111 protein-coding genes and 5 pseudogenes (1 of these 116 only partly in view) are annotated in these 113,349 nt (G+C 62.5%); 58 read left to right on the top strand and 58 right to left on the bottom strand.

What is annotated here, in order from left to right:
- From traC to OLX23_RS23680, 13 genes are all read left to right on the top strand, one after another.
- On the top strand, positions 1-1,649 hold the 3' portion of the coding sequence (gene traC, locus OLX23_RS23740) for a type IV secretion system protein TraC (RefSeq protein ID WP_264447771.1). Its footprint begins 916 nt before the window's first position; only the last 1,649 of its 2,565 coding nucleotides appear in the window; its start codon lies beyond the left edge, outside the window; its stop codon occupies positions 1,647-1,649.
- On the top strand, positions 1,646-1,984 hold the full coding sequence (locus OLX23_RS23735; protein ID WP_264447770.1) for a hypothetical protein: 339 nt from the start codon (positions 1,646-1,648) through the stop codon (positions 1,982-1,984). The genes traC and OLX23_RS23735 overlap by 4 nt, the downstream gene beginning before the upstream one ends.
- A gap of 112 nt (positions 1,985-2,096) precedes the next feature.
- The gene (locus OLX23_RS23730; RefSeq protein WP_264447769.1) at positions 2,097-2,570 is read left to right on the top strand and encodes a type-F conjugative transfer system protein TrbI; all 474 of its coding nucleotides are present in this window, start codon (positions 2,097-2,099) and stop codon (positions 2,568-2,570) included.
- Positions 2,554-3,090, top strand: a complete 537-nt coding sequence (locus tag OLX23_RS23725) for a S26 family signal peptidase (RefSeq protein WP_264447768.1) — start codon at positions 2,554-2,556, stop codon at positions 3,088-3,090. The genes OLX23_RS23730 and OLX23_RS23725 overlap by 17 nt, the downstream gene beginning before the upstream one ends.
- Positions 3,087-3,743: a type-F conjugative transfer system protein TraW gene (traW, locus tag OLX23_RS23720; protein ID WP_264447766.1), complete on the top strand. Its 657-nt coding sequence runs from the start codon at positions 3,087-3,089 to the stop codon at positions 3,741-3,743. Before OLX23_RS23725 ends, traW begins: the two co-directional genes overlap by 4 nt.
- Positions 3,740-4,006: a hypothetical protein gene (locus tag OLX23_RS23715; protein WP_264447765.1), complete on the top strand. Its 267-nt coding sequence runs from the start codon at positions 3,740-3,742 to the stop codon at positions 4,004-4,006. Before traW ends, OLX23_RS23715 begins: the two co-directional genes overlap by 4 nt.
- Entirely contained in the window at positions 3,999-5,003 is a 1,005-nt protein-coding gene (gene traU, locus OLX23_RS23710) for a conjugal transfer pilus assembly protein TraU (RefSeq protein ID WP_264447764.1), read from the top strand. The genes OLX23_RS23715 and traU overlap by 8 nt, the downstream gene beginning before the upstream one ends.
- Positions 5,004-5,013: 10 nt before the next feature.
- Positions 5,014-5,754: a type-F conjugative transfer system pilin assembly protein TrbC gene (gene trbC / locus OLX23_RS23705; RefSeq protein ID WP_264447763.1), complete on the top strand. Its 741-nt coding sequence runs from the start codon at positions 5,014-5,016 to the stop codon at positions 5,752-5,754.
- 173 nt (positions 5,755-5,927) lie between these two features.
- Positions 5,928-7,577 (top strand): conjugal transfer protein TraN, encoded by a 1,650-nt coding sequence (locus OLX23_RS23700; RefSeq protein WP_264447762.1) that lies wholly within the window; start codon positions 5,928-5,930, stop codon positions 7,575-7,577.
- Entirely contained in the window at positions 7,574-7,948 is a 375-nt protein-coding gene (locus OLX23_RS23695) for a hypothetical protein (RefSeq protein WP_264447761.1), read from the top strand. The genes OLX23_RS23700 and OLX23_RS23695 overlap by 4 nt, the downstream gene beginning before the upstream one ends.
- Positions 7,941-8,792 carry a conjugal transfer protein TraF gene (gene traF / locus OLX23_RS23690; RefSeq protein ID WP_264447760.1) on the top strand — a complete coding sequence of 284 codons (852 nt, stop codon included), beginning with the start codon at positions 7,941-7,943 and terminating at the stop codon, positions 8,790-8,792. The genes OLX23_RS23695 and traF overlap by 8 nt, the downstream gene beginning before the upstream one ends.
- Positions 8,792-10,219 carry a conjugal transfer protein TraH gene (locus tag OLX23_RS23685; protein WP_264447758.1) on the top strand — a complete coding sequence of 476 codons (1,428 nt, stop codon included), beginning with the start codon at positions 8,792-8,794 and terminating at the stop codon, positions 10,217-10,219. Before traF ends, OLX23_RS23685 begins: the two co-directional genes overlap by 1 nt.
- A gap of 11 nt (positions 10,220-10,230) precedes the next feature.
- Complete coding sequence (locus OLX23_RS23680; protein WP_264447756.1) at positions 10,231-13,044, top strand: conjugal transfer protein TraG N-terminal domain-containing protein; 2,814 nt, start codon at positions 10,231-10,233, stop codon at positions 13,042-13,044.
- Here OLX23_RS23680 and OLX23_RS23675 read toward each other — a convergent pair.
- Entirely contained in the window at positions 13,041-13,241 is a 201-nt protein-coding gene (locus OLX23_RS23675) for a hypothetical protein (protein WP_264447754.1), read from the bottom strand. The two genes, OLX23_RS23680 and OLX23_RS23675, sit on opposite strands and share 4 nt — an antisense overlap.
- A gap of 144 nt (positions 13,242-13,385) precedes the next feature.
- On the opposite strand from OLX23_RS23675, the gene OLX23_RS23670 reads away from it, so the two are divergent.
- On the top strand, positions 13,386-14,174 hold the full coding sequence (locus OLX23_RS23670) for a hypothetical protein (RefSeq protein WP_264447753.1): 789 nt from the start codon (positions 13,386-13,388) through the stop codon (positions 14,172-14,174).
- Here the strand turns inward: OLX23_RS23670 and OLX23_RS23665 are convergent.
- Both OLX23_RS23665 and OLX23_RS23660 read right to left on the bottom strand, forming a co-directional pair.
- Complete coding sequence (locus OLX23_RS23665; protein WP_264447751.1) at positions 14,171-14,854, bottom strand: hypothetical protein; 684 nt, start codon at positions 14,852-14,854, stop codon at positions 14,171-14,173. The two genes, OLX23_RS23670 and OLX23_RS23665, sit on opposite strands and share 4 nt — an antisense overlap.
- Positions 14,855-14,895: 41 nt before the next feature.
- On the bottom strand, positions 14,896-15,102 hold the full coding sequence (locus OLX23_RS23660) for a hypothetical protein (RefSeq protein ID WP_264447750.1): 207 nt from the start codon (positions 15,100-15,102) through the stop codon (positions 14,896-14,898).
- Positions 15,103-15,622: 520 nt separating this feature from the next.
- Between OLX23_RS23660 and xth the strand changes: the two genes are divergently transcribed.
- Complete coding sequence (xth, locus tag OLX23_RS23655; protein WP_264447806.1) at positions 15,623-16,420, top strand: exodeoxyribonuclease III; 798 nt, start codon at positions 15,623-15,625, stop codon at positions 16,418-16,420.
- Here the strand turns inward: xth and OLX23_RS23650 are convergent.
- The 6 genes from OLX23_RS23650 to OLX23_RS23625 all read right to left on the bottom strand — a co-directional run bounded on the left by OLX23_RS23650 (position 16,417) and on the right by OLX23_RS23625 (position 18,973).
- Complete coding sequence (locus OLX23_RS23650) at positions 16,417-16,752, bottom strand: hypothetical protein (RefSeq protein WP_264447749.1); 336 nt, start codon at positions 16,750-16,752, stop codon at positions 16,417-16,419. The two genes, xth and OLX23_RS23650, sit on opposite strands and share 4 nt — an antisense overlap.
- The gene (locus tag OLX23_RS23645) at positions 16,749-17,318 is read right to left on the bottom strand and encodes an alpha-ketoglutarate-dependent dioxygenase AlkB (RefSeq protein WP_264447804.1); all 570 of its coding nucleotides are present in this window, start codon (positions 17,316-17,318) and stop codon (positions 16,749-16,751) included. The genes OLX23_RS23650 and OLX23_RS23645 overlap by 4 nt, the downstream gene beginning before the upstream one ends.
- Entirely contained in the window at positions 17,311-17,727 is a 417-nt protein-coding gene (locus tag OLX23_RS23640) for a thermonuclease family protein (RefSeq protein WP_264447748.1), read from the bottom strand. The genes OLX23_RS23645 and OLX23_RS23640 overlap by 8 nt, the downstream gene beginning before the upstream one ends.
- Before the next feature lie 313 nt (positions 17,728-18,040).
- Positions 18,041-18,295 carry a hypothetical protein gene (locus tag OLX23_RS23635; RefSeq protein WP_264447747.1) on the bottom strand — a complete coding sequence of 85 codons (255 nt, stop codon included), beginning with the start codon at positions 18,293-18,295 and terminating at the stop codon, positions 18,041-18,043.
- A 73-nt stretch (positions 18,296-18,368) separates the two neighbouring features.
- On the bottom strand, positions 18,369-18,560 hold the full coding sequence (locus tag OLX23_RS23630; RefSeq protein ID WP_264447746.1) for a hypothetical protein: 192 nt from the start codon (positions 18,558-18,560) through the stop codon (positions 18,369-18,371).
- Between the two features lie 26 nt (positions 18,561-18,586).
- Positions 18,587-18,973, bottom strand: coding sequence for a hypothetical protein (locus OLX23_RS23625; RefSeq protein ID WP_264447744.1), 387 nt, complete (start codon positions 18,971-18,973; stop codon positions 18,587-18,589).
- A 708-nt stretch (positions 18,974-19,681) separates the two neighbouring features.
- Here OLX23_RS23625 and OLX23_RS23620 point away from each other — a divergent pair.
- On the top strand, positions 19,682-22,270 hold the full coding sequence (locus OLX23_RS23620) for an excinuclease ABC subunit UvrA (protein WP_319641347.1): 2,589 nt from the start codon (positions 19,682-19,684) through the stop codon (positions 22,268-22,270).
- Positions 22,271-22,553: 283 nt separating this feature from the next.
- On the opposite strand, the gene OLX23_RS23615 is transcribed toward OLX23_RS23620, so the two are convergent.
- The 4 genes from OLX23_RS23615 to OLX23_RS23600 form a co-directional block, all read right to left on the bottom strand.
- The gene (locus OLX23_RS23615) at positions 22,554-22,928 is read right to left on the bottom strand and encodes a helix-turn-helix domain-containing protein (protein WP_264447742.1); all 375 of its coding nucleotides are present in this window, start codon (positions 22,926-22,928) and stop codon (positions 22,554-22,556) included.
- 11 nt (positions 22,929-22,939) lie between these two features.
- Entirely contained in the window at positions 22,940-23,341 is a 402-nt protein-coding gene (locus OLX23_RS23610) for a type II toxin-antitoxin system HigB family toxin (protein ID WP_264447741.1), read from the bottom strand.
- 213 nt (positions 23,342-23,554) lie between these two features.
- The gene (locus OLX23_RS23605) at positions 23,555-24,076 is read right to left on the bottom strand and encodes a hypothetical protein (protein ID WP_264447740.1); all 522 of its coding nucleotides are present in this window, start codon (positions 24,074-24,076) and stop codon (positions 23,555-23,557) included.
- Positions 24,077-24,744: 668 nt separating this feature from the next.
- Positions 24,745-25,137, bottom strand: a complete 393-nt coding sequence (locus tag OLX23_RS23600; RefSeq protein WP_264447739.1) for a class I SAM-dependent methyltransferase — start codon at positions 25,135-25,137, stop codon at positions 24,745-24,747.
- A 399-nt stretch (positions 25,138-25,536) separates the two neighbouring features.
- Between OLX23_RS23600 and OLX23_RS23595 the strand changes: the two genes are divergently transcribed.
- Positions 25,537-25,977, top strand: a complete 441-nt coding sequence (locus tag OLX23_RS23595) for a thermonuclease family protein (RefSeq protein ID WP_264447738.1) — start codon at positions 25,537-25,539, stop codon at positions 25,975-25,977.
- 23 nt (positions 25,978-26,000) lie between these two features.
- Here OLX23_RS23595 and OLX23_RS25880 read toward each other — a convergent pair whose 3' ends face one another.
- Entirely contained in the window at positions 26,001-26,201 is a 201-nt protein-coding gene (locus OLX23_RS25880) for a DUF6961 family protein (protein ID WP_413629931.1), read from the bottom strand.
- A gap of 470 nt (positions 26,202-26,671) precedes the next feature.
- Between OLX23_RS25880 and OLX23_RS23585 the strand changes: the two are divergent.
- Together OLX23_RS23585 and OLX23_RS23580 are read left to right on the top strand one after the other, a co-directional pair.
- Positions 26,672-27,160, top strand: a pseudogene (locus OLX23_RS23585) (MucR family transcriptional regulator); the annotation flags it as partial.
- A 318-nt stretch (positions 27,161-27,478) separates the two neighbouring features.
- A complete protein-coding gene (locus OLX23_RS23580; protein ID WP_264447737.1) occupies positions 27,479-27,646 on the top strand; it encodes a hypothetical protein in 168 nt (55 codons plus the stop codon).
- Here the strand turns inward: OLX23_RS23580 and OLX23_RS23575 are convergent.
- The gene (locus tag OLX23_RS23575; protein WP_264447800.1) at positions 27,625-28,179 is read right to left on the bottom strand and encodes an SOS response-associated peptidase family protein; all 555 of its coding nucleotides are present in this window, start codon (positions 28,177-28,179) and stop codon (positions 27,625-27,627) included. The genes OLX23_RS23580 and OLX23_RS23575 overlap by 22 nt on opposite strands.
- 293 nt (positions 28,180-28,472) lie before the next feature.
- Between OLX23_RS23575 and OLX23_RS23570 the strand changes: the two genes are divergently transcribed.
- Entirely contained in the window at positions 28,473-28,655 is a 183-nt protein-coding gene (locus tag OLX23_RS23570; protein ID WP_264447736.1) for a DUF3606 domain-containing protein, read from the top strand.
- Between the two features lie 153 nt (positions 28,656-28,808).
- Entirely contained in the window at positions 28,809-29,060 is a 252-nt protein-coding gene (locus tag OLX23_RS23565; RefSeq protein WP_264447735.1) for a hypothetical protein, read from the top strand.
- A gap of 137 nt (positions 29,061-29,197) precedes the next feature.
- On the opposite strand, the gene OLX23_RS23560 is transcribed toward OLX23_RS23565, so the two are convergent.
- The 10 genes from OLX23_RS23560 to OLX23_RS23515 form a co-directional block, all read right to left on the bottom strand.
- Positions 29,198-29,524, bottom strand: a complete 327-nt coding sequence (locus OLX23_RS23560) for a hypothetical protein (protein WP_264447734.1) — start codon at positions 29,522-29,524, stop codon at positions 29,198-29,200.
- 6 nt (positions 29,525-29,530) lie between these two features.
- Positions 29,531-29,902, bottom strand: coding sequence for a hypothetical protein (locus tag OLX23_RS23555; protein ID WP_264447732.1), 372 nt, complete (start codon positions 29,900-29,902; stop codon positions 29,531-29,533).
- A 438-nt stretch (positions 29,903-30,340) separates the two neighbouring features.
- On the bottom strand, positions 30,341-30,613 hold the full coding sequence (locus tag OLX23_RS23550) for a hypothetical protein (RefSeq protein ID WP_264447731.1): 273 nt from the start codon (positions 30,611-30,613) through the stop codon (positions 30,341-30,343).
- A complete protein-coding gene (locus OLX23_RS23545; RefSeq protein ID WP_264447730.1) occupies positions 30,600-33,872 on the bottom strand; it encodes an error-prone DNA polymerase in 3,273 nt (1,090 codons plus the stop codon). Before OLX23_RS23545 ends, OLX23_RS23550 begins: the two co-directional genes overlap by 14 nt.
- Complete coding sequence (locus OLX23_RS23540; RefSeq protein ID WP_264447729.1) at positions 33,872-35,425, bottom strand: DNA polymerase Y family protein; 1,554 nt, start codon at positions 35,423-35,425, stop codon at positions 33,872-33,874. The genes OLX23_RS23545 and OLX23_RS23540 overlap by 1 nt, the downstream gene beginning before the upstream one ends.
- Before the next feature lie 175 nt (positions 35,426-35,600).
- Positions 35,601-36,386 carry an ImuA family protein gene (locus OLX23_RS23535; protein ID WP_264447728.1) on the bottom strand — a complete coding sequence of 262 codons (786 nt, stop codon included), beginning with the start codon at positions 36,384-36,386 and terminating at the stop codon, positions 35,601-35,603.
- Between the two features lie 137 nt (positions 36,387-36,523).
- The gene (locus OLX23_RS23530) at positions 36,524-37,837 is read right to left on the bottom strand and encodes a cation:proton antiporter (protein WP_264447727.1); all 1,314 of its coding nucleotides are present in this window, start codon (positions 37,835-37,837) and stop codon (positions 36,524-36,526) included.
- A gap of 9 nt (positions 37,838-37,846) precedes the next feature.
- Positions 37,847-38,194, bottom strand: a complete 348-nt coding sequence (locus OLX23_RS23525) for a PRC-barrel domain-containing protein (RefSeq protein WP_264447726.1) — start codon at positions 38,192-38,194, stop codon at positions 37,847-37,849.
- Between the two features lie 69 nt (positions 38,195-38,263).
- A complete protein-coding gene (locus tag OLX23_RS23520) occupies positions 38,264-38,716 on the bottom strand; it encodes a PA2169 family four-helix-bundle protein (RefSeq protein ID WP_264447725.1) in 453 nt (150 codons plus the stop codon).
- Between the two features lie 838 nt (positions 38,717-39,554).
- Complete coding sequence (locus OLX23_RS23515) at positions 39,555-40,298, bottom strand: outer membrane protein (protein WP_264447724.1); 744 nt, start codon at positions 40,296-40,298, stop codon at positions 39,555-39,557.
- A gap of 91 nt (positions 40,299-40,389) precedes the next feature.
- Between OLX23_RS23515 and OLX23_RS23510 the strand changes: the two genes are divergently transcribed.
- Positions 40,390-41,532, top strand: coding sequence for a helix-turn-helix transcriptional regulator (locus OLX23_RS23510; RefSeq protein WP_264447723.1), 1,143 nt, complete (start codon positions 40,390-40,392; stop codon positions 41,530-41,532).
- A 546-nt stretch (positions 41,533-42,078) separates the two neighbouring features.
- Complete coding sequence (locus tag OLX23_RS23505) at positions 42,079-44,880, top strand: EAL domain-containing protein (protein ID WP_264447722.1); 2,802 nt, start codon at positions 42,079-42,081, stop codon at positions 44,878-44,880.
- On the opposite strand, the gene OLX23_RS23500 is transcribed toward OLX23_RS23505, so the two are convergent.
- The 3 genes from OLX23_RS23500 to OLX23_RS23490 are packed head-to-tail and all read right to left on the bottom strand — an operon-like array spanning position 44,872 to position 49,359.
- Positions 44,872-47,079: a hypothetical protein gene (locus OLX23_RS23500; RefSeq protein ID WP_264447720.1), complete on the bottom strand. Its 2,208-nt coding sequence runs from the start codon at positions 47,077-47,079 to the stop codon at positions 44,872-44,874. The genes OLX23_RS23505 and OLX23_RS23500 overlap by 9 nt on opposite strands.
- 24 nt (positions 47,080-47,103) lie before the next feature.
- Positions 47,104-48,303 carry a hypothetical protein gene (locus OLX23_RS23495; protein WP_264447719.1) on the bottom strand — a complete coding sequence of 400 codons (1,200 nt, stop codon included), beginning with the start codon at positions 48,301-48,303 and terminating at the stop codon, positions 47,104-47,106.
- Between the two features lie 6 nt (positions 48,304-48,309).
- The gene (locus tag OLX23_RS23490) at positions 48,310-49,359 is read right to left on the bottom strand and encodes a Glu/Leu/Phe/Val family dehydrogenase (RefSeq protein ID WP_264447718.1); all 1,050 of its coding nucleotides are present in this window, start codon (positions 49,357-49,359) and stop codon (positions 48,310-48,312) included.
- A 113-nt stretch (positions 49,360-49,472) separates the two neighbouring features.
- Between OLX23_RS23490 and OLX23_RS23485 the strand changes: the two genes are divergently transcribed.
- The 5 genes from OLX23_RS23485 to OLX23_RS23465 all read left to right on the top strand — a co-directional run bounded on the left by OLX23_RS23485 (position 49,473) and on the right by OLX23_RS23465 (position 56,588).
- Positions 49,473-50,456 carry a dipeptide epimerase gene (locus OLX23_RS23485; protein WP_264447717.1) on the top strand — a complete coding sequence of 328 codons (984 nt, stop codon included), beginning with the start codon at positions 49,473-49,475 and terminating at the stop codon, positions 50,454-50,456.
- A 118-nt stretch (positions 50,457-50,574) separates the two neighbouring features.
- Positions 50,575-51,240, top strand: coding sequence for an XRE family transcriptional regulator (locus tag OLX23_RS23480; RefSeq protein WP_264447716.1), 666 nt, complete (start codon positions 50,575-50,577; stop codon positions 51,238-51,240).
- A 170-nt stretch (positions 51,241-51,410) separates the two neighbouring features.
- Positions 51,411-53,615 carry a TonB-dependent receptor gene (locus OLX23_RS23475; RefSeq protein WP_264447715.1) on the top strand — a complete coding sequence of 735 codons (2,205 nt, stop codon included), beginning with the start codon at positions 51,411-51,413 and terminating at the stop codon, positions 53,613-53,615.
- 35 nt (positions 53,616-53,650) lie between these two features.
- Positions 53,651-54,976, top strand: coding sequence for an MFS transporter (locus tag OLX23_RS23470; RefSeq protein WP_264447714.1), 1,326 nt, complete (start codon positions 53,651-53,653; stop codon positions 54,974-54,976).
- Between the two features lie 31 nt (positions 54,977-55,007).
- The gene (locus OLX23_RS23465; protein ID WP_264447713.1) at positions 55,008-56,588 is read left to right on the top strand and encodes a serine hydrolase domain-containing protein; all 1,581 of its coding nucleotides are present in this window, start codon (positions 55,008-55,010) and stop codon (positions 56,586-56,588) included.
- A gap of 221 nt (positions 56,589-56,809) precedes the next feature.
- On the opposite strand, the pseudogene OLX23_RS23460 reads toward OLX23_RS23465, so the two are convergent.
- The 10 genes and pseudogenes from OLX23_RS23460 to OLX23_RS23415 form a co-directional block, all read right to left on the bottom strand.
- Positions 56,810-57,950: pseudogene (locus OLX23_RS23460) on the bottom strand (IS3 family transposase).
- Positions 57,907-59,355 carry a protein-L-isoaspartate(D-aspartate) O-methyltransferase gene (locus OLX23_RS23455; protein WP_264447711.1) on the bottom strand — a complete coding sequence of 483 codons (1,449 nt, stop codon included), beginning with the start codon at positions 59,353-59,355 and terminating at the stop codon, positions 57,907-57,909. Before OLX23_RS23455 ends, OLX23_RS23460 begins: the two are co-directional and overlap by 44 nt.
- Positions 59,356-59,518: 163 nt before the next feature.
- A complete protein-coding gene (locus tag OLX23_RS23450; protein WP_264447709.1) occupies positions 59,519-59,815 on the bottom strand; it encodes a plasmid stabilization protein in 297 nt (98 codons plus the stop codon).
- 262 nt (positions 59,816-60,077) lie between these two features.
- Entirely contained in the window at positions 60,078-60,461 is a 384-nt protein-coding gene (locus OLX23_RS23445; RefSeq protein ID WP_264447708.1) for a response regulator, read from the bottom strand.
- Positions 60,462-60,591: 130 nt separating this feature from the next.
- Positions 60,592-61,068 (bottom strand): hypothetical protein, encoded by a 477-nt coding sequence (locus tag OLX23_RS23440; RefSeq protein ID WP_264447707.1) that lies wholly within the window; start codon positions 61,066-61,068, stop codon positions 60,592-60,594.
- Positions 61,065-61,475, bottom strand: a complete 411-nt coding sequence (locus OLX23_RS23435) for a hypothetical protein (protein WP_264447704.1) — start codon at positions 61,473-61,475, stop codon at positions 61,065-61,067. Before OLX23_RS23435 ends, OLX23_RS23440 begins: the two co-directional genes overlap by 4 nt.
- Positions 61,476-61,584: 109 nt before the next feature.
- The gene (locus tag OLX23_RS23430; RefSeq protein ID WP_264447703.1) at positions 61,585-62,406 is read right to left on the bottom strand and encodes a PPK2 family polyphosphate kinase; all 822 of its coding nucleotides are present in this window, start codon (positions 62,404-62,406) and stop codon (positions 61,585-61,587) included.
- A gap of 30 nt (positions 62,407-62,436) precedes the next feature.
- On the bottom strand, positions 62,437-63,531 hold the full coding sequence (locus OLX23_RS23425; protein WP_264447702.1) for an SDR family oxidoreductase: 1,095 nt from the start codon (positions 63,529-63,531) through the stop codon (positions 62,437-62,439).
- Positions 63,528-64,592 carry a hypothetical protein gene (locus OLX23_RS23420; RefSeq protein ID WP_264447701.1) on the bottom strand — a complete coding sequence of 355 codons (1,065 nt, stop codon included), beginning with the start codon at positions 64,590-64,592 and terminating at the stop codon, positions 63,528-63,530. The genes OLX23_RS23425 and OLX23_RS23420 overlap by 4 nt, the downstream gene beginning before the upstream one ends.
- 713 nt (positions 64,593-65,305) lie before the next feature.
- A complete protein-coding gene (locus tag OLX23_RS23415; RefSeq protein ID WP_264447699.1) occupies positions 65,306-65,656 on the bottom strand; it encodes a hypothetical protein in 351 nt (116 codons plus the stop codon).
- Positions 65,657-66,602: 946 nt separating this feature from the next.
- Between OLX23_RS23415 and OLX23_RS23410 the strand changes: the two genes are divergently transcribed.
- Complete coding sequence (locus OLX23_RS23410) at positions 66,603-67,094, top strand: class I SAM-dependent methyltransferase (protein ID WP_264447697.1); 492 nt, start codon at positions 66,603-66,605, stop codon at positions 67,092-67,094.
- Complete coding sequence (locus OLX23_RS25875; RefSeq protein WP_413629934.1) at positions 67,087-67,389, top strand: oxygenase MpaB family protein; 303 nt, start codon at positions 67,087-67,089, stop codon at positions 67,387-67,389. The genes OLX23_RS23410 and OLX23_RS25875 overlap by 8 nt, the downstream gene beginning before the upstream one ends.
- Before the next feature lie 101 nt (positions 67,390-67,490).
- Here OLX23_RS25875 and OLX23_RS23405 read toward each other — a convergent pair whose 3' ends face one another.
- The 5 genes from OLX23_RS23405 to OLX23_RS23380 form a co-directional block, all read right to left on the bottom strand.
- A complete protein-coding gene (locus tag OLX23_RS23405; protein WP_264447696.1) occupies positions 67,491-68,303 on the bottom strand; it encodes a class I mannose-6-phosphate isomerase in 813 nt (270 codons plus the stop codon).
- A complete protein-coding gene (locus OLX23_RS23400; protein WP_264447695.1) occupies positions 68,300-69,337 on the bottom strand; it encodes a mannose-1-phosphate guanylyltransferase in 1,038 nt (345 codons plus the stop codon). Before OLX23_RS23400 ends, OLX23_RS23405 begins: the two co-directional genes overlap by 4 nt.
- Positions 69,338-69,614: 277 nt before the next feature.
- Positions 69,615-69,878, bottom strand: a complete 264-nt coding sequence (locus tag OLX23_RS23395; RefSeq protein WP_264447694.1) for a DksA/TraR family C4-type zinc finger protein — start codon at positions 69,876-69,878, stop codon at positions 69,615-69,617.
- A 463-nt stretch (positions 69,879-70,341) separates the two neighbouring features.
- Positions 70,342-70,800: a hypothetical protein gene (locus OLX23_RS23390; protein ID WP_264447693.1), complete on the bottom strand. Its 459-nt coding sequence runs from the start codon at positions 70,798-70,800 to the stop codon at positions 70,342-70,344.
- 319 nt (positions 70,801-71,119) lie between these two features.
- Complete coding sequence (locus OLX23_RS23380; protein WP_264447691.1) at positions 71,120-71,860, bottom strand: Crp/Fnr family transcriptional regulator; 741 nt, start codon at positions 71,858-71,860, stop codon at positions 71,120-71,122.
- A gap of 280 nt (positions 71,861-72,140) precedes the next feature.
- Between OLX23_RS23380 and OLX23_RS23375 the strand changes: the two genes are divergently transcribed.
- The 6 genes from OLX23_RS23375 (at position 72,141) to OLX23_RS23350 (ending at position 77,911) form a co-directional block, all read left to right on the top strand.
- Entirely contained in the window at positions 72,141-74,300 is a 2,160-nt protein-coding gene (locus OLX23_RS23375) for a catalase (RefSeq protein ID WP_413629933.1), read from the top strand.
- Positions 74,301-74,370: 70 nt separating this feature from the next.
- A complete protein-coding gene (locus OLX23_RS23370) occupies positions 74,371-74,847 on the top strand; it encodes an ankyrin repeat domain-containing protein (protein ID WP_319641345.1) in 477 nt (158 codons plus the stop codon).
- 31 nt (positions 74,848-74,878) lie between these two features.
- On the top strand, positions 74,879-75,190 hold the full coding sequence (locus tag OLX23_RS23365; protein ID WP_264447689.1) for a hypothetical protein: 312 nt from the start codon (positions 74,879-74,881) through the stop codon (positions 75,188-75,190).
- A 177-nt stretch (positions 75,191-75,367) separates the two neighbouring features.
- Positions 75,368-75,928, top strand: a complete 561-nt coding sequence (locus tag OLX23_RS23360; RefSeq protein WP_264447688.1) for an SRPBCC family protein — start codon at positions 75,368-75,370, stop codon at positions 75,926-75,928.
- Entirely contained in the window at positions 75,928-77,118 is a 1,191-nt protein-coding gene (locus tag OLX23_RS23355; protein ID WP_264447687.1) for a zinc-dependent alcohol dehydrogenase, read from the top strand. The genes OLX23_RS23360 and OLX23_RS23355 overlap by 1 nt, the downstream gene beginning before the upstream one ends.
- A gap of 10 nt (positions 77,119-77,128) precedes the next feature.
- Positions 77,129-77,911 (top strand): SDR family NAD(P)-dependent oxidoreductase, encoded by a 783-nt coding sequence (locus OLX23_RS23350; protein WP_264447685.1) that lies wholly within the window; start codon positions 77,129-77,131, stop codon positions 77,909-77,911.
- Positions 77,912-77,973: 62 nt separating this feature from the next.
- Here the strand turns inward: OLX23_RS23350 and OLX23_RS23345 are convergent, their stop codons facing one another.
- On the bottom strand, positions 77,974-78,237 hold the full coding sequence (locus tag OLX23_RS23345; protein WP_264447684.1) for a hypothetical protein: 264 nt from the start codon (positions 78,235-78,237) through the stop codon (positions 77,974-77,976).
- Between the two features lie 756 nt (positions 78,238-78,993).
- Here OLX23_RS23345 and OLX23_RS23340 point away from each other — a divergent pair.
- The 3 genes from OLX23_RS23340 to OLX23_RS23335 all read left to right on the top strand — a co-directional run bounded on the left by OLX23_RS23340 (position 78,994) and on the right by OLX23_RS23335 (position 80,149).
- Positions 78,994-79,221, top strand: coding sequence for a hypothetical protein (locus tag OLX23_RS23340; protein ID WP_264447682.1), 228 nt, complete (start codon positions 78,994-78,996; stop codon positions 79,219-79,221).
- Positions 79,222-79,293: 72 nt separating this feature from the next.
- A complete protein-coding gene (locus tag OLX23_RS25870) occupies positions 79,294-79,914 on the top strand; it encodes a universal stress protein (RefSeq protein ID WP_413629932.1) in 621 nt (206 codons plus the stop codon).
- The gene (locus OLX23_RS23335) at positions 79,895-80,149 is read left to right on the top strand and encodes a universal stress protein (protein ID WP_264447681.1); all 255 of its coding nucleotides are present in this window, start codon (positions 79,895-79,897) and stop codon (positions 80,147-80,149) included. The genes OLX23_RS25870 and OLX23_RS23335 overlap by 20 nt, the downstream gene beginning before the upstream one ends.
- 53 nt (positions 80,150-80,202) lie before the next feature.
- Here the strand turns inward: OLX23_RS23335 and OLX23_RS23330 are convergent, their stop codons facing one another.
- Positions 80,203-80,784 carry a hypothetical protein gene (locus OLX23_RS23330; RefSeq protein WP_264447680.1) on the bottom strand — a complete coding sequence of 194 codons (582 nt, stop codon included), beginning with the start codon at positions 80,782-80,784 and terminating at the stop codon, positions 80,203-80,205.
- 620 nt (positions 80,785-81,404) lie between these two features.
- On the opposite strand from OLX23_RS23330, the gene OLX23_RS23325 reads away from it, so the two are divergent.
- From OLX23_RS23325 to ygiD, 3 genes and pseudogenes are all read left to right on the top strand, one after another.
- The gene (locus OLX23_RS23325; RefSeq protein WP_264447679.1) at positions 81,405-81,587 is read left to right on the top strand and encodes a helix-turn-helix domain-containing protein; all 183 of its coding nucleotides are present in this window, start codon (positions 81,405-81,407) and stop codon (positions 81,585-81,587) included.
- A 599-nt stretch (positions 81,588-82,186) separates the two neighbouring features.
- Positions 82,187-82,582, top strand: coding sequence for a cupin domain-containing protein (locus tag OLX23_RS23320; RefSeq protein ID WP_264447678.1), 396 nt, complete (start codon positions 82,187-82,189; stop codon positions 82,580-82,582).
- Between the two features lie 295 nt (positions 82,583-82,877).
- A pseudogene (gene ygiD, locus OLX23_RS23315) lies at positions 82,878-83,618 on the top strand (4,5-DOPA dioxygenase extradiol); the annotation flags it as partial.
- A gap of 99 nt (positions 83,619-83,717) precedes the next feature.
- Here ygiD and OLX23_RS23310 read toward each other — a convergent pair.
- The 4 genes and pseudogenes from OLX23_RS23310 to OLX23_RS23295 all read right to left on the bottom strand — a co-directional run bounded on the left by OLX23_RS23310 (position 83,718) and on the right by OLX23_RS23295 (position 86,742).
- Positions 83,718-84,398, bottom strand: a complete 681-nt coding sequence (locus tag OLX23_RS23310; RefSeq protein ID WP_264447676.1) for a hypothetical protein — start codon at positions 84,396-84,398, stop codon at positions 83,718-83,720.
- Positions 84,399-84,681: 283 nt separating this feature from the next.
- A complete protein-coding gene (locus OLX23_RS23305; protein ID WP_264447675.1) occupies positions 84,682-85,005 on the bottom strand; it encodes an XRE family transcriptional regulator in 324 nt (107 codons plus the stop codon).
- A 327-nt stretch (positions 85,006-85,332) separates the two neighbouring features.
- Positions 85,333-86,256, bottom strand: a pseudogene (locus tag OLX23_RS23300) (LysR family transcriptional regulator).
- 135 nt (positions 86,257-86,391) lie between these two features.
- The gene (locus OLX23_RS23295) at positions 86,392-86,742 is read right to left on the bottom strand and encodes a hypothetical protein (protein WP_264447674.1); all 351 of its coding nucleotides are present in this window, start codon (positions 86,740-86,742) and stop codon (positions 86,392-86,394) included.
- An 818-nt stretch (positions 86,743-87,560) separates the two neighbouring features.
- Here OLX23_RS23295 and OLX23_RS23290 point away from each other — a divergent pair.
- Positions 87,561-87,734, top strand: coding sequence for a DUF465 domain-containing protein (locus OLX23_RS23290; protein ID WP_264447673.1), 174 nt, complete (start codon positions 87,561-87,563; stop codon positions 87,732-87,734).
- A gap of 244 nt (positions 87,735-87,978) precedes the next feature.
- On the opposite strand, the gene OLX23_RS23285 is transcribed toward OLX23_RS23290, so the two are convergent.
- A complete protein-coding gene (locus tag OLX23_RS23285; protein ID WP_264447672.1) occupies positions 87,979-89,250 on the bottom strand; it encodes an O-acetylhomoserine aminocarboxypropyltransferase/cysteine synthase family protein in 1,272 nt (423 codons plus the stop codon).
- 528 nt (positions 89,251-89,778) lie between these two features.
- Here OLX23_RS23285 and OLX23_RS23280 point away from each other — a divergent pair.
- From OLX23_RS23280 to OLX23_RS23235, 11 genes and pseudogenes are all read left to right on the top strand, one after another.
- Entirely contained in the window at positions 89,779-91,377 is a 1,599-nt protein-coding gene (locus tag OLX23_RS23280) for an FMN-binding glutamate synthase family protein (protein WP_264447670.1), read from the top strand.
- Between the two features lie 473 nt (positions 91,378-91,850).
- Positions 91,851-92,006 (top strand): hypothetical protein, encoded by a 156-nt coding sequence (locus tag OLX23_RS23275; RefSeq protein WP_264447668.1) that lies wholly within the window; start codon positions 91,851-91,853, stop codon positions 92,004-92,006.
- Between the two features lie 355 nt (positions 92,007-92,361).
- Positions 92,362-92,460 (top strand): annotated as a pseudogene (locus OLX23_RS25790) (oxidoreductase); the annotation flags it as partial.
- A gap of 110 nt (positions 92,461-92,570) precedes the next feature.
- On the top strand, positions 92,571-92,864 hold the full coding sequence (locus tag OLX23_RS23270; protein WP_264447666.1) for a putative quinol monooxygenase: 294 nt from the start codon (positions 92,571-92,573) through the stop codon (positions 92,862-92,864).
- 103 nt (positions 92,865-92,967) lie between these two features.
- Positions 92,968-93,387, top strand: coding sequence for a GlcG/HbpS family heme-binding protein (locus tag OLX23_RS23265; protein WP_264447664.1), 420 nt, complete (start codon positions 92,968-92,970; stop codon positions 93,385-93,387).
- A gap of 264 nt (positions 93,388-93,651) precedes the next feature.
- Positions 93,652-93,819, top strand: coding sequence for a hypothetical protein (locus OLX23_RS23260; RefSeq protein ID WP_264447663.1), 168 nt, complete (start codon positions 93,652-93,654; stop codon positions 93,817-93,819).
- Positions 93,820-93,868: 49 nt separating this feature from the next.
- Positions 93,869-94,801 (top strand): NAD(P)/FAD-dependent oxidoreductase, encoded by a 933-nt coding sequence (locus tag OLX23_RS23255; protein ID WP_086493970.1) that lies wholly within the window; start codon positions 93,869-93,871, stop codon positions 94,799-94,801.
- 61 nt (positions 94,802-94,862) lie between these two features.
- A protein-coding gene (locus OLX23_RS23250) for an IS5 family transposase (protein ID WP_264447662.1) occupies positions 94,863-95,632 on the top strand; the annotation gives its coding sequence in 2 pieces (ribosomal slippage) (positions 94,863-95,178 and positions 95,178-95,632; 771 coding nt in all).
- A gap of 289 nt (positions 95,633-95,921) precedes the next feature.
- On the top strand, positions 95,922-96,350 hold the full coding sequence (locus OLX23_RS23245; RefSeq protein WP_264447661.1) for an alcohol dehydrogenase catalytic domain-containing protein: 429 nt from the start codon (positions 95,922-95,924) through the stop codon (positions 96,348-96,350).
- Positions 96,307-97,056: a zinc-binding dehydrogenase gene (locus tag OLX23_RS23240; RefSeq protein ID WP_264447660.1), complete on the top strand. Its 750-nt coding sequence runs from the start codon at positions 96,307-96,309 to the stop codon at positions 97,054-97,056. The genes OLX23_RS23245 and OLX23_RS23240 overlap by 44 nt, the downstream gene beginning before the upstream one ends.
- Positions 97,057-97,087: 31 nt before the next feature.
- The gene (locus OLX23_RS23235) at positions 97,088-97,657 is read left to right on the top strand and encodes a type 1 glutamine amidotransferase domain-containing protein (protein WP_264447658.1); all 570 of its coding nucleotides are present in this window, start codon (positions 97,088-97,090) and stop codon (positions 97,655-97,657) included.
- 257 nt (positions 97,658-97,914) lie between these two features.
- Here OLX23_RS23235 and OLX23_RS25785 read toward each other — a convergent pair whose 3' ends face one another.
- The 3 genes from OLX23_RS25785 to OLX23_RS23215 form a co-directional block, all read right to left on the bottom strand.
- Positions 97,915-100,569, bottom strand: coding sequence for an excinuclease ABC subunit A (locus OLX23_RS25785; RefSeq protein WP_413629930.1), 2,655 nt, complete (start codon positions 100,567-100,569; stop codon positions 97,915-97,917).
- A gap of 394 nt (positions 100,570-100,963) precedes the next feature.
- Positions 100,964-102,073: an S-(hydroxymethyl)glutathione dehydrogenase/class III alcohol dehydrogenase gene (locus OLX23_RS23220; protein ID WP_043061438.1), complete on the bottom strand. Its 1,110-nt coding sequence runs from the start codon at positions 102,071-102,073 to the stop codon at positions 100,964-100,966.
- A 101-nt stretch (positions 102,074-102,174) separates the two neighbouring features.
- The gene (locus tag OLX23_RS23215; protein ID WP_264447655.1) at positions 102,175-103,164 is read right to left on the bottom strand and encodes a zinc-dependent alcohol dehydrogenase family protein; all 990 of its coding nucleotides are present in this window, start codon (positions 103,162-103,164) and stop codon (positions 102,175-102,177) included.
- A 138-nt stretch (positions 103,165-103,302) separates the two neighbouring features.
- Between OLX23_RS23215 and OLX23_RS23210 the strand changes: the two genes are divergently transcribed.
- From OLX23_RS23210 to OLX23_RS23200, 3 genes are all read left to right on the top strand, one after another.
- The gene (locus tag OLX23_RS23210) at positions 103,303-103,881 is read left to right on the top strand and encodes a TetR/AcrR family transcriptional regulator (RefSeq protein ID WP_264447654.1); all 579 of its coding nucleotides are present in this window, start codon (positions 103,303-103,305) and stop codon (positions 103,879-103,881) included.
- A gap of 75 nt (positions 103,882-103,956) precedes the next feature.
- On the top strand, positions 103,957-104,787 hold the full coding sequence (locus OLX23_RS23205) for an aldo/keto reductase (RefSeq protein WP_264447653.1): 831 nt from the start codon (positions 103,957-103,959) through the stop codon (positions 104,785-104,787).
- A 6-nt stretch (positions 104,788-104,793) separates the two neighbouring features.
- Complete coding sequence (locus OLX23_RS23200) at positions 104,794-105,441, top strand: TMEM175 family protein (protein WP_264447651.1); 648 nt, start codon at positions 104,794-104,796, stop codon at positions 105,439-105,441.
- 43 nt (positions 105,442-105,484) lie between these two features.
- Here OLX23_RS23200 and OLX23_RS23195 read toward each other — a convergent pair whose 3' ends face one another.
- The 5 genes from OLX23_RS23195 to OLX23_RS23175 are packed head-to-tail and all read right to left on the bottom strand — an operon-like array spanning position 105,485 to position 111,487.
- A complete protein-coding gene (locus OLX23_RS23195; RefSeq protein WP_264447649.1) occupies positions 105,485-107,731 on the bottom strand; it encodes a xanthine dehydrogenase family protein molybdopterin-binding subunit in 2,247 nt (748 codons plus the stop codon).
- Between the two features lie 12 nt (positions 107,732-107,743).
- Complete coding sequence (locus OLX23_RS23190) at positions 107,744-108,757, bottom strand: FAD binding domain-containing protein (protein ID WP_264447647.1); 1,014 nt, start codon at positions 108,755-108,757, stop codon at positions 107,744-107,746.
- Positions 108,754-109,266 carry a (2Fe-2S)-binding protein gene (locus OLX23_RS23185; protein WP_232474424.1) on the bottom strand — a complete coding sequence of 171 codons (513 nt, stop codon included), beginning with the start codon at positions 109,264-109,266 and terminating at the stop codon, positions 108,754-108,756. The genes OLX23_RS23190 and OLX23_RS23185 overlap by 4 nt, the downstream gene beginning before the upstream one ends.
- A gap of 23 nt (positions 109,267-109,289) precedes the next feature.
- Positions 109,290-110,447: a catalase family protein gene (locus OLX23_RS23180; RefSeq protein WP_264447644.1), complete on the bottom strand. Its 1,158-nt coding sequence runs from the start codon at positions 110,445-110,447 to the stop codon at positions 109,290-109,292.
- Entirely contained in the window at positions 110,381-111,487 is a 1,107-nt protein-coding gene (locus OLX23_RS23175) for a major royal jelly family protein (protein ID WP_264447642.1), read from the bottom strand. Before OLX23_RS23175 ends, OLX23_RS23180 begins: the two co-directional genes overlap by 67 nt.
- Before the next feature lie 268 nt (positions 111,488-111,755).
- Here OLX23_RS23175 and OLX23_RS23170 point away from each other — a divergent pair, with 268 nt between their 5' ends.
- Complete coding sequence (locus OLX23_RS23170) at positions 111,756-113,180, top strand: transposase (RefSeq protein ID WP_216313314.1); 1,425 nt, start codon at positions 111,756-111,758, stop codon at positions 113,178-113,180.
- Positions 113,181-113,349: the final 169 nt, after the last annotated feature.

Raw genomic sequence — 113,349 nt, 5'->3', positions numbered from 1 at the left:
TGACGCCCGGTGTCGAGAGCTCGGAATCGAAAGCCGGTCGCAAGTTCGTGCGTACGCAGTCGCTGTCCGAAGGGCAGGGGGTGAAGCTCGTCCCCAAGCTGCGCGACCAGGCGGCCGAATGGCGCGCGGTGCAGGAGCGGGTGAAAAGCGGCGAGAAGCTGATCCGCTGCTACTATTCGGTTTCGATCATCGCTCCGCGCGGCACGGCGGAAACGGCCGAACGTTCGATCAAGGGCCTCTACAAGGCGGCGGGTTGGGATCTCATCGACGAGACCCACATCCAGCTTCCTGCCTTCATGTCTCACTTCCCGCTGATGATCGCGGACGGCCTGCAGGCGGACCTCGAGCGCATGAAGCGGTTCCGCACGATGCTGTCGACGAATGTGGCGGCGATCGCGCCGCTGCAGGGCGAGTACGTCGGCGGGCACATCCCGCACGTGATGTTCATCGGCCGGCGCGGTCAGCCGCAGTTCTGGTCGCCCTTCCAGAACAAGGCGGGCAACCACAACGTCGCGATCGCGGGCAAGTCGGGCTCGGGTAAGTCGGTCTTCCTGCAGGACCTCACCGCGAGCCTTGCCGGCGTGCGGGCCAAGACGATCGTCATCGATGATGGCCGCTCGTTCGAGCACATGGCCAAAGCGCTGGGCGGCACGTTCACCGAGTTCAAGCTGTCCTCGGGCATTTCGATCAACCCCTTCCGTATGATCGACATCGATCTAGCCGAAGAGGATGAGGATTACCTCGTCGACTGCCTCGCAATGCTGAAAGCAATCGTGTCGCAGATGGCGCGCTATGAAAACCGGCTCAACGATACTGAGCGCGGCCTGATCGACCAGGCGGTCAACGCCGTTTGGAACGAGCACCAGCGCGACGGTACCGTCGACCACGTCATCGCCTCGCTGCGGACCAACGAGCATGTCGCCGCGGTCGATCTTGCCATGTCGCTGCTGCCTTTCTCGAGCGAGGGCACCTACGGCCGCTTTTTCCTCGGTGAGAGCAATCTCGACCTCTCGGCCGATCTGACGGTCTTCGAGCTTTCGGACCTTTCGTCGCGCGAGGAACTGCGCAGCGTCGTCCTGACCTCAATTATGTTCGTCGCCTCGCAGACGATGCGGCGCATGAGCCGCTCGATACCCAAGGCGCTGCTGATCGATGAGGCCTGGCAGATGCTCAAGGGCGGCGCGATGGCCGACTTCGTCGAGACCTACTCGCGCACCTGCCGCAAATACGGAGCTTCGCTCATCACCGCGACGCAGTCGATCAACGACTATTACAAGTCCGATGGCAGCCGCGCGGCATTGGAGAATTCCGACTGGTTCGTGATCCTCCAGCAGAAGGCGGAGACGATCTCGGACTTTCGCAAGTCCGACCGCTTCGACATGACCTCCTACACCGAGACGCTGCTGCGGTCGCTCAAGCGCAACGGTATCGAGTATTCCGATCTCTTGATCCGCGGACCGGAGACCGAGACGGTGTGCCGTCTCGTACTCGATGCCTATTCGGGCACACTCTACTCCTCGAGCCCCGACGTGTTCGCGCGGATCGAGGCGCTGGTTCACCAGGGCCTGTCGGTCGCCGAAGCGATAGAGATCGTGGCATTCCCCGATCGCATTCGGCCCTCTGAGGAGATGCTGGAGGCGGCGGAATGATTACCGTGCCGCTTCAGCGATCCGCGCCGCCCCGGCTGATCTGGCAGGGCGTCCTGGCAACGGGACTGCGTGTCTCAGGGTGGGTTCTCGTCAACGCGATGGTCGCGCTGGGCGTCCTCACCCTTGCCACGCTCTTCATCGGCGGCCTGTCGATCGAGGGCGCGATGCATCAACTCGCCAATCTCGCACCCCGCTATCTCGCTGCCGGCCCCGAGCGCCAGCACCAGTTCGACCTGATCCTGCTGTGGACGGTCTCCTTGGCCTTCTGCGGGACCGGCTTCTTTCGCTGTCACTCCCTGATGCAGGCCCTTCTGAAGGAAAGCGCCGATGACTGACCCAACTGACGGAACGAGCCAACAGGGCTCCACCATTGCAGGCTCCGGGTCTAAACAAGTTCCCCGGCAGGGTTCGAACGGCGGTGTGACTCGCAAGACGGGGAAGGGCAGGGTGGACCTTCGCCAGGTCCTGACGGTCGGCGCGCTGATCGGCGTGGTCTGCTGGGGAGCTTGGGTCACCAAGACCATCGTCACGCCGGAGAAGCCCGAGCGCCAACTGGTGAAGCTGCAACTGCAGGGTCTCGTCACCGAGTACCTTCAGCTGCAGGCTCGCTCGGGAAATGAGGATCAGGTGGCCGCTGCGGCGACCACGCGATTCATGTCCGAACTCGACAAGGCCGTTGCTGCCGTTGGCAAGTCGGGGCGCTTGATTCTGGTCAACGAAGCCGTGATCGGCGGCGACATTCCCGACATCACCGCGCAGGTGAAGCGCGCCGTCTACGCGAAGGTGCCGATGCCCAAGGTCGCGGTGGCAACGCCGGTCCAGCAGGACATGCAGGCCTACCTCTCCGCCAACGGTGATCATGCAGCGCCTGCGATTTCGTCCCTCGACCCGATGGGAGCCGCCGGTGGCAACCCGCAGTGAGACAGCGCTTCCGCGCGGCGGGCACGGCTTTGGCAAAAGACTTGCGGCTATCGGCCTACTGGCAGTGGCCGCTCTGGCTCTGCAGAGCCTGTCGAGCTGGAGCAGCGCGCACGCCCTGATGATCAACGAGAGCGAGTCTCTCCCGAACTGGGCGTTTCTCGTCGAAGCGGGCCGGTTTCCCTCCCGCGGGGAATACGTCATCTTCAATCCGGGCCGTGATCCGCTGGTGCGCAAATACTTCGGCGAGCATCCCTCGCCCTTCGCGAAGATCGCCTACGGGATTCCGGGCGATGTCGTCAGCCGCGAGGGCAACGACGTCCTGGTCAACGGCCAGAGGGTAGCGCGGCTAAAGCCTCTCACGCGGCGCGGCGACGCGCTCGCTCCGGGGCCAGTCGGCATCATTCCCCGCGGCTGCGTCTTCGCCGGCACGGATCACAAGGACGGCTTCGACAGTCGCTACGCTGCGATCAGCTTTGTTTGCGGCAACCGCATTGCGGGGGTGGGGAGGCCGATCCTGTGAAGATCCTTCCATTCGTCCTCGCCGGTGTCGTTGGCGCGATCAGCGGTACACTTCTACCTTGGCAAAGCCCGGCGCGCGCGGTCGACCATGGGCAGATCGGGGAGGCCTGGCCGGTGGCCGAGCCTGACCTTCTCGAGGTTATCCGCGCCAAGCTTGCCCGTGCCCAGGCAAACGGCAGGCTCGACGAGCTCAATGCCCGGTTTGCGGAAAAGGTGAAGGCGCATGTCATGCGGCCCGTGCCCGTTGCCGGCATCACCGCTGCCGTTGAAGATCGGACCTGGGAGTTTGATCCGGCCATCACGATTGAGAACGACATTCGCGATCACAAGGGCAATCTGATCGCAGCTGCTGGCCAGCGGATCAACCCGCTCGACAAAATCTCCCTGTCGCAGAAGCTCCTCTTCATCGACGGCGACGATCCGGCGCAGGTGAACTGGGCCGTGCGGCAGGGCGACGATCTCAAGACCAAGATCATCATGGTGAAGGGCTCGCCCTTCGATCTCATGAAGGCGAAGCAGCGCCGCTTCTACTTCGACCAGGCAGGCTCGCTGACGGCCAAGTTCGGTATCGAGCACACCCCCGCCTCGGTCGAGCAGAAGGATAAGATCCTGATCGTTCGCGAAGCCGCGCTGAACCAGGGGAAGGGCGCATGAAGGCCTGGCTGACAAGGCACATGCCGGTGCCGATGGCCGCTCCGGAAACAGGTGCGCTGCGCACCGCTCGCTTCCGATTGATCGCCGCGATGGTCACCCTTGGCGTCATGACGCTGTTCTGGAGCGCGATCGCTGGGCCGGTCGCGCTCAGCATGCTCGTGGGCCTCGCCGTGTTCATAGTGGTCCAGGGCGGCATTTGGATACGGGCGAAGAACGCCGCGGATGACGACCACCTGATGTCGGGAAGGTCGGACGATGAATAAGTGGCTCCTGCAATTCGCCCTCGCGCTCTTTCTCTTCCTGCCGGGTGCTGCGAAGGCGCAAATCCCGTCCGCGAGTTGCTCGGGATCGTTCGTAAACCCGATCACCGACGTCTGCTGGGGCTGCATGTTCCCGCTATCGGTCGGCGGGCTCAAGATCTGGCCTTCGTCGCGCTCTGACCCCAGCAATCCCGCCTCCCCGGTCTGCGTCTGCAGTTCACCTCCGCGGATCGGGATCGCCATGGGTTTCTGGGAGCCCGCGCGACTGATCGACGTCACGACCAAGCCGTTTTGCTTTCCCAACCTTGGTGGGATCAAGCTCAACCCGGGGCTCTCGATGGGCGGCGGTTATGCCGCGAATACGGGCTCCAATGGCGGTACGGACACGGCCAAGTATCACGTCCACTACTACGTCTACCCGCTCCTTTACTGGATGGAGATCCTCACCGATTTCCTGTGCTTTGAGCAGGCGAGCTTCGATGTCGCCTATATGACCGAGATCGACCCGCTCTGGCAGGACGATACGCTTACCACGCTCATCAATCCCGAAGCCCTGATCTTTGCCAATCCGTTGGCTCAGGCAGCCTGTGCCGCCGACTGCGTTGCCTCGACCGCGGCGCTCCCGCTGAACGAGCTCTTCTGGTGCTCGGGCTGCCAGGGCTCAATGTACCCGCTGAATGGCAACATCGGCGCGAGTGTAGGCCTCACCCAGTCGGGGCGCCTGGCGGCCGAGCGCATGGTCTACAAGATGCATCGGCAAGCCCTGGGCTGGGGGACGATGGGCTCCAAGGCCCTGTGCGGCAAGTACGTCATGCCGATCCTCAAGAAGAGCCAGTACCGCCTCCAGCAGGTCAATCCGACGCCAATGGTGTCGGGCCGCGAGGCTTGCTCGCCGATCGGTGGCTCGGTCCTGTTTCCCCGCGCCGCGCGCACCTATCCCGTGAAGGGCGAGGACATGGGCTTCCTGCTCTGGCGCAAGCGCAATTGCTGCGTGCTGTGAGGACACCGACATGCGTAAATCCATTCTGACCTTCGGCGGCATCCTGGCTGTGGGCTTGGTCAGCGCCGCGCTTGCCCAGACCATCGAAGGCCTCGACCTGCAGGCGCTCGAAAAGCGCGGGGAGGCGGCCCAGGCAGAAGCACAGGCGCTCGTCGATTTCGTGAAGGGGCAGGGCGAGCCGCAGGCGCAGGCCGCCCAATCCGTGGTTGACGATGCCTACAATCGGGTCGCCGATCTCGACGTCTCCGGTATCGCCGGCGGCAACAAGGACGGACCGATCGACCTTGACGCCATGGTGGCCGGCGCCAAGGGCAACCTCGCAGGTCCCAAGTCGACGCCACTGGTGATCGCCTTCGTCAGCCTGTCGATGCCTGAGGATTCTCTGCGCCGCACGATCCTCGATACCACCAAGGCAGGCGGTATCGTCGTGTTCCGCGGGTTTTCGCAAGGCGGCGCCCAGCCCTTCGTGGCGCTGCTGGCCAAGGCGGTCGAGCAGAAAGACGCGGCCAACATCACGATCGATCCGCGTTTGTTCCGGTCATTCAAGGTTGATCGCGTACCGACGATCGTCGCCGCCTCGAGCAGCTTTGAGCCGTGCGACCAGCTTGACTGTGTGACACCGCCGCCGCCCCATGATCGCATCGCCGGCAACGTCACGCTAAACTACGCCTTACAGACATTCGCGGCAGGGGAAGGGCCTGGTGCTCCAGCGGCGCGCGTGGCGCTCGCGAACCTGGCGAAGCATCCGTGAGGCTCTGGCTCTCATTCCTATGCGCCAGCGCGCTGTTGTCCTCGAACGCCTCTGCGCAAAACGCAATCGCGAGGGAGGGGGAAGATCTCGCCAAGTCGGTCCGCGACGGGTCTGCCGGCACGGTTCTGCAAAGCGGCGCGGAAACTGGTGTGCCTGGTTACGGCGGAACCAATTTGGACGTTTCCAAATACCTCGAGGACGAGGAAGGCCTCGCGGATGCGGGCGTCAGCGCGCGTTACAGCGATCCCAACTACAATGTCGTGATCGACCCGGCGCGGCCCGAGTTCGATCCCTCCACGATCGACCTGTCAGCCGCCAAGACGGTCGAGGATAATCCTGAGACCTATCTCGGCACCGACGTCGCCGTGGGCGGCGCCCAGGCCGGTTGCGAGCCGCTTCCGGGAACGGGCGCCAAGGACTCCGTCTACTATGAGAGCTGCAATCAGGGCGACGAGATCTACTGGGTTCCGCAGACCTGTCGCGCATCCCTGAGCGTCACCGTCGAGAAGACGTCGACCTACATCTATTACGCCGCGACCGCAGGGCCATACGTGAACAGCGGCGGATTTGCTGGGCCGCGCGCCGACGGCACCTGCCGCGCGATCGGCACCTTTGGCTATTGTTCGGAGCTTCGGCGTTATGGCTGGAGCCCGACGGGCAACTGCAAGGACACCGACTACTCGCCAGAGATCATCGAGTGCACGCGCGAGATCAGCGGCCTCAGTGGCAACCCGGTTTGGACAGGCATCGATCCTGCGACCGGCCAGTTCTGGTCCTCCCGCTCGGAAACCGCGTCGCCGCCAGTGATCACGCGCAGCGAGGAATACTGCGCGGCCCGCACCAATCCTGACTGCAAAATCGAAGGCGGCGAGGTTTGCACCGACAGTGATCCGGTGACCCGCGTGATCAATGGTGTCGCGGTCACTCAGCCTTGCTGGGCTTGGGCGCAAACCTATCAATGTCCGCATCGCCGGGCGGCCAACGATTGTTCCAGCCTCGAGGCCAAGTCCAATTGCCAGTTCGATCACAACGAGTGCCTGAGCCAGAACGAGGACGGCAGCTGCAACGTCTACGACAGAGTGTTTCGCTGCACGACGCCTGACGCCTCGACAGCTTCGCCTCCCGCCTACATCTGCGGCAGCGACCTCTACTGCATCAACGGCGAATGCACCCAGGTCGAGCGCGAGGCCTCGACCGAGTTCAAGGACGCGATGGTCGCGCTCCACGCCATGGGCGATGTGCGCGACCAGTTCGATCCGGCCACCTTGACCCTATTCAACGGCGAAAAGGCCGGCTGTCACAAGCCTGTCTTCGGCCTCGTCAACTGCTGCGCGGGCAAGACCTCGGGACTTCTCACCACGGCCGCCGGCGGGGCTGCGCTTGCCGGAGGTCCGGCGGCGATCGCCGCACTCGCGACGCCATTCCTCACCATGTTCATGTGTAGCGGCGAGGAGATGATGCTCGACGTCAAGGACCGCATGGGCCTGTGCCACTATGTCGGCACTTACTGCTCGGACAAGGTCCTCGGCGTCTGCATATCGAAAACGCGCAACTATTGCTGCTTCGAGAGCAAGCTCAGCCGCATCATCCAGGAACAGGGTCGCAGTCAGCTCGGCAAGTCATGGGGCACGCCCAAGACGCCCGACTGCAAGGGGTTTTCGCCCGAAGAATTCCAGAGGCTCGATCTGTCGAGGATGGATTTCACCGAGGTCTACAACGAGTTCATCGACGCCGCGAAAGTGCCCGACGAGATCCAGACCTCGATCGAGATCCAGGAGAAGATCGAAGAATACTACCGGCTGCACGGGGGGACGCCGAAGTGAGCAATGTCGTCAGAATGCTCGACAATCGACCGTTTCCTGACCTCACGGTTTTCGAGTTCGCCGTGGCGAGCGCGATCTCGCGTCAGGTCATCGCCACGGACGAAGAGCTGCAGGAAGTGCTCTCCGACTGGTTCCTTCGCCAGGTTCGGCCTGCCGAAGTCGCCGCCGCGCTCGACAGCATGGCCATGCGCGGGCTCGTGCGGCGCGGCGGCGAGACGCTTTGCGGCTACGGCCTCACCAGCGAGGGCATCAATGCAGTGGCGACGCTCTACGGCGGCTGCATTCGCATGATCGATCGCGGTCTCGGTCTTCTCAACACGCCGATGATCCTCAGCCTTCTCAACCTCATCAAGGAGACGCGCCATGCGTAAGCCTCGCCTTGTAGTCCCCGTGGTTCTTGCTCTCTTCTCGCAGATAGCCTCGCCGTTCGCGGCAGTCGCGCAGAGCGCTCCGGCCGAGCCGGGAATATCCGATGCCGAGGCTGCCGCTCCGCCCGCGCGCGGACCGCGCGATGCGTTCTATTGCGAGCAGCGAAAGCTCGGCAGCTGGTTCTACTGCGATCCCGACAAGGCGCGTGAGGCCGCGGCGTCGGTCGCTGCGCCTCGTGTTCCGGCGGCCAAGCAATTGGCCGCGATCAGTGAGCAGCTGGAGGAATTGAAGGCGCGTGCGATCCTTCAGCCGACCTCGGAGAACCTCGCCTCCTATATGCGCTTCCAGCGCGAGCAGCTTGATCGCGCGTCAACCTTCGCGGACGTTTGGGGCCGGACCGTCTGGCAAAATCCGGATCTCGACTACACGCTCGAGCGACCGATCAACTCCCTTGGCAAGCAAACGTGGATGGCCGATCGCAAAGCGGCGAAGGCAACGACGATGCAGGAGCTGTCGCAGCGCTACGGCGTATTTTACTTCTACTCGTCGGGATGTTCGGCCTGTCGCGTCTTCGCGCCGATCGTGCGATCGATCTCCGATCAATATGGTCTCGAGGTCCTGGCCGTGTCGATGGATGGCGGGGCCAACGATGTCTTCCCTCGCTACGCGGTCAACACCGGGCAGTACGAGCGCATGGGTCTGACAGGTAACCAAGTGCCCGCGCTGGTCCTCTTCGACACTCTGACCAAGAAGCCCATCCCGATCGGCTACGGCCTGATGGCCGCCGACGAGGTCATGGACCGCATCTTCACCCTTACGCAAACGCAGCCCGGGAGTGACTACTGATGGCGCGGCAACTCAAGTGGCGTGAGCGCATCGGCCTTACCCTGAGCGCAATCGCCGTCTCGCAGCTTGCCGTTGTGCAGGCGCATGCGAACGTGGGCACCGAGCTCAACGACTTCTTCAACGACATGGGTGGCGCCGGCAATGCCTATGGCCCGACCGCCTTCGAAGGTCAGTCGGCCGGCTATTACACAGGCGGCGGGGTGTGGGCTCGCTTCAAGAACAAGCAGGTGAACCCGATCAATATCCAACTGCCAAGCGTGAAAGCCGGCTGCGGCGGCATCGATATTTTCGGCGGCTCGTTCTCGTTCATCAACACAGACCAGATCGTTGCGATGCTGAAGGGCGTCGCCAGCAACGCGCTGGGCTTCGCCTTCCAGCTCGCGATCAAGTCGATCAGTCCGCAGATCTCGCAGACCATCGAGGAGATGGCGCAGAAGGTCGAGAAGCTCAATCAGATGAACATCTCGTCGTGCGAGGCCGCGCAGGGCTTGGTCGCAGGCCTCTGGGGCGAGAGCCAGGGGCGCGATTCCGAAGTCTGCAAGGCGATCGCCAATAGCCAGGGCTTTGCAACCGACTGGGCCAAAGCCCGCCAGGATTGCAACGCTGGCGGCGAACGCGCGGAGATCCTGGAGAAGAACGGCGACGAGACGATCCCCTCGAAGTCATACAACTACACGTGGCACATGCTGAACAAGAGCTACCCTTCGTTCTCGCGCGAGTTCAAGGAGTACCTGATGTCGCTGGTGGGCACGATCATCTACCAGCGCGCCGAAAGCGATGAGGGCTCGGGCACGGTCCGATATGTGGGGCAGGGCAACCGCGAGCTGATCCAGGCGCTTCTGCTCGGCACCTCGGATACGCCGGTCCTGCGCTGCAACGAGACCAATGAGTGTCTGGAGCCGAGCCCCAGCGGCACGGTGACGATCACGCCGACGCAGGCTCTTCAACCGCGCATTGCCGCATTGATCACCTCGATGGCGGCCAAGGTCCGTTCGAACGAGGCGCTGACCGCAGAAGAGGTGGGGATCCTTGGGGGCACTAGCGTGCCGCTCTACAAGATCATCACCGTCAACGCGGCCGCGCAGATGGGCGGTATGACCCAAGCCGATATCCAGGGTCTCGCCGAGATCGTCGCCGTCGATATGCTCGAGCAGATCGTCCAGGAGTTTTACGGCTACGTCCAGAAAGCGCAGGGCTCGTTCAACGAAGCGGACGAGGCGACGCTCGCGCAATGGCGTGAGCAGCTGCAGAATGTGAGCAAGGTGCTCGACGGCTACAGCTACAAGCTGAACGAACGCCTGGTTCGCACGCAGACCTACGTCGACCGGGCGGTCTTTCTCGAGCGCACGCTGCGCAACTCGATATCGCCGCAGATGTCGGCCGCGCTCTCGTTCCGTTCGAGCGCCGCGGCGCAAGGGCTCAACTAGGAGACTTTGCTATGCTGGAGATCTTCACCATCGGTGGCGGCGAGTACATCGTCAACGTCCTCAACGCCGTCGCGTCCTGGACCGGAGGAGGGGGCTTCCGCTCCCTGATCCAGGTCACGATGGTGATGGGTCTCGCCTACGTGCTGCTGGTCGTCGCTTTCAGCCTCAACTGGAAGGCCTGGTTCCACTGGTTCCTATCAGCGACGCTGATGTACGGTATCCTCATCGTCCCGACCACGAGCGTGAAAGTGACCGATCGGATCAACCCCGGCCTGGCACCGGCAGTGGTTGCCAACGTGCCGATAGGCCTTGCATCGATCGCGTCGTTCACGAGCCAGATCGGAGACTGGCTGACGGAGCAGGCCGAAACGGTTTTCGTCATGCCCGATGCGCTGGAGTACCGCACCAACGGCATCATCTACGGCGCCCGGCTCTACGACAAGACGAAGGACTTCAAGTTCCGCGACCCGCGGGTGCGAACGAACCTCACCGAGTATTTCAAGCAGTGCCTGTTCTACGATTTCCTGCTCGGTCAGAAGGACCCGTCGGACGTCATGAACTCGAACGACATCCTCATCGACATGGGCCCGGGGTCGCCGGCGCGCGCCATGTCCTACTGGAATGACGACGGCACCACCGAAATCCGAACCTGCGCCACTGCCTACACCGCTCTGTCCTCGGCCGCAGGTGTACCCGCCAAGACAGATGAGGAGCTTGGCCGCACGGCTCCGAGCATCTTCCCGAACCTGACGCAGGCCGCCGCGAAAGCGAAGCTGGAGGCAGACCTGCCGGCAGTGGCAGCTCAGTTCCACGGCAGCACCCAGACGGCAGGCCAGATATTTCAGCAGCGGGCCCTGACCGATGCCTTTCTGGAGGCGCGGGCGAACCTGTCATCAGCGGACGGCGATACCTTTGCCATGATGCGCGCCGAGACACAGGCGAAGAACACTTACACGTCGATCGCCCAGCAGGCGATGACCTGGGTGCCGCTCCTGAACATCGTGCTTGTGGTCGTTTTCTACGCGATGTTCCCGGTGATCTTTCCGCTGTTCCTGATGCCGCAGACCGTCGTCGGCGCGTTGAAGGGCTATCTGACCGGGTTCTTCTATCTCGCGGCGTGGGGTCCACTCTATGCGGTCCTTCATATGTTCATCATGGGGCGCGAGGAGGCTTCCATGGCCGCGGCCGCGCCGGGCGGCATCACCATGGCGACGATCGAGAGCATCGATGCCGTGAACGCTGATACGGCGACGATCGCCGGCTTCCTCATGATGTCCATCCCGTTCCTCGCTGGCGGGCTCGCAAAGGGGGCGCTGACAATCTCGAGCCAGGCGACTTCGATGCTGGCGCCGGCGCAATCGGCCGCAGAAGCGGCCGCGATCGAGCGGACCACGGGCAATTACTCCTACGGCAATCTCAGCTACCAGAATCTCACCGGTAACGTCGTCCAGCGTGATCACTGGAATACGGCTTCTGCCTTCACGAGCGGCTTTGGCCGTTCGACCTTCGTCAACGACAACGGCACGCAGTTTGGTCAAACGGCCGATGGCACCACCGTTTACGACAACCGTGGCGGCATGAGCAGCCTAGGGTTCACTCCAACTGTGTCGCGCTCGACAATGGCCGAGGTCAGCGAGGCGGCGGCAGAGTTGGAGACCCGGCGCACGGCGCTCACTAACTCGCGGTCCGAGCGCGTTGCAGCGCTGGAGCGTGCCGGGTTCAGCCAGGCGAGTGGTTTCCGATCGTCGAGCGGTTCTGAGGCGTCCACCGGGCATGGTAGCACCGCGAGCCAGGGGGAAAGCTATAGCAAGTCTCAGGGAGCTTCCGATCAGGTCGGGACATCGCGAGACATCGGGCAAACGGTCGAGAGCAGCCGCGGGACGCAAGACCAGTATAAATCAGGGACAGGGACGCAATGGTCCGTCGGCGGTTCCTTGGGTACTCAAAAGGGCGGAGCGCCGGGTAGGGGTTCGCAAGGAGGATCGGGCACGGGCAGCGCTAGTGCGGGCGGCAGTTTGAGCAAAGATGCGTGGGATGGCGTCTTTTTCACCAACGGCACTTCACAGGCCCGAAGTGACCGGTCGAACACAAGTTCGGGAGAGAGCCACCGCAGAGGCGAGGACCATACGGAGGACAACCGACTAAACGAGGAAGCCTACTCGCGCAGCGGCAGCTTCTCGCGCAACGAAGGATATTCGGAAAGTCGAACTTTTCGCGATAAGACGGTCGAGGAAATTCGGTCTATCGATCGGCAGCTTGCCGAGATCGAGGAGGCTTCCCGTTCGCTTGGAACCACCTGGACAATGCGTGAAGGTGGAGGGATGCAGGTGAGCCAGGATCTGTCTCAGATCGTGGCGAGCCGATATCAGGAATACGCCAACAGCGCCGAATTCAGAGCTCTGGGTGCGCCTTCGCTCCAGGCGGTAGATTTGAGCCCGACGCAAATGCGCGCCCGCGACATGATCGTGGACCGCATAGCCAAGGACTACGTCGATCATATTATGGAGCCGGTACGCGATGAACTGGTCCCGCCGACGGAGTTGCGGGGGCCGGTGCAGGCGCCCAGTGACTTTACTGAAGCGGACCTGCGCGGCAGCCTCGGCGGCACAACCGGGCCCCGAGGTGGAGGAAATGATTCCGCCTTCAAGCAATTCCAGGATGAGGTGGCAGGGGAGATCAGATCGGGGAAAGGTTCGATTGAAGGAAGACGTGCTGCATCAGAAGCCAATCGCACTGGAGCGGTTCAAGGAGCTTCCGATCTGAGCCGAAATACAGATGACAGATCGAATCTAAACTGGTTCCGTGAAAAGGACCGTAAGCCCTAAAACAGTGTTCCGTAAAGCATCACGAAGGCAACGACGCCCACACCTAATAGGAAAGCGAAAAGCTGGAGTGGGCTTTTGGGAGCTTTGTTTTCCTCGCTAGGCCCTATAAGATTTTCATTAATGCGCTGACGGCTTTCGTCATCGAACAACAACCCAAGGCCGTTACCTTCCTGAGATCCGTCGTACGGGAAGGACATGCTTCAACTCCTTTGGCCAAAGGATACCATGTGGCATGCAGAAACGCTAGGGAAAGCGCGGAAATCTAAGCAAACGATCGATAGAACGTCTTGCGCTTGAGACGCTGCGCGGTCTACGCAACAGTACCTAACTCAGAGGCGCTGATGCCCCCGCAGGAACTACAGCTCGCGCTATATCTCGATCTTCGCCGGGGGATTCTTTCGAACAAATACGCTCCGGGCGAGCGCCTCGTCACTAAAGCTCTCTCCGACGCGACAAGCCTCACGAATTCCGCGACAATGGGCGTTCTCAATGCGCTCGCTACCGATGGCTATCTGAAGAAACATCAGAGGAGCTACTCCGTCGCGGCCTGGTCGCTGGAAAACGTCCTCGAGTGCACGGACCGACTTGAGGTTTTTGTCGAGACCTGTGCCGCTCGCGTGCTGATCGAAAAGGGGCCGCGGCTCGACAGCATGCAGCGCATTTCGGCCGAGCTCATGGCTACAGACCCGCTGGACGAAACGTTCTTCCTACTCGCGATGGACTGGTTCCGTGAGCTCTTCGGCGCCGGTGATCGGCCGACGGTCGCTTCTGTTGCGCACAGGCTAATCCCGCAGGTCTATCATCGCATCGTTTGGCTGATCCTGACGACAGCACCTAACCCTCGCAAGTCGGTGCGCAAGCTCGTCGCAGCCAATCTCGAGTGGCTAGAGGGAGGTCTTAGAGGCTTCAGAAAGCGCCAGGTCGGCATCTTCGATGAGCTGCGCGAAGCCTATAGTTCAAGCGCGTCGGCAGGTCTGCCATTTCGCTTTGACGAGGACGAACTCGCCGGTCGCTTGGAAATCCGCGAGCCCGATATTCGTGGGCGCTTGTTGGCGCTGTCCCACCCCTTTTATCCGCCGTTTCTGCCCGCGGACAGAAACGTCGGGAGCATCACTCCGATAGCCGTTTAGGTGGATAGCGGGACCGCCAGCACGGCCTTGTCTGATAAGGATCGCAGATAGGTTGCTCCCTGTGCTGCGGAGACTCCGTCGCGCCGCTTTAGAGCCGAGACCAAGTCGACCATCTTTTGACTGAATTCCGTGGCGACACCGTCCTGCAACGAGGCTGACCATGCGTAGGTGAGGCCGGCCTTTGCTAGTGATGCATACTCGCGAAAGAGGTCGGGTGCGTTCATCCCGGCGACCAGAGCGAGAAATAGGCGCTGGGTCGTAAGGCATGCCTCCAGCAGATCATTTTTTGCAGAATGAGCCACGATTTCGGCAACAAGCTTATCCAGGGCTGGGACCATCGGTTGCATGTCGAGGTAGCGACAGCGCAGCGCCACGTTCGCCTCGATCATGCCTAGAGCCGCCAGACTCCGCGTGCGGTTGACCGGATCAAATCTCGTCCAGGCAAAATGGGTAAAATGGCTTTCGATAAATCCCGCAGCGCGAAGATCGTCAAAGTGGGTGTCGGCCTCTTCCTGGGAGACATTCAACAGCGCAGCGAGCGCCGAGTGAGTGATCGGATTGTCATATATCTTCGCGCGAGCGACGCGCAGCTTCAGCGCCTCGAGCTTCGGCTTGTCGCTCACCCGAAGGTGCTGCGCAGCCGCCGTGTAGAGGGATTGGACGTCGTCGGCGAAGTGCATGCGCCTCGATAACACAAGTCAGGTGCGGCGGAAGGGGGGCTTCAATCGCGATCGATGAATTGGATCTCGCGAGCATGCTCGATGATCCGCCGCAAGCGAAAGGCCAAAGGTTCGACCGGATCGCTAGCCAGGACGCGTGCGCAGACAGTTTCGAGTTCGTCGATCTGCAGACCTTCTACGCTTTCAGTGAGTTCAAAGTGGGCATGCGCAGCCATGAGGATTCGTAGGTCGCCGAGTTGAACGGTCATGTTCCTGCCTCGGTCTCAAATCAATTTAAGTATGTAATAAAGGTCGAGCCAATCAGTGCCGATAGTTCGGGAAGGGCGGGCGAATGGGGCAATGTCATATCGAGATATAACCATTCTCTAAGGCATATACCGGCGTTACAGATCACTTGAGCGCCATAATCCCAACTCGAAGTGTTTGATCCAAGCGTCGACGCCGCCAATCTGGAGCTAGTATCCTAGCAAGTCCCAGATTTTATTGGTTTTGCGTGCGGCCGTCCGCCCATCTGTGCCTTATTTGAGCCAAAATGCGAACGAGTCGCAATAAGTGACCGTGTCGGCTTACCATGAGCGACGATTGTCGGGGGGGGCAGCGCCAGAAGCGCGTTGACCATAGTCCGCGTGCCGTTTGGTGGGTTGCCGGGGTCGGCCCCAGCGATAGTGATACGGGAACAATTCGGCTGACCGTCAGGGGAAGGCTTTCCCCTCCCATGCGTTGAAATCATGAAGGCAATTGTCGACGACTGACCTGGACTACCTCAGATTGAAGATCGCGACCTACAATGTGAACGGCATCAACGGACGCCTGACCCTGCTGCTGCGTTGGCTGGAACTGGCTGAGCCGGATGTCGTCTGCTTGCAGGAATTGAAGGCGCCCGACGCGAGCTTCCCCGAGGCGGCAATCCGTGATCTCGGCTATGATGCGATCTGGCATGGGCAGAAGAGCTGGAACGGCGTCGCGATTCTCAGCCGGGTCGGCGAAATCCACGAGACCCGCCGCGGACTTCCCGGCGCACCTGATGACGAACAGAGCCGCTACATCGAAGCGGCGGTGAAGGGGGTGCTGATAGCCGGTCTCTATCTGCCCAACGGCAATCCCCGACCGGGGTCAAAATTCGACTACAAGCTGCGGTGGTTCGAGCGCCTGCACGACCATCTTGCCGGCCTCGTATCACTAGACGCTCCCGTCGTGATCGCGGGCGACTTCAATGTCATACCGACCGACCTCGACGTATATGTCCCTGAGCGCTGGCGCAACGACGCTCTGTTCGCGCCCGAAGTCCGCGAAGCCTATGCGCGCCTGATCGGGCAAGGCTGGACCGATGCACTTCGCGAGCTACATCCCGGCGAGCACATCTACACCTTCTGGAAATACTGGCGGAACTCGTTCGAGCGGGATGCCGGCCTGCGCATCGATCACATCCTGCTGAATCCAAAGGCTGCCGCGCGGCTTGTTGCCGCCGAAGTGGATCGCCGACCGCGTAGCTGGGACAAGACCAGCGACCATGCGCCGGTATGGATCGACCTCGCTGACAAGGCGCGGCGACGGCGGAAGGCCTAGCGCTCGTCCTCCGGCAGGTCCGCATACCAGTCTGCATAGGGTCCGGTTCGCGCGAGATGGCGATTGAGATCCGGGGTCCCATCATCCCACCAGACCGGGCCGCGTTCGCCGAGCGCGATCTTGGCGCGATCGACCGCTTCGTGAGCCTCGGTTTCCGCCGCACGATCGCCGCTTCGCTTGGCAAGACCGACCGCGCGGCGGGCGGTCATCAATTCATGCACAAGACGTTCGCGCACATCGGATTCGAGGTCCGGATTGCTCGCCCGCCACAGTCGCCCACGAACCACAAAATATCGCCCGTCAGGTGTTGTCGGATAGGCGCGCTTGCTCATGCCCTACCGCTCTGGCCGGCAAGGCTCCGGAATGTGATCGACCATCTCGGATGATCCATGGGCGCGATGCTGTGCTCCCATTGGTGCCGTACTTCGCCGGACAGATGATAGATCGAGCGCGGTGCGAGATCGACCCTGGCCCGCTCGAATCCGCGGTCGCTCCGTCGGCGCAGCCGCAGGGTAGCCGCATGCCCGAGCGAGATGCCGACGACATGCTCAAATACCGGACGATCCCTGTGCCATCCGATCCCGGCACCGGGACCGTAGCGGATCAGCAGCGCTTGCACGAGCTGGCTAGGATCGAGATTGGCGAAGCCAGCTGCGCGTTGCCGGATGCCATCGAGCCAGTCGGGCATTGGGTCGGTCGGCGCGAACGCGCCTGTCGCGAAATCGTAGCTCCAGCCATAGGACCGCGTCAGCCGCTTGCCTGTCCACTGCTGAAAGCGAAACGGGCTGAGGCCGGTATCGTCGATATGCGCAATCAGCGCGGCTTCCTCAGCCTCCGAGATGATGTCACCGTGCATCGCGAGGCCAGCGACGGCCGGCGCGTCGAACAGGTCAAGCATAGCGTTCACCGCGGCCGTCCCGGCCACCCTCGACGCCGCCGGCGGCACGCAGGAGGGAGCCCAGTGGACGCCCGGCCAGCATGCAGGTCGCGACGACGCGATCATAGCTGCGCCGCCCGGCGTGACAGCTCAGCACCTTTCCCATCGCGAGCCGTTCGAGACGGCGCTTGGCGGCGATGCCACCCGGCTCATTCAACTCGGGCGCGTAGAAGTCCGCGAGCCGGATTTCGATCCAGCGATCGGGACGGCCAGCGGGGCCGACGCACAGGCCGTCGCCATCGCCGACATAGCGGACGACACCCGAGAAGGTCATTCCCGCTGATGGCAGCGCACCTTCACACGGATCGGCGAGCGCGGGCGACGCCCACGCGCTGGCAACCAAGGCGGTGAGGATGAGGGGGAAGCGCATGGACGATCTGATATAGATGGCGATCGCGTTGGTTCCACAGTGCCGATTGCTTGAGCCATTAGACTGGGAACTCGAAAATGCAGTGAACTGATCCCTCGGAGCGGTGGCCTTATCAGGTGCCAAGATGCCGAGGGCTTTGGCGAGCACCGACAGCGCGGTAAGGTAAAGCGCGTTCGCTTTCGTCCAGTCGATTAGTTTCTTCCAGAGTGCTAGAGCACCAGTGCTTGAGTTTGGTTAATAGCTTCAGGCGCGGCATAAGCGGCCCCCTCCATAGTTCGGCAGAACTATTTAGTGAGGGCCGCTCGGAGCAGAGTTAGGGCTTCACGGGAGATTTCATCTTGACTGCATCACGCTCATGAAGTCGAGCTTGAGCTTCGCTGATGCAGAGGGCTTTCTTGTTGGGGTCTTTCAACTTTTCGCACTCTTGCTTCTCATCCTCATACTGTTCCGAAAAGCCAACGGGCGGATTGGCCCGGCTCAGGATATCAGCTTGCGATCTCGTCTGAGCGGGAGCCGGCTCTTCGGTTTTATCGCCACACGCAGTCAGCGCCAGTGCGAGGGTCAGCATTACAGGGATACGCATATTTCCCGTGGTGAGGTCCAGCTTATGGGATGGCACCTCAACAATCGGAAGGCATATTTCAGGTGGCGTGACCGACCTTGGATAACGCGGCGTTATAGATCGCCTCGTTGCCTCGCACCACTTCGTAGCGCGAAGCGAAGTCCCGATATGCCAGCAACGCTCGGGTCTCGTCGCATGTCGCGAAAACGTGTTGGTCGCCGAGCTGATCCGTACCGAAGATCATGTAAACCCGTTCGTCGTTCTCATCCATGCCCGCGGCCTCCGCCAGATGCTGAACTATCTCTTCTTCGGGCGTCCGGGTCCCGGCCCCCGCGATTGGGCCTCGCGCAAGCTGGCGGCTCGAATGCTCTTCCACTCGTGTATATACTTGAAGACCGAGATACACCGGGTCATCCGTTCGGATACGGACATTTCCAGAGCGTATTTGGGTTTGAATGCGTCTCGGGCGGCATCCATATCCTCGCCGCGCCGATGCGCTTCGATCATGGCGACGATACGCATGGCTGGCACGGTGCCCTCGGCATCGTCGGTCAGCAGCATTTCCATAGCACCGTCTTTGAACACGATTTTCGGAAGCTGGTTGGCGAGGGCTTCCATGATTTCGTCGCGGATTGCCTGATGCATCATCACTCCTTCGAACGGGAAGGAGGCGGCTACGGTCAAATGGTAAACCGGAATTTAACTTCTCATCTAGGGTGACGACGAAACGGGCCCTGCGCGCGATATGTCCAATCTTGAGATTGTCGAGTTTATACAAGTTCGACTCGGTTCGTCGCGCTAGAAGGGCGTAGCGACCCGTGATGACCGTTTTCGCAAGAGAGTGGTCTTCATAATCTTGATGGCTCCAGGCTCCCGTCTGGAGCCATTTCTTTATGGCGGGGCCCCGTAGGCGTCGTCGCTGAAACCCACCGGAATGGGGCTCGTGGCCTGCAGGGTGAATCTGGCTGAGAAGATCGGCTGACGGGTTGCGGTCGCTGCCAGCAAAATATGCTGACATTCCATAGCGGTCATCGCCAGATCGAGTTCAACGAAAGGAACGACGTCACCCCTTCGTCCTCGGTCCGCAAGCTGGCATCGGAACAATTCCCCTCCGAAGAACCTTCGGTTCACTCGGAGGCGTTCTGCAAAAATCTCTATGAACTTTGCGACCTGATGCCGAGAAGGAACAGCGTCCGTTGGATGCGTTCAATAGCGGAGACGAACAACAAACAGAAGGGGTTCGTCGCCAGTAGGACGGTTTGTATCGGCCATCCGACTGTGATGTGGCTGGGTCAGGCGCGCGATTTTGCCAGGAATGTTGAAATGAAGCAAAAGGTTATACCTTCCAAGGCAACGGGCTCCAACGCTGACCATGCGGGGCCTCCCCCTTATGTGCAGGTCCGCGGCGCGCGTCAGAACAACCTCAAGAATATCGACGTCGATGTGCCGCGCGACGCCTTCGTGGTGTTCACCGGCATATCGGGCTCGGGTAAATCGAGCCTCGTCTTCGGCACCCTCTATGCCGAAGCGCAGCGCCGATATCTGGAATCGGTCGCGCCCTATGCGCGCCGCCTGATCGACCAGGCCGGCGTGCCGGAGGTCGACGCGATCGACGGATTGCCGCCTGCGGTCGCCCTGCAGCAACAGCGCGGCTCGGCTAACGCGCGGTCCTCGGTCGGTAGCGTGACGACGCTCTCCAGCCTCGTGCGGATGCTATACTCGCGCGTCGGCGAATATCCGCGCAATCAGCCGATGCTCTTTGCGGAGGATTTCTCCCCCAACACGGTCGCGGGCGCCTGCCCGACCTGCCACGGCATCGGGCGGGTGTATGACGCGACCGAAGAGACGATGGTGCCCGACGATACGCTGACGATCCGGGAACGCGCTGTCGCCGCTTGGCCGGCCGCATGGCATGGCCAGAACCTGCGCGATATCCTCGTGTCGCTCGGCTATGACGTCGACACGCCGTGGCGCGATCTGCCGAAGAAGGATCGCGACTGGATTCTCTTTACCGACGAGGCGCCGACGGTGCCGGTCTATGCGGGCCTGACGCCCGAACAGACGCGCGTTGCCCTCAAGCGCCGCATGGAACCAAGCTACCAGGGCACCTTTACCGGCGCGCGCCGCTATGTGCTGGAGACCTTCGCCAACACGAAAAGCGCGCTGATGAAGAAGCGCGTCTCGCAATATATCATCGGCCGCGATTGCCCGACGTGCGACGGCAAGCGGCTGAAGCGCGAGGCCCTGTCCGTGAAGTTCGCGGGCCTAGACATCGCCGAGTTCGGCGACCTGACGGTGCTGAAGCTCCGGGACTTGCTCACGCCGGTCGCGCATGGCGAATATGGGGGCGCCGCGGCCCCGAAGGGCCATGTTCTCGGCAAGGCGGCCCGCGATGCGGCGGTCGAACAACGGGTCGCGGCGGGAGGTTCGGCACATAAGGCTGCGCCTGACGTGCGCCGCACGCCCAATCTTTCCGATGAAAAGCGGGTCGCCGCGCAGCGTCTAGCCTGCGAATTGCTCGAACGGCTCGAACCGCTGATCGATCTTGGCCTTGGCTATATCTCGCTCGACCGCAGCACGCCGACGCTCTCCTCCGGGGAGCTGCAACGCCTGCGCCTCGCCACACAATTGTCGTCGCAGCTCTTCGGCGTGGTCTATGTGCTGGACGAGCCATCGGCGGGGCTGCACCCGGCAGACGGCGAAGCCCTGCTGACCATCCTTCAGCGGCTGAAGGCGGCGGGCAACTCGCTGTTTGTCGTCGAACATGATCTCGACGTCATCCGCCATGCGGAATGGCTGGTCGATGTCGGCCCGGGTGCCGGCGAAAAGGGCGGCGAAGTGCTTTACAGCGGGCCGCTCGCGGGACTGGCCGATGTCGAGGCATCGATCACGCGCCGCTATCTGTTCGCAGAGCCCGTCGCCCATGATCGGACCCCGCGAGAAGCCAAAGCATGGCTTCGTCTCGAAGGCGTGACGCGCAACAATCTTCACGGCCTCGACGTCGAGCTTCCCATTGGCTGCTTCACCGCCGTCACAGGCGTGTCCGGATCGGGCAAATCCAGTCTGGTCAGCCAGGCGCTACCGGAGCTTGTCGCGGAACAGCTCGGCGGCTCGGCGGCCGTTGAAGAGGATGAGGTCGATCCGCTTCTCGATGTCGCGCAGGAGGATACCGAAGGCCGCATCGTGGCGGGCATGGAGTATGTCCGAAGGCTAGTGCGGGTCGATCAGCGGCCGATCGGCCGCACCCCGCGCTCGAACCTCGCCACCTACAGCGGCCTGTTCGATCATGTCCGCAAGATCTTCGCCGACACGCCGCTTGCCCGCCGGCGCCACTACAGGCCGGGCAGGTTCTCGTTCAACGTCGCGCAGGGCCGCTGCCCGGTGTGTGAGGGCGAGGGCTTCGTCATGGTGGAGCTGCTGTTCCTGCCGAGCGTCTATGCGCCTTGCTCGACCTGCCACGGCAGTCGCTACAATCCGCAGACGCTCGAAGTCGAATGGAACGGCCGCAACATCGCTCAGGTGCTTGAACTGACGGTGGACGAAGCGTGCGACTTCTTCGCAAGCGAGGCATCCGTCATGCGCTCGCTCGATGTGCTGCGGGAAATCGGCCTCGGCTATCTGCGGCTCGGGCAGCCGGCGACGGAATTGTCGGGCGGCGAGGCGCAGCGGATCAAGCTCGCGACCGAGCTGCAACGCGCGCAGCGGGGCAACACAATCTACATTCTCGACGAGCCGACATCGGGGCTGCACCCGTCCGACGCGGATCGGCTGATGCGGCACCTGCAGGGTCTTGTCGATGTCGGCAATACGATCGTGGTGGTCGAGCATGACATGCGCGCCGTCGCACAGGTCGATTGGGTCATCGATCTAGGACCAGGGGCCGGGGAGGAGGGTGGGCGCATTCTTGCTAGCGGCGTGCCACATCACGTCGCCGAAACGGAAAGCAGCGTGACCGCGCCTTATCTCAAGGCAGCGCTATAGGTGAGGGTAGAGCGAGACGAAGGCAACGGCAGTAAAGTTCGCCAGCATTCCGGAGATTAAAGGGACTGCTGCGGAATGTGACATCTCTAAGTTGCGCTTACATCATGTCGGAATGATAACAAAGATTATGTTAAAGTTCAAAAGGTTAGGCGGTGGTCTTCAGACTTTGCGAGTCGTTGTGAAACCCATGCGCCATTAGCTCTGTGTGCTACTCGCCATCTGCGAGGCCGAAGCTCAACCCGAGCGTCTACGTACGCCACATCGTGGTGCCGATCGGCGACGGCTACCGCGCGAGTTGATACTCACGGATCAGAACCGACGCGGGCAGATGCCATGCAGCTTCAATCTTCCGGATCATCGATAGCGACAAGGCCCGATGACGGCCGAGGACCTCCGACACTCGGTTATCACCGATCAGCATTGCCAACTCGCGCCGGTCATGCTCGCCGCTCTCGAGCGCCGTCTCGATGGCCTCGATAGGGTCGAGATCGGCAACGGGCCAACGTTTCGCTTCATAGGCCTCTACCAGCGTAGTCATCAGGTCGAGCCGGTCGAAGTCTTCGGTGCCCGGCTCGGCATCCCAGAGGCTTTCAATCGTGTGGAGAGCGGCGCGATGATCGTCGTCGTTCCTAATTGGGCGAATTGCGACATCAGTCATTTCCATACACCTCAAAATTGGCTGACGGTTAGAGCATCGACGCGGTCATAGTTCGCGTGCGTGCCGATGAATTTGACGAAGGCGATTTGCAGATCGAAGCGGAACGCGACGATCATCCGATGATTGCCGCCAGCCACTTCAAAACGGACCCTTTCGCCATTGAGTGCCTTGGCTTTAGAGAAGGCAGCCTGGACTTCGCTGGTCGATTTCCATTTGGCCGAGCGAGCCACCAAGACCCAGTGATCCAATGATGCCTTCGTCAGCGGATGCCGAACGGCATAGGAATCGATAGTTGAGCGAGCAATTATCCTCACCCCAACAATATGCCATTTCCCAATTTGGGAAGCAAGCGATATTTCCCATTTTGGGAAGTGATCGGGATGCGTTTCGCTAAGGGATGCGGATGAGTGCATCGGCGCGACCTCGCATTTATCCTGCAAATGCCCAAGTCGGCCGAGGACAATGGCTCACACCCAATGCACGTTTTTGTGGCTGATGCTTGCCTGCCGAAGGGAGCACGGCGTCGACCCATAGACAGGTTAGGTGAGTTTATCGTTTTTCTGTAAACTCGCTAACTTGGCTATGTTCTCGTCGTAAGAGCCCGAGCGCGCTCACAATGCCGGCAATCAGAAGGCCAATTCACCCTGCCGTGCAGGTCGAGCGGATGGCGGCGCCTGACGCGCAAGCAGGCAGCGCGCCAAACCCGTAAGCGTGTAGACCGCATGGCGCTGAGCGCCGCGGTTGGGGTGATCGACGCGGTAGCCCTCATAGTGCCGCTGGAGCAGACCGGCTTTGACGAGCTCGGTAACGGCACGGCTGAGATTGGTCTTGCCCGAGGTTCTGACGCGGTCGCGCACCTCGTCGTCGATGAGGGTGCGAGCCTCTTCGGCATCGCCAGGAAGTCTGCCCTGCCCGGCAAACTCCTCACGAACCCGTTCTGTCAGCGCAACGCGCTTCGGGTCTCGGCCACCCATGGGAGTGAGTGCGTCGCAGAGCCAATCGCGCAGTAGCATCGACGCATTGCCCTGGACGACATGCGGACCGGCGCGTCCGTCTCGCCCCGCGATCTCAGCGATCAGGCTCAGGAGCATGAATGCATAGCGAGGCCGAGTGCTGATCTGCGCCAGCCTCGCCAGGAGCTGCGACATCTCGCTGCTTCTCGGCCGGGGTGAAGGTTCGATCGCAGTCACAAACATAACGGGAAGAAACACAGCACATTTCGGGAATCATGTGAATCCCCTTCCCACCCAAATCATGGCCTCAGTTGCGCTTTGTCGACAATGACACTTTGCCTGCCGGTAAAGTGTCACCCGCGACTCTATCGAAGGCAAAGTGGAGAGCTGAAGCTGACCCGTCGCCCCCGAGGCGCGATTGTAATCGGTGAATATGAAAAGGGAGCCCCGGCGACTGGTCCGGAGCTCCCTCTGACCATCCCTGCGAGCTTCCTCAACAGGGCGGACAATCAATTTAACGCGAACGGACATGATTCCGTTCCGCGACGTCTCACTGAGGCGAACAGGTCGCTGTTCAGCCTGCCCTCCGCTTCGCGGCTTGGCGTGTACGAGAGCGCGGAGCCGGAACTGATCAGGACACGGGACCGCTTTCGTCGTAGATAGGTCCAAGCGCTCGCCAGCGCCCGCTCCCCGAGCGCTCGACCGGCGTGCCGCATCTCTCGCACAGCGCCGACAGATCGCCGCCCCGCTTGCCTCGCGTGATCGAGGTATTCGACGGGAGATGACGTCCAATCAGACAGATCAGCAACCGCGCGTCGAACATCCTTGGGTCTGCCTCCTCATGCCGCAATCTCGCTTGCCGCTCATATCGAACCCTGCCGCTTCCCCGTCGCCCAATAAAGATGGCAGGGAGGAATGTTCCACCATTCATAGCTGGAACGCAGGCTGGCGAAATGGCGTCTCAGCAACGGGCGAATGGCCGAGCGCATCTGGTAGCCCGCAAACGTGCCGCGCTGCGACAATGCTCGCGCCGTCTCGCGCATGATCGCCCCCGCTTCGTCCGCCTCGAGTGTAGAGAAAGGCAAGCCAGAGAGGATAGAGTCAGCTTCGAGCAAACCGCGCTCTGCAAGGTGGTGATTGACGTCGCGCGCGGATCCTTGGACGACGATGAGGCGCCGATCGTCGCAGCGTTCCCGTAGGGCTTCGACAAAGCCCTCCCCGGTCTCGATCGCCAGTAGAGCTGCGTCGCGGCGCATGCGTTTTCGGCGCCTCGAAAGTGAAGCGGCCAGTGCCTGGTCCGTATTCGACCAGCACGCGGATCCGCTGCCAATCAAGCGGCTGGAGCATTCGGCGGACCAAGCGCGCACTCGCCGGGACCGCCGAGCCGCATGCTGGGCGAGCGCATGAATTCCGAGACGGAGACCCAAGCGGGATCCTGCGACATTTTTCTCTCCATGCGGAGATATAACGGCGCTGGCGAACAGTGGTTCTCTGCGCCCTACCCTGACGCGATGTTGGCGGCCGCATGAGAGCCGCTGACAACCTGGTAAGCATTTCATTTACGAGCAGCGCCAGCTACGCCGTCAACCAGCGCATCATAGCGATCGCAGATCGCGCGCCAGCTATTGTTGTCGGCCACAAACTTCAGGGAACTCATGTCTCTTCTTGCCCTAGCCGCAGCGGCAATCATCCCTGCCGGTGGCACCTTCATCTGTACTCCGACCCACGTTTGGGACGGTGACGGCCTGATCTGGTGCGCGGAAGGGCCGCGCGTACGACTTGCCGGCATCGCTGCTCGAGAGATAGACGGCACTTGCCGGCAGGGTCAGCCCTGCCCGACCGTCGATGCGGCAGTATCGCGTGACGCGCTCGCGCGGCTGGTGGGTCAGCCATTAGGCCAAAGCCGCGACGGTCATCGTCTGGTCCGCGGAAGTGGGCTGAGGTGCCAATCAGTTGGCAGTGCCGGTGGTTCTCGCACGGTAGCCTGGTGTACGACGCCGAGAGCGGTTGATCTTTCCTGCGCGATGGTCGCCGGCGGCTGGGCGCTGCGCTGGGAGCGTTATTGGCGGGGCCATGTCTGCCGCAAGATCGCCTGACGAGGTTGTAGTCTGCACCCCCTTCATTGGCGAGCGGCGCCAGCTACCCCGTCAACCAGCGTGTCATAGCGATCGGCAATCGCGCGCCAGGTCGCTACGCCTTCGAAATCTCCCTCGAGCGCCAGGCGTTTGATCTTCTCCCCTATGAAGCTCGGACCCGCCTCACCATGCTGTTTCTCCACCCATAGCGCGCACGCCCACAATTCCTGGTCTCGCGAAATCACAGTGCCTCCATCTGCGTCGCAGCGATGCTACGACGACCAAATCGCAGGGTCGAGTGTGCTTGAAGTCGAAGTGTTCCTTTAGCCACTCTGCACCGCCGGTCCGCAAAGTCGCGTCTCGGTCTTGCATGTCAAATTTGGCAGAGCTCATCCGAGGCGGATCGCCACGATCGACGCGTTCTCTTCATCCTGGCACCGAATGAACCGCTGGATTTGCGAACCTTCACCAAGTGATACAAAAACGCCGATGTGAACGATTATCATCGTCGACTGTCGCTGCCCTTCGATCGGCAAAAAAACGAAATAAAACCACCGGTCGGGGTAGAATCTTACGGGCTTTCCGTTCGCGCCGCAGTGATCTTCCGTGAATTCATTGCTTGGCAGAAACCCGATTTCACCGGTAACAGCTTCGTCAGAATTTGCGGACTAGGGCGTCTCGTCCAATCCGGTTACCAATCACGAAAGGCAAATTGATGGCAGATGATCCCACCTCGACTGGTGAAGCCAATCTTCTCGAACTCGCGACTGAACTCACCATTGCGTGGCTGGGAAATCCCAACACCCGAGCCTCGGCGGAGGAAGTTCCGTCGTTCCTGCAGAAGATGCACGGCGCGGTATCAGCCCTTTCTGGATCGCAGGGGACCGCCGAGGAGGAAGCTGCCGTAGTCGCAGAGCATACGCCCGCCGTCGGTGTGCGCAAATCGCTCAGCTCTAAAGATCACATCATCTCGATGATCGACGGCAAGCCTTACAAGACGCTGAAACGGCACCTCTCGACGCATGGCCTCACGCCCGCCGAGTATCGCGCCCGCTACAATCTCAAAGCCGACTACCCGATGGTGGCTGAGAACTATGCCGCATTTCGACGCGAGACGGCAAAGAAGCTCGGTCTGGGGCGCAAGCCCGGGACGACTGCGCCCGTCGCGAAGACTGCTTCTCCGACTGAAGCAAAGGCGAGTGCCGTTAAGCCCGCGGCGAAGGCAGCGGCCAAGCCCGCATCGGCGAAAGCCAAATCGACGAAGTCGCCATCGACAAAGTCAGCGGCGGCGAAGCCGGCGGCCGTTAAGAAGACCGCAGCACCAAAAGTGGCCCCGGTAGAGCCGGAAACCAAAGCCTGATAAATCTCGACCACGGGAATGCGATGGCGCGTTCCCGTGGTCTCTGACAATTTTCAGTTACTCGAGCATCAAAGCCAGCCCGCAGAAAACCTAGCCCCGTAGGCGGCGGCGCGAACAGCTTCAGGCAGGAACAGACATCCAGCTCAGGACGTTCCTGCCGTCATGAACAACCACCATTTTCTGTTTTATTTCAAGCAGGCAGTGATGTGTGATCGAGCGGCCAAGGAGGCCGATAGCGCTGAAGAGCGCCAGCATTTCCTGCGGGGGCGAGATGCCTGGTTGGTGCTCGGCTACGCAAGCGCGAGGTTTCAAATTGCCGCCACTCGCTGAGCGGCCCCATCGGGGCCGAGGCGCAGAGCCGGTGCCGTCACCTTATAGCACGAGATCGAGAGCGCCGCCGTCAGAAAGCCGCGGGGTCGTGATCTGCACGTCCATCGGTCCCTCGTAGGGTCGGATGAGCGCCTTCGCCGTTTTGGCGTCACCCTCCAGCCACGTTCCCATTCGCTCGGCAGCAAGATCGCCGGCATGGCTTTGGGATGGATGGGCGCCACGATCTCGTTGGGCTGACAGGTTGCGAACGCGTAGGCCCGGCCGCGGGGCGTCTCGGTCCATAGGCCAGCAAAGACGCCCACGGGCTGATTGGGAAGGCAGAACCAGGCTTGCTTTGGCAGGCCATCGTCGCCCTTGCCCCGCTCGGGATGCGGCTCTGCGAAATGCGTGAACGGCACGAGGCAACGGTGAACTGGGTCAGCGAATGTATCGCGCCACAGCGGATAGTGGAGATGCCTGGCGTTCGTGACGAAAGTGTCGAGCATGACACCGGGACGCTTGCCCGGCACCTGGTGCGGGAAACCCCATTCCATCCACTCGGCGATGAGCGGACGATTGCCCGCGGTCTCGCGCCTGACGACCAAGCCGTGCCGCGCGGTCTTTTTACCCGTCGGAAAGATCTGAGCCGGACGGTCGGTGAAGTCGATATCACCCTGTACGTCGTGAGCGTCGAGCCACAACGATACCGCCTTCTCGCTCTGATGCTTGCGATTGCACATGCCAGCGAGGGTCGGTTCTCGCCATTCATCGAGTCAACGATTCAATTCACCTTTTGAGCGGAACGCCGGCCCGGCGAACTTGTTGATTGATCAAAGGAGAGATCAACATGTCTGACGACAAGACCAAGCAGGGCCGTGACCGACAGTTTGTAGCAGGCGGCGAGGAATACGAGGTTCGTCATTTCGCCGACAAACATGGAATTTCCATGGAGCAGGCGGAGCGCCTGATCGAGCAGCATGGCAACAGCCGCGAAAAGCTCGATGAAGCGGTGCAGGCGTTGAAGGCGTGACCATGGAGACGGAGACGCCGAACGAGAGCGAAAAGCCAAAGCCCGCCCCCGCCCAGGCGCCAGCAGAAGGTGATCGCGATGCGCTTCCAGAGAACGTAAAGCCGCCCCAAGAAAACGCACCAGGGCAGTAGCGAGGCGGCGATCGGCGACTACGTGGGCGACCAGGCCGATTGCGGCATAAGTTTCGGAACATTGCCGCTCGCGGAAGGTGCTGAACCAAAAGGCAAGATGGAGGCGCCGCAAATGGACGATGTCGAAAGCGCCCTGCGCGAACCTGCAGACGGGCCAGACGACGAAAACTTCTTCACGCAGTGGCGCAGGTTCATCAACGGCCCCCTCGCCGCGGCCGGGCAAGTGAATAGTGAGCAAAGCACGATTGGTCTGCGCCATCACGAACAGCGCTGAATGCTGCCAAAGCGGACGCGACAGCTATTACGCCAAGAACGGCGCCGAGTAGCTTTTCTGGACGTAAAGAGCCTGAATCGATTGGCTAGGCCGCCGCAGTTCCCCGCCCGCGGCGGCCTTCTTTTTGTTCGCGGGGATCAGTTCAGCCTTGAGGATCCTCGCCCGGCTTCATCCTCGTGCATGTGCATGATCGGATGAACGCCGGTCTGCTCGAACGCGGCACGGAACTGCTGGGCACGCTGGACGAGTAGCCTGCCATATCCCCCACTGATGTGTCGGAGCCCTCGCTTAGTGCGGCATTGGGGGGCCTGCTCGATGACCATCGCCAAGCCGAGGATTATCCCTTCCATCACGGCATCGGGACTGCGCCCGTCAGACCCAGGAACCGCGCCTGCATCGACCATACGGATCACCTGCGCCGCAGCGACCGCCGCGATCTCGTCGTCAAAATCAGAATAGTCCATTGTGCTTCAATTCGTGGGGCTGGATTTGCGCAGGCGCATCATGTCGAGCAGGTCGATCGCCTGACGATCGCCCGCCTCTTTCAGCATCTCGGCGGCGCTGCGGACGATCTTGGCATGCTCCTCAGCGCGCAAGCGCACGTCGCGTTTGGTCTTGAGGCAATCATCGCCGGCGATCAGCATGGCCTGGGCCATGCAAAGAATGTTCTCGAGTTCGGCGTAGCCCAGCGTAGCTTCGCCTGGCGACACATCTAGATCGCCCAGCGAGAAGAACGCCGATTGGATTACGGTGTGGGCGCGCATGTATCGCTTGGTAAATTCGTCGGCATCCTCGGGAATGGAGCTGAACAGCTCCATTGGCACTTCAAGGTCCTTTGCCATTCCGGTCTCCAACGTTCTGTAACGATTGCCTTGCGTGAACCCAGCACCTCGCCGGCGATGATGCTTTCGCGACTAATCGTCCCGCCCATATCGTCTGTTTCGCTTGGCGACTCGGCGATCCCGTCGATCTAGAACATAATTGGAACAAAGGCCATCGGCGGCATCTCGTCCAGCTCCCGAAAGGATTGGCCAAAGCCTGAGCTGGCGCTGCGCTAGCCATGTCAGGGGACCGAGTCCGGGTCGGCATTTTTATGGTCAACACAAGCTTAATAAGCCACGCCGAACGTCGTTCTTACCCACACTGATCTACGCCTGAGATCAGTTCCTATAACCTTTGGGACCGGGGACGACCTAGCCCCTGGTCCCATTGGGTAGCTGAACCACTTCACTCCGCTATCCTTGTCGATCCGCGCGCCGATGGCACCAAGCGAACGACGACTACCGGTCTAGACCGCCTTGCATGCGCACTTGGCGCACGATCCCGTTGTAAGCTGCGTGCAGCCCTTGGCTGCGGCCAATGTCGTGCTCAGACCCCGCCGCCTCCCAAAAGGAGACCAGCCAGTCGTCCGGGCAGCGGCCGCGCAGCACCCAGAGCGCGAGCGCGACGCCGCGCGTCTGAACTGTGCCCTTCTCCGCCGCCGCTTCTCTCAGGACATTGAGTGCGCGCTCGATTGTCCCGTTGACGCGCGCCCTGGCATCAGTGGAAGTCATGGCTGCGAATGCGGACAATCTCGTCCTGCTCGTCCACCGCCCTGAAGGACGGCGCAGCCAGCGTCCGGCCGCGCGGGAAGGCAGGATCGCGCGGATCTGGCCCACCGCCATTCGTCGCGCCGTCCCCCCTCCCCGGCATAACCGAGAAGTCCATGCGGCCAATCGAGCGGAGCATGGCGTCATGGTCGACGATGCGGTCACAGATGACGTGAGTAACCTCGCCTTCTCGTTGCAGTCGTCCTCTCATTGCGATCATGGAGGCAGACATGATCTGGCGCCGGTAAATCTCGAACTTCTTGGGCCAAAGGATGCCCTGCGCGCAGCCGGTCTCGTCCTCGATCGTGACGAAAAGTACGCCTTTCGCGGATCCCGGCCGCTGGCGCACGAGAATGACGCCGGCGACCTCGACGTTGCGGCCATCACGGATCGTGGCCAGGTCCGCGCATCGCACAATCCGCTGGTGGTCGAGTTCGGAGCGCAGGAATTGCAACGGATGGCCGCGCAGCGACAGTTGCAGCGAGCGATAGTCCTCGACCACTTCGCGGCCGGCTGTGAGTGGTTTGAGATTGACGGGCGGCTCACGTCCCTCGGGCGAGAACCAGCCTCGTCCGTGCTCGGCGCGTGCATCGGCGGCGGCAAATAGGGGCAGCGGCGCCTCACCCAAGCCTTTGACCTTCCACAGGCCCTGGCGCCGATCCTCTGACAGGCAATGAAACGCATCGGCCTCGGCAAGCCGCTCGATCGCCGCGGTTGGGACGCCGGCCCGCCGCCAGACCTCTTCGACTGTTTCGTAGGCCGCTGGCCCCCGCGCTGCCACGATGGCGGCACCGTGAATGTTGGCGAGTCCCCTCACCTGTCGCAAGCCCAGACGCACGGCGAGATAGCGACCATTCGTCTCTTCGAGCGTGCAATCCCAGTGGCTGTGATTGATCGAGACCGGGCGCACCTCAACACCGTGCTCGCGCGCATCGCGAACGATCTGAGCCGGCGCGTAGAACCCCATGGGCTGGGCGTTAAGCAGCGCGGCGCAGAATACGTCAGGATGGTGGTGCTTCATCCAGCAAGACGCATAGGCGATCTTAGCGAAGGACGCCGCGTGGCTCTCGGGGAAGCCGTAGGAGCCAAAGCCCTCGATCTGCTTGAAGGTACGCTCGGCGAAGTCCTTGGGATAGCCACGCTGAATCATGCCGCCCACGAGCTTGTCGTAGAAGTGACTGACGCCGCCCGTGAGCTTGAAAGTAGCCATCGCCCTGCGCAGCTGGTCCGCCTCGACCGGCGTGAAGCCCGCGCCGACGATTGCGACCTTCATCGCCTGCTCCTGGAAGAGCGGCACGCCGAGCGTCTTTTCGAGCACGGCGCGCAGTTCGGGCTTGGGATACTCGGGCTTCTCCTTGCCTTCGCGTCGCCGAAGGTAGGGATGAACCATGTCGCCCTGGATCGGGCCGGGCCGCACGATCGCCACCTCGATGACGAGATCGTAGAATTCTCGCGGCTTCATGCGCGGGAGCATCGACATCTGTGCGCGGCTCTCGATCTGGAAGACGCCGAGCGTGTCAGCTTTCTGGATCATCGCGTAGACCGCGGGATCGTCGTCCTGGAGGTCCGCCATTGTGACCTTGATACCCTTCTCCTGCTCGAGGAGATTGAAGGCGCGGTTCATGCAGCCGAGCATGCCGAGCCCCAGGACATCGACTTTCATGAACTTGAGCGCGTCGATATCGTCCTTGTCCCACTCGATGATCTGGCGGTCGACCATGCGCGCCGGCTCGATCGGCACGAGATCGTCGAGGCGCTCCTGCGTGAGCACGAAACCGCCCGGATGTTGGGAGAGGTGCCGCGGCGTGCCGATCAGCTGGCGCGCAAGTTCCAGTGTCAGCTTGAGACGGTGGTCTTGCGCGTTGAGATTGAGGCTTTCGATCTGTTCCTGGGCAATGCCGTCCATCGACCAGCCCCAGACAAGACCCGTCAGCATCTTGGTGAGATCGCGCGGCAGGCCAAGCGCCTTGCCGACTTCGGCCACGGCGCCGCGCGTACGGTAGCGGGTGACAACGGCGGTCAGCGCCGAGCGGTCGCGACCGTAGGTCTCGTAGATCCACTGGATGATTTCCTCGCGGCGCTCATGCTCGAAATCGACGTCGATGTCCGGCGGTTCGCGCCGTTCGCCCGAAACGAAGCGCTCGAACAGGAGCTCATGTTGGATCGGATCGATCGACGTGATCCCGAGGAGGTAGCACACACAGCTGTTCGCGGCCGAGCCGCGCCCCTGACAGAGGATCCCGCGCCTACGACTCTCGGCGACGATCGCGTTGACGGTCAGGAAATAGGGCGCGTAGCCAAGCTGCTCGATAAGGCCGAGTTCGTGATCGATCTGCTGGCGGTAGCGGGCCGGCACGGCGTCGCCGAACCGATCTCGCGCCGCTTCCTCGGTCAGCATGGCGAGTGCCTGCTGCGCGCTGCGACCTTCCATGACCTGCTCGTAGGGGTACTGATACTGGATCTCGCCGAGGTCGAAAGTGCATTGCCGCGCGATATCAGCGCTCGCTTGGATCGCGTCAGGATAGGCGGCGAAGCGTCGCTCCATTTCTGCGGGCGACTTAAGGTCGCGATCGAGGAAGCGCTCCCGGCGAAAACCGAGCGCATCGATCGTACATTTCTCCCGGATAGCGCTGACCACGTCCTGCAGCGGGCGTCGCTCCGCGCTGTGATAGAGCACGTCGCCGGTCGCGACGCTGCGCACCCCGGCGGCGCGTGCGAGGGCGTCGAGCCGATAGAGGCGCTCGCCGTCGTCGGGGCGCCGCCGCAGACTAAGTGCCAGATAGCCTCGCCGCCCGAAAACTAAGACCAGATCGCACAATTGCGCCTCGACCGCCGCGTCAGGCATATCCGGCACGAGAATAGCCACCATGTCCTCGGCGTGGGCTGAGACGTCGGGCCAACCGAGAATGCAGCGTCCTTTGCCGCCGCGCCCCTTGCCAAGTGACAGCAGCCGCGTGAGCCGCGACCAGGCCGCCCGGTTTTGCGGATACAGAAGCAGCGCCCGCCCATCGGTTAGATCGACGCGCGCACCGGGGATCATGCGCACGCCCGTGGCCTTCTGTCCGTCCCACCCGCGCACGATTCCGGCGACCGTGCTCCAGTCGCTGAGCCCCAGCGCGGAATGGCCGAGCAGGGCCGCGGCAGCGAATAGCTCCTCGGGCGAGGAGGCGCCGCGCAGAAACGAGAAGTGGCTTGCGACCTGGAGTTCGACATAGGTCGCCATCAACCGAAGACCCCGTGCATGTACCAGGAAAGATCGCCGGTCGACTCTTCGACCGCGTCGCCGCGGCGGAAGACCCAGAACCTCAGCCCTCCTTCGGCCTCGACCCGGAAGTAGTCGCGCACCGCCCACATTTCCCGATCATTGCGCCACCATTCGCCGTGGATGCGCTCGGGGCCGTCGCCGGCGACCACGCGATAGTCCTGGCGCCGCCATGTGAACCGGCGCGGCGGATGATCGGGCATGAGCGCAAGCACGTTGGACAGCGCCTCGGGACGCCTCAACAAACGCGCCGGCCGCTTCCACTGCGGCCAGCCTTTGGCCAGATCCAACGGCGCTATGCGCCGCGCAGCGCGTTCGGGAACGTCGCTCTCTTCCGACGAGATCCGAAACAGCGCCGATGATCCCACGCGCGCCGTGAGCTGATCGACCAGAGAAGCGATGTCCCTCCTTTGCCCGCGAGCCTCGAGCAGCGCGCCCACGGCCTGCGCGCCGAGCGGCTCACAGTGCGGCGCGGCGAGCCCCATCGTCTCGATGCCGAGGCCAGGATCGAGCTCGCCCATCTTGAGCGCGAACATGCGCATCAGGTGCTGTTCGTCGCGCGTCGCCCGCGATGCGCCCACGACGAGCCGCTGTGCCTCGCCATCCACTCGTTCGCAAGTAAGCAGGACCGTGCGCGCGCCGAGGCCTTGCGTGCGTAGCGCTGCGACGAGATCGGCGACTAGGTCGCCGATGACTTGCGCAATGCTCTCGGGCGTGCCAACCGGCTCGAGCAGCTGGCGACCCACCTGCGGCGCGTCGCGCGGTACGACCGGCACGATCGGCTCGGCAAGACTGCCGCGCGCCTGGTCTAAGCGCTCCACCGTCTTGAGCCCTAGGCGCCGCGCCAACGGTCCGCGCGGCATTGGATAGAGGTCGGCCACGCGTTCGAGGCCGAACCTCGCCGCGGATTGCAGCGCGCCAGGTTCGAGCCGCAGCGCGGTGAGCGGCAGCTCGGCGATCGCCTCGGCCTCACGTCCCGGCTCGAGGAGGGTGATTATCTCGCGTCCAAATCGCGCGAGCGCATGGGCAGCGCCAGGCGTGCCGGCGATCGCAATGCGCGCCGAGAACCCGAGCCGAGCGAGAAAGGCGAGCAACCGTCGGCAGAAGCGCTCTTCACCGCCGAACAGGTGGGTGCTGCCCGTCAAGTCGAACCACAGACCATCCGGGCCCGAGACGCAGGCGGTCGGCGTCCACTGCCGCGCCGCGTGCCGCGCCAGTCGGTCGAGGAAGACTATGTCCGCCTCGGGCTCGGCGTCTTGGACTTCGAGGTCGGCGACAAGCGCCCGCGCATGGGCCGCGGCCATGCCGCGCGTCAGTCCCAGCGACTGCGCGAGTGGGCAGGCGGCCGATACGACGTCGCGCTGGCCGGTCCGTATGACGAGCACCGTCGGCCGCCGCGCGAGCACAATCGCGACAGGCGCACCGAAGGCAACGATCTGCCCGCCCCCCTCGTCGGGAGGCATCGCCCGGAATGGATGGTCGGCGTGCTCGCTGCGGCGGCCCATCTCGCGCATCGATGGGCGCTGGTGCGCCGGCAGTGCGTCGAGCTCTGCCTGAGAAGGTCTGCGTGATAGTCCGTCTTGCCGCGCCCAGCGGGCGCCAGGCCTCCATCCCCCGCCCCGCGGCACCGAGCACTCGCCCGGGTTGTCGTCGATCGGCGTCGGGAAACGCGGACTGAACTGGACCGGTTCAAGCGGCGTGAGTGACCGCTCGTTCCGTCGCGACCGTCGAGCGCGGCGATGCCGTTCGATTTCCAGGTGCGGCAGGAAGAGCGAGGCGACCCTGTGCATCGCACGCCTCCAGTTCGAGTGTGAAGAATTTGCCATTACGCTGGCGCACGAGCTCAATCTGCCAGCGTGGTCGTCCAAGCCCGGCCCAGGGCGGACGCTCGGATGCAAGACAGCCGATCCGCCAGCGCGTCATGGCCGCCGACGGGGCGGTCATCGGGCAGCGCCCTCTTGACCGGTGCCGTCGGTAGAGCAGGATCGGGGTGTCGCTGTCAGACGCCGCGAGCTGGAGCCGGCGCGTCGCCGTCATGTCGGCGGCTTTGACTTCGGCCACGACGCAAGCAAGCGTACCATAGCGCAGCGCATCTTCGGCCATGGCCAGAACGTCGCGATCCTTTCTTCCTTCGCCATAGAGCACGCGATCAGGCGCGAGACCGGCTTGCTCGAGACCCGGCGCATAGAGGTCGAAGGTGGTCGCCGCCCACAGCACGTCTGCACCGCGTTCAGAAGCGAAGCGAGCAGCGATACCTGCGGCAAACAGCGTGGTTGCAGCGTCATCGTTGAGCGTGGCGGACTGGCCGGCGATCTCGTGGAGACCCGCGCCGTTTAGGCCGCCATCGGCGAGAATATCGTCGAGCGCCGCAATGCCGAACGGCAAAACGGTGCGCGGCGCCCGAGGGCAGCTCGCGACTTGTTCGCGCAAAGCAGATAGATCGGCCGAGGGCCGAGGGAGGGCGGATGTGTTCATGGGATAACGACTCGTTCGTTCTCATTATGTTCTCTTGAGTCGAGAGATTCGTCAAGCCCACTAGTGGCAGCGACCATGTAGGATCGCGCACGGACCGGGACACGATCGAGGGTCGCCAGTGACTATCGAGGTCGCATTCAGCGCCGCGTTTGCTCATCTGCTGGCCCCTGGAGACCGGGCGGCGGTGCCTCAACCTCGTCGGGATCGCGTCCCCGGCTACGGTCGAGCGAGCGCATCAGCGGCGTAACGGTCAGCCCATGCAGAAGGACCGACAGCAGGCAAACGAGGCCGACGATCGCCCAGAGCCGCGACGCCTCCGTCACCTCAGAGTGATTGATGGCATAGGCGAGATAGTAGAAGGATCCCACCCCGCGAATGCCGAAGAAGGCCAGCATCAGCCTTTCCCGAAGTGAGGCTCGCAGACCCGTCAGCGCAACCATTCCGGCGACCGGCCGAACGACGAGAATGATGCCCCCTGCTACAAGCCAATCTTCCCAGCGAAGCGGCCGCAGCAGGCCGCCGACGATGGCGCCGCCAAACAGGATGAGCACCACCATCATCGCCAGCCGCTCGACCTGCTCGGTGATCGCGTGCATCTCGTAATTGAAGTCGTGATCACGGTGCGATCGGCGAAGCGCGAGCGCCGTGACGAACACCGCGAGGAAGCCGTAGCAATTGAGGATCTCGGTGACGCCATAAGACACGAAGGTGGCCGAGATCGCGATGAGGCCGTCCCCGGTCTTCGCAAGCTTGGTTTCTGCAGGCACCTTGAAGGTCAGCCAGCCGAACAGCCTGCCGATGAGCCAACCGAGCCCGACCCCGGCTGCCACCTCCCAGAGCACGCTGTGAAGGACCCATTCCTGCAGCCACGGCTTGCCGCTTGCCGCTGACAATCCGAGTGCGATCGCGAGATTGACGAAGGGAAAGGCAAAGCCGTCGTTGAAACCGGCTTCCGAGGTCAGGCCGAAACGAACTTCGTCTTCTTCGCCGGTCCTCGGCGGCCCCACCTGAACGTCTGCGGCGAGAACGGGATCGGTCGGTGCCAAGCTCGCGCCGAGCAGCAGCGCCGCGGTCCAGGCAAGGCCAAGCGCGAGGCCACCCAGGAGCGTGATGGCACCGATGCTGAGCGGCATCGCGACGATGAGGAGCCGCCACGTCACGCCCCACCTGCGCCAAGCGAACGGACGGTCAAGCTTCAATCCAGCGCCCATGAGCGCGATGATGACGACGAATTCGGTAAGTCGCTCGGCGACCTGCGGATAGGCCTGCGGCAAGGGCCGCAACGAGACATCCGACAGCGAGAAGATGCCGGCACCGATCGCGATGCAGATCATCGGCAGTGAAAGCGGCCGGCGCTTAAGAGCCAGAGGCAGCCACGCCACCAGGGCAATGAGCAGGCCGGCCCCTGTTAGCCAAAGAATGTAAGGCTCGGGCGCGACCAAGCCAAGCATGCCCAGCGGTCAGAACTGCGGCGCGGAGCTATAGTAGCTCGTGACGCGGTCCGCGTAGGCCTGGTCGAAATCCGGCGGATTGTTCGACCAACTCGGCCCCCCTTCAAGGAGGCGTCGATCAAGCGTCAGCACGTAATCGTCTTCGGCAACGCCATAAGCTAGTACCTGAAATGGTACGGGGTAATAGCTCTTGTTGAGGCCCAGGAAACCGCCCAGGCTAAGGATGGCATAGACCGCTTGCCCGCTAGCCTTGTCGACGAGCATCGATTTGACATGGCCGAGCTTGTCACCATCACGCGACCGGACATCGAGCTCTGAGATCTCAGCCTCGACGAGCTGTCTTGCGGCTTCCGGCATTATCCCTCCAATTCTCAACAGCGCAGATCGCTAAGGTCCGAGCCCAGACGGGCCCGGACCTTGTGAGCGTTACGCACCCATCGATTGCTTGAGCGCGCTCATTTCGTCGTGACCGGCCTTGACCGACTGCCAGGCTTCGTCGGCCGCCGTACGGGCTGCGGGCGAGAGGTCACCTTCGGCCAGGATCGTCTCGAACTTACCCTTGAGATAATCCTCGCCGCGCTCGATCTCGGAAACGATCGCCTTGTCGTCGCGGCCCATGACGGTTTCCTTCAGGCTCTGGAAAACGCGGTGCGCCCCGCCGAGCAGCGTGCCATCGTCCTCAGGCCTCCCGCCCGCGGCCGCGACCGCAGCCTGCAGCTTGGTTACCGCCGACTGGCGTTCGCGGGCGCGGGCGTTGAACTTGTGGGCGAGCGCCTGGTTGTCGATATCACCGGCGGATTTCTGATAGCCGTCGATGCTGTCCAAAAGCGTTGCGATCAGCGTGTTGAGCGCCGTCACGTCCTTGTCATTTGCCGTCATGAGGTCTTCCTCGCGTTGGGGGAGCCCTTTGAACGCCAAGGAATCGCGCCCGTTCCGCATGCGGCGGAGAAATACGTCAGTCGAACGATCATGAGTGCGCCCGGAGTGACGGAGCAATCAGGTCGCAGCAGCAAACAGCAAATTCAGATTATTTGCTCCGGGAGTTTATTGGGTAGCAAATGACCATGCGGGGCTATCTGGACGAGCGACGGCGTTTATCGTCCTTTAGGTCCCGTGTAGCAGCACTGTCGAAGGCTAACAATCGGTAGGTAGGACGGTAACTTCCTGCCCGAGTTGGCAATAACCGGTCCCGTACCGCTAGAGCTATGCGCTGTGGTCGCAATCCAACACCAGACAACGAATGAACGACCATTCGGATGAGCCGCCCCCCGCGAGCGGTGTGCTGGTCAATGGGAATAGCTAGCGCAATTGTATGAGGCGCATGTCTCACAGATAAGGGCACAGCGCATCGCCGCCCCACCAAACGACCCCCCGCATGGCGGTGCGACTCAAGAACAGAACCCTAGCAGCATCCTTCGCCCCGCGTTTTCGCGGGGTTCTCTTTTTAGCGGGAATGGCCGGCATTAGAAAGCCGCCTTTCGCGCTAGCTGCGAAAGATCGATAACTGGGGCAGGCGGGATGCCGATGCTGAGGACGACACGTGCCTCGGCCCGGGCAGAGTGAGCGGATGAAAGCGCCAGCTCCCTAGGCCCGATCATCCCCGTTCGTCGATTGTGCAATTGCCAGCGAAACCTCGGCGCAACGATACGAACCGAGCGAAGGGGGTAGTGGCGCGCCGTAGCCCGCAGCGCGCCACTGGGTCGCTTCGATACCAGGATCAGAAGCGGAAGCGAAGGCCTGCCGTGAAGCTGTCAGTCTTCAGCTTGCCCACCTGGGTGCCGCTCACAGCATCCCACTCGATGGTGAACTTGTTCACTTCGCGGTGGCGATAGTCGGCGGTCAGCTCGATCTGGTCGCTAAGGCGCAGCGCTGCACCGGCGCCAAGCTGCCAAGCGAAACGGGCCTTACCTTCGCCCTCGACTTCGAAGCCGGCGACGCCGACGCCGCCGCCTGCATAGGGCGTCACCGGCCCGATCGGCAGATCCACCCAGACGTTTGCTATGGCATTGAGCTGGCGCACGCGGCTTCCCGGAACGCTGAAGGTCGCGCCGCTGCCACCGCAGCTCGTTGCCTCGAGGTAATCGCAGATATCCTGGCGGTCAGCAGCCGAAAGCGCAGGCACCGCGCCGCCGTTGATGCTGCGAAGGGTCAGATTGTTGAGTCTATTGCGCGCATAGCTGACTTCGATATCGGTGCGAACCGCACCGAAGTCGTAACCAAGGGTGCCGCCTACGGTGAAAGCTGACTTGAGATCGAAGCGTGCCGACGCCGTGTCCTGCGCGCCGGCACCCCCGAACGTGCCGCCGACATCATAGTAGGTGACGTCGACGTCGCTGACCGTAGCCACACCTGCGTTGACGCTGGCATAGAAGCCGGTCTTGTCGGAGTCCTGGGCGAAAGCGGCGCTGGTGGGCGCGATGACTGCGGCAGCAAGCAAAGACGCCTTGAAAAGATTCCCCATATTCTTCCTCCATATTCTGTCGTCACGCGTGAAGCGTGCGCTGCGCCCATAAGGCGGAGCAGGCAGCCGCGTCGTCCACCAAACGGATTACGTGGGCGAGGCAATTGACTTCGCATCAATTCAATTGAATCAGCGTCTTGTGCGGGATCATCTTCATCATACTGTCGCCGAGATTTACGAGAGCGCGACGTCGGGAGACTTGTTCAAGCGCTTGCCGGACCTCATCGCCGGCAGCGCAGGAGCGCGTTCGTGCGTGGTGCAGAAGACCGACGATCGGTGCGCGCCCTCCGCCCTCGCCTGTAATTGGTTCACTACCGAGATGACCGATGCCTATGTGGCCCAGCAGATCTACCTCGACGACGTCTGGGCTAATTTTGCGGTGGAGCACGGCATTTATGACAGCACCACCGACATTGGCGGATTGACTGGCCGCGATCGATTTGAACGGTCGCGCTTCTACCAGGACTTCATTCGCCGCTTCGGTGACGATACGGGTCACTGCGCGGGTGCACTGTTGCGCCGGCCAGACGGTGGCTTCCTGACATATGGCACGCATCGGGCCTGGCGAGATGAAGCTTTCGCTCCCGACGACGTCCGGCGCCTCAACCTTCTCAATCCGCATCTAATCCGTGCCGCTGCAGTCGACGAGGCCCTTTCCCTAGGCCGCACGCGCGCGAACCATATGCAGGCGCTCATCGATCACGTGGAACGCGCTGTCATTACGATCGGGCCTGACTACAAGGTCATCCTGGTCAACCCTGCCGCCGAATCGATCGTCGATCGGCAGGATGGCTTGCTGTTGTCCGGCAAACGTTTATCCGCCGTTGCGCCGTCTTCGCGCGACGCCCTAGCGCGTGCGGTAGGCGAGGCGCTCCATCACGCGGGTGGGCGCGGCGGGGATCTTCACGTCGAACGAGCAGCAGGGCGCCCAGCCTACCGGCTGACGATCAGTCCACTCGTGACGAATGGGTTGACCCATGCTCTCGTATTGATCGACGATCCGGATCAGATCCTTCCCAACACAGCTGATCGCTTGCGAGCGCTGTATGGATTTACACCGGCGGAAGCCGATGTTGCCATACTGGTGGCGGAAGGCCGATCGGCCGAAGAGGTCGCCGCTCATCGCCAGGTAGGGCTGGCAACCGTCAAGACCTTGCTTCAGCGTTGCTATCGGAAGAGCGGCACCAAACGAGCCTCTCAGCTTGGTCGCGCGGTGACAAGCTTACCACGATGAACTGCACCCGATTTTGCTTTTCAGGCTGGGAGCAGCGATTGTGCGCCGCTCCTTTGGCCTAACTGAATTATCGTGCGCGAACGGCTGCACAGTTGGACCTTGACGACATTCGGAATCAATCGGCAAAATCGAAAAGCTGCCGTTCAAGCCAATGCGTAGTGAGCAGCGGCAAACGACCATCTATCGCCAGTTCCGACGATGGAGCGAAGCCGGGATCTGGGAGACCGTGGCCGTGACGCTGGCCTAGATCATGGCAGACAGCAGCCACTACAGCATCGATAGCACCACCGTCCGCGCTCACGTCTCGGCAGCGGGCGGGAAAGAGGGACTCATCGACGCGCTGTTGGCCGCTCGCGGGGCGGGTTCACCAGTAAGCTTCACTGCTTGGCTGATGCCATCGGACGACCGCTCGCCTTCATCCTGACAGGCGGCGAAGCGGCAGATTGCAAACCCGATCCACCAGATGCCGGAACTGAACACCTAGGCTCTTATCCTTATCTCCTTTTTAACCTTCGAGGCATTAGTTGCACGAGCAAGGAGTAGCCCGTGCTCGATGTAATTCTCTGTATCCATGAAAAACACGATGACGCGCTCGTCGCCTTGGCAGCGCTGATCTGTGTGATATCGGCAATGGGAACCGTATTGCTACTGCGTCATGCCCGGCACCTTTCGGGAATGGCCGCCGCGCGCTGGACCGGCGGGACAGCCGTTATTATCGGCTTTGGCATCTGGGCTACCCATTTCGTCGCCTTGCTGGGATATGATCCAGGCATTATCGCGGGCTATCACGTCGGGCCGACCCTTCTCTCCCTTTTGATCGTGATGAGCGCGACGGCCATTTGCTTCGCGATCGCCCATGCCTATCCTAACCGCCCCGGAATCGCAGTGGCCAGCGTGATCGGAGGCTGCGGCATTGCAGCGATGCATTACCTCGGCATGAGCGCGATGGAACTGCCTGCCGAAATCCACTGGCACGCAGGCTACGTTGCAGCATCGCTAATACTGGCAGTTCTACCGCTGTATCCCGGCTTCATGCTCGCACTCAAAAGGCACGGCAAAGGCAGTGGCCTGGCCGCCAGTCTTTGCCTCACGCTTTCGGTCGTTCTATTACATTTCACGGGGATGACCGGCGTCGACCTGGTTCCGGCGCGGTTGGACACCCAATCGGGGCTCCTTCTCTCGCCACGCGTCATGGCCATGGTCGTCGCTGGGGGAGCAATCTCGCTTCTGACCATTTGCATTTCCATTCTGACGATGGCCCGCACGGCACGCGTCGCTCTGCATGCCAGCCAGCGCGACCTCGCGATCCTGGTGAATGGCATCACTGACTGTGCGGTTTACATGCTGAGCCGCGAAGGAAAGGTCGCCAACTGGAATCCGGGCGCCCAACGCCTGAAAGGTTATACCGCCAAAGAAGCGGTCGGAATGGAACTGGCCGAGTTCTACTTGCCTGAAGAACGGGAGCGGGGTCTGCCTGCGAGGGCTCTCTCGATCGCGGAGAACACTGGAAAGTTCACTGGCGAGGGTTGGCGCATGCGCCGCGACGGCTCTCGGTTCTGGGCACACGTTGCGATTGAGCGTATCGCGAACAGCAATGGCGAACACGTAGGCTTCGCCAAGATTACTCGCGACATGACCCGGTTCAAGGAAGATCAGGACCGGATCCAGGAAATGGCTGCCCATCTCGATCTGGCGCTCGACAACATGCACCAGGGCCTTTGCCTGTTCGACGCCGAAGAGCGACTGGTCGTCGTCAATCGGCGCTTCAAAGAGATCTGGGGCCTCAACGAAGCCGATTGTGTTCCGGGGATATCGCTCGACGAAGTCGGCGGCATCGCGCTGAATTCCGCTTTCCATGGTGATGTTCCGAAGGATCGCATCGACAACATTCGACGCGGATTGAAGCAGGCCTTATCCGATCCGACCTTCCCGCCGGTAATTGCGGAATATCGCGACGATCTCGTCGTATCGATGATCAGCCGGCCTGTGGCCGAGGGCGGTTGGGTGTCGACGTTTGAAGATGTTACCGAGCGCCGCCGATCGGAGAAAAAAATCGCGCACATGGCGATGCACGACAGCCTGACCGGGCTTCCCAACCGGTCCAGCTTCAATCAGTGGATCGAGGCCGAAATCGATCAGGCGCGCCATTTTTCGCAAAAACTCGCGGTGGTGGCCATTGATCTGGATCGATTCAAGGAAATCAACGACACCCGCGGTCACGCCGCCGGGGACGCCGCATTGCAACTGCTGTCGCGACGGCTGCTCGACGCGCTTTCCGATGGCGAGATCGTAGCGCGGCTCGGAGGTGACGAGTTTGGTGCGGCGAAGCGGTTCAAGGAAAGTTCCGAACTTAACGGCTTCATCGGCAGGCTCGAGACGTGCTTTGCATCGGCACTGGGAAGCGACGAGAATCGCTACCATCTTGGCGCTAGCATCGGCGTCTCTGTGTTCCCGAATGACGGAAACAACCGGGAGCAGATCCTAAACAATTCCGATCTCGCCATGTACCGTGCCAAGACGAGCATGAGCGAGGTCGTCGCTTACTACGAACCTGAGATGGATGAGGTAGCTCGTACGCGTCGACAGCTGTCAAACGACCTGCGACAGGCGATTGAGCACCGCGAGTTGTACGCACTCTATCAGCCGCAGCACGACCTCAAGACCGGAGCGATCAGCGGTTACGAAGCACTGCTGCGATGGAACCATCCCGAACGTGGATTGGTCTCGCCCGACGTTTTCATTCCCATTGCCGAGGAAACTGGAGAAATCTTTTCAATCGGCATCTGGGTCCTGCGCGAAGCTTGCCTCGAGGCACGCGAATGGGCGTCGCATCTCAAAGTGGCGGTCAACCTGTCGGCGGTACAATTGCTACAGATCGATCTCATCGATCAAATTCGCGGCGTGCTCGTGGAGACAGGTCTTTCGCCGGCGCGGCTGGAACTTGAAATTACCGAAACGGCAATCATTTCCGACAAGGCGCGGGCTCTCCACCTTCTCCGGCAGATCAAAGGCCTCGGGGTAAGCATTGCAATGGACGACTTCGGGACGGGCTATTCATCGCTCGACACCCTTCACTCTTTCCCGTTTGATAAAATCAAAATCGATAAATCGTTTTTGCTAAAATCGCAGCAAATCCCCGAAGCTAGAGCGATTATCAAGGCAATTCTAGCCCTTGGCAAAAGCCTCAATGTACCAGTTTTGGCTGAAGGTGTCGAAAACGAATTCCAGAGGGCGCTGCTGATCGAACAAGGGTGCGACCAAGCGCAAGGATATTACTACGGACGACCTGCGCAATCCCCAAATCTGACGATGAAAATTGCCTTTAATGAAAAACTAGGGTTATTTTGAACTGATGATGTGGATGCCGGGCGGGGCATCCACATCATCAGTTCTCCTCGCCTTGTTGCTTGAAGGCCAGATGTACCAAGAAAGCCCGGCAATGAACGCGATGGCTATGACAGACTGGACGACAATCAGTGCTGCATCTCGCGCATCTAGCTGCCCGTTCAGCAGTTCCACAAAGATCCCCCAGCCTTGCTGAGAACGCACAGGATGCATAACGTATTCGTAGATATTGAATGCTAGTTGGCCGACACCTGAGAGACCAACGAGCCCGAACAGCGCTGTCATCTTCCGATCTCGCAACTTCTCGGCCGCATCAGCTTCTTGCTGTTGAGCCAAGCGTAGCAGATCCGCCCGACGTTCACCCTCGCGCTCGGCTCCGACACGAACGCGTTCAAGATCGCGGGCGCTTTCCTCGAGTGCGTCAAAAGCCCTGTCGAGAGCGAGCTGCAGGCGGGACGTACCACGCAGCTTCTCGAGTTCACCGAAGACGTCGCGCTCCGTGTCATATCGAAACGGGTTGGCGTAGCGTTGCCGATCGAAAAGCTCGAAGGCCGCCATCCGGTACCAGTTGATCCACGCCTCTGCGCGCATCACTAGGTCGCCGATTCCCTGCTCCGCTTCACGCTGCCGCCGCTGTGCTTCCTTGACAAAGCTGTTGACCTTTTCAACCACTGCGAAGGCGAGCTTTTCCTGATCACGCGTCAATCGCTCGTTGTGCAAGGCGAGCGCATGGATCAGAAAAGCGTAGGGACAAGTACCGATAAAATCATTGCCCACTTCGAGCGTCCGAGACCGTTGAACATAGCTGATCAGGCACCGCGGATTGGCGTAACGGATGAAGAAGCCTTCCTCGAGCTGCTCGTCCGATCTGGGGTAAATGGGATCAAGGCTGTCCAAGACCTCCGATGCTTCCTGGTTGGTCCAGTCAATGATGTTCTGGTTAAAACCGGCCAGAAACAGATAGAGCAATCGGGTCGCCGCATCCGTGACCGGTGCCTCTCCCAGACCCTCGGGTTCGCGCTGCATCGCACGCCAATAGTCGCGACCGAGCACGATCGCCCCCGTGTTCGGATCGCGCGTGACCGGAGCGTTGCTTGCGCCAGCATCGACCAGTGCGGGATAGTGCCCGAACTCGGCATCCCGAATCCGGGTTCTCCGCTCGACCAACGCGCCGCTCTCACCATTCTTAGGCTGGATGAGTTCAAAAAACTGCTTGTCCTGAAGGAAGAAGCTGGATCGCGTGTCCTGGCACAACAACCCGGGTATCTCGTTGATCGGTACCAACGGGCAGAGTCGGTGGAAGTCGAGGTCGCCGCCGACCGAATGCATCGCGCCAAGCAGCGGCACGTCTTCTTCAAACCAGTCCCGCAGGACATCCCAGAACAGTCGACCATCATCACCTTCGCCGACAGCGATGGACAGGCCGAACAACTCGTCCGAGCGCAGTGTCGGGCCATCTCCCGGCAATTCGCGCTCCTTGGGGTAGGCGAGCTTCTGCATCAACGACAGGAGGTACAGACCATGGGGCACGAGACCGTGCGCCAATGCCTCGTCGAAAGCCGCGTTCCGATAACGCACATCGAAGCTTACATGCCACGACAGCGCGCCATTGCTATGCGCATACCAGAAGCGGCTGACATGGATCGGATATCGCGGTGGGCGGCCCTTCGGGTCGGCAGGGTCAAAGGTCGGCACCGTGTAGGTCTGCCCTTCGGTCGACCATTGAACCTCGCGTGGCAGTACGAATGCCAGGCCCTGCGGCCGGGCTGCCGCGAACAGCTCGTCCTCGATCCGGCCAAGCCGGGAGCGGTCAGCGATATCGTTGAACAGCGGGTTGATCGCTTCACGCAACTGGCGCGTCGCAGAATCCGGCCGAACCGAGTTCAGGCGCTCGCGCGAGAGAAAGGGGCCGTCATCCCGGGGCGGCCCCGCATCGTGGCGTGCGCGTGCCGAGGGATCGGGATGATCAATGAAGAAGCGCGCGATATCGAATTGGTCAAAAGCCTGCTTGTCACCCTCGGCGTCGCCGTCAGTTCTGAAATCGCTGCGGTATAACTGAAGAGCAAGATCGCTCCCCTCTACCTGCGCTCGACTGATGTAGAACGACAAAGTCCAGAAGGCTGTCCCATCCTCGACCCCGCGTCGTTCGACGAACCCTTCGGCCGCTTTGGCCGCGCAGTGATTCTGGCTCTCATCCGCCATCGGTCCCTCCCACCGGCTCGGGAATCAGGTTAGCGCCCGAGCAAAAGCCCGCAAGCTAATCCCCTGTGGTCTGGCCGGGACCGAGCGCAAGGCCTCGACGGCCGGCAACATGGGCAGAAGTTTCACAGGATAAAGTCGAGTTTCAAGTGCGTGAAGTTGCGCCCCCGCGACAGGATCGGCTTCAGGTTCGCCGCCTTTCATTACCGAAATGCCGAAAAAACTCTCAAGATGTGCGCGCAAATAAGCGGGGTCGAGCCCGTCTCCTCGCACGTTCATCACGGCATATGCCAGTCCGTCATCACTGTCCTGATCGGCTGAAAGGGCAGGCTGGACATAGGCGAAATCGATCAGTTGCGCTCCCAATCGCGCCCAAATCGCCAGACGATCGACCTGATCAATGCCGGCATGGGCGGTGTCAGCCGCATATTCCGTATCTGTCAGGCGTAAGGGATCATTTTGTTCAATGAACAGTGCCGGTGGCGGCGCTTGCGCGGGCGCACAAACTGCTATGTTCGCCAGCCGGCCAACCTCGTCTCGCAGGCGCCGGGCGAGGCCGCGCCCGCGAGACGCCGGCTCGACGAAAACATAGTTGAGCGCCACGGCCACAGGCGGGTGGCCTGCAACGTTCTCGCCGATGCACGTCGCCAGGAAATTGGCGCCACCCAGCAACACGCCCTCTGCATCATCGACAGTCATGACCAGTTCGCGATGGACCCGGCCGAACCGGTGGCGAGAAGCGGGATTGATGGCCAGGCACGCGCGAAAACCCTCGACGGTTTCGCGCTCGTCCGGCAATACGAACGCACGATCGTAACCGGCAAAAAAGTGGTCCAGCAGCTGCGAATCCGGTCGCTCGGTCGCTCGCAGCGTTAGTCCATCACCGATCGCGCGCGTCCATTGCTCATCGTCTGAAAAACCGTCATTCGCCATGGTCCGGCTCATAGGCGCCGTTGGCGCGATTTCATAGGCTACAGTGTTGGTGATGTCACACTGAGCGACCGTTCCTGCCTGCTTCAAGTTACGAGTGGACGGCAGAAATTTCCCACAGCCAATCTCTAACTCGGTGAACGAAGGAACGCTATCAGAGAGCGGATCGGGACCGTCGAACGGCGGCAATGTCGGCGATTGCTCACGATAGGCCTGACCGCTTTCGAGGCGCACAGAACGGCGAGGCGAAGTGGCCATAACTTCTTTTGATGCTGGCCCGCCGATGACCAGCCGCACCGACGTTCAAACGCCCTGTCCGGAGCCCTTGGCGATCTGGGCGCGTGCGAGTTCGTCCGCGACGCGATTTGACGCGAGGCCTTCGTGTCGCGCGCGCTCGAGAACGGTTATTAGCCGCGGCGCGATCGCCATGACGCGCGCTTCAACACCGTCTGCGCGCTCGCCCAGGTATTCGGCACAGACATTGATGATGCCACCGGCGTTCACGAGATAGTCGGGCGCGTAGACGATGCCGCGACCGCGCAGCAGGTCACCATGGTGCTCCTCGGCGAGTTGGTTGTTGGCCGCGCCGCAAACGAGCCTGGCCGTGAGACTTGGTATGCTGCGCTCATTGAGCACCGCCCCGAGCGCGCAGGGAGCCAGGATATCCGATTTCACCTCAAGAATCTCGTCGACGCTCACCTGAACCGCCCCGAGTTCCCTGGCGACCAGGGCAGCGCGTTCCTCCTCGATATCGGCGACGATCAGTTTCGCGCCCTCTCGTGCGAGCAGACGGCACAGCGCGGCCCCGACATTGCCCGTTCCCTGCACCGCCACCCAAGCGTCGCCGAGCGGGATGCCGAGCATCGTACCGGCAGCCTTCATGCTCTCGAAAACCCCCAGTGCCGTCCAAGGCGAAGGATCGCCGCCTGCCCGTTCGCCGACGGCGTCGAGACCTGCCACGAACCGCGTCTGATCGCGTACCACACCCATGTCGGCGACCGTGGTGCCCACATCCTCCGCCGTAACGTATCGCCCTTCGAGCTCCGCGACGGCGCGACCGAAAGCCGCGAAATAGGCAACCCGATCGAAGGGCTCCTCGGGTCGCAGGAGCACCGCTTTACCGCCGCCAAAAGGCAGACCGGCCAAAGCATTCTTGTAGCTCATGCCGCGAGCCAGGCGAACGGCATCCGAGATGAGTTCCTCGCGCTCCGCGTAGCGCCAGAACCGACAACCACCCGCCGCCGGCCCCAGCGCCGTCGAGTGGATGGCGATCACGCCTTTGAGGCCCGTCTCTCCATCGTCGAGCACGTGTAGGCTCTCAAGGCAGTCTTCGGCGGCAGTTCGAACCATCATTGTTTCCTTTTGCACTCACGGCGAAATCTCAGGCCTCCGCGCAGGCCCCGATAATTTTGCTTGAAATGCAAGTTTTAGCAGATATTGCAGAAACAGCAATTTTTGAGGATCAGATGGTGAAGCTTCTCGCGCGCAAGAAATACGTCGAGCTCACCCAGCCCTTCCGCGTCGCATTCGGCACGATCGCGGGTCTCGACGTCGTGGAGGTCGAGCTTTCGCATGAGGGCGTGGTCGGGCGCGGCGAATGCTGCCCCATGGCCATTTATGGTCAGGACGCCGATACAACGCTGGCAGAGATCGCCGCCATCACCCCGCAGATCGAGAGCGGCGAATTGGACCGCACCTCGCTTCAGAAGGTTCTTCCCGCGCAGTCGGCGCGCAATGCGATCGACTGCGCATTCTGGGATGTCGAGGCGAAGCTGTCCGGCCGATCGGTGTGGGACATCGCCGGTCTCGAAGCTCCCAGCATCATTCCGTCGGATGTGACGATCGGCATCATGACGCCAGAGGAAACTGCCACTTTCGCCGCAGGCCTGTGCGGCGCATCGTCGATCAAGCTCAAGCTCGGCGGCGAGCACGACCTCGAATGCCTGGCCGCGGTCCGGTCGGTCCTGCCAGACACCCCGCTGTTCGTCGACGTCAACGCCGGGTGGACGCTGGATCGCCTCAATGCCCTCGCTCCGCAGCTGGCCGATGCCAAGGTTTTCATGATCGAACAGCCACTCGCGCCACGGGACGATCCGCAACTCGACGAATACGGCCGCGCGGTTCCGATCTGCGCCGACGAATCTTGCCACGACCGAAGCGATCTCGACCGGCTGGAGGGCCGATACCAGTACGTGAACATTAAGCTGGACAAGACCGGCGGCCTGACCGAGGCGCTCGCCCTGGCCGAAGCAGCGCGGCAGCGGGGCTTCGGCATCATGGTGGGCTGCATGCTCGGGACGGGACTGGCCATGGCGCCGGCCTATGTCCTCGCGTCGATCTGCGACGTCGTCGATCTGGACGCTCCCCTGATCGTCAAGGATCCCGCGCATCGCGGCGTAAAGCACGACGGCCGCCAGCTCCACCAATTCGGCGCGGACCTGTGGGGCTGATCGGCGCCGCCGTAAAGCCGCGCGCAAACCGCTTGCCGTCAATCTAGCCAACACCGAACGCACGGGTTAGGGAATCGTGAGAGGTGACGTCGCAGCAACGGCGGCTCGAGGGTACAATATGCCGGAAACGATCGGTGCGCTTCTGCGGACACTTCGCAAGCGCCGCAAGATGACGCTGGATCGCTTGTCCGAGCTGACCGGAATTTCCCCTTCCTCGCTATCGCGCATCGAGAACACGCAGCTCGGATTGACGCTGGAGAAGGTCGAGCTGCTGGCGAAGGCGCTGGAAATCGCACCCGAGGACCTGATCTCCCGCAATCAAGAAGCGATCGAGCCGAGCCTGGCCGAGCCCTCACCGTCGCGCAATAATGGCTCGAGGCGTTTGATGGTCGACCGCGAACGCACGCGCAAGGCAAGCGCCTATCGCGAGCTTAACACCAAGTATCTCTTCGATCCCGACGCCGAACGCGCGCTGGAATGCATGCAGTGCACGATTCAGTCGATCAGCGTCTGGGATTCGGAATTCGTCCGGCATCCCGGCGAGAAGATCATCTATGTCCTGCGCGGGGACCTGGTGGTTTACTGCGAAGGCCAGCCCCCGCTGATCCTTGAGACGGGCGACGCCGTATTCATGGACGCGAACGTCTGGCACAGCACCGTCGCGGTGCACGGCCAGCCCGCCGAGCTCCTGGTGACCTACTACCACGGACCGCAGGCTCGAGAGGGTGTGTTCGAGACGCAGACGTTCACACCCGAAAGCTGGGCCGCAATTCAGGAAGACTGACGCGCACCGCTCGCTTCTGTCCGAAGGCTCGAACCTCCGGGCGCCCCCGTTCGCCCGTCTATAAAAACTTGCTTGAACTGCAATTTATTTTGCGATATTGCATATACTGCAAAATCAAGCGCGAACAGACACGCAGAATGTCGGCGCGGTTTCGAGCAAACATGGGGGTTATGATGACGTCGATCACGACCGTTAAGTCGCGGCTTTTCCTGGCATCGAACGCGGTAGCACTGAGCACGATTTCACCCGCCTACGCCCAGCAGGCCCCTGCGGATGACACCGACCATGGGGAGATCATCGTAACAGCGCAGAAGCGCGAGGAGCGGCTGATTGAGGCGCCGCAGTCGATCTCGGCGCTGTCGTCGGCGGCCCTGTCGCGGCTCGCCGCCAAGCAGTTCGTCGACTTCGCCAATACGGTTCCGGGCCTGCAATACACCTCCCAGGGGGCGGGCACGTCGCAGGTGAGCATCCGCGGCATCACGAGCGGTGCCGACGTGTCATCTACGGTCGGCATCTACGTCGACGAGGTGCCCTATGGCTCGAGCTCGGCCTTCGCCAACGGCGCGCGCCGTGCGCTCGACGTCGGGCTGTTCGACATCGATCGCGTAGAGGTGCTGCGCGGGCCGCAGGGCACGCTCTACGGCGCCAGCTCGATGGGCGGCGTACTCAAGTATGTCATGGCCAAGCCGTCGCTCACCGAGTTCGAGGGTAAGGTCCAAGCCGGTGTATCGACGACGCGGCAGGGCGGAACCAGTTACGACGGCTCCGCCGTGGTCAACGCGCCGCTTGTCACCGACAAGGTGGCGGTGCGCGCGAGTGGCTACTACTCGCGCGACGGCGGCTATTTCGACAACGTCGCCACAGGCGAGAAGGACGTCGATCGCGGCAAGGTCTACGGCGGGCGCGTCGACGTGCTGCTCGCCCCCTCGGACGACCTGTCGGTCCGTCTCACCGGCTTTGCCCAGAACATCCGCCGCCAGGGCGGCAGCTATGCGAACATCGGCCTCGACGGCGTTCCGGTCGCCGGATATCTCGACCAGGCTCATCCGCTGGCCGAGCCCTTCCGTTCGAACTTCCGCCTCGCAAGCGCGACGATCGGCTACGATCTGGGCGGCGTCACCTTGACCTCGGTGACCAGCTACCAGTCGAACGACACATATGCGACGACCGACGGCTCGGCTGTCTATGCGACTTACCTGCAGGTTCTGGCGAACATCCCGGCCCAGGCCGTGGCCATCGACGAGCTCGCGCGCACGCGCAAGTTCACCCAGGAAGTCCGCCTGGCATCGCCGACGGGCCAGTCCGTGGAATGGCTGGTGGGTGGTTTCTACACACATGAGAAGAGCCTGCTGCGCCAAGTGGCGGACACCTTCGGCGCGGGTCTCGTCCCGCTGCCCGGCGTGAATGCCGTCACGGCGGCGATCGACAGCACCTATGAGGAATACGCCTTCTTCGGCGACCTGACCTGGCACCTGACCGATAAGTTCGACGTGACCGGCGGCCTTCGCTATGCCCACAATAACCAGAAGTTCACCCAGGACGCCTCGGGTATCTTCGTGGTCTCGGCACCCGGCTCCAAGTCGCAGGAAGGCGTCGTCACCTATCTGGCCAATGCCCGCTATCGCTTCAGCAGGAACGCCACGGCCTATGCGCGGTTCGCCACGGGGTATCGCCCGGGCGGCCCGAACTACCGCGTGATCGATCCCGCGACGGGCAACCCCTCGTCCCCGACGTTCGATTCCGATTCGCTCAACAGCTATGAGCTGGGGATCAAGGCGGAGACGAGCGACCGCACTTTCGCGATCGACCTGTCGGGCTATTTCATCGACTGGAAAGACATCCAGCTGCTGAACCCGGTCGCGGGTGTGACGAACTACACCAACGGCGGCGGCGCGCACGTCAAGGGCGCCGAGCTCGTCATGACGGCACGACCTGAGCCGGGCTTCGTCGCCACCGGCAGCTTCGCCTACAACGACGGCTATCTCACCCAGGCCGTACCCGTGCTCGGCGCCAGGAAGGGCGAACGCCTGCCCAACACCCCGCATTTCACGGCAACGATCAACCTCGACTACAGCGTCAACAGCAGCGCCGCCAAGCCGAGCTTCGGCGCGACGGTCCGCTTCGCCACGGACAGCACGGCCAGCTTCGATGCGAGCCCTTCGCTGCGGCAATACCACCTGCCCGACTATGCGACCGTCGATCTGCGCGCGGGCTTGTCGCTCGGCCCTGTCGATGCGCAGGTCTACGCGCAGAACCTGTTCGACACCCATGCTCAGCTGACCGCCCAGACGATCCTCTCGCAGCTCGGCGGCCCCGCCCAGGTTCTGATGCTGCGCCCCAGAACATTCGGCCTGCGGCTGTCGTCGCACTTCTGATCCTCGGAAAGAGTAGCGAGCGGCTGGGAAATCTGATGTCCTTCGAAGCCAGCGTTCCGTCCTATCCGAGCTCGCGGCGCGCCCGCTATTCGCAGGCCATTCTCGTGGCTATCGCCTTTTTCACGGCGATGGACATCTATGTCATCTCGCTGCTGGTCGAGCCGATCAAGCATGACCTGGGCCTGACGGATGTCGAGGTGGGCATCGCGAACACTTCTGCGCTCTATGGCGCCTATGCCTTGTTCTGTATCCCTATGGGCCTTCTCGTCGACCGGTCGAACCGCGTCAGGATGCTGGCGGTCGCGATGGCAATGTGGTGCCTCGGCCTGCTCCTGGCCGCATTCTCGCAGGGGCTCTGGCTGCTGGTCGGCAGCAAAGCGGTGCTGGGGATCGCCAACGCCATAACACTGCCAGCGGCCATGTCGCTGCTGGCCGACTATTTCGCGCCCGAACGGCGGGCTATGGCGACGATGTCCTATGGTCTGGGCCAGGGCTTTGGCCAGGCCGGCGCCGTCTTCATCGGCGGTCTCGGACTCGGAGCGCTCACGCGCGCGGCAATGGGCGATCCCGGCTTTCTGTTCGGCCTGGCACCATGGCGGCTTGCATCGCTGAGCTTCGCCGCCGCGGGCGCCTTGCTGATACCGGTGATCCTGACACTGCGCGAACCTCAGCGCATGGAAGGGCGGCAGGCTGGCGGCGGAACGCTTCGCGAACTGTGGGCTTACCGCGACTTCCTCGTGCCGCTGCTGGCCGGCACGACATTCCTTTCGGGCATGTCGACGGGCGTCCTGAACTGGATCCCGCCAGCCCTGACGCGCCTGTATGGCCAGGAGCCAAGCCAATTCGCCGGCTGGTTCGGCACGGTTTCGCTCGTCTCCGTCCTTGCCGGCATGCTGGCGGGCGGCAAGCTCGGCGAACGATTCCACCGGCACGCCGGCCGGGACGGTGTCCTGCGGCCCGCCGCCGTGGCGGCCGCGGTATGCGCTCCAGCGTCGTTCATGGCGATGATGCCCGATCTCGCCTGGTTCGCCGCGAGCACGGTCTGCTTCACGATCGCTTATGCCATCGCCATCTCGATCCCCATGATCGCTATCGCGCTTCGAATCCCGAACCAACTGCGCGGCGCGGCGATGGGATTCTATATCGTCACGGTCTCCCTGGCCGGCGTCGTGGCCGCGCCCCTGGTGGCCTGGGTCGGAGCGGCACTAGGGGGCGAGGACATGCTGGGCCGCGGGATGGCCGCGGTCGGCGCGCCTTCGGCCTGCCTTGCCGCGCTGAGCTTCTGGTGCGCCTCGCGGCCGGCGGTGCATGACGAGCTTTCGCACGAAGATCTGGTCGTTGCCCGACGGAGGCCCGTTTGAACTTCTATTCGTTGCAAGTCAGGAGGTCAGCGTGACCGATCCCATTGTGCGCACGCATTTCGACGATTCGCGGGTCGACGCGATATTCTCGGTCGTGGACCAAAGCGCCCTTCCCGGCGCCGCGGTTGCCGTGGCGATCGACGGCGTCCCCGTCTATCGGCGCGGCTTCGGGCTCGCGAACATGGAGCTGCCCGTGCAGCTCGCCCCCGGGATGCGGATGCGGATCGGGTCGACGACCAAGCATTTCACCGCCTTGGCCTACCTGCTGCTCTGCGAGGAGGGACGCGCCGGTCTCGATGACTCGATCGGCGCCCATCTGCCGGAACTCCACCCGGCCAGCCGAAACGTCACCATGCGCCAGCTCATGGGTCATACCAGCGGTATCCGCGATGCCATGGCCGTGTCGCTGGCGACGAACGGCGGCCCGGCCCCGGTCAGCGACGCCGACCTTCTTGGGTATTACACGACGATCGACGATGTCGACTTCGCGCCCGGAACGAGCTGGAGCTACAACAATGGCGGCTACGTCCTGCTGACGGCGGCAATCGAGCGGCTGACCGACGAGCGGCTCGACGACGTGTTGCGGCAACGCATCTTCGAGCCCGTGGGGATGTTCGACACGATGCTACGGCGCCGGGATACCGATTTCGTCCCCAACAGCGCGACGCTGCATTTTCGCCATCCCGACGGATCCTTCTCGCGCGACTACATGGGTGCGGAGATCAGCGGCGCGGGCGGCATCGTTTCGACGATGGACGACATGCTGCGCTGGCTCCGTCACATGGATAAACCAACGATCGGCTCCGCCGAAACGTGGCGCGTGATGCGCGAGCCGCATCGGCTGCGGAACGGCAGCGCAACGGTATACGGGCTGGGCCTGGTCTCCGCTCCCTACCGGGGTGTTGAGACGATTTCGCATGGCGGCGGCGTGGTCGCCGGCAACTCGCAGATGATCAAGGTGCCCGCGGCCGGCCTCGACATTTCGATCGCGGTCAACCGCGCCGACGTCAGCGCCGCCGATCTCGCCAATCAGATCATCGACGCTTGCGTCGAAGGCCTCGGCCCGAAGGTCAGCGAGCCCCTTGCCGCGCGCAGCGGCATCTTCGCGTCAGCGCAAGGCGATCGCTTGATCGAGTTGCTCGCACATGGTGATCTGCAACTGTTGGCGACCGATGGCGGACCTCCGCTTCCCATTACGGCAGACGCCGACGGCAATCTCCGCTTGCCCGAGATCATGTCCTTCATCCTGCAGAGCGCGCGGGTCCACGAATCCTGCTTGGTGCTGACCGAATTTGGAAACGAAACGAGGTTCGACGAGATCGCGCCTGAACCCGGGGCATCCATCGCAGATCGAGCGGGGCACTATGCGTCACCCGGCGTCGGAGCCTCGGCGAGCGTTACCGAGGATGGAGATTGCCGTCGTCTGACGATCATGGGTCAAAACGGCACCGCATTCTATGATCTCATGCCGATCACCGAACTCATCTGGAAGGCAAATGCTGCGGGACCATTCACGATGTTTGGCGGCACCTTGGTCTTTGCGCCAGATGGCCAGAGCTTTGCATTCAACCTTGGGCGCATGAAGGGAATTCGTTTCGCCCGGAGTTCATGAAAACTTAGATGAACCGGTGGCATTCCTCCCTTACGATGAGCGCTACGAACCAACAGAAGGAACGGGTAAACAACGCAGCAAGCCAAATCGCCGCATCCTAAATTATTTTGCTTCGACAGCACTGTCTCTACGAACTCCTTCATTTCTTGCTGAACGAATGGCCGCTTCCAAGGACAAGCATCTGTCGCCGAACGGCCGCAATGTGAGTAGCCCCTGGTTTTCTAGACGCCTTCCGCTTTGAAAAACTGCTGCCGTTCGAACTCGACGGGTGACAGCATCCCGTTCCTGACCTGCTTGCGGATCGGGTTGTAGAACATCTCAACGTAATCGAACACGTCCTGCCGGGCTTCCTCGCGTGTTTTGTAGGTGCGGCGCCGGATGCGCTCGCGCTTGAGCGACGAGAAGAAGCTTTCGGCGACGGCGTTGTCATGGCAGTTGCCGCGTCGGCTCATCGAGTGCTCAAGATTGTGAGCCCGGATGAAGGCTGCCCAATCCATGCTGGTGAACTGCGAGCCGAGTGGATCAGTACCCGCTGCTTCGGCTTCCGCCGCCATACCGCCATGTGCAGCGCCTGCAGCACGACATCGGTGGTTTGCCTGCTTTGTATCGACCAACCCACCACGCGGCGGGAATACAGGTCGATCACGACAGCCAGATAGGCAAAGCCTTCCAGAGTGCGAATGTAGGTGATGTCCGTTACCCAAGCCCTGTTGGCGGTGGCGACATCGAACTGGCGATCCAGAGTGTTGTCGATCGCCAGGGATGGCTTGCCACCATGGCTCCCGGGCCGACGCTTGTAGCCGACCTGCGCCTTGATACCCGCCAGCCTGGTCAACCGGGCAACGCAGTTCGGGCAGCAGGTCTCGCCCTGATCCAGCAGATCATCGTGCAGTTTGCGGTAGCCATAAACCTTGCCGCTGTCGTTCCAGGCCCGCCGGATCAACTCTGTCTGTCGAGCATCTTCCCGAGCCCGCTGGCTCAGCGGGCTCTTCTGCCAGCCATAGAAGCCGCTGGGCTGGATGCGCAGGCACCGACACATCGATCGAACCCGGAACTGCTCACGATGCTCGGCAACAAATGCGTATCTCACTTTGCATCCCTGGCGAAATACGCGGTGGCTTTTCTTAGGATGTCGCGCTCCTCGGTCACCCGGGCCAGATCGCGCTTCAACTGGCGGATCTCGGCATCCTTGCCGGCATCGCCCGACACCACCTTTGCCAGTTGCCGCTTCCACGCATACTGCGAGTGCGGGCTCACCCCGAGCCGCTGAGAAACTTCCGCCACCGGATACCCGCGCTCGGTGATCTGGGCCACCGCATCACGCTTGCGTGTCGCGCAGGTTCCAGCTTTCCGCACCTCCATAATACATGATCCGGTAATAGCGCTCAGCGGCAGCGATCAGCCGGGCATTCTGCGCCGCGTCGAGGAAATCGTCGCCATCATTGGCCGCATAGCTGAGCCGCCGGCTGAGAAGATCGCGGCACTGGTCGATCACCGCCTGCTCGCAGGCCGCGTAGCCTCGGTTGAGCGCCGCACGGCCATAGGTTGCCGGATCGCGCTGCCAGGGCGTGAGGCAGCCATAACGTTCGCGCGCTATTCTCGCCGCTTCAGGATCGATGTCGTCGAGATAGTCGAGCACCGCTTTGATCGACCCGGACATATTGTAGATATCGAGGCCGTAGAAGCCGGCCCGCTCCGCGATTGGTCGATGCGCGTTGCGCGCGCGCAGCCACTCCGTCAGCGCGTGGATCTCGGTGTTGCGCCACATCCATGTGGGGAAGCGCCGGAACGGTAGCTCGGCGGCGGCGCGGTTCGCGCGGTGCCGAACATAACGATCGACGGATGCAGCATCGGGCCAGTCGGCCTCGACCGCGACGATTGTGAAGCCGTGATGCTCGACCAGATGGCGGGTTATAGCGGCGCGCGCGCTATAAAATTCGCTGGTGCCATGGCTCGCTTCGCCAAGCATCACCACGCGCCGGTCAGCGAAACGATCGAACATCTGGCCGAATGCCGGATCGTCGAAGTCGGGCAAAGGCTCGGCGGCTTCAGCGATCATTTCTGGCAGACTGAGGTTACGCGATACGCCCGGCACATGGTTGCTCGCCGCCCGGCTGCCATCCTCGCGCCAGCCCTCAGCCCCGATCAGCGGCACGAACATGACCGCGCCTAAGTTCTCCTCGTCGAACCTGTCGCTGGCCACCCGCGTGACCTTGCAGAGCTTTTGATCGCCTGGCTCGCCGACCGGCACCACAAGGATGCCGCCGACCTTAAGTTGGCTCTTGAGGGCTTCGGGTACCGTGGGCCCGCCCGCCGCTACTAGGATCGCGTCGAACGGCGCGTCCTCGGGTGCGCCGCGCGTGCCGTCGCCCACTCGCACTTCAACATTGTCATAGCCGAGCTTTGCCATCCGGGCCGCCGCGAGCTTCGCGAGGCTCGCGTGACGCTCGATCGCGAGCACCTGCTCGGCGATGTGGCCGATCACCGCCGCCGCGTAGCCGGAGCCGGCGCCGACCTCTAGCACATGATCGCCTGGCTGTACTTCGGCGGCCTCGATCATGGCGGCGACGATATACGGCTGCGAGATGGTCTGCTCAGCCTCGATCGGCAGGGCGGAGTCCTCGTAAGCGAACTCCTCGAGGCCTTCGCGCACGAAACTTTCGCGCGGGATCGCGCGCATGGCGTCCAGCACGCGGGCGTCCCGGATCCCGCGACCGGCAAGATGCGTGTCGACCATACGGTAACGCAGCGCCCTGAAGTCAGCCATGACCGTCAGCTTCGATTGACCCTGGGCAACGCGGCCCGGCAATCGGCGGGGCATTCGCGGCACATCACGGCGCAGAACGTTTCGCGGCGCGCGGCGGTGACGAGCCAATCGTGCAGATCACCGCCGACATTCGCGTGAAGCGCAGTCGTCTTGTGAACCCTCATCAGGCCTTCCCCTGCCTGCGCCGGGTTTCCCAGCCCTTCTTTGCCGCCGCCGAGCGCTTCTCGGCGTTCTGGCTCGAGCCGCCTTTGCGGCCTCCCTTACGCGAGCTTTCGTGATTTTCTGTCTTGCCGCGACCCGAGCCAGATTTCTTGCCCCCGCCCGACTCCTTGTTAACCGTGGCCCAGGCACGCCGCTCGGCTTCCTCTTTGCCGACCCCGCGGTCTTCGTAACCTTCTTCGATGTGCTCGGCCTTGCGCTTCTGCTTGTCGGTGTAGCTGGACTTGTCGCCACGGGGCATCGTGCTTCTCCGTTGCCCCACCCTTTCCTCACAACGCCGAACAGGCCGCTAAAGTCTCATGGTTGCTGCTCATCCCACCGCACCCATCATTCCGGCCGGGACGCTGTCGCAGGCCTTCACCTGAAGGCACACTCGGCAAGCGCCGTTACGACCGCCACAGGCCAACCCTGTCGAATGAACGACGACGGCTCTCAGGGCCTCGCTAGAAGCCGCCGCATGACCGCTATAAGTGCAAGCGCCCTTCCCCGAACTTAATCGCGTTTCACGACGAGGCTGTCTTGCCTTCGGAAGGCTGGAGCAATGCCTTCACAACGGTGGCGACACTTTCACTTCGGCTGGGCTTTTCGATGATTGGCACTTCGGGAAATTGTTCATGAAGTTCGTGGGTATCGTATCCCGATGCGAAGGCCCAGGGGATCCCGCTGAGACTGAGCTCGTTGGCGACGACCTCGCAGGTCCCCTCGCCCAAAATGAGATCGAGGACCGCCGCATCGACAGCATCCGACCAGATCAACTCCAACGCCGCCTCGCAGTTCGAGACGGGGCCCGCCACCTCGTAGCCGAGCGCCTCCAGGGTCTCCTGAAGCTCCATCGCGATTAGCGGCTCATCTTCCAGAATGAGGATTCGAGGATCATGGGCGGGCATCGTGCAATCATGCACAAGCAGCGTTTAAAGGCGAGCAACTTAACGCGATTTGCAGCATACTGAAGGCGCTTTGTCTCATTGCTGCGCCCATCTCGCTCCCTCCGAGACCAACACGTCGCCCCACCCAATTTCAGCCCGCAGAAATCGGAAAATATTGCGCCAGCTCGTCCAGACTGGTCGCGGCATTTCGATGGTGAACGAACACGCCGCCCACCTCCTCCCATAAAGGTCGATGTCGTTCCTGATCATCGACCAGAACATCGCCTTCCTTCGCGTGATTTCGCTTGTCACGCGCCATCGTCGTAATGATGCGTGTCCCGGGAAAATGCTCGGCAGCCCAGCGCACCTTCTGGTCAGCTGCCCAGTTGCCGCGCGGCAATCCCGTAAGAATGATCGGGTTCAAATGCCTGACCGCTTCGAACAGCAGCATCGCATCCGGCATTAGCGGCAAATCAAAATAGAAGTCCGGCGCCTGCGCTAACTTCTGCCAGAATCGGCCCAATCCATGTCGCTCTTCGAACGCCCTTGGCGCAAGCCCCAGGATAGCGGTCGCACCCTTGTCGAAATCGGCGAGCACGCCGTCGCAGTCGAGGTAGAGTTGCCTCACTGAAACAAAGCCGGAGCGAGCACTACAGGGACAGGCTCTCCGAGCGGAAGCCATCCCTGCTTGGCAATGACGTCGTTGCTTTCTTGGGCGCGTCGCCCGTCTGCAAGCGACCAGGTAATATGATAGGTGCTGCCATCTGGTCGATCGGTGACGCCATCGATCGCCACGACCAAGGCTTCGACGCCAGCACCGTCCGACGCATGACCCACGACTGCAGCCGGCAGTTGGTCAGGCAAGCGGGTATCCGATGCAACCTTCGCGGCGAGCGTCACGTGATCGGCTATCGTCCGTGAGAACTTTGGCACAAACTGTTCCAGCAGATGCTTGCGATCATCTTTGACGAGCTTCCATCCGACGACATGGTGCCCGCGATGGGCAGTCGCGACGATTTGAGCAGGATCAGCCATACAGAGTGAACCGCGGCACCCCTTGGCCGTTCCCAAACCATGCATCGACTGTCGCTTTGTCAGGACAGAGTGGCAGCCGCAAAAGTGCAGGGCTTCCCATTACTTCGGCCTATGCGATCTCGTGATATTTTTTTCGTACCTTGGCGATGTCCACCGACGGCGGGGGTATTGTCAGCCCCATGTCCTTCATCGCCGAACTGACGATCTTCGAAATGGCCAGATTGCGGTACCACTTGTGGTTTGCGGGAATGACAAACCAAGGTGCTATCTTCGTGCTGGTCCGCTCAAGCATGGCCTCGTTGGCTTGCTGAAATTTCCCCCAGAGCTGCCTGTCTTCGTAGTCGTCCTCGCTGATCTTCCATTGCTTGCGCTTGTCCTCGAGCCGACGCCGAAAGCGATCAAGTTGTTCTTGAGCATCGATGTGAAGAAAGAATTTCAAGATCTTCGTACCGTTCGATGCGAGCAGGGCTTCGAAAGCGTTGATCTGCTCGTAGCGTCGCTGCCAGGTCAAAGGCGATACCAATTCACGTACCCGCTCGACCAAAACCGCTTCGTAATGGGAGCGATTGAAGACCGCGATCTCGCCCTTGGCGGGCGCTCGGCGGTGGACCCGCCATAGAAAGTCGTGAGCGGCTTCGATCTCGGTCGGCCGCTTGAACGATGTCACGACGACACCTTGCGGATTGAGGCCGCCAAGAAGGTGCTTGATCAGACCGTCCTTGCCTGATGCGTCAGGACCCTGGAGGACAATGAGCAACGAGGCTTCGGCATTGGCGTAGAGCAGACTTTGAAGCTTCGCCAAGCGTGCGATCACCCTCTTGGTCTTTTGCTTCGCCTCGGCGCGATCGAGCCCGCCCACAAAGCCTGCTTCCAAATGATCGAGTTGGATCTTCGCACCGGGCCGGATTCGAAACTGATTGGAGAAGCTCATACTCGCCGTCCGTCGATGCCGCCCTTTAGACTAGACCGCGCCGGTTCCGCCGTTGGCACCGAATACACTACCCGTCGTGAAGCTCGTGTGATTGTCGGCGAGTACGACGTAGAGGCTGGCGAGCTCGGCCGGCTGCCCCGCCCGCTTTAGCGGCGTATCCTGACCAAATTCGCCGAGCTTGCCGGGTAGTTGCCCGCCAGCAACCTGCAAAGGCGTCCAGACCGGGCCTGGCGCGACAGCGTTGACGCGTATGCCCTTGGCCGCGAGCTGCTTGGCGAGTCCCTTGGTGAAGATCTCGATCGCGCCCTTCGTCGTGGCATAGTCGAGCAGTTCTTCTCCGGGATTGAAGCTGTTGACGCTTGCCGTGTTGATGATGCTCGACCCGGGCTGCATGCGAGCGGCCGCCGCTTTGGAAAGCCAGAAAGGCGCATAGACATTGGTTTTCATCGTTCGGTCGAATTGCTCGGACGTGATCTCGGCTATCGACGACTTCGACTGCTGGTAGGCGGCGTTGTTCACGAGAATATCCAGACCACCGAGCTTCTTCGCCGCGTCTCCGATCACTTTGGTGCAGAACCCTTCGTCCGTCAGATCGCCGGGCAATAGAACAAGGTCGAGGCCCTCGCTCTCCAGCAATTGCCTTAAGTCCTGAGCGTCCGGGTCTTCTCGCGGATGATAGTTGATGGCGACAGCAGCACCCTCGCGCGCGAAGGCGATGACGGCGGCACGGCCGATGCCGCTGTCCCCGCCTGTGACAAGCGCCCTTCTTCCCCTCAACAACGTCTGCGGAGCATAGCAGGCTGCAAAAAATTCCGTCTCCGGCACCCCGACGATATCGCAGGTACCAAATCTCGCTCGCAAATCTTCGATGCGGTTGAGCAACGATGTCTGGGCAGGCGGCTCAGCTTTCGCCGCTGATACGCACGCCGCTACCGGATTGATATCCAAGCCGAACGCCTGGCGGCCTAACAGAAGACTTTCGAAAATGGTCGTGCCTCGACCACTAAATGGGTCAAATACGATCTCCCCGGGATCGGTGAAAGCCAGCACATAACGCTCGACAAATCCTGGCGGGAACATCGCGAAGTATGGGCAGATCGAATGCAGCGGATGCACAGTGCTCATGCCGCCAGTCTCACTGCTTCGGAAGCTGTCCGAGACCAGGCGAAGAGATCGTCGAGCTTATCAACGGCCTCCTTCATTGACGGTTGAACATCACGAAGCGCTTCGATGCACCACCTCACTATGCGCAGCCGATCGATGATCACTCCCATCTCTGCCTCATTCTGACGGTAAAACCCTTGCATTGCTTCCTCGGTGCGTAACCGGTGACCGTTTTCCTTTTCAGAATACAACGGGAATGGTGTCAGCAGGGCTGGAATCCAATTCTTCGACGGTGCCAGCGTGTAATACGAATCCATCCGGTGGACCTTGCCCGTCACAGGCTTTCCCACCCAATCCATCCCTGAGGCGCACTGCCCATACATGATAAGCTTTGCTGGCCTACCATCGTGGTGGGCTCGCCAAGCGATCACGTCGATACCACGGTCTTTCGCGTAGAGGGTTTCGCCTGGCGGGGGAGCCGGGGCAGCGGTTCCTTGCAGCAGTCCAGCGACCTTACGAATTGCATCCATAAACGGAGTCTCATCCGGTCGAGGATGGCCGAACCAATAGGCATCTCCGCTCATGTAGCCCGCGGCCGCGATGGTGGCGCAAATCTGGAAGGCGTTACCCATGTCGGGGTCTGCACGTATCTTCGCCGCCTTTGCATCGATTAAGCCGCCTCGGACGCCTGTCATATACAAGCACGCGATGTATATTGCGCGCGCCTGTTCGACGATCGGATCGTCAGCTTCTGGAGACACCGAGAGGCTGAGAGTGCGCTTGCCGATTTTCAGATCGAAAGGATAGGCGGCGCCGAGGACACGCTGACGATGGGAAACCTCCTCGAAAACGGCGTCCAGCGCCCTTTCGGTTGCCGGGTCCAAGATGTCGGGGTCTTCTTCCGGCAACGCCAGGTCGTCTTCGGCGGCAACCGCCGCCCGATCTTCCAGGATGTCGTTGGCTGTGGCGATGTCGCCGTCCGTCGCATATTGCTGAGGACGTGCCAGCGCCAGTATCTCAAGCCAGTCTGCAGAAAGTGAGAAGGACCGCTGCATATCCGCAGCGACGAGGGCGCCGCTCACAGGTCGTCGTCCAATCCTTCGAGTTGTGCGCGCTTGTCCCGGAAATTCTTAAAAGATCCCGCGCAGCTCCCCACAAGCGCTGACCTAATTCGAAGGTGCTTGCCCGACCGTCGAATGAGCTGACGATCGCGGCAGCACTCTCAGTGTGACGAACAGCCTGAATTAGAGAATTTTCCAGCCTGGTTTGCTGGGGCTCCAGCTCCTCGTAAGCAACACTCAGGTTGCGCGTGGACATGAGCATTTCGCGGGTTCGTTCGTTGCCGATCACGTCCGCCAAGCGGTTTAGATCGGGGTTTTGCGACCGGACCACTGCTGGCTCGCGCTCGCCTTGGCCATACAGCCACGACATTAGCTTTTGAAGACGGTCGACGTTTTGGTCAGGCACGGGCGCAACCGTCTCGTCCTCTTGCAGCTCCAACCATTGTTTGATCGATGACCGCGTAAGCGCCGTATAAAGATGCGAGAAAGCGAACCTTCGCGCGGTGCGCTGCTCAGGGTCGAAACCTACGCTGAGAGCCTGCTTGTAGACGCGATACCCCTCCACCAAGCGGGTGACGGTGTTGAATGTATCGCCGAGCGACTGACTGATCTCTTCCAGGGACGCGCCATCGGCGTGTCAGTCAGCCGCATACTTCGCCTTAGACATGGCATCCCACTTCTGGGGACCGTTGATATGCTGAATCCGATAAATTTTCGCGCTTCTGCTGCATCATTTACCAGAACCGCGCGGATTTCCTTAGGCGTCGCGGCAGCGTTCGGCGTAGCGGGTAGTTTGATACCAAGCTTCTCGCGAAGGGGGGTGTGATCAGGCGCAGAGCGGCGACGCGCCGATTACCTTCCAGCACAACGTTATCGCCGCGCTTTACCACAATAGGCTCGAAGTCCATAAAACCGGAGTTCAAGATAGAGAGCAGCAGCTCCGGTAAATCTGCATTGGCATACAGATACTCAATCATCTCTGCCTCTTCAGAGAAGCTGAGATCGACAAATCGCGGATTATCCAGATCCAGCTTGAGCTGGTCGACCACCACCGGGCCTATCTCATGGCCTGCGGCCGCTGGCATTTCTACCCCCTTCATATCATCGTCGGCCGTCGATCACACGGCACAGCGAGTTTCTACACACCTCTCCGTCGCGGCGAAAGAGGATTGAACAGAGCAGCATCCCGAACGGCCCAACCGCCTGTCCGGATAGCTGCCAAGCTCTAACGGAGCCGTAGGTCGTGGACCTGAAAAAGCGCGCTCGAACTAGCGTCCGCTTCTCGCAATTTGGCCGTTGAGTCCGGTCAGTCGCCTACGTCGAACGCTGCCGTCGGCTGGCCGGCGGCGGCAGGTGAACGAACGGCAGCTTCCCGGTTTTCGCGCAGAAACCAGGAAAGTCCGCGACGTCGAACATAGGCGCCGTCAGCTTGTTCGGCAGTGCGCCAGTCCGGGCATCTTTATCGGGTCTCGTTTGGACAGAAACTTGGCGAGCCCAATCCTCTCTGCTATCGAACGAGAGCGTTGCGCAAAGGGCAGCGCCGGGACTGGTAATCCCGCACATGAAATAACTCGGACACCTCGGTTTCCGGGGTGTTGTCGCGCATGTCCAGACCTTCCGGTTAAAGGCGGCGACGCATGTCATGTGCATGTTACCAGCTCCGGCGGCTCCCGCGCCTAGCGTGCGGGGGCTCGGGACTGTTCCGCATATGCCCAAGAGACCATGCTCTTGCGCTCGACCGAAGCTTCGCCCCGGCCCTCATCATGAAAGGCCGAGCACACTTTCCAGGCGAGATAGCGCTTCAAAGGGTCCTGCATGACTTCGAAACGCCCTGGACTTGCCGGCGGTTCACGGAAGGGGGAGCGAAGTGAACGATCACCTTTCTCCACCGGCCGGGCGAACCTCCGGCCATTGCCATCGTTACTGTTTCATCAAGGAGACAGCGATGGCGCAGGGTTCGCTTGGGTTGCCGTTTCAGAGTTCGTTCGCCACCCGGAGATGGTTGGCTCGGCCGTCCCGGCGAGCGCGCGCATGGTCCGGCGCATGCTCGCGCCGCTCGACTGGCACAGGATCCGGGTCTTGGTGGAATATGGTCCAGGCACGGGCCGGTTTACCTTCGAGGCGCTGAAGCGGATGCGTAGCGACGCAGCGCTTGTGGCGATCGAGACCGGACAAGGCTTCGTCGAGGCGCTTCGCAGTCGCTGCGATGATCCTCGGCTCATCGTCGTGCGAGGAACGGCGCAAGACGTCAATCGCAACCTCGCCGAGCAAGGTCTGGGGGAGGCCGACTGCATCCTCACCGGTTTGCCGTTCCCGACCCTCGAGGCGCAAGAGGCCGACGCCATCATCCGCGAGTCCATAAGGGCGATATCATCGTCCGGGGTCCTGGCAGCCTATCAGATGCGCAGCGCCATTCGCCCGCTGTTGAAACGTTACTTCGCAAGTCTCCGCTCCAGCTACGAGTGGTGGAATGTCCCCCCTGCCACCTCTACTGGGCGCGCGGTAAGCGGCACGGATCCTTGATGGCGGCGAGATAACGCGGCCGCGGAGCCGAACCGAGGTATTGCAACGGATCGGCGCAATGCGCTCTCAATTGCGCGCCGATGCCCGGTCGCGTGAAGTCGCCGCACTCATCCTGCGGCGACCGCGCCCCTCGCTCGATGGCGTCCCGCTCGCACTTGTGCAACACGCGGCGGTGGATCTGCTCCCAGGATGGGCGAGACGCTTGCACCGGCTTACCGGATCGGGACCTGCCCGGTCACTGGTCGCGGGCGGGACGTTGACGCTTGCTCGGACGCTACGCTGGGCCTTTAGCTGACAGGCGTGGAGAGCCGATAACTGCCGATGCAGACGTGTAATCGTCGCCGTTCGCAACCATGTGCGGTCCTGGACGAAATGCCATCATCGTTCAGCCCAGATTTACGCCAGTGACTGGGCGATCAGGCAGGCACCGTTCCCATCGAAAACGACCTCGTCAAAGTCCTTGGCAAACCCGCAACCGCCAGGCAGCACGGTCTCGCCCGCGATCTTCGCCATGCCCTTGCGGGGAATCACGAGCAGCGGGCGCGCGCCGTAGCGCATAGCGGCATCCTCATTAGGCAGGCCCTCGATCTGGTCGAGCCTAAACAGCGGCCCCTCGACCAGGGTCACATCTTCGCGATCGGGCACCGACAGCTTAAATTCGTCGGAATAGGGCTGGCCCTTGGCGACGGCCACACCCTCGTCGAGATGCAGTTCGCGCGGGCGGCCGTAGTCGTAGAGCCGATAGGTGATGTCGCTGTTCTGCTGGACCTCGATCAGGCTCACCCCCGCGCCGATCGCGTGGACCGTGCCCGCGGGAATATAGAAGAAGTCGCCGGGGCGGACGTCGTGCCATTGCATCAGATCCTCAATTGAACCGTCCTGCGCCGCCGTGCGCAGCGCCTCGGACGAAAGCGGCTGCTTGAAGCCGATGCCCAGCTTCGCCTCGGGCTCGGCATCGATGATCAGCCAGCACTCCTCCTTGCCCTGCCGGCCGAGGCCCTTGGCCAGGGTCTCGGCGTCCGACGGGTGGACCTGCACCGACAAAGCCTCGCTGGTGAAGATGTACTTGACCAGCAGCTGAGGCAGTACGGCCGGCGGCTCGAACCAGATCTCGCCAATGCGTTTGCCGTCGGATGAAGCAAACGGTGCGGGAAGCCTTTCCCTGCCCCACGGCTTCTCCACCTCCCGGATGGGCAACACGGCACTCATTGGTTAACCGCCCCCGACAGCTTGCCGACAAGCTGGGCGCCCGCTGCCGTAGTGACGAGCACCTCATCGCCATCGACCACGACGATCACGTTCTCGAGCCCGATCACCGAGACTCGCGGCCCATCGCTGTCGACGAGGACATTGCGGCAGTCGACGAGCTCGACGTGTCCAATCGCGACGTTGCCTTGTTCGTCTCGCGCACGCGCTTCGTGGAGCGCCTGCCAGTTGCCGATGTCGGACCAGCCCATCTCGGCGGGGACCATCGCCGCGCGGCTCGTGTTCTCCATCACCGCGTAGTCGACCGATTCGCTCTGCACCTCGGCGAAAGCCTCGGGCTCGGGATAGAAGCGGTGGTTGTCGTCGACGCCGCGTTCGACCGAGCGCCGCACCGCGTCGAGGATCGCCGGGCGGTGCGCTTCGAGCTCGGCCAGGAAGTCGCGCGCGCGGAAGGCGAAGATGCCGCCGTTCCAGGCATAGATGCCTGCGTCGAGAAAGCCCTGTGCGCGCTCGCGATCGGGCTTCTCGACGAACTGGTCGACGCGGAAGCCGGTCTCGTCGATCGCCTCGCCGCGCTTGAGATAGCCATAGCCGGTCTCGGGCGTCTTGGCTTCGATCCCGAAGGACACCAGCCAACCCTGCCCGGCCAGGGCCGCGGCGGCGTGGGCCGCGGCGACGAAGGTATCGCAATCGGCGATGTGGTGATCGCTCGGGCAGACCAGCATGATCGCGTCTTCGGGCACACGCAGCGCCGCCAGCGCGATCGCCGCGGCGGTGTTCTTGGCCGCGGGTTCGACGATGACCCGCGCGTCGGGCGCGCCGGCCAGTTGGTCCTCGACATGCGGCAGATGCGCCGCGCCGGTCACCACGATCGCCGACGCGAAGTCGGCGTCGGGCGGGCAGCGCCCCAGCGTCGCTTCGAAGAGCGTACTGTCGCCGATCAGCGGCAGAAAGGGCTTCGGTTTCACGGCACGACTGCGCGGCCACAAGCGAGTGCCGCTGCCGCCGCAGAGGATCACGGGAACGATTCGGGTCATCGCCCCTAGAATGCTCGACCTCGGTGATGGCTCCCGGCTATTGCAGTTTCTTCAGGGCGCCAGACTTCACGTCTTTCCATAGATTTGGAACCGGTGGGTGCCCGCCTCTTTTCCGATGATCACGCGTTGATCTGTAGGCGTACCGCCATCATCCCAAACGGGTAGAAGCGTCGCACGCGCCCGGGAAAACCATCGCATTGAAAGCGCCGTCAGGATGACCGACGCCACCCTTTCATCACGATCTTGTCAACGACCCCTCGGATGCCAAAAGTCGCATTCAGCGCAACTGACTGTCCTTGCTGCCGCGCCGGTTTATTCCGGATACGCGTACCGCGCCGTCGCGCGTAGTCTGGCAGGGGATACAGGTTCGACTGGAAGGCTGCGCCTGTCGCCGCGCCTCCGGGATCTCCTCGCCGCAATCCTCGCAATATCGCGTACCCGCTCCGGCAGCGAGCCGCGCCCTGGCAAGCTCAACTGCGTCGTGGACCGTGTCTTCGATCTGGTCCTGCACGGCGCCGTCCTGCGCCCAACCATTTGCCATATCAGCCTCCTCTTGCACAAACGCGAGGGACACGATTTGGTGCCGCACGATCGGGCGGATGGCTGACCAACGCCGAAGCCATTCGCCTGCCTGTCGAAGCGAAAGACGCTTTCGGGCGTTTTACATCTCTCCGCCGAGCTGCTTGACCCCATGTCCTTCCGCTGTTTTCTTGGTCGTCACCAGCCATCGAACCTTCGATGTCACGCGCAGGCGATGGAACGCTGCTGGCAACATGCGAGCGCTGCAGAGTGCCTCTCGAACGGAAGTCCACCGGGTCCTGGCAGGCAAGGCCGCCGCTCTATGACCGGCACGGCGCAAAGACTTGAGCGTCTCGGGCAGTGCTCATCATGCCGCTGTTCAGGCCCCGCTCTGTGCCATCTTCAACTGCCGCCTGCCCGAGGGCTGGTAGGCACGTCATCCTTGAACGGGCAGCCGATCCTCGCGAGAAATCAATCGGTACGCTTCATGCATTCGGCTTTGCGGTCCTGCCCGCGCGGGTCCGAAGGCGCCGCTCGTTTCTAAGGACCTGTCGCCGCACCGGCGCCATCGCGTCGCCTGGAAGGTTCACCAGTGCCGACCATGCATCAAGATTGCGTGTTCCAATGGCCGCCCAGTCCGCTGGGCCAAGAACGGTTCCGGCCATGAGCCTCGCGAAATCGCGCGAGTTCGCCTCGCATGCCAGCCTAAGGCTGCGCGAAACGGCGGCAAGTTTGCGCTGCGAAAGCCCGAACGTTTTGGTCTTTTCCTCGACTATGCTAAACAGCTCCGGATAGTCGGCTGACCAAGGATCCCGGACTGCTGCTGCGACTAAGGGCATTCGGGCAGCTACGACTTTTCGGGCGCTCATTGCCGTGTCAATCATGTCGTTCTGGGCCTTTGCCAGAGCGAGCGGCCAAAGCCACAATGCGGTCAATCCGTCCATTCGAGATGATCACCCTTGTTTGTGCGCTGCAACATCAACGCGCGATGGTGACAATAAGCTCCCTCGGTATATGGACCGAGCCGGTTCGCCGACGATGCGACCGGCTGACGATTGCTTTGCTATTAAGGAGCAGCGTCGCTCCCTTGGCGGCGTGCTTCCGCTGCTGCGTCAAGCAGGCTTTGACCGGTGCGGCTTGCAGCATCAGGGGTCATCGTCACCGCCAGGGCACCGGGCCCTTCGAGTATGACGAGCCCTTCTTCGGCGACTGCATAGCCGGGCTCGCTATGCGGGTGGGGTACGGCGGGGTCGGACATGGCGATCAATCCTTCGCTGCAAGCGCGCCTGCCGCGCTGTCGTCGATGTAGAGATAGGTGGGATCGAATTGTCCCCGTTCGGCAAGCCGCCTTGGATCGAGAATTTCAACGAGCGAGGAGCGGAAGAGGCAGAGGCGCTCCTCGCGCAGCGCGCGGATCACGCGGTTGACATGGACATTGGTGAGACCGCAGATCTCTGCGAGATCATATTGGGTCAGACCGAAAGCAAAGCGCCTGCCGTCGCTCAGACCTGCCAAGACCAACCGTGCATTGGTCTCGCAAAGGAAATGCGCGACCCGGCCGATGCTGTCGAGCCGGCCAAGCCGAAAAAGCCAGGCGCGGTGAATGGCGGCATCGAGCAAGGTGGCATACCAAAGCTTGCGCGCCAGGTCCGGAGCTTCGCGTTCGATCTGTTGCAGGGCCGTGTGCGGGACGATCGCAACGGTCGCTGCGGTCAAAGTCGCCACGTCGTGGTCCAGCGTCTTCAACGGGAAACCGTGAAGATCAACGAAATCGCCGGGTACATGGACCGCCATGAGCTGCCGCAGCCCGCGCCGGTCGTCGATGTAGCGACAGAGGAATCCCTCGACCAGGAGAGTGCTTTCCGACAGCACATCGCCGGCGCGCACGAGGCGCTTTCGCGCTTCGACGACGCGGACTTCTTCGATCGCTTCTTCGAGACGCGCGCGTTCGGCGGTCTCCAACCTGACACCTCGGCGATCGCGCAAGAACCGATCGGTGAACATTCGACAGCGAGGCTCCCTCAAACGCACGCTAACGTAACGGCCGGGCCGGCGCGGCGTTGCACCCCGCCGGCGTAATCGTCTTGATCCAGGTTAACTTTTCCTGATGCCGAGAAACCCTCCTTCGCCGCGGGTGTTAGCGTCCCATCGGTGCTGCCGCTGATTTTCGGATCGCGGGCCCGTGCCAACCGACCAGCGACGCTCACGAAGGATCACGCCAATGGCCAAGAAGCCGGTACCCGCCAAGAACCCTGCCACCGCGAAAACTGGTGTTACCCCTGCCATGCTCGGCGGTGCCGACGTCGGCGGCGAGTCTCCGCAGAAGTCGTCCCCCATCCCCGCCGACGCTGATCTGTCACAATCCTTCGCCGAGCCGCAAGGCACGGGCGGTGAGACACACCAGGTGGCCGAAGGCGAAACGGCGGTCCTCACCACGCAGCAGGGCGTTCCGGTTGCTGATGACCAGAACAGCCTCAAGCAGGGCGCGCGCGGGCCGACGCTGCTCGAAGACATTCATTTTCGCGAGAAAATCTTCCATTTCGATCATGAGCGGATTCCCGAGCGCGTCGTCCACGCTCGCGGTTACGGGGCGCACGGCTTCTTCGAGCTGACCGAGAGCCTGTCCGACGTGACCCGGGCCGACATCTTTCAGCGGGTCGGTGAACGTACCCCGGCCTTTGTCCGGTTCTCGACTGTCGCCGGGTCCAAGGGCTCGTTCGATCTCGCCCGCGATGTCCGCGGCTTCGCGGTCAAGCTCTACACACAAGAGGGCAACTGGGACCTTGTCGGCAACAACATCCCCGTGTTCTTCATCCAGGACGCGATCAAGTTTCCCGACCTCGTCCATGCCGCCAAACCCGAGCCCGACCGTGCCTTTCCCCAGGCCCAGACCGCGCACGACAATTTTTGGGACTTCATCAGCCTGACGCCGGAATCGATGCACATGGTCATGTGGATCATGTCCGATCGCACGATACCGCGCTCATATCGGACCATGGAAGGCTTCGGGGTCCATACCTTCCGCCTGGTGGACGGCGCCGGCAAATCGACCTTCGTCAAGTTTCACTGGAAGCCGAAGCAGGGCCTCCAGTCGGTGGTCTGGAACGAGGCGGTCAAGATCAACGGCGCCGATCCCGATTTCCATCGCCGCGACCTGTGGGATGCGATCAATGGCGGCGATTTTCCGGAATGGGAGCTTGGCGTCCAGCTGTTCGATCAGGCTTTCGCGGACAGCTTCGATTTCGACGTGCTGGATTCGACCAAGATCATTCCCGAGGAGGTGCTCCCGGTGCGCCGCGTCGGCCGGCTAGTCCTCGACCGCGTCGTCGACAATTTCTTCGCCGAGACTGAGCAGGTCGCGTTCTGCACGCAGAATGTCGTGCCGGGCATCGACTTCACCAACGACCCGCTGCTCCAGGGCCGCAATTTCTCCTATCTCGACACCCAGCTCAAGCGGCTCGGCAGCCCCAATTTCACGCACATTCCGATCAATGCGCCTAAGTGCCCGGTCGCGCATTTCCAGCAGGACGGGCACATGGCGATGACAAACCCCCAGGGACGCGTGAACTACGAGCCGAACTCGTGGGGCGCCACGATCGGCGGTCCTCGTGAGGATCCGGTTCGCGGGTTCAGCAGCGTTGCCGAAGAGGCCGATGGCGCGAAGCTGCGCATCCGCCCGGAGAGCTTCGCGGACCATTACAGCCAGGCCCGTCAATTCTTCGTCAGTCAGGATCCGATCGAGCAGAAGCACATCGGTGATGCCCTGGTCTTCGAACTCAGCAAGGTCGAGCGTCCCGACATCCGGTCGCGGATGGTCTCGCACCTGCGCAACATCGACGAGGGATTGGCCGCAACGGTAGCCGACGGCCTTGCCCTGCCCGAGCTCCCGGAGCCGGCGCAGGCAGCGGTGCCAACGCGCACGGACCTTGCGCCTTCCGACGCACTCTCGATCGTCAAGAATGGGCCACTCGATTTCAAGGGCCGTAAGCTCGGGATCTTCCTCAGCGACGGCGCCGAGGCATCGCTCTTTACCGCCTTGGTGAAGGCGGTCGACAAGGTCGGCGCGGTCTACGAAGTGATCGCGCCCAAGATCGGCGGGGTCACGCTGTCGGACGGCACGAAGGTCGCCGCGAAACAGAAAATCGATGGCGGGCCTTCGGTGTTGTTCGATGCGGTCGCCCTGATCGTTTCAGAGGAAGGCGGCGCTCTGCTCGCCGGAGATGCCGCAAGCCAGGACTTCGTGCGCGACGCCTTCGGCCATGGCAAGTTCATCGGCCTCACGGCCGCAGCCCAGCCGATCTTCGAGAAAGGCGGCATCGCCGACGACCTCGACGAAGCCTGCATCCCGTTAACGAGCGCCAAGGATGCAACGGCCTTTGTCGAGGGCCTCGGCAAGCTGCGTCATTGGCCGCGCGAGCTCAAGGTCGACCTGGATGCCAAATGAGGCTCAGCGGGCGCCAGCGAACGACGATGAGCAGCCGCGCCCGCTGCCCTCACCCGAGCGGATCCAGGAATTGCTGTTCGACGCGGCAAGGCTTGGTCGGATCGACGTCCTTCCCGCGCTGATCCAGGCCGGTGCCGACGTCGCCGCCCTGGATCCCGCAGGATACTCGCCGCTGATCCTGAGCTGCTACCACGGACATGTCGATGCGGCCCATCTGTTGCTGGCACACGGGGCGCCCGTGGACCAGCAGGACGGCGCTCGTGGCAACACGGCCTTGATGGGCGCAGCGTTCAAAGGGCTCGACGATATCGTCGAGCTCTTGCTCGCGAACGGCGCGCAGCCCGATGCTGCCAATCACGCCGGCCAGACCGCATTGATGTTCGCAGCGCTGTTTGGGCGAGCCGCCATCGTCGATAGGCTCCTCGCACGCGGCGCAGACCCGCATCGCCCTGATGCTGCCGGTAACAGCGCGCTGTCGGTAGCGCAGTCGCAGGCCAACGACCTCATGGCCGCTCGCCTCACGACCCGGTCGCTCGCGCGCTGCTGACGCTGCGATCTGTCTTTGGAAGGACGACGATATGGAACACTCGACCGCAATCGGACCTGACGACGCAAGCCCGGCCGATCGGCGCGAGACGCGCGCAACCACCGAGGGCGTCGACGCGCAGAACGCCAACGAGTTCGATATCGAGCACGGCCTTGCCGGCATCGAAGTGAAGCCGTTTTCGCCTGCCGCGCCCGGCACACCCAAGACAAGCCGGGCGCAAAAAGATGCCGGCAATAAGGATAGGCAGGCCCAGTCAGGCGGCCTCGTGTCGGAACGCCGCAACCCCGGCCGGGACGACGGAGTAAACGCTTCGACGGTCGATGGCGGCGCTAGCGAAGAATAAGGCCGAAAGCCGATCCGGGAAATTGCGCGGTGAAGGCGCTTCCCTCGCCGGCCTTGCGATGACACGGAGCCAAGGGCGCCTGAGACAGCCGGGTTGACGGTCGCAGTGAAAGCCGGCCCCTCCTGGAACCATGCCGACTGGATAGGGTTCGAGGTATATACAACGAGGAATTCGAGCATGACGAGCGAAAGCGACCTGGCGAAGCGTCTGCATGATGACGCACCGCCCGAGACTTCCAAGACGGCGTCTCCGGCGAGGGCATTGCTAGCCGAGACCGTGACGATCAACCGAACGGCGCAGGAGCTGTACGATTTCTGGCGAGACCCCGCCAATCTTGCAGGCGTGATGGAGAATATTGACGCCATCGAGGTGATTGATCGCGATCGCTCGCGCTGGACCGTCAAGGCGCCAGCCGGACGGACGGTAGGCTGGGAGTCGCTCATCACGCAGGACGAGCCGGGCCGCGCCATCACCTGGCAGTCTGGTCCGGATGCGGACGTCGCCAACAGCGGCCGTATCGAATTCAAGGAGGCCGGCGCGCGCGGCACGGTGGTGACGGCGACGATCGCCTACGACCCTCCGGGCGGCACGATCGGACAGTTCATCGCCAAGCTGTTTCAGCGCGAGCCCCGCATTCAAACGCGCCGGGATCTGCGGCGCTTCAAGCAGCTGATGGAAACCGGCGAGATCGCCACCGCAGCGCGGACCCGCAAGCAGCTCGAAGAGGAACAGGTCTGATGCGCGCCCTCACCTGGCACGGCAAGCACGACGTGCGCGTCGATACGGTCGACGACCCCGAGATCCTTAATCCCCGCGACGCGATTATCAGGATTACAGCGACGGCTATCTGCGGATCGGACCTCCATCTCTACGACGGCTACATCCCGACGATGAAGGCGGGCGACATCCTCGGCCACGAATTCATGGGCGAGGTCGTGGAGGTCGGCGCCAGGAGCACGCTCCAGCACGGGCAGAAGGTCGTGGTCCCGTTCACGATTTCCTGCGGCTCTTGCTATCACTGCGGCAAGCACCAGTATTCGGCCTGCGATAACGGCAATCCCGCGGACAACCAGGACATCGGCCGCGAGCTTTACGGCCAGCCCATGTCGGGACTCTTCGGTTACAGCCACATGACGGGCGGCTATGCCGGCGGCCAGGCCGAGTATGTCCGCGTACCGTTCAGCGATGTTGGTCCGATCGTGATCCCCGACGGCGTCGAGGATGAGAAGGTGCTCTTCCTCTCGGATATCTTGCCGACCGGTTGGATGGCCGCCGAGAACGCGCAGATTGAGCCCGGCGATACGGTCGCGGTTTGGGGCTGCGGCCCGGTCGGATTGTTCGCGGTGCAGTCGGCCTTTTTGATGGGCGCCGAGCGGGTCATCGCGATCGACCATTTCCCCCGTCGGTTGGAGCTCGCTCGCAGGTTCGGCGCCGAGGCGATAAATTTCGAGGAAACGAGGACCTATGAAGCGTTGATGGAAATGACCGGCGGCATCGGTCCCGACGCGGTAATCGACGCGGTCGGCCTCGAAGCGCACGGCTTCTTCGTCGACAATGTCGTCGACCAGATCAAAGCCTCGATGTTCCTGGGTACTGATCGCACTCACTCGATCCGTCAGGCGATCCTCGCCTGCCGCAAGGGCGGCCGCGTCTCGATGCCAGCGGTCTACGGCGGCTTCGTCGACAAGTTTCCGCTCGGTGCCTTTATGGAGAAGGGTCTGACGCTAAAGACGGGCCAGACCCACGTTCAGCATTTCATGCCGGGACTGCTCAACGCGATCGTCGAGGGAAAGATCGACACGACCTTCCTGATCTCGCACCGAATGGCGCTTGAGGACGCGCCCAAAGGTTACAAGATGTTCCACGACAATCAGAACGAAGTGACCAAGGTCGTGCTTAAGACCGACCTGGCCATGGCAGCCGAATAGGAGAGACAGCATGGCCGACAAATTCGCGATCGTCACGGGCGCGTCGACCGGCATCGGCGCCGAGCTTGCGAAACTTGCAGTGAAGGACGGCTACGATCTGCTTGTAGTTGCCGACACCCCGTTCGTAGACGCGTCCGCGGGCCTCCAGCACCTTGGGGCCGACGTGAAGACGCTCGAGGTCGATCTCTCCACCTTCGAGGGTGTCGACCAGCTCCTTTCGGCCGCGAGTGGCCGTCAGATCGATCTTCTGTGCGCCAATGCCGGACATGGGCTAGGCCACGCGTTTCTCGAACAGGATCCCAGCGCATGGCGCCATGTCATCGACACCAACGTCACCGGTACGCTCTATCTGTTACAGAAGGTGCTCCGAGCCATGGTCGCGCGCAATGCCGGCAAGGTGCTCGTCACCGGTTCGATCGCGGGGTTCATCCCGGGCAGCTTCAATGCCGTCTACAACGGGACAAAAGCTTTCGTCGACAATTTCACCGACGCGCTGCGCAACGAGATCAAGGATTGCGACGGGGTGACATTGACGACCCTGATGCCGGGCCCGGTCGATACCGAATTCTTCGCGCGCGGCGATATGATGGACACACAGGTCGGCCAGGATCCGAAGAAGTCCGACCCTGCCGATGTAGCCAAAGACGGCTACGACGCCGTCATGTCGGGCAAGGCTTCGATCGTGTCGGGCTGGAAGAACAAGATCCAGCAGGCCGTGGCCAATGTCACGCCAGCTGCGGTCCTCGCCGAGCAGCACCGCAAGATGGCTAAGCCCGGTACTGCCGATTCCTGAAAACTGGAAGGTCCCACCCGATCTGGGCGTTTTTGGCGGACGCCCACGCCTTCCACCGGGGGTCAAGCACTGTTCGAAGGTGCCTTCGGCTTGTCGCGGCTCGCACCTGTCGGATTCCCTTCGACCTGGCCAGGGTTAAGTCGCTCTTGCTCATGCTCCCAGATCTCGTCAGGGATCGGTTCGGCCCTGTTTTTCGCCTTGCTGTTGTCACCATCGAGGCATCCAGCTTCCACCGAGCCGACCTCAGACCTTGAATCTGCCGCTTTCCGATGGACACTCCGGGCTTGGTCGGCCGATGCAATCTGCTTTTCGTCATTGTCAGTCATGGTTGGCTCCGGGGAATATTGGATATCCCTCTCTCATCAAATTCTCAGCATCGACCCAAGTTCCTGGGACACTTTGCTGCAAGCAGTGCTGGCCTGTGTTTCGACGCCGGCGATGCGGTGCCGTCATTGGTTCGGCGTGAGACTCCTACGAGCTCGTCGCGCCAATCGTCACTGTTTTGCAGACCCACTAAGCGCGGATAAGCAGGACAAACTTTGCCCGTGGTCCTCTCGCGGCAGCCTCGTGTACGTCGCTGACCTCGGTCAATTTCTCGTGCGCAAGGGCCCCGGCGGCTGGGCGCTCCGCTCGGAGCGCTATTGGCGCCAGCCTATCTGCCGCTAACTATTCTAACGAGGCTCAAGATTGCACGCTCTTCATTGGCGCGCAGCGCCAGTTTAAGGCGTCTCGTCCGATGCGGCTACCAGACACGAAAGGAAAATTAATGGCGGACATCCCCCGATCTACCGCCACTTTGCACATCGGCTCCACCATCAGGCAGCCGCCAAAGGGAAGGAGCCAAGATCGAGGAGGTCACCAGGTCCAATGCCCGAACCGCGGCGGAGTGACGAGCGGCTCCGCCCGCGGGGCTTCACAGGATAATCGACGGCTGAACCCGCCAGCGGCGCAGCCGGCGCGGACTCGCAGCCGCCAAGGGCAATGATCCGGTCGCCAGGCCTTGCCCCTGGCAGCACATTGCAACCATAAAGTCCGACAATCCTCGAGGGATCCCGCAGGCAACCAGGAGCCATTCACCGCCCATGTTGGAGGCGCCATACCTTCTAGTCATTCTCGCGCTTCCCTTCCTGGGCAGTCTGGTTTCAGCATTCCTGCCCACCCGCGCCCGAACCCTTGCCGCCTGCGCTCTGCTCATCTGCTTCTATCCTTCGCTCGCCGATGGCCAAGTCGTGCGCCATGAGGTTCCCTGGCTGCCTTCGCTCGATCTCGATCTCACGCTCCGTCTCACCGGCTTCTCCTGGCTGCGGTGACGGAGGAAAACTGGAGCGTTCCCATGTCCCACGCGAGCGTCAGCAAACCGCGCCGTATCCTCCTCGCCACGGATTCTAACTCCGCGTTGCGACCGTGCGCTGGACCGCGCGGTTCAGCTCGCCGAGGAGTTCCAGGCCGAGCTGGGCGCCGCCTACATCATGGCTCCCACGGACACTCCCGAATACTATCTCGACCGAAGCCGACGGTCATGGGGCCGGATACCTGATTCCGTGGAGCGCATGGGCTGGCGCCTGCGACGCGACCTGGGAAGTGCCCTCTATCCCATCCGGGCAATCGTCGAAGAGGGTGCCCCTGCCGAGAGGCTGGTCGACCTCGCCACCCGGGAGAACTGCGATCTCGTCGTGACGGGGAATGCAGGACCTGAATCGCTCAGCCGCATGATAATCGGCAGCACCATCACAAGACTGATCCGTGGCCTGAAGCTTCCTGTCCTCATGGTGCATGACAGGTCGGTCCGGAGCTATCGGAACATACTCATAGCAACCGACTTCTCCGAAGCCTCGCTTCAGGCGCTGCAGTCCACCGCCGCTCTTTTCCGACCAGCGCCCTCACGTTGTTCCATGCCTACGACATTCCCTATGCGAGTTTCATCCTTGACGGGACATCGAGCAAGAGCGTCGATCGATCGAGAGGGATATCACCGCAAAGTTCATGAGCGACGCACGTATTGATCCTGAGGTGAAGACGCGGGCCACGGTCGTGATCGAACACGGTTCACCAGACACCCTTCTCGACGACTACATCGACCAGCACGCGATCGACCTCACGGTGATCGGCAGTCACGGCCGCGGCGCCGTCTTCGATGCCGTGATCGGCAGTACCGCCAAGCGACTGGTCGATAGGCTGGAAGAAGACCTACTTATCGTTCGATATTCGGAAGAACCAGCGGGCCAAGCTACAAACTGAACTTCGGGGTGCATGACTTCAAGCGGGAACCTGAGCGGCGTATAAAAGATTCCTCATCGATAAGCGGGAGCGCAGGCCTCCGCATCTGGCATACCGTCACGATGGAAGTTCGTCGGTTGATCCATAATGAGCGGCACCGCGCGATTGAGTAAGTAGATGAGGCTGCCTGCATCATCTGTGATCGGAAAATACTGCGACCGCCAGTGACGAAGAAGAACTTCTCCGCCAGCACCCTCTATATCGTACCGCTGCGCCGGGAGAGTATGGCGCCTCAAGGTCTGAGCGCAGATCTTGTACGCCTCGAAGGCGGTGATGACGTCATCGCCTTCCCTACCCCCGGGAAGGGCGGCGAACAGCTTGTCGCCTGCGATCGCGCTGCGCCTCGTGAACGTCGCGGCCTCCATTGCATGGTTCGCATCGACGATGCGCAATCCGGGGCGCGGATCCACCAGAAGGCAGGGATCGCTGGAGCCTTCCAGCATATCGAGGATCTCGCGCTTGCGTCGGCGGGAGAGGGAGAAGTATCCCGGCGAGGATCCGAACTGCCCGACGTGGGATTGCACTCCCAAGTATTCCGCTTGAAGTAGTGAAACCTCCCTCTGCAGGGAGGCGAAGCTCGGCTCAGCGGTATCCACCCTCGCTCGCTGGAGCGGCCTCGCTCTGGCAACAGAGCGTTTGAGAAGTGTTCGCAGCATGGTCAGATCCGTCACGGTCTCTTAAGCTGGATATTGAAGAAGATTCCATGAATCGATCCTTAGGGGATATACGGGCCCGCAAGAGCGGGACGAGCGGCGCGCCACGTAAACCGATCTCCCGGATGGTAGGTGTCGATCACCCCTGGGATTCTTCAAAATGCAAGCTGGAGCTGCGGTCGCACCACGGTCCTGAAGCCCCCACCTGGCAAACCCCGTCGCGATATGTTCGTCGCCATCCTCTGAAATTTCATGTCCAGCGAACGGACCCACTTCCGACCGCGCCGGCGTAGGTTCTCCCAGCAGGTTGGCGATCGCGAAACTACCAAACTTGCAACGATTGAGCGGCATGCCGATCTTCACTTCACTGCCACGGAGAACCGCGTTCCGCTGGCTACAGGTTTCGCCGACGAGCGGAACGACCCATCGGTCGCAATACGCAAGGACTGTGATGACAAAAGCCTCCGATCAGGAGGCCCGAGATTCGAAGGTGGTGGCCACGCGGGAGCAAGCCGAGCAGTTCAAGACCGGCCTTGCCGAGAAAGTGGGCGGGATGCTCCCGCGTGGACGCAGCCGAGCTGCTCGGAGTCTCCGAGGCCGCCGTCGACGAGCTGCGCGAGAGCGGACGACTTCTTGGCGTGTCCTGCGGAACCGAAATCCGGTTCCCCGCCGACCAGTTCGCAGGCCGCACTGTCCTGCCCGGCCTCGAGCCCGTACTCGCGGCCTTCGGCGAGATAGCTCCTTGAGGGCAGCTCCAGTCGCTCGTTGCGAAGATCGACGGGTTCGGGAAGAAGTCGGCTTCGCTACTCGACCTGCTCGCCATGGGCGTCGATGACGCGACCCGCGAGCAGTTGGTCCGGCTAGTCCGCGGCTGGAGCGCGTGACCGCACCACGCCGCTGATCGGCGCCCCGGGCCGCCTCAGTCCGTGACGGCGGCGTGCTCCCAATCGTCGTGATGGCTGCCGTCGACCTCGACGATCAGACGTCCCACCTACGCATTTGCGTCAGGCCCCCCCTCAGGCTTTCAGAGTGCGGCAGCCGAGGCGCCGATCAGGCCCTTATCTGAAGGTGCAGCACGGATTCGGCCAGAAGCGACTTCGGCGAGACTGCGGGCAGAGAACCTCGTGCATGGCCTCGGTGACCCAATGCTACATCGGCTCGACGATGCTGCCCGCAGCCTCTGCGGACAACATGGCTCAAGCTGGATTCGCTGACAAGGAATGGCGGCAAGACAAATATATTCCAGCCAGGTATCCTGCAACTTTGGGATGATCGGACTGAAAGGCGATGGAACCGGGCCCGGATCTCGGCGGTTTCGGGGCTGGACAAACGCTGGAGGCAGGACATGAAAGGCTTCGTGGACAACATCGAGCAGCTGACCGAGGACAACGAGCTCTTCCGCAAGGTCCTCTACACCGGCCACAACCTCCAACTCGTGGTGATGGCGATCCAGCCCGGAGATGAGATCGGCGAGGAGGTCCACGAAGACCGCGACCAGTTCTTCCGCATCGAGGCCGGTAGCGGCACTATCGTCATCGACGACGTTGAACACCATGTGAAGGCCGACGATGGCGTCATCGTGCCACAGGGCGCGAAGCACAATGTCATCGCCACCGGCGAGGAACCGCTGAAACTCTACACGATCTACGGCCCACCCGAGCATGTCGACCGCACAGTGCACCAAACCAAAGCGGCCGCTGACGCCGCCGATGAACATTTCGACGGCAGGACTACCGAATAAACGGTCGCAACACTGGGGACCGTCAACTTGGCTCAGCGGGGCGGCATTCCAAACGTCCGGCGCAGCGACAGAACTTTTTTGCTGCGGCCCCCAGTGCCTGTGTGACGCTGGCGTCAGGACGCAGTCCCTTGCGAAGGATGCTGAAAAGCTGAAGTCTTAGCGGTAGTGCAAGCGCCGCATCCCGCGTAGGAGATCGTCTATGGGAAACATGCCCGCACTATTCATTGGACATGGCAACCCAACGAACACGCTCGAATTGAACGGGTTCACGCGGTCTTGGTGAACCCTAGGCACGAAGCTGCCGAGACCCCGCGCCATACTCGTCGTGTCGGCGCACTGGTTCATCGGCGCGACGGCGGTCACCGCGATTGCGCGGCCGCGCACAATCCACGACTTCTACGGCTTCCCGCAGCCATTGTTCGACTTCGAGTATCCTGCAGACGGGTCGCCGGAGGTCGCGCAAGAGGTCGTCGAGGCGGCGAAGCCCGACTGGGTCGGACTCGATCGGGATCAATGGGGTCTCGATCATGGCACGTGGAGCGCGCTGGCCCATCTCTTCCCGCAGGCGGACGTTCCCGTAGTCCAGCTCCCGATCAATGCCCTCAAGCCGTTCGAATACCATGTCGCGCTGGGTGCCCGGCTGTCGGCGCTGCGAGAGAAGGGCGTGATGATACTGGCAAGTGGCAACGTCGTTCACAATCTGCGGCTCGTCGAGTGGGACAAGCCCACCGCCCGCGCAGAATGGGCCCAGCGCTTCGACGAGGCGGTGCGCAGACAGATGGCCGAAGATCCGTCCGCGATCCTCAAGCTTTCCGAGTATCCCGACTTCGACAGGGCCGTCCCGACGCCCGACCACTACATCCCTCTACTTTACACGGCGGGGATCGCCGCGACCGAGGGAAAATCGCAATCGCTGATACAAGGCTATTCGCTCGGTTCGCTATCGATGATCAGCTACAATATCGGTCCGGAGATCGACTTGCCTTGCGAGGCCGAGGGGGCTGCGGACATGCCCGCCGACCAGACCAATATCTAGATGATCGCCGCCCTCCGATAGGGTGCGGTCCGAGCATTCGCTCGCGATAGTGACATGACCCCGGTACGCCATCGCTCCGGGGTCATCCCTTGTAGGCCCTCAGTTCGCCGCAAAATGCCCGGCCGAACGCAAATCGGTCGCAACGCGCTTGGTGTCACGCCCCGCTGCGTTCACGAGATGGGTTCGCACGTCATCGGCACGTCGCGCGATGGAGGTCGCGACGTTCGCTCTGTTTTCCGAGCACTTGCCGTAGTGGCTGCCCCGCATCACGCTATCGTCGTCCAGACGATGGGATAGCTTGGCACCGTTTGGGTGGCTCACATCACGGGTCACGGCTACTCGTGCCGACCAGAGGCAGCGCTCAGTGCTCGGCCTCGTCCCTGCCGACATCCCGATCTGCCTAGTAGTGACCTTCGTATCGGCGCGATAGGCGACTTCGTATCGCTGCCCCTGATGCTCGACGTTCGTCCGATGAACCTGATCTGCCACAGTCACAGCTCCGGCCGCAGCCATGGCAAGCAAAGATAAAATCACAACATACTCCTCTATCCAGCAAAATGGATCGAGCTCACGGGTATGCTGAAAAAGTAGGAGGCCCCGTAAGTTCGATACGTCCGACATCACGAGACTTATCTCGCCAGAGGGGCCCGGTACGTGCGTCAAACCTACGTCGAACGGCGGACATTTCAATGGGATGATTTCGAGCATCGGTCCGGGCAACAATTTGTTACAGCCGAAATCAATCCGCTCACCGTTCTCGCTCGCGCGATCTTCCGCCATGAATGCGATCAAACCTACCCGCCAAATAAAACGGCCCGCAACGAAGGCTTGGGCCGTTCAAGAGATGGGCACCGCCTGGGGGATTGGCATGTCCTTGGGCCGTTGTGGCAGCGAACCGCCGTATAACATGAGCCTGCCCGACCGCATAGCAGCTGGGCATGAGCGCGAAACTTCATGCACCCACGGAAGATGGTCCCCCGCGCAGCCTGTTCCTGACAGCAAGCCAGGGCAGCGATCACATTGAAGCATTAGCACTATCCCCGAGGCTCAATGCGGGATCACCTCATGGAGCGTCATCGGATCCGATGATCCCGCCTTCGCCTTCCAACCGAACAATCTGCCTTACGTCCTGCCTGGTGAATTTCAACCTGACGCCGGCACCCATGCCGCCCGTCTCCTCGATCACTATCACACCGTAGTGGTCGAGCCCTCGGCGGACGGCCTCAGCCTCCTCCTTCGAGCTGACCCACGAGCGGCCGCCGGCCTCCAGCCGATGAACGACATCCACATCGAGGCCGCACGCCGCTGCAAAGTCGACTGGATGGACGCCGGCCAAGGCGCGCGCTGCGGCTATCAAGCGACCAGTGACCCGAGTTCCAGTGTCCATGCGCGTACTTCCTGACAAGCGGGTTCTCAAAATGCCCTATGCGGCAGCCTCAGGCTACCTATTTCGATGACATTGAATGCGGATGGCGCGCTGTCGGCCAGCGCGGGCGAGCAGCACGAATCCTTCCGAACGGACCTATCGACGTACCTCGACCATCCGCCGGCGATGGCTCTCCCGTGATCAGAGGCAGGTAGGAACCCGGCCGATCAGGTGACGTCATCGGCCAGCCTGAGACATACTCGAGAAAGACTGGATGGGATGGGTGATCGCCTTGATCTCCGCATTCATCGTCGGCTGGCTAGCAGGGCCGAGACACTATCTCTGGCTTCATAGCCCCTCGGTCAGCGACGCGGGCACATCGTACCCCCACTCCTTGTACTGCCGAGCAATGACTGCGGCCATGAGGGCCAGCTCTGGCGAGCGATCCCCCGGCCTATGGCTCATGATGATGGGCGAGGTAGCCGGCTCCACCAAGTCGCGAAAAACCATGTCGTGGCTGCGCGCGCGGCGCGTGGATTCGGGCATGATCGCCACGCCCTCCTCCGCCGCCACAAGACCGATGGCGACCTGCAGCTCACGGACTTCGTGAACCACGCGCGGTTCGATCGCGTAGTCTCGGAAAAGCGAAATGACCTGATCGGCGTAGCTGGGGCGCGGCGCTCGCGGATAGATGATCTGCGGCTCATCCGCGAGGTCGCGCAGCGAAATGGGACCTTCGCCCGCACCCAGCGGATGGTCCACCGGGAAGGCGGCGACGAGCTTTTCGTCGCGTAGGACGATGCGGCACACCGCCGGATCCTCGAAACGGATGCGCCCGAAGCCCACGTCGATGCGCCCGTCCATAGGCGCCGCGATCTGCTCGAGAGTGGAGCTTTCGACCATGATCAGCTCGACGTTCTCGGCCACCTTGCGGAATTCGCGGATCAGTTCGGGCAGGCGCGCGTATATCGTGGAAGCGACGAAGCCGATCACAAGGCGCCGCCGGCAGCTGGTGACCGCCGTCTCACCATCGCCTCGACATCCTCCATGCGCGCGATCATCTGGACTGCCTGCGCGTAGAGCAACCTACCCACATCCGTCAGCCGAAGCGGCCGGCTCGCGCGGTCGAGCAGCGGCGCCCCGACATGGGCCTCGAGCTGCTGGATCGCCCGCGACAGGGGCGGCTGCGCGATGTGCAGCCGGTCCGCGGCCCCGGTTGAAGCGGCCTTCCTCCGTCACCGCCACGAAGTACCGTAGAAGACGCAAGTCGATCACGATCCGAACACCCAGCAGAAACCTCAAGTCCATACCCGTTAGGTATACCCGATTTCCGCACCCGTCAGCCATCGACACGGCGATGCGGAAGCCAGGCAGCGTTGCGAGCGGCCGCCGCGATCGAGACCGATTTCAGCGGGACCAGTTGGTACTGATTGCGCGCCAGTAGCCGTCAATGGCCTGCGACAGAAGCGCAGGCGGTACCTCCCGGGCAATCACGTCGTTGAGGATGGGGACGAGGCCGTCGCCGAATTTCGAAAGGTAGTCGAACGGCACCGCCTCGACGATCTCGTCCGAAAGGCCGTCCGCCCGACCGCACATGACCTCGATCAGGAACCCAACCAGGCGCCTCGCCATATCGGCATCCTGAACGGATGGCCCGCCGTGCTCGTCGAGGGAGAAATGCCGCGACATCGCCTCCTCGATGTCCGCACAACGCAACTTGACGTAGGTCGCGAGATTACTCTCGGCCGGTTGCTTCACCTCGTGTCTCCGTCAACGCCGCGTCGCGGCGGACCCAACTCCTGCATTCGCCGCGAGCCGATTACGGCCACAGTCCGCCTCGACGGCGCCGCGCGGCCTACCGGCCGCGGCGCGCCGAGGCCGCGTATCGGGTCATGAGGCTGCCACCGTGCGCCTGGAGACGAAGGAAAGTCTGGTGGATGACCATCTGGGCACCGTATCACCGAAGCGGCTCCAGGCAAAATCCAGGCCCTTCACCCTTCCGTCGGACGTGCCAGCCACCGCTGTTGTGACGGCAAGCGATCCCATCGAGCAAGGCCGTGCGGTACCACCCCGGATCTGCCCAGGCGTTGCATCGGCAACCGGTTGAAATCCGTCCGTCAGCCCCCAGATCAAAGCTAAAGAAAAGGAGGCGCGGAGTGCCGGGTAGGGCACATTGGTGGGATCAGCGAGGGCCGTATGCAGCGCTCCTACTTCTATTCGGCCTGCTAGCCGGCGCTTCCTCGTTTTCGGGTCCGCCCGTCATCCACGATGCAGTCTCTCGGCTCGCTCCGGCCCGCCCGAGCAATGCTACAGCGCTTCCCAGCGCGATCCTCCGCGCCAATTCCCGTGAGACCCCGCTGGTGCTCCTGGGGGACTTCGACCTACCGCCCTCACCCAAGTTCGTGCGCCGGGTCGGTCTGGCGCATCCCGCGTCACCCGTAGGACCCGCCCTCTCCGCCAGCACACGCGGCGGGCGTTCGGCCTACTATCGGGCGCGCGCTCCTCCCCAGGCTTGAAGCCGCAATTCGCTCAAGCAGCGGGCGCACGGCGCTCGCATCATCCTTTGGAGGAAAATCATGTCAGCTGCAGCCTTTAGACTGACGAACATTCATCGCCGCCTGGACGAGGCCATCAAGAGGGAGAGCCGCGCCGTAGTCCCGGACACCTTCAGGCTTCTACGGCTCAAGAAACTTCGACTCGCCGTAAAGGACCGCCTGGCCGCGCTTATTCGGAGGAAGGCGAAGAACTGATGTTGCGGCCGGCGCCCCAACGGGGGCGCCGGCTCGCCACCAAGACATATGCGGAACGACCTCCGTGCTAGGCTATGCTTTGCAACCGGGACCGGGAAAGCGGCGCTCTGAGCGCTCGTCACGCTCGCCGATCCCCCGGATGGTCTCAAGGCTGCCAGATCTCCCCCTTCAGCGATCTTGCGCAGCGTCGGCGTCGGAACTGGAAACGCGTCAATCGCTTTCCTTCCTTGGAGGTCTTCGCCGACTAACTCCGGTTAAGCGCCTGGTCTATGTCCGCGATGATGTCGTCGATATGCTCGATTCCGACGGAGATGCGAACCAGATCCCTGCTGACGCCTGCCTTCGCGAGTTCCTCGTCGCTCAGCTGCCGGTGGGTAGTGGACGCCGGATGACAGGCCAACGACTTGGCGTCACCGATGTTCACGAGCCTGAGTATCATCTGGAGGCCATCGATGAACCGGCCTCCCGCCTCCTCGCCACCGTCGATGCCGAAGCTCAGAATGCCAGATGCCTTCCCGCGAGTGAGCTTCTGGGCCAGCCCGTTGTAAACGCTATCTGGCAGACCTGCGTAATTGACCCACCGCACCCTCGGATGGCTTCGCAGGTGCTCCGCCACCCTGAGCGCGTTCTCGCAGTGCCGTTCCATCCGGAGCGCCAGCGTCTCCAGCCCCTGCAGCAGAAGAAACGCGCTGTACGGCGACAGCGCGGCACCGGTGTTCCGGAGCGGACCGACCCTCGCCCGACCGATGAAAGCCGCAGGTCCCAGCGCCTCAGTGTACACGACCCCGTGGTATGAGGGGTCAGGCTCGTTCAGGATCGCGAACCGCTCCTTGTCGGCGGTCCAGTCGAAGCGTCCGCTGTCGACGATCATCCCGCCTATCGTCGTGCCGTGCCCGCCGATGTATTTGGTGAGCGAGTGGATCACGATGTCCGCACCGAAGTCGATCGGGCGGCACAGGATGGGCGTGGCGACAGTATTGTCGACGATCACCGGGACACCGTTGCGATGGGCGACCTCGGCGACCTTCCCGATGTCCACGATGTTTCCGGCAGGATTGCCGATCGACTCCAGGAACACCGCCTTGGTACGGTGGTCGATGGCGGCCTCCAAGGACGCGAGATCCGCGCCATCGACCAATCGCACGTCGATGCCCTGACGGGGGAAGGCGTGCATGAAGAGGTTGTAGGTGCCTCCATACAGCTGAGACACCGAGACGATGTTGTCGCCCGCCCCCGCGATCGCCTGGATGGCATAGGTGATGGCCGCCATGCCCGACGCGAGACCAAGTCCCGCGATACCCCCCTCCATCTCGGCGACGCGCGCCTCAAGAACCGCGGTGGTGGGGTTCATGATCCGGGTGTAGATGTTCCCCTCCACCTTGAGGTCGAAGAGGTCCGCGCCGTGCTGCGTGTCGTCGAACGTGTAGGACGTGGTCTGGTATACCGGGACCGCAGCTGCACGGGTGGTCGGCTCCGGAACATAACCATGGTGTAGGGCGATCGATTCCAGCTTCATGTCAGGCTCCTTGTCCGCGACCTTGAAGCCTCTTTGGTCGTACGCCGTCAACCGGACGGTTACTCGTCGAGCCCGAGCCTAGATCCGCAAGGGATGCGCGGCGACGACGTTCGATCCGCGTTCGATGGCACCGTCACCGCGTCCGGGCCGAGCTTGCGCGTCATCGTTCCGTACCACGTCACCCGGCGTGAGCGATCCGGCGTAACGTTGCATCGCTCACCGGGGCTCGTTTGACTTGACAGAAGGTCCGGCCGCATACTCCCTGGCATGTACAGCAGATATCCCGTGTCACTCCATCCTGGCAGCAGCACTCCGCGCCTGCAGGCCCCAGGGGCGGCATACCACTTCCGCCGCTGGGGTAAGAAGGCGTCGCTGCGCCCCGTATCTCCGGGTTGCTGCGAAACAATCGATCGTTCGTACGCTTAACGAACGTGACGCCCATTGTGATTCCGATCCGACCTGGCCCGCCGCCCTAGTGAGCGCGCGCCCGTCAGACTTCAGGTCGGCTTCCGGAACCCGGAGTGCCAATTGCTACTGACCCGTTTCAGCGCCCTAGCGGTCGCTATCATCACCATGATCGTCTCAGGCTACTACCTGCCACACGTCTGGGCGATCCCGATGTTCATTGTCGCCGCAGCCCTCACCTTCGTGGGCCTCTACGACCTCACGCAGCCAGTCCACTCCGTCAGGCGCAACTATCCGATCATCGGTCACCTGCGCTGGTTCTTCGAGGAGATCCGCCCAGAGATCCGGCAGTACATGATCGAGGGCGACCAGGATAAGACCCCGTTCTCGCGAAGCCAGCGATCGCTGGTATACGCCCGGGCCAAGGACGAGGTGAGCGATCGCGCGTTCGGCACGCTACTCGACGTCTACGAGAATGGATACGAGTTCATCGCGCACTCCGTGCGCTCCGCTCCGCCCACCGACCCGGCGAAGTTCCGGCTCCGGATCGGCGGCGAGTCCTGTACTCAGCCCTACTCCAGCAGCATCCTGAACATCTCGGCCATAAGCTTCGGCTCATTGAGCGCCAATGCGATCCGTGCGCTCAACAAGGGCGCGGCGCTCGGCGGCTTCGCACACGACACTGGAGAGGGCAGCATCAGTCCCTATCACCGCGAGGCGGGCGGCGACCTGATCTGGGAGATCGGCAGCGGTTACTTTGGATGCCGCACGGCAGACGGCAACTTCGATCCGATCCAGTTCGAGAAGCAGGCACGCAACGCGCAGGTCAAGATGATCGAAGTCAAGCTCAGCCAGGGTGCGAAGCCGGGACACGGCGGCATCCTCCCGGCTGAGAAGGTGACGCCGGAAATCTCTCAGACACGCGGCGTGCCGACAGGCGAGGACTGCATATCGCCGGCGCGGCACCGCGCTTTCTCGACGCCGCTTGAATTTACGCACTTCCTGTCCGAACTGCGCCGTCTCTCCGGCGGCAAGCCCGTTGGCTTCAAGCTCTGCGTGGGTCAGCCCTGGGAATTCATGGGGATAGTCAAGGCCATGCGCGAAAGCGGCGTCCTGCCCGACTTCATCGTGGTCGACGGCGCGGAAGGCGGCACTGGGGCCTCGCCGGCCGAATTCATCGATCACCTGGGCATGCCACTGCGCGAAGGCCTCCTATTCGTGCACAACACGCTGGTGGGCGCCGGTCTCCGCAATCGGATCCGGGTCGGAGCTGCGGGAAAGATCGTCAGCGCCTTCGACATCGCTGCGACGCTCGCGCTGGGGGCCGATTGGACCAACGCCGGACGCGGCTTCATGTTCGCGCTCGGCTGCATCCAGTCGCTGACCTGTCACACGAACCGATGTCCCGTGGGCGTCGCTACGCAGGATCCGCTGCGACAACGGGCGCTCGTCGTTCCGGACAAGGCCGAGCGCGTCGCCAACTTCCACCGGAACACGCTGCTCGCCCTATCCGACATGCTGGCGGCGGCGGGGCTCGCCCAGCCGTCCATGATCGGGCCGCATCATCTGGTCCGCCGCGTCAGCCCCACCGAAGTGCGGATGTTCTCGCAGCTCCACACCTTCCTCGAGGACGGTGACCTCCTCCGCAAGAGACCCGAGCAGGACTTCTATAGCGCCGCATGGAGCCTGGCGCGGGCCGACAGCTTCAGCATCGGGCAATGAGCCACGGGTACGCCCGGACGCGATGCTTCGCCGAACCCGCGCGGAGGGAGGACGCGGCCACATGACCGTTCCGCTCTCGCGATCGGCCGACGAGCAGGCAAGACGGCATGGCCGGCAACACGTCTCGCCTCCTTGTCGGCAATGATCCTTCATTCAGCCGTACCTTCGCGCGACGCGATACTCGGTCAGCCATGCGGCGAGCCCGACGAGCTGACCGACGGCCGAACACCCCGCACAGCGCCGAAGATTATATCGAAGAATTGGAAGCAGCGCCCCACATCCAGCACCTCAATTGCGTAATTCGCCGCGACCAAGCTTGATCACAGCCAGGAGCCGTTAAAATATTCGTTGCTGACCTTTTTTCAGAGATCCTTATCAATCCCGATTTCTTTAGGACGATTGGCGCACGGCAATGAAATCAGAATGCCACGCCAATTGACTTCCATCGCATCATGGACAATAGTAGCCCGGTCATGATGACCATGAAGCATCATTCCGAGATCCACCCGGGGAGCAGCACCGCACGCCTGCCCGCCCTAGGTAGCTCGCGCAAGCTGCGCGCCAAGGGCTTCACTTCCCGTCGACCGCGCCAGACGGCGCAACGGTCCAATCAAATTCGCGAGCAATAGCGCGTTCGGCCAACGTCACGACCACCGGCTCACGCTGGAGGCAGATCGTGTCCTCTCACTTCGTGGTGGAAGCTGACCACGCGATCGCGGGCGTCGCCGTCCGGATCCCAAGGGGCTTCCGCTTCAGTTCAAATCCGCGGTTCGTCGACTTGGGCGGCCGCGTGTTCCAGCGCGCACGCGCGCTGGCGAGCACAGTGCGGGCATTGACCAGGAATCTCGCGAGGGGCCGTTGCTGCACACGCGGCCGCGTCAGCCCGGTTCGGCAAACGACGCAGCGGTCCTGAGAGCAAAGACATCGCTGGCCAGCCCGCTGCGACGTTCAACGTCGCGAGGGCGCCGGAGATGATAACCGAGAGCAAGATCGGTCCCGCGTGCTATCGCGTTCGCTGTCGAACAACCTGATGACGTCGACGTCAACGCGATCGTCATCCGGCCGACCGCACAGCAGTTCTGATTTCGACGAGGAGGCGGGGCCGCATGTGCTCCGCCTCTAGGGGAACGACCGGCCCGTTCGTCCGTTACTTTGCGGAATGATATCTGCCCGTTTCATTTGAGGAGTCATTTATGCCCAAACTTGCCCTGTATGTACCAATGAAGGCCAAGCCCGGAAAAGAGCGCGATGTCGCCGATTTCCTGACCTCGGCATTGCCGCTCGTTCAAGCTGAGCCGGGCACTCTGACCTGGTATGCGATCGAGGAAGGCCCCGGTGCGTACGCGATCTTCGATACGTTCGACACGGAGGAGGATCGGCAGGCCCATCTTGACGGCAAGGTTGCCGCCGCACTGATGGAGAAGGCAGAAGAACTGTTTTCCGAACCGCCGCAGATTCACAAGTTCACCCTGCTGGCCGCGAAATAGCGGAGCGGTCGGCACCCTAGCGCGTCGCTCTCGCCCGCGGGGGGACCCGCGCGCGGCGGCGTGCGTTGAGCGGTTTTCCCCGAACCGGCCACGGAGACACGCCATGCACACCATCCAGACACTCGACCTGAACGACGCGCGGACGATCATCGATGCGGGGATCGCGGAGGCCGAGCGAATCGGCAACCCGATGAACATCGCGGTGGTGGACGCGGGCGGCTGCCTCCTAGCGTTCGCGCGGATGGACGATGCGTGGCGCGGCAGCGTCGACATCGCGATCGGCAAGGCGTGGACGGCGCGCGCGTTCGACGTCGAGACCAAGGCGCTGGCGAAGCTCGCCCAGCCGGGCGCCGACTTCTACGGCATCCATGCCTCCAACGACGGCAAGGTGATGATCTTTGCCGGGGGCGTGCCGATCAAGGAGGGCGATACGGTTATCGGCGCGGTGGGCGTGTCGGGCGGCACCGGCAAGCAGGGCCAGGGCGTGGCCGAGGCAGCGGCGCAGGCGTTCGCGCGCGGCTGAGCCTTAGAGCGCGGTGCCGGGCGCGGCGGTGCCGGCTTAATGGCACGCCGACGATTTGCAGCTGTCGATAACGGGCACTCGTCAGTGTCGAGGTCGGCTGCGGAAACGGCCTGATCGCGTTCGTATCGAGCCTGCCCGTCACGAGTGACTTTCTGAAGTGGCAGGCGCGAACACCTGATTCACTATGTTCGAACATCAGCTCGCACACCGCAGGTATCGCGGATCGTGCCGGCACCGTCTTGACGTATGCGGATGGCGGAGGGGATGGGTCTCAAATCCAACCTTCTCTGCTTTTTCTATTTGAGATCGGGGACAGGAAACTCGTATTCTAGAGCCACGGCTTTCGAGACACCGGTGGCCGCCTTCATCATCGAGAACGCCTATCTAAACGGTGAAACGATTCGCATCGACGGCGAGTTGCGGATGCGCTGAACCCCCTTGCCCCGCCCCGTCGCGCCCTACCCGCGCAGAAGGAGACCCGATGCCAGACGCCCCCACCGCCGGACGGATTGACTGCCTGATCGTCGGGGGCGGCCCGGCCGGCCTGACCGCGGCCATCTATCTGGGCCGCTTCCACCGCAAGGTGGTGCTGGTCGACAAGGGCGAGGGGCGGCTGAAGATGGTCCCGCGGTCGCACAACCACGCGGGCTATCCGCAGGGCGTGGTCGGCGCCGACCTGCTGGAGAACATGGCCGACCAGGCGCGACGCTACGGGGCCGATCTGCGCCGAGGGGAAGTCACCGGGCTGCGGCGCGACGGCCGGCTCTTCACCGCCCAGACCGACGCAGGCCCGATCACCGCCCGCACCGTCCTGCTGGCGACCGGGGTGGTCAACCACCGCCCGCCGGTCCCCGAGGACGTGCACGCCGACGCCGTCGACCGCGGCCTGCTGCGCTATTGCCCGATCTGCGACGCGTTCGAACAGACCGGCAAGCGCATCGGCGTGCTGGGCGGCGACCGACACGCCCTGGCCGAGGCGCTGTTCCTGCGCACCTACAGCCCGGACATCGTGATGATCTCGCTGACCGGCGAGGGGCTGGACCCCGACGCCCAGGCGCAGTCCGACGCGGCCGGGATCAGCGTCGTCGCGGCACCCGTCTCGGGGTTCGACTTCTCGGGCGACCGGGTGGTGCTGACGCTGGCCGACGGGCAGACCGAGGTGATGGACACGCTGTATGCCGCGCTGGGATCGCACACCCGCAACGACCTGGGGCGGATGCTGGGGACCGATCTGGTCGGCGGCCAGTGCTATGCGACCGATCCCCACCAGCGCGCCAGCCTGGACGGGGTCTATGCCGCCGGCGACGCGGTCGATGGGCTGGACCAGATCGGCACGGCGATGGGCACCGGCTCGCGCGCCGCGGTGGCGATCCACAACGATCTGCGCGACCAGGACGGGCAGACGCTCGACTAGGGCCTGTTAGCGCCTGCACCTGACTCTATGTCGGTGGCTTTTCCGCCAAGGGAAAGCTGAGATGCTGAGCGACGAACAGTGGGCTGAACTGGAACCGTTGATCGAGGCGTGCCGCCCGCACGCGAAGGTGCCGAGCCCGCACCTGCGACGAACCATCGAGGCAATCCTCTGGCGTCATCAGAACGGGGCGAAGTGGAAGTCACTGCCGGCGGAGTTCGGGCCTTGGTGGATGGCGGCTCAGACCTTCATCCGGTGGGCACGGCTCGGGGTTTGGGAGATGCTGCTGGCGTTGGTTCAGGAGCGTGGCGTCCGGCTCGGCATGGTGTTCCTGGATGGAACCAACATCCGGGCGCACCAGAAGGCAGCGGGTGCCAGCCGAAAGGGGGATCTGCGAAAGAGCGAGACGGCCGTGAAGCGCTTGGCCGATCTCGTGGCGGCTATGGCACCAAGGCCTGCGTGATGGCCGACGGCGCGGGCCGCGCGATGGCCTTCCGTCTGGCGCCTGGACAAGCCCACGAACTGCCGCACGCCGTTCCGCTGCTGGACAACCTGCCCGGCGTTCCGAAGTGGGTCGTGGCCGATCGCGGCTATACCAGTCATGCCTTCCGCCAGCACGTCTGGGACATGGGAGCCCGACCTGCGATCCCGCCGCTTCGCCACGAAGCGCCCGTCGCCTGCCCGGACTGGATCTACAACAACCGAAACCGGGTCGAGCGTTTGTGGGCTCGATTGAAGGAGTGGCGCGCCGTCGCCACCCGCTACGAGAAGACTGCCGTCAGTTTCCTCGGCGTCCTCTGTCTCGCCGCAGCCCTCGATTGGATCAGACGCTAACAGACCCTAGTCGACGGCGGTTCAGTCGACGGCGGCGGGCGCGCCTCCCGCGCGGCGCGGGTCGCCTCCGTTTAGAGCGTTATTCGGCCATTCTGGCCCAGTCATTCTGAAAACCGCCGTGAATCGATCCCAGGATAGCCCTACGGGAAGGAACCTCTCAGGTAGCAGAAGGTTCAGGAAACTGAGATCATTTGGAAGGGCGATGTCCTCCGCCGTTGCGATGGAGCGGATCATCACAAAGCTCTCGATTTGATTCCGCGTTGAGAAGAGCTGCGAAAGGAAAAGATCCGTGAAAGCTGTCGTGTACAACGGGCCCAAAGATGTTTCTGTCAATACCATCGATGATCCCAAGATCGAAAAGCAGACCGATGTTATCATCCGGCTGACCACGACCAATATCTGCGGGTCGGACCTTCACATGTATGAGGGCCGTACCAGCTTTGAAAAGGGCAAGGTCTTCGGTCACGAAAACCTTGGCGAGGTCATCGAGGTCGGCTCTGCGGTAGATCGTATCAAGAAGGGCGATCGCGTGTGCATGCAACGTCGGTTGCGGTTTCTGCGAAAATTGCGAACGCGGTTTGACGGGGTTTTGCCTCACGACCAACCCTGGAACCGCCGGCGCAGCGTATGGCTTTGCCGAGATGGGGCCGTGGCAAGGTGGTCAGGCCGAGTTGATGCGCGTTCCTTATGCGGACTTCAATTGTCTGAAGCTGCCTGAGGACGCTGAGGAGAAGGAGGACGACTATGTCATGCTCTCCGACATCTTCCCCACCGGTTGGCATGGCGTCGAACTGTCGGGTTTCCTGCCTGGCGAAAGCATCGCGATCTACGGCGCCGGTCCGGTCGGTTTGATGGCCGCGCACTCAGCCGAAATCCGCGGTGCCTCTCAGATCTTTGTGGTCGATTCTCACGATGACCGCCTGAAACTGGCCGAGGCGATGGGCGCTATTCCGATCGACATGCGCAAGGGCGATCCCGCCCAGCAGATCCTTGACGCGACCGGCGGCCTCGGGACCGACCGGGGGGTCGAGGCGGTCGGGTATCAGTGTTGCGATCGCCACGGCAAGGAGCGCAGCAATTACACGATGAACTGCCTCGTCAAAAGCACGAAGGCCACCGGCGGAATCGGCGTCGTCGGCGTGTTCATTCCGGAAGACCCGAACGCGCCCGACGATCTCCAGAAGGAAGGCAAGATGGCGTTCGACTTCGGCAACTTCTGGTTCAAGGGCCAGAAGATCGGTACCGGCCAGTGCAATGTAAAGCACTACAACCGGCGACTGATGAAGCTTATCGAGCAAGGCCGGGCCAATCCTGCCCAAATCATCTCGCACCGACTGCCGCTTGATCAAGCACCAGACGCCTACAAGCATTTCGACGAGCGCGATGCTGGCTGGACGAAGGTCGTGCTCAAGCCGGGCACCTGACTTTAGTCTTCGACGGAATAGGAAATAAATTATGACTTTGGAAGGCAAATCAGTTGCCATTCTGATCGCACCCCGAGGGACGGAAGAACCAGAATTCTCGAAGCCCAAGCAAGCTGTCGAGGACGCTGGTGGCAAAGTGACCGTGGTCAGTTTTGAACCGGGCAAGGCTCGCACAGTCAATAGCGATCTTGACGAGGGCGCCAGCTATACTATCGACAAGACGTTTTCCGAGGTGAAAGCCGACGATTTCGACGGACTTGTTGTGCCCGGCGGGACTGTCGGTGCCGACAAGCTGCGCGGCAGCGTCGAGGCAATTGGTTTCATCCGGGCTTTCTTCGATCAGAAAAAACCTGTTGCGGCTATATGCCATGCACCCTGGACATTGATCGAGGCAGGCGTGCTTAAGGGTCGCACCTTGACGTCCTACCCGACGCTGAAGGTCGATATCGAGAACGCCGGCGGTGCATGGACCAATGAGGAAGTCGTGGTCGACAACGGCCTTGTTACCAGCCGCGATCCCAATGATTTGCCCGCCTTCTGTGCCAAACTCGTTGAGGAAATCGCAGAAGGTGTGGGCGCAGCGCTGGAAGCAGGGAATTAGCGCGGGGCGTTTCGACGAAACCATGTGAGAGCCCTCTCCCTGGAGAAGGTCCGCACAAAGCAAGCGTGGCGGATGGCCAGCGATTGGCCGTCCGCGACGCCGCGTATCACGCGAGCACGGCGCATCTGACGGACACTCAAACCCTAAGCCGCGTCAACCGCGGTGACACATCGCAAGCTCCCGCTTCCAGATTCGACCCATTCCAACGTGTGGTCGAGATGCACCTGATCGAACGTGCGTTCGGCCAGATTTACGACCTACAGCGCCGCCTTGAGATAGCGGGCGGTGAGACTGCCTTCCGCTTCCGCAACGACGCCAGGGACGCCGCTGGCAACGATACGGCCCCCATCTTCCCCGGCCCCCGGTCCCAGGTCGATGATCCAGTCCGTCTGCGTGATGGCGCGCATGTCATGTTCGACGACTATGACGGTATTGCCGGCGTCTACGAGGCCCTGCAGGTGTTGCATCAGCCGGTCGCCATCGGAGGGGTGAAGCCCCGAAGTTGGCTCGTCGAGGATGTAGATCGTGTTGCCGCGTTGAGCGCGTTGCAGTTCAGTCGCCAGCTTGATGCGCTGCGCCTCCCCGCCAGACAGCTCGGTCGCCGGCTGACCGAGCCGCAGATAGCCAAGACCGATCTCCCGCAACACGTCGAGTGAGCGCATCACAGATGCCTCGCCAGCGAAGAAATCGCACGCATCGTCGACCGTCAGTTCGAGCACCTGGGCGATATTGCGCCCGTTCCATTCGACTTCGAGCGTTTGCGGGTTGTAGCGAGAGCCATGACAGGTCGAGCACGGGGCAAAAACGCTCGGCAGGAACAGCAGCTCCACCATGACGTATCCCTCGCCCTCGCACACTGGGCAGCGGCCTTGCGCGACGTTGAACGAGAACCTTCCCGGGCTGTAGTGCCGCCGGCGGGCGAGCGGCGTATCAGCGAAGATCCGTCGCACATGGTCGAACATGCCGCTGTAGGTGGATAGGTTCGAGCGCGGCGTGCGGCCGATCGGTTTCTGATCGACCCGCACCAGCCTGCGAACATGCTCCATGCCTGCGACAATACGCCCTTCAGTGTCGTTCTGCGCAACATCGAGCAGCGGATCGATATCCTCCTCGGCCACGGGGGACCCGCCGAGGTGTCCCGTGACGAGCTCGGGCAGCGCCTGACTGACAAGACTGGATTTGCCCGATCCCGAAACGCCGGTGACAGCGGTGAAGCAGCCGATGGGAAACTCGACGTCGAGACCATGGAGATTGTTCCGCCTGATCCCTTCCAGGCGTAGCCATCCCTTGGGATCGCGCGGTGTGCGCTCACTGCGGAGCGGCTCTGCGAACAGGTAGCGGCGGGTGATCGAAGTCTCGACGTCGGCAAGCCCCTCTATCGGCCCGCTGTAGAGGACTTCACCGCCCTTTTCCCCGGCTCCTGGCCCGACATCGACGAGCCATTCCGCGCGGCGGATCACGTCGAGATCATGTTCGACGACGAACAGGGAGTTGCCCGCCGCCTTGAGACGCTCGAGGATGGTGAGCAAGGCTTCGCCATCTGCCGGGTGCAACCCTGCCGAGGGCTCGTCAAGCACATAGACCACGCCGAAAAGCTGTGACGACAATTGCGTGGCAAGCCGCAAGCGCTGCAGTTCTCCGGAGGAGAGCGTCGGCGTGCTGCGGTCCAGCGGAATATAGCCAAGGCCAAGATCGATCAACGGGTCCAGCCTCTCGATCAATTCGCAGGCAAGGCGTTGGGCGGCGATCCGCTTCTCGTCGGAGAGATTGGGCGTGCGGCGTACGTCGGGCGCGCTCTTGTGCGCCGAACCTCCTGCCGCGACCCTCCGTTCGACCGCCGCATCGCGGGCCGCCTTGCCGAGGACATGGCCCTTCGGGGCCGCGGCGCCCCCATATTCGCCATGCGCGACCGGCGTGAGCAAGTCCCGGAGTTTCAACATCGTCAGATCGCCGAACTCGGCGATGTCGAGGCCCGCGAACTTCACGGACAGGGCTTCGCGCTTCAGGCGCTTGCCGTCGCAGGTCGGGCAATCGCGTCCGATGATGTATTGCGAGACGCGCTTCTTCATCAGCGCGCTTTTCGTGTTAGCAAAGGTTTCCAGCACATAGCGGCGCGCGCCGGTGAAGGTGCCCTGATAGCTCGGTTCCATGCGGCGCTTCAGCGCCACGCGGGTCTGTTCGGGCGTCAGGCCCGCATAGACCGGCACCGTCGGCGTCTCTTCAGTGAAGAGAATCCAGTCGCGATCCTTCTTCGGCAGATCGCGCCACGGCGTATCGACGTCATAGCCGAGCGACACGAGGATATCGCGCAGGTTCTGGCCATGCCATGCCGCCGGCCAAGCGGCGACTGCGCGTTCCCGGATCGTCAGCGTGTCGTCGGGCACCATCGTTTCTTCGGTCGCGTCATAGACGCGCCCGATGCCGTGGCAGGTCGCGCAGGCCCCCGCGACCGTGTTGGGGGAGAAATCCTCCGCATAGAGCATGGGTTGATGGCGCGGATATTCGCCGACGCGCGAATAGAGCATCCGCACCAGGCTGGAGAGCGTCGTTACGCTGCCGACCGAGGATCGCGCGTTGGCCGAGCCGCGCTGCTGCTGCAACGCGACCGCAGGCGGCAAACCGTCGATCGCGTCGACTTCCGGCACGCCGGCCTGGTCGATCAGGCGACGGGCATAGGGCGCAACCGATTCCAGATAACGCCGCTGGGCTTCGGCATAAAGGGTGCCGAACGCGAGCGATGACTTGCCCGAGCCCGATATGCCGGTGAACACCACGAAGGCGTCGCGCGGTACATCGACGTCAATATTTTTGAGGTTATTCTGGCGCGCGCCACGAACCTGCACGCAAGCGGGCGGCCCCGCATGCCCATGATCGGTGGCCGGCGTCGTCGCGTGAATGTCCTTGCTCTTCAATTCAGTCTTCCTGCCCTATACGCCCGTGCGGTCTGTGGTTCATCACAGTCGGGTAACAGATGAATGCATTTCCGACTCAATACATCCAACGGCCAGGCTGGCCCGATGTTCGGCACCTTTGAAATATTTCTCCAGCATTGGACAAAGGTTCCGACAAAACCATTTTTCCCGTTGGGTCGCGCGACGAGGCCACACGCACTCCGCTGGTAAGCGCCTGGGCTAGGCGGCCTGGTCCGTGCCGCTATCGGCATGTAACGACCGCAATTCGGCGCTTGTTACCGCATCGCGACGCGTTGCCCATTTGCCAGGGCGCGCTTCATCATGGCCGGGGGCCCGGCCATGATGACGGCCGAGTTGTCGATCCGAGCGCCTCGCGCCGCTTCGGATCGGCGGGTCAGTAGTGAATGACCGTGCGGATCGACTTGCCTTCGTGCATCAGTTCGAAGGCCTCGTTGATCTCCTCCAAACCCATCGTGTGGGTTACGAATGGGGCCAGATCGATATCGCCTCTCATCGCATCCTCGACCATGCCGGGGAGCTGTGTCCGTCCCTTGACGCCACCGAAAGCGGACCCCTTCCATACGCGGCCCGTGACGAGCTGGAATGGGCGGGTGGAGATTTCCTCGCCCGCGCCGGCAACGCCAATCACGATCGACTGACCCCAGCCACGGTGCGCTGATTCAAGCGCGGCGCGCATGACGTGGACGTTGCCGATGCACTCGAAGGTATGATCGATGCCCCAGCCCGTCATCTCGATCAGCACTTGCTGGATAGGCTTGTCATGGTCCTTGGGGTTGATGCACTCGGTCGCACCGAACTGGCGTGCCAGCTCGAACTTGGATGGATTGGTGTCGATGGCGATGATGCGACCCGCCTTCGCCTGGCGCGCACCCTGAATCGCCGCGAGGCCGATGCCGCCGAGGCCGAACACGGCGACCGAGTCTCCGGGCTGGACCTTGGCGGTATTGTGGACTGCGCCGATGCCGGTCGTGACGCCGCAGCCGAGCAGGCAGACATGTTCGGGGTTTGCCTCGGGATTGATCTTGGCGAGCGAGACTTCGGCGACGACAGTATATTCACTGAAGGTTGAACAGCCCATGTAATGATAGAGGGGCTGACCATTGTACGAAAAGCGGGTGGTCCCATCGGGCATCAAGCCCTTGCCCTGCGTTTCGCGGACAGCGACGCACAGGTTGGTCTTGCCCGACAGGCAGAAGTCGCACTTGCCGCATTCGGCGGTGTAGAGCGGAATCACGTGATCGCCCGGTCCGACGCTGGTGACGCCTTCACCGACCTCGACAACGATGCCCGCGCCCTCGTGGCCCAGAACCACCGGGAAAACACCCTCCGGATCACTCCCCGCCAGCGTGTACGCGTCGGTGTGGCACACACCGGTGTGCGTCACCCGTATGAGGACTTCGCCTTTCCGGGGTGGGGCGACATCGATCTCGACGATTTCGAGTGGCTTGCCCGCCTCGAAGGCTACAGCGGCGCGAGATTTCATGTTGGGATACCCTCGTTGAGTTAAACTGATTGCTGGTGCGAGGCCGTTGCGTCAGCGCAAATTCGTGGGGGAGCGATCGCTCACTCCCCCCGGTATGCCGGTCAGACCGTAACGACGACCTTGCCGATCTGGTCGTTCGATTCGAGGAAGCGGTGAGCGTCCTGGATGGCGTCGAGCGGGAAAGTGCGCGCGATCCGCGGCTTGAGCGCGCCCGATTCCAGACCCGCCACGATGAACGCCTTGGCGCGATCGAGGGCGGCATCGTCCGAGACGATCTCGCTGTAGAGATACCCCTTGAGCGTGAGGCTCTTGCCCAGCACGGAGAACAACGGGAACGGCGTCGGTTCGCCGCTGAGCGCGCCATATTCGAGCAGGATGCCGCCGCGTGCCATGCTCTCGGTCAGCGGCTCGAACGACGGGCCTCCGACCGGATCGAGCACCACGCGCGCACCCTGACCATCGGTTATCTCCATCACCCTCGCTACCAGATCCTCTTCCCCGGTCGCGACGACATGATGTGCACCGGCATCGATCAGGGCCTGGCGTTTGGCGCCGGTACGCGTCGTCGCGATTACCGTCGCGCCGACCATCCGCGCAATCTGGAAGGCAGCAAGGCCGACGCTGCTGGAGGCAGCAGTGACGATGACGAAATCGCCCTCGCCGAGTTTCGCCTGCTCCACCAACGCACCCCAGGCGGTGACATACTGCATCCACACGGCCGCCGCTTCCTCGAACGTCAGCGCCGCCGGATGCTTGACGACGAGGCGGGCGGGCACGTTGGCGACCTCGCCATAAGTGCCCCAGCGCGCGATATCGAGCGGGGGGATGACGCTGACGGCTTCGCCTTCCGCAAACCCGGTCACGTCCGCGCCGACCGTAACGACGGTGCCGGCGGCCTCATAGCCAAGGCGGCTCGGGAACTCGGCTTCCTGAAGATAGGCTTGGTTGCGGAACATCACCTCTGCGCGGTTTATGCCTATCGCCTTCACCGCGATCTGCACTTCATCGGCCGCGGGCGCGGGGACTGCCACATCTTCAATCCTGAGGACGCTGGCGTCGCCATATTCGTGGATACGGACGATGCGGCTCATTGGAGACTCCTTGATTATTGAACGATCGTTCTGTATCGGTGTGCACCACCAGCTTCAAGATATTATTTATCGATCGTTCCATATCGTGCGCCAGAGATGACAGAGACGAAAGCCCGTCGCCGCGCAGGTCGCCCTCGTGTGTTCGACACTGACGCTGCGCTCGACAAGGCGGTGCGGCTGTTCTGGCAGCGCGGCTACGAGGCGACATCGATGGCCGATCTGGTGGCGGAGACTGGCGTCGCCGCTGCCAGTCTCTATGCAGCGTTTGACAACAAGGCGGGGCTGTTTGCGGCGGTGATCGAGCGCTACGCCGCGACGTTCAGCGTCCACCTTTATGCACCCATCAACGATCCGGCGTTGTCTACCTACGAGGCCGTCAAAGGCCTGCTGGAACGAGCGGCGTCATCATTCTCGGAACCTGGAACGCCGGCCGGCTGCTTCATGTATTCGGCAGCGGTAGCCGTTTCGCCGGCGTCCGCCGCCATCGAATGCCTGCTGCGCGACAAGCGTATCGCGGCGGAGGCCCTCCTGATCGAGCGTCTGCAACGCGGCGCCGTGCAGGGCGAGCTTGCGGCCAACACCGATCCGGCCGTGCTAGGCAAATTCATCAATACGGTCATGGAAGGCATGTCCGTTCAGGCGCGCGACGGCGCTACGATCAACGAACTGCTCTCCATCGCCAAAATGGCACTCGATCGATGGCCGGCCGCGATATGATCGTTACATGGTGGTCATCTGCCAATCCGCCTCCCGCGACCGAACAGTCGAACTCATCTCATTGGACGAAAGCACATGAAACACGTGACATTGCTCGGCGGGGAAGTGGTTCCTTCAATGGGTCAAGGCACCTGGAAGATGGGCGAACGTGCCGAGCGGCGATCCGATGAGATCGCTGCGCTACGCGCCGGTGTCGAGTTGGGCATGACGCTTGTCGATACCGCTGAAATGTATGGCGATGGTGCGGCGGAAACGCTGATCTGCGAAGCGCTCGGCGACCGTCGCGACCAGTTATTCCTCGTCAGCAAGGCGTATCCACAGAACGCATCGCGCTCTCGCCTTGCCGGTGCGTGCGAGGCGAGCCTGAAGCGGCTCGGCACCGATCGGCTCGACCTCTACCTGCTCCACTGGCGTGGATCGGTGCCGCTCGCTGAGACGATAGAGGCAATGGAGGCGCTGAAATCGGCAGGAAAGATTCGGCATTGGGGTGTCAGCAACCTCGATACCGACGATATGGACGAGCTTGTCGCTGCCGGCGGGGATGGCTGCGTGACCGATCAGATTCTATACAATCTCGTCCGTCGAGGCCCTGAGTTGGACCTGTTGCCGTGGCTCGCACAGCACAAAGTGCCAGTGATGGCGTATAGTCCCGTCGAGCAGGGACGCCTCACAAGCCATCCCGCCCTCGACAAAGTAGCGGCCGAGGTTGGCGGAACCCCTGCGCAGGTCGCACTTGCCTGGACGTTGCGCCACGATGGCCTTATCGCCATCCCGAAAGCGAGTTCGATTGCACATGTGCGGGAGAACCGCGCTGCCGCAGATATCGTGCTCTCCGACGCCGACCTTGCGACACTCGATGCGGCATTTCCCCGGCCAGCGGGCCGTCGCCCACTCGAAATGCTGTAGCGTCAGATGGCGACATCCTCTCTCAAAGCAACCGAACGCAAATCGGATCGCCTCGAGGCGTTCATGGACGCGGTGCTGGCAATTGCCATCACCCTCCCGGTGACCGAACTACACGCACCAGAGCCGACTGACGGCGACCTGGCAGCGGCATACCTAAAGCTGGCACCGGAATATGCAGCCTACGCCCTTAGCGTGATCCTGATCGGTCTTTACTGGACCTCCAGCCACTTCACCGGCAAGCTTCTGCAAAAGACCGATCATGGCTACAATCTGCTCAGCATCGGCTTTCTTGCCGCTGTCAGCATCACGCCATTTCCTGCGCGGCCGCTCATCGAGCATCTCGGCGGTGACGCGGAAAGCAAGACCGCCGTTTTGGCTTATCTGGGCGTGGCAGCGGCGCCGGCGACGTGGTGGTTCGTGCGTTGGGTCTATGCAACCGGGAGGGGGCTTTCAGACCCGCGCCTGACGGACGCCTACCTCAGGCGAACAACCCTCAAATTCGCCGTCACCGCCGGGGCCTATTGGGCAGCCTTCGCTTTGGCTTTCTGGAATTGGCGTGCTGGACTGATCGTCGCGGGAATCGTGACGTTGAGCTATATCGTTCCGCCAGCAAAGCCCACCTACAAGCCAGGCCAGGAACCCGAGAATGGCTGAGACCGGCTATTGACCCGGCACGGCGGATGCTGACTTAGCCTAATCAGCCCAAGATTTTATCGATCGTGATCGGCAGGGACCGCACCCGCTTACCAGTCGCGTGAAAGATCGCATTGGCAATCGCAGCAGCGGTGCCGACGATGCCGATCTCGCCCAGGCCTTTCACTCCGAGCGGGGTCACTTCAGAATCGGGTTCATCGACGAAAATCACCTGGATATCGTGAATGTCGGCATGCACGGGCACATGGTATTCGCCGAAGTTGTGGTTCATCCAGCGACCCAGCCGGTGATCGGGGAAGGTCTCTTCGTGGAGCGCCATGCCCATGCCCATCACCACGCCGCCGAGGATCTGGCTGCGCGCGGTTTTCGGGTTGATGATGCGGCCAGCGGCGACCGCATCGACGATGCGGGTGACGCGCACCACACCCAGTTCCTCGTCCACCTTCACCTCTGCGAAGATCGCGCTGTGGGTGTTCTTTGACTTGTGCAGACCCTTCCACATGTCGCCGAAGCCGGGCGCCGCGGTCTCCTCTTCCTCGATCTCCGTCAGGTCCGCGGCGTGCATCGCGTCGCCGAACGGCACCCTCACGGTCGGCGTGTCCTTCAGCACGATGCAGCCGTCCTCAAACAGCACGTCATCCATCTTAGCGTCGCCCAGCGGTGCACCGGCGATCTTGCCGGCCGTCTTCAGGAGCTTCTTGCCGACCGCCTGGCATGCGAGCTGTACCGCCGCACCGGTCGATGCCGCCCCCCACGACCCGCCTTCGACCGGGGCGGTCGGCAGGTCTGAGTCGCCCAGCTTGGCGGTGATCTGCTCGGGCGGCAGGCCGAGCGTCTCTGCGGCGACCAAGGTCATCACCGTGTAGCTGCCGGTGCCGATGTCCGACGTCGCGCACGCTACTTCCAAATGTCCGTTGGCCGTGAGCTTCGCGCTCGCAGACGTCTTGGAGAATTGGGCGTCCCACATGCCGGTCGCGCAGCCCCAGCCGACCAGCTCCTTGCCATCGCGCATCGAGCGCGGCTCGGCTGAGCGCTCGCTCCATCCGAACGCCTCGGCCCCTTCGCGAAATGCCTCTCGCAACGCCTTGCTGGTGTAGGGCGTGCCATTCATCGCATCGATGGGTGAGTAGTTGACGAGCCGGAACTCGAGCGGATCGACCTTGGCGACATAGGCCATCTCGTCAATCGCGATCTCGAACAGCGTCATGCCGGTCGCCGCCCCCGGCGCGCGCATGTCCGCTGATGTCGGAGTATCGACCTGGGCGACGGTATATTCTGCGTCGGCATTCGGGCAGTCGTAGTTCATCAATCCCCACGTGACGACATTCTCCATATTGTCCTCGTAACGCGAGGTGGAGGTGGTCGCCGCGTTCCGGATCGCGGTGAGCTTGCCGGTCGTCTCCGCGCCCAAGGCAATACTTTGAACCGCCTGCGGGCGGTAGGCGTGGCTGAACATCTGCTGGCGTGTCATCGTCACCCGCACGGAGCGTTCAAGCATCTTTGCGGCGAGCACCGCGAGAAACACCTGATGCTGCGGTCGGAGTCCGGAGCCGAAGGCGCCACCGACATAGGGGTTGAGCACGCGTACCTTCTTTCTCGAAAAGCCGAAAACGCTGGCAAGGTAGGCATGCACCCCCTGCGAACCCTGGGTCTTATCCCAAACGGTGATGCTGCCGTCGCAGTGCCATTCGACGGTGGATGCGAACATCTCCATCGGATTGTGGTGCTCCGGCGCGAGCCGGTAGTCGCCGGACACCTTCAGCGGAGCGTCCGCGAACGCCTGCGCCGCGTCCCCGCGGTTTTTCGGCGCCATGTAGCCGCTGCGCTTTTTCTTCGGCACGTACTTATCGCCGACCGCAACCTCGAAGTCGGTATTGTGCGCCTCTGCCTCGTAGGCGACCTCGACCAGGCTGGCGGCAAAGCGCGCTGCCTCGAACGTCTCGGCCACCACCAGCGCGATCGGCTGCTGGCTGAACTGGATGCGATCATCGTAAAGCGGACGGAACGGCGAACCAGGGATTTTCAGCTCGTCCTTGTAGCTGTGGTCGGTCCAGGCGACGTGCGGCCGGTTGAGGTGGGTGATAACCTCGACAACGCCGGGCACGGCGCGCGCGGCTTCCTCATCGATACTGACGATCCGCCCTTTGGCGATCGCGGCCTCGACGATGTAGCCGTACAGCAGGTTCTCCACCGGATGCTCGGCGGCGTAGCGCGCCGTGCCGGTGACCTTCTCGACCCCGTCGACGCGGTTGATCGCGCTGCCGATACCGATTTTCGCTGCGGTAGCCATGATGTCTATTCCTTACGCGACGCGCTTGTCGGTCTGCGATTGCGGGGTGGCCTCAGCGGCCTGCTTCAGCGCACGGATGATCCCCTTGCGCGCGAGCAGGATCTTGAAGTCGTTCTCGCCCTGACCGACCGCCCCGGCGAGCAGGGCGTCCGCGAAGGCGCCGAACGCCTGCGGCGACGGCTGCTGGCCCTTCAGCAGCTTCTCGGCTTCCGTGCTGCGCCATGGCTTGTGCGCAACGCCGCCGAGCGCCACCCGCGCTTCAGCGATCGCGCCGTCTTCGACCCGCATCGCGACGGCTATCGACACCAGCGCGAAGGCATAGGACAGACGATCGCGCAGCTTCAGGTAGGTGTAGTTCTGGGTGAAATCCTCGGCCGGCAGGTCGATGCCCGTCACCAATTCGCCGGGCTTCAGCGTATTGTCGCGCCACGGCTCGTCGCCGGGTAGCCGATGATAATCGGCAATCGGGATTGAGCGGTCGCCGTCCGGGCCGGTCACCTGGACGGTTGCGTCGAGGACCGCCAGCGCCACGCACATGTCCGACGGGTGCGTGGCGATGCACTGGTCACTCGCGCCCAGGATGGCGTGGATGCGATTGACCCCGCCGATCGCGCCGCAGCCGGAGCCCGGCTCGCGCTTGTTACAGGGCGTGGCGACATCGTAGAAATAATAGCAGCGCGTGCGCTGGTTGAGGTTGCCGCCGTTGGTCGCGGCATTGCGCAGCTGGGGGCTGGCGCCGGCGAGGATTGCCGAGGACAGCAAGGGATAGCGTTGCTCGACCCGCGCGTCCCAGGCCGTATCGGCGTTCGGCAGGAGCGCCCCCAGCCGCAGTCCACCGCCGTCCAGCTCCTCGATCACGCCCAGCGGCAGGCGGTTGATGTCGATCACCGTCATCGGCCGATCGACGTTCTCCTTCATGAGATCGATCAAGTTCGTTCCACCTGCGAGATAGCGGACCTGCTCTCCGGCACCTGCCTGCACCGCTTCGGCGACGCTGGCAGGACGGGCATAGTCGAAGCGGTTCATGCCTTTTCTCCGATCACGTCGAGCACCGCATCGACGATGTTCGAATAGGCGCCGCACCGGCACAGATTGCCGCTCATCAGCTCGCGGACCTCGTCGCGTGTCCTAGCCTTGCCTTCGTTGATGAGGCCCTGCGCCGAGCAGATCTGGCCAGGGGTGCAATAGCCGCACTGGAACGCGTCGTGGTCGCAGAAGGCGGATTGCAGCGGATGGAGGTCGCCCGGCTGGCCAAGCCCCTCGATCGTCGTGATGTTCGCCCCGTCCAGCGTCACCGCCAGCTTGAGGCACGAGTTGATGCGGCGCCCGTCGACCAGCACGGTGCATGCGCCGCACTGACCGTGGTCGCAGCCCTTCTTGGTGCCGATCAGGTCTTCGCCTTCTCGCAGCAGGTCGAGCAACGTCGTCCAGGGCTCGATCGCGCGGGTGCGAGTCTCGCCGTTGATCGTCAGCGTGGTCGGCACCGTGCCGATCGGCACGGCGGCGTATGTGGCGGAGTTGACGGCTGTCGGCATGATCGGCGCCTTCTTGCTTCGGGTCAGGCCGGAATGGCGGTGATGTCGGCGGTGTTTTCCTCGGCAACCCCGTTCTCGCGGTGGCGAAAGGCAGACAGCGCACGATACACCTGCAGCCGCGCCCGCATCACCGACCCGAGCGGTCGGTGCGCGGCCAGGCTGTGGGCCGGGCGGAACGTCATCACCTCCTCGAAATAGCGGACGCGCGCCGGGCTGTACGCCTCCTGCGCAGGGATGCGGACCGTGGCGACGGTGCGGTACTGGCTGTCCTGTGACGGCCACTCGACCGAGGCGTCCTCGATCGGCTGCGTCTCCGCGTTCGCCCAGAGCTGCACCTTCAGCTCGAACACCGCCTCATGGTCGCGGAAGTAATCGGTCGCGGCATGGCGGAAGCCGTCCTCGTCTTCATGCGGATCGAGCTGCCACTCGCCGAGCGCGTCCTGCGCCTGCGACGCTGGCACGGCACCGAGCTTCGCGACATAGTCGCCATAACGCACCGGTGCCTGACTGAAATAGTCGTCGCCGATCGGGTGGCTAAACGGGTGGCCGAAGAAGTCCGCCTTGGCATAAGCAGTGTTGAACAGGCCCAGCACCTTGTTGAAGTTGCGCGCCATCGAAGACACCGCGCTCTTGACGCCCTCGGGCATGGGCGTGGCCGCGCCGATCGTCTTCGCATCGCTCAGGAAGCCGCTCGCCGTGCCCGACGGAAAGGTGCGTCCCGTGGCAAGCACGAAATCCTGGGTTGGTGCATCGTGCCCGGGCAGCTTCTCGCCTTCGACCCCGAACACCTTGATCGCCATGCCGCGGTGTGTCGACACGCGATCGCCCAGCGTCTCGCCTGGGCCCTGCGCGAAGCGGATCGCGACGTCGTAGCTGCCCGGCTCGGCGAACAGCCCCTGCGCCAGCTCCGGCGGAAGGTCGTCGGCAATCGTCAGCGTGCCGACAACGCAGGCCGTGCTCTTGGCATGGCTGGCGCGCACGGCATGCTGCTCACGCTTCTCGACCACCTCGCTCTGCTGGGTCATCCCCTGGATGATGCCGTCGATCGTCGCCTGCTCGTCTGGTTCGAGCGTCTCGATGTCGTCGCGGTACCGCAGGTAGGTCAACGCGAACCTCAACGGGTAGGAGCGAACGAGAACAGCTCGGTGCGGATCGACGGCGGGGCACCCGGCGTGAACCACTGCGTGTCCTGGATGTGGCTCGCGGTGACGTAGATCGTCCCGTCGGGACCTTCGGCGAACGTATCGGGCCAGCGCAGCCGTTTGTCGGTCAGGACAATCTCGGTGGACGTCCCGGCGAGCCGCCGGATCGAATAGTCGGTCGGCGAGGTGATGTAGAGGGTGCCCGCCTTGCTCATCCACAGGCCGTCGGCGACGGCAGTGGTAGCGACTGTCTTCACCGCGGCGGCGCGGTCGCGTTCGCTGACGTCGGGGCGCAGCTTGTCGGTGGCTATCGAATAGAGCGTCTTTCCCGTCAGCGCCTGCCAGTAGAGCGTCTTCCCGTCAATCGAGATCGCGATGCCGTCGGACGCGAACGCGGGCTGCCGCCCATCGGGGCGGACAAGCGGCTTGCCCTCGATCGCGACGGTGACGCTCTTGTCGATTTGGGTCGACGGATGGCCATCAAGCGCTCGGAAGCTCTTTCCGCCGTCCAAGTCGACGACGATAATTGCGCCGCGCGTGCCGCTGTCGGTGATGTAGCCGGTCCGGCCATCGGGTGAGAACCGGATATCGTTGAGGTAGGTGCCCTGCAACGCAACGTCGCCCGGCACCGCGATGACCTTGGTCACCTTGTTCGTCTTCAGGTCGATGCGGACGAGCTTCGGCGCGCCCTCCAGGATCTTCTCGTTGCCGGGCGCGCCGGGATCGAGCACCCACAAGTTGCCTTGGCCATCGGGAACGATCGACTGGACGCAGACGAAATACTCGCCGACCGGCATCTCGTTCGCCCTGGCGTTGCGCCAGCTGTTCCACTTGGCATCGGGATAGGGCCGGAGCGACCCATTCGGCATCACCTCCGCAACCGAGATCGGCGCGTCGTCGGTCCAGCGCGGGAAGTTGACGAAGCGGCGCCCGTCAGCCGAGACGGCGACGCCGGTAACCTGGTGGTCGAAGCGTGCCACCTGCGTTAGCGCGGCGCTGCGTCCCGTCTGGGCGTAAGCTGCTCCCGCCAGCGCTATCGTGAAGGCTCCTAGCCCGATCAGAACACCGCTTTTCCGCATCTGTCCGCTCCTGTTCACCGGACGCAACGCGCGACGGTTCACTCGTCAACGACCGTGGCCCATGCTTAGATCCAGGAAAACCAAATAAAATAAAACAGGTTAGACAGCGTCTCCACGACCGGGAGCCTCAGAAGCCCCGTGCCGTAGCTGAAGTCACAACCGAACGGTTTTGACCTTCAACAAACCACCGGGGCTGTTGAAAAAAGGCCGGGTGATCCGATCGCGTTCCTAACGGGTTCCCTGCTTCGACACATCGGGAGCAGCGGCCATGATGGGTGAGCAACAGCGAGGCGGCAAGGGCGCAAGCTGGCGGGCGCTGGGAGCGATGATCCCCGCCGATCATATCCTGCACAGGATAGACGGGCTGATCGACCTGGGTGAACTGCGCGATGCGCTCGCGCCGCACTACAGTTGCCGTGGGCGTCCCTCGATCGCGCCTGAATTGCTGGTCCGCATGGCGCTGATCGCTCGCCTCTATGGCATCACGTCGGAGCGCCGTCTGTGTGAGGAAGTCCGCTTCAACCTCGCCTATCGCTGGTTCTGCCGATTGCCGCTCAACGCGCCGGTGCCGCACCACTCGACGTTTAGCAAGAACCGGCATGGCCGCTTCCGCGATGCTAGCATCTTCCGCATCCTGTTCGAGCAGACGGTGCGGCGCTGCGCCGATGCGGGGCTGATCGCCCACAAGGATGCCGCAATCGATGCATCGTTCGTCGCGGCCGATGCAAGCTGGCAGCGCAAGATGCGGGACGCCGACATGGCCGCGCCCCGGCTTCCCCGCCCGGTTTGTGAATGGCTGGCGGATCAGGCCAATGCTCCACCGCAGGAACATGGCGTACCGCGTGGCAAACCGGCCGAGGTGTCACGCACCGATCCGGCGTCGGCATGGTCGGCGCGCACGGCGCGGGGCCGGTTCGGCTATGCCTTCAATGTCCTGATTGACACGCCGGGAGGGGTGGCGATCGACGTGGAGGCCAGTCCCGCCCGCTTCGCCGCGGAAGTCGATGCGGGGCGGACCATGCTGGCACGGGCCGACAATCGGTTCGGCTATCGGCCAAAGCGTGTCGCGGCCGACACCGCCTATGGCAGCGCTGCGTTCCTGGCGTTCGTCACCGATCGCGGCACCATCCCGCATATCCCGGTGCTGGAACGATCCGAACAGACCAAGGGCAAATTCCCCCGCGAAGCCTTCCGCTATGAGCGGGAGCAGGACCGCTATGTCTGCCCCGCTGGGAAGATACTGCCCTTTCGCGGTGCCGATCGTCGGGCGGGCTTTCTCCGATACAGCGCCAGTCCTGCCGATTGCCGCGCCTGTCACCTCAAACGGAAATGCACCGCAGGCAGCAACAGGTCGGTCACGCACAGCGAATATGAGGACGTGCGTGAGATGGTGCGCGGCGAGATGCAGACGCCGCTATTCAAGCGGTCGATGCGGCTGCGCCGGGGTGTCGAGCGGGTGTTCGCCGATGCCAAAGGCAAGCGAGGGCTGACCCGCCTGCACCTTCGCGGACTGCGCGGTGCCGAAGAAGAGTTTCTGTTGGGCGCGGCCATTGCCAATCTCGTGCTGTTAGCCCGCACCGACGCAAGACCGGCCCGGAACCGTCGCCCGCCCCCGGTGCCGGAACGCATCGAGCGCATGGCCCGGATCAGCCGTGGCCGGTTCGAGCAATCCTACTACGCGACGATCTTCTGACGCCGGTTAGCCGGGTTCGCGCTCGGCCGCAGGGAAGTGGCGATAGAGGGGGCACCTCAAGGTTCGTTCGCCAGACAACGCTAAGCCGGAGACGTCTCTGAAACTCTGCAATAACCTTTTTGCATGCCTGCCCCATTGCGCGGGTCTAGCCTGACCGATTGGGGGGTCA

The sequence above is a fragment of the Novosphingobium sp. JCM 18896 genome (assembly GCF_025938095.1).
GTDB lineage: Bacteria > Pseudomonadota > Alphaproteobacteria > Sphingomonadales > Sphingomonadaceae > Novosphingobium.
Note: the sequence above shows the minus strand (reverse complement) of the source record. Positions and strands in the feature narration are given on the sequence as shown.

What these genes read in the sequence shown, in the direction of transcription:
- OLX23_RS23195 (WP_264447649.1), bottom strand. Translation starts at nt 107,731, where the DNA reads ATGGCTACCGCAGCGAAAATCGGTATCGGCAGCGCGATCAACCGCGTC.
- traF (WP_264447760.1), top strand. Translation starts at nt 7,941, where the DNA reads ATGCGTAAGCCTCGCCTTGTAGTCCCCGTGGTTCTTGCTCTCTTCTCG.
- OLX23_RS23205 (WP_264447653.1), top strand. Translation starts at nt 103,957, where the DNA reads ATGAAACACGTGACATTGCTCGGCGGGGAAGTGGTTCCTTCAATGGGT.
- OLX23_RS23380 (WP_264447691.1), bottom strand. Translation starts at nt 71,860, where the DNA reads ATGTTCACCGATCGGTTCTTGCGCGATCGCCGAGGTGTCAGGTTGGAG.
- OLX23_RS23675 (WP_264447754.1), bottom strand. Translation starts at nt 13,241, where the DNA reads ATGTCCTTCCCGTACGACGGATCTCAGGAAGGTAACGGCCTTGGGTTG.
- OLX23_RS23410 (WP_264447697.1), top strand. Translation starts at nt 66,603, where the DNA reads ATGGTCCGGCGCATGCTCGCGCCGCTCGACTGGCACAGGATCCGGGTC.
- OLX23_RS23175 (WP_264447642.1), bottom strand. Translation starts at nt 111,487, where the DNA reads ATGCGGAAAAGCGGTGTTCTGATCGGGCTAGGAGCCTTCACGATAGCG.
- OLX23_RS23645 (WP_264447804.1), bottom strand. Translation starts at nt 17,318, where the DNA reads ATGCTTGACCTGTTCGACGCGCCGGCCGTCGCTGGCCTCGCGATGCAC.
- OLX23_RS23635 (WP_264447747.1), bottom strand. Translation starts at nt 18,295, where the DNA reads ATGCTGACCCTCGCACTGGCGCTGACTGCGTGTGGCGATAAAACCGAA.
- OLX23_RS23450 (WP_264447709.1), bottom strand. Translation starts at nt 59,815, where the DNA reads ATGCCCCGTGGCGACAAGTCCAGCTACACCGACAAGCAGAAGCGCAAG.
- OLX23_RS23335 (WP_264447681.1), top strand. Translation starts at nt 79,895, where the DNA reads ATGAGCGACGCACGTATTGATCCTGAGGTGAAGACGCGGGCCACGGTC.
- OLX23_RS23200 (WP_264447651.1), top strand. Translation starts at nt 104,794, where the DNA reads ATGGCGACATCCTCTCTCAAAGCAACCGAACGCAAATCGGATCGCCTC.
- OLX23_RS23190 (WP_264447647.1), bottom strand. Translation starts at nt 108,757, where the DNA reads ATGAACCGCTTCGACTATGCCCGTCCTGCCAGCGTCGCCGAAGCGGTG.
- OLX23_RS23255 (WP_086493970.1), top strand. Translation starts at nt 93,869, where the DNA reads ATGCCAGACGCCCCCACCGCCGGACGGATTGACTGCCTGATCGTCGGG.
- OLX23_RS23630 (WP_264447746.1), bottom strand. Translation starts at nt 18,560, where the DNA reads ATGGATGAGAACGACGAACGGGTTTACATGATCTTCGGTACGGATCAG.
- OLX23_RS23390 (WP_264447693.1), bottom strand. Translation starts at nt 70,800, where the DNA reads ATGGACGGATTGACCGCATTGTGGCTTTGGCCGCTCGCTCTGGCAAAG.
- OLX23_RS23530 (WP_264447727.1), bottom strand. Translation starts at nt 37,837, where the DNA reads ATGCTTGGCTTGGTCGCGCCCGAGCCTTACATTCTTTGGCTAACAGGG.
- OLX23_RS23490 (WP_264447718.1), bottom strand. Translation starts at nt 49,359, where the DNA reads ATGATGGTTCGAACTGCCGCCGAAGACTGCCTTGAGAGCCTACACGTG.
- OLX23_RS23435 (WP_264447704.1), bottom strand. Translation starts at nt 61,475, where the DNA reads ATGGCTGATCCTGCTCAAATCGTCGCGACTGCCCATCGCGGGCACCAT.
- OLX23_RS23375 (WP_413629933.1), top strand. Translation starts at nt 72,141, where the DNA reads ATGCTCGGCGGTGCCGACGTCGGCGGCGAGTCTCCGCAGAAGTCGTCC.
- OLX23_RS23240 (WP_264447660.1), top strand. Translation starts at nt 96,307, where the DNA reads ATGCGCGTTCCTTATGCGGACTTCAATTGTCTGAAGCTGCCTGAGGAC.
- OLX23_RS23290 (WP_264447673.1), top strand. Translation starts at nt 87,561, where the DNA reads ATGTCAGCTGCAGCCTTTAGACTGACGAACATTCATCGCCGCCTGGAC.
- OLX23_RS23610 (WP_264447741.1), bottom strand. Translation starts at nt 23,341, where the DNA reads ATGCACTCATCCGCATCCCTTAGCGAAACGCATCCCGATCACTTCCCA.
- OLX23_RS23260 (WP_264447663.1), top strand. Translation starts at nt 93,652, where the DNA reads ATGGGTCTCAAATCCAACCTTCTCTGCTTTTTCTATTTGAGATCGGGG.
- OLX23_RS23400 (WP_264447695.1), bottom strand. Translation starts at nt 69,337, where the DNA reads ATGACCCGAATCGTTCCCGTGATCCTCTGCGGCGGCAGCGGCACTCGC.
- OLX23_RS23305 (WP_264447675.1), bottom strand. Translation starts at nt 85,005, where the DNA reads ATGGACACTGGAACTCGGGTCACTGGTCGCTTGATAGCCGCAGCGCGC.
- OLX23_RS23365 (WP_264447689.1), top strand. Translation starts at nt 74,879, where the DNA reads ATGGAACACTCGACCGCAATCGGACCTGACGACGCAAGCCCGGCCGAT.
- OLX23_RS23570 (WP_264447736.1), top strand. Translation starts at nt 28,473, where the DNA reads ATGTCTGACGACAAGACCAAGCAGGGCCGTGACCGACAGTTTGTAGCA.
- OLX23_RS23395 (WP_264447694.1), bottom strand. Translation starts at nt 69,878, where the DNA reads ATGGCAAATGGTTGGGCGCAGGACGGCGCCGTGCAGGACCAGATCGAA.
- OLX23_RS23515 (WP_264447724.1), bottom strand. Translation starts at nt 40,298, where the DNA reads ATGGGGAATCTTTTCAAGGCGTCTTTGCTTGCTGCCGCAGTCATCGCG.
- OLX23_RS23500 (WP_264447720.1), bottom strand. Translation starts at nt 47,079, where the DNA reads ATGGCGGATGAGAGCCAGAATCACTGCGCGGCCAAAGCGGCCGAAGGG.
- OLX23_RS23680 (WP_264447756.1), top strand. Translation starts at nt 10,231, where the DNA reads ATGCTGGAGATCTTCACCATCGGTGGCGGCGAGTACATCGTCAACGTC.
- OLX23_RS23220 (WP_043061438.1), bottom strand. Translation starts at nt 102,073, where the DNA reads ATGAAATCTCGCGCCGCTGTAGCCTTCGAGGCGGGCAAGCCACTCGAA.
- OLX23_RS23285 (WP_264447672.1), bottom strand. Translation starts at nt 89,250, where the DNA reads ATGAAGCTGGAATCGATCGCCCTACACCATGGTTATGTTCCGGAGCCG.
- OLX23_RS23320 (WP_264447678.1), top strand. Translation starts at nt 82,187, where the DNA reads ATGAAAGGCTTCGTGGACAACATCGAGCAGCTGACCGAGGACAACGAG.
- OLX23_RS23455 (WP_264447711.1), bottom strand. Translation starts at nt 59,355, where the DNA reads ATGGCTGACTTCAGGGCGCTGCGTTACCGTATGGTCGACACGCATCTT.
- OLX23_RS23170 (WP_216313314.1), top strand. Translation starts at nt 111,756, where the DNA reads ATGATGGGTGAGCAACAGCGAGGCGGCAAGGGCGCAAGCTGGCGGGCG.
- OLX23_RS23270 (WP_264447666.1), top strand. Translation starts at nt 92,571, where the DNA reads ATGCCCAAACTTGCCCTGTATGTACCAATGAAGGCCAAGCCCGGAAAA.
- OLX23_RS23275 (WP_264447668.1), top strand. Translation starts at nt 91,851, where the DNA reads ATGATGACCATGAAGCATCATTCCGAGATCCACCCGGGGAGCAGCACC.
- OLX23_RS23520 (WP_264447725.1), bottom strand. Translation starts at nt 38,716, where the DNA reads ATGACGGCAAATGACAAGGACGTGACGGCGCTCAACACGCTGATCGCA.
- OLX23_RS23525 (WP_264447726.1), bottom strand. Translation starts at nt 38,194, where the DNA reads ATGCCGGAAGCCGCAAGACAGCTCGTCGAGGCTGAGATCTCAGAGCTC.
- OLX23_RS23345 (WP_264447684.1), bottom strand. Translation starts at nt 78,237, where the DNA reads ATGACTGACAATGACGAAAAGCAGATTGCATCGGCCGACCAAGCCCGG.
- OLX23_RS23235 (WP_264447658.1), top strand. Translation starts at nt 97,088, where the DNA reads ATGACTTTGGAAGGCAAATCAGTTGCCATTCTGATCGCACCCCGAGGG.
- OLX23_RS23185 (WP_232474424.1), bottom strand. Translation starts at nt 109,266, where the DNA reads ATGCCGACAGCCGTCAACTCCGCCACATACGCCGCCGTGCCGATCGGC.
- OLX23_RS23560 (WP_264447734.1), bottom strand. Translation starts at nt 29,524, where the DNA reads ATGGACTATTCTGATTTTGACGACGAGATCGCGGCGGTCGCTGCGGCG.
- OLX23_RS23555 (WP_264447732.1), bottom strand. Translation starts at nt 29,902, where the DNA reads ATGGCAAAGGACCTTGAAGTGCCAATGGAGCTGTTCAGCTCCATTCCC.
- OLX23_RS23470 (WP_264447714.1), top strand. Translation starts at nt 53,651, where the DNA reads ATGTCCTTCGAAGCCAGCGTTCCGTCCTATCCGAGCTCGCGGCGCGCC.
- OLX23_RS23475 (WP_264447715.1), top strand. Translation starts at nt 51,411, where the DNA reads ATGATGACGTCGATCACGACCGTTAAGTCGCGGCTTTTCCTGGCATCG.
- OLX23_RS23605 (WP_264447740.1), bottom strand. Translation starts at nt 24,076, where the DNA reads ATGTCGCAGCTCCTGGCGAGGCTGGCGCAGATCAGCACTCGGCCTCGC.
- OLX23_RS23265 (WP_264447664.1), top strand. Translation starts at nt 92,968, where the DNA reads ATGCACACCATCCAGACACTCGACCTGAACGACGCGCGGACGATCATC.
- OLX23_RS23535 (WP_264447728.1), bottom strand. Translation starts at nt 36,386, where the DNA reads ATGAACACATCCGCCCTCCCTCGGCCCTCGGCCGATCTATCTGCTTTG.
- OLX23_RS23650 (WP_264447749.1), bottom strand. Translation starts at nt 16,752, where the DNA reads ATGAGCAAGCGCGCCTATCCGACAACACCTGACGGGCGATATTTTGTG.
- OLX23_RS23670 (WP_264447753.1), top strand. Translation starts at nt 13,386, where the DNA reads ATGCCCCCGCAGGAACTACAGCTCGCGCTATATCTCGATCTTCGCCGG.
- OLX23_RS23360 (WP_264447688.1), top strand. Translation starts at nt 75,368, where the DNA reads ATGACGAGCGAAAGCGACCTGGCGAAGCGTCTGCATGATGACGCACCG.
- OLX23_RS23540 (WP_264447729.1), bottom strand. Translation starts at nt 35,425, where the DNA reads ATGCGCGAGATGGGCCGCCGCAGCGAGCACGCCGACCATCCATTCCGG.
- OLX23_RS23685 (WP_264447758.1), top strand. Translation starts at nt 8,792, where the DNA reads ATGGCGCGGCAACTCAAGTGGCGTGAGCGCATCGGCCTTACCCTGAGC.
- OLX23_RS23660 (WP_264447750.1), bottom strand. Translation starts at nt 15,102, where the DNA reads ATGACCGTTCAACTCGGCGACCTACGAATCCTCATGGCTGCGCATGCC.
- traU (WP_264447764.1), top strand. Translation starts at nt 3,999, where the DNA reads ATGAATAAGTGGCTCCTGCAATTCGCCCTCGCGCTCTTTCTCTTCCTG.
- OLX23_RS23350 (WP_264447685.1), top strand. Translation starts at nt 77,129, where the DNA reads ATGGCCGACAAATTCGCGATCGTCACGGGCGCGTCGACCGGCATCGGC.
- OLX23_RS23445 (WP_264447708.1), bottom strand. Translation starts at nt 60,461, where the DNA reads ATGCCCGCCCATGATCCTCGAATCCTCATTCTGGAAGATGAGCCGCTA.
- OLX23_RS23425 (WP_264447702.1), bottom strand. Translation starts at nt 63,531, where the DNA reads ATGAGCACTGTGCATCCGCTGCATTCGATCTGCCCATACTTCGCGATG.
- OLX23_RS23480 (WP_264447716.1), top strand. Translation starts at nt 50,575, where the DNA reads ATGCCGGAAACGATCGGTGCGCTTCTGCGGACACTTCGCAAGCGCCGC.
- OLX23_RS23580 (WP_264447737.1), top strand. Translation starts at nt 27,479, where the DNA reads ATGAACAACCACCATTTTCTGTTTTATTTCAAGCAGGCAGTGATGTGT.
- OLX23_RS23215 (WP_264447655.1), bottom strand. Translation starts at nt 103,164, where the DNA reads ATGAGCCGCATCGTCCGTATCCACGAATATGGCGACGCCAGCGTCCTC.
- OLX23_RS23715 (WP_264447765.1), top strand. Translation starts at nt 3,740, where the DNA reads ATGAAGGCCTGGCTGACAAGGCACATGCCGGTGCCGATGGCCGCTCCG.
- OLX23_RS23640 (WP_264447748.1), bottom strand. Translation starts at nt 17,727, where the DNA reads ATGCGCTTCCCCCTCATCCTCACCGCCTTGGTTGCCAGCGCGTGGGCG.
- OLX23_RS23665 (WP_264447751.1), bottom strand. Translation starts at nt 14,854, where the DNA reads ATGCACTTCGCCGACGACGTCCAATCCCTCTACACGGCGGCTGCGCAG.
- OLX23_RS23355 (WP_264447687.1), top strand. Translation starts at nt 75,928, where the DNA reads ATGCGCGCCCTCACCTGGCACGGCAAGCACGACGTGCGCGTCGATACG.
- OLX23_RS23595 (WP_264447738.1), top strand. Translation starts at nt 25,537, where the DNA reads ATGTCTCTTCTTGCCCTAGCCGCAGCGGCAATCATCCCTGCCGGTGGC.
- OLX23_RS23600 (WP_264447739.1), bottom strand. Translation starts at nt 25,137, where the DNA reads ATGCGCCGCGACGCAGCTCTACTGGCGATCGAGACCGGGGAGGGCTTT.
- OLX23_RS23415 (WP_264447699.1), bottom strand. Translation starts at nt 65,656, where the DNA reads ATGCCAGCGGCCGCAGGCCATGAGATAGGCCCGGTGGTGGTCGACCAG.
- OLX23_RS23340 (WP_264447682.1), top strand. Translation starts at nt 78,994, where the DNA reads ATGTTGGAGGCGCCATACCTTCTAGTCATTCTCGCGCTTCCCTTCCTG.
- OLX23_RS23550 (WP_264447731.1), bottom strand. Translation starts at nt 30,613, where the DNA reads ATGACTTCCACTGATGCCAGGGCGCGCGTCAACGGGACAATCGAGCGC.
- trbC (WP_264447763.1), top strand. Translation starts at nt 5,014, where the DNA reads ATGCGTAAATCCATTCTGACCTTCGGCGGCATCCTGGCTGTGGGCTTG.
- OLX23_RS23545 (WP_264447730.1), bottom strand. Translation starts at nt 33,872, where the DNA reads ATGGCGACCTATGTCGAACTCCAGGTCGCAAGCCACTTCTCGTTTCTG.
- OLX23_RS23405 (WP_264447696.1), bottom strand. Translation starts at nt 68,303, where the DNA reads ATGAGTGCCGTGTTGCCCATCCGGGAGGTGGAGAAGCCGTGGGGCAGG.
- OLX23_RS23615 (WP_264447742.1), bottom strand. Translation starts at nt 22,928, where the DNA reads ATGACTGATGTCGCAATTCGCCCAATTAGGAACGACGACGATCATCGC.
- OLX23_RS23310 (WP_264447676.1), bottom strand. Translation starts at nt 84,398, where the DNA reads ATGGCGGAAGATCGCGCGAGCGAGAACGGTGAGCGGATTGATTTCGGC.
- OLX23_RS23485 (WP_264447717.1), top strand. Translation starts at nt 49,473, where the DNA reads ATGGTGAAGCTTCTCGCGCGCAAGAAATACGTCGAGCTCACCCAGCCC.
- OLX23_RS23430 (WP_264447703.1), bottom strand. Translation starts at nt 62,406, where the DNA reads ATGAGCTTCTCCAATCAGTTTCGAATCCGGCCCGGTGCGAAGATCCAA.
- OLX23_RS23575 (WP_264447800.1), bottom strand. Translation starts at nt 28,179, where the DNA reads ATGGAATGGGGTTTCCCGCACCAGGTGCCGGGCAAGCGTCCCGGTGTC.
- OLX23_RS23735 (WP_264447770.1), top strand. Translation starts at nt 1,646, where the DNA reads ATGATTACCGTGCCGCTTCAGCGATCCGCGCCGCCCCGGCTGATCTGG.